Source organism: Hydrogenivirga caldilitoris, from assembly GCF_003664005.1.
Classification (GTDB): domain Bacteria; phylum Aquificota; class Aquificia; order Aquificales; family Aquificaceae; genus Hydrogenivirga; species Hydrogenivirga caldilitoris.
The window spans coordinates 1598605-1709370 of the sequence record NZ_RCCJ01000001.1; the positions used below are offsets into that span (position 1 = coordinate 1598605).

A 110766-nucleotide genomic window follows, 5' to 3' on the forward strand; every position below is an offset into this window, starting at 1 on the left:
ACTCTCCACTCAGCTCCGAAGCCAAGAGGTTTTGGAGATTCAGCTTTAACATACCCCCTCCGTTAAGCTTAATACCCATGTACTCAATGTCCCCGTCAAAGCTCTTACCCTTAAAGTATAAGTTCATAGCGTCTATCTTGAAGCCTTTGGCAACAAATCTCCTTACACTCAAAGTTCCTTTGAGCTTGTTACCTTCAAGCTCCAGATTTCCAGAGACCAGTCCTATTCCCTTAAGGCAGTCAGCAGAGTTGAACTCTGCTCTCAACCGCCTGAATCCCAATAAAGCGCTTATCTTGCCACTTCCGCAGACTGCAGACAGACTCAAGCCTACCGGTTCAAAGCTCAATCTTGTCTTTGCAAAACTCCCTAAGGGCTGGTTCCTGTAAAAGACCTTAAGGTTCTCAAGGTAAACGCTTAAAAACCCTTCCTCAACCCTGTTGGGAAAGATATAAACACCATGTCCGGATAGAAACCTGTCCAAGAGGATAGCTTTTGGAATTGCAAAGAGCAGGGCAACGGACATCACAGATAGGGTTAGAAAGGTTAATAGGGTCAGTTTAAAAATAGTAGTCTTCTTCATCTTCCTCCTTTTCTTTTTCCTTTTTCTTCTCTTCCAGCATCTTCTCTATTTCCTCTGAGAGCTTTCTGTGCTCTTCCGTTATCTTAGATAGTTCCTCTGGAGAGGAAACAACGTAGGGGGTTATGAAGATGAAAAGGGTGGTCTTGTCATTCTGCTTTACGTCCCTTCTGAAGAGCCTCCCCAGTATAGGAACCTTCCAGAGTCCGGGGACACCTTCCATGCTCTTTAAAGTTTTTGTGCTGACGAGCCCTCCCAGTATAACCGTCTGACCGTTCTCTATAACCACATCTGAGTTAACCTGTCTGTTAGAGGTTACCGGGACGGTGTAGCTCGTAGCCCCTATCTGATTTGTAACGAAATCTATTATCTCTTGGAGGGACAGGTTTATCGTAAGTCTCAAATTCTCTCCGGATATCCTTGGAGTAACGTCCAGCTCAAGCCCTACCTCCTTATAGTCATAGGTGATTATAGGTTGCCCGTTTATGTCAAACTTCAAACCCTCCGCATAGGGAACGACCTGTCCGACCTTTATAACTGCCGGTTGGTTGTCAAGGGTAAGAACCTTGGGATTTGAAACTATGTTAAAACCCGAACCCGTCTCTATCAAGGAAAACAGAAGGACAAGGTCTGGAAAGAACAGGCTTGTATCACCTATCGTAACTGTTTTACCTACATCCGAGAAAACACCCATGAGGAAGTTCCCCGAGAGAAAAGAACTGTATATGTCCGTCAGAGAGCTACCCCTAAAGCTAGCTCCACCATGCTTGCCGAGAACCTGCCACTTAATCCCTATGTCAAGAAGGCTGCTTGTGGAAGCCTCAACCACCGTCGCAGCTATCAGAACCTGTTTTCTTCTTATATCCAGGCTAGATATGAGCTTCTTCAGGCTCTCGTACTCAGTTCTGGTTCCGTAAAGTATCGCGGAGTTTGTACCCCTGTCAAAACCTATTTTCATACCTTCTTCTGTGGTTATAAAAGGAATCGGTTGGGACTCCTGAGGTGTAGGCTGATGGCTTGGAACCCTATTTTTACCTTCATTTCTACCTTCTTTCCCGGTTTGCTGCTGTTGAAGGGGCTGGGGTCTTGGATACGTTCTCTGGGTTGTTGCTCTAACAGCCCCACCACTTAACAGACTCTGAAGACTCTCCGAGAGTTCCTCAGCTGATATAAACTGGAGGGGTATTATGTAAAAGCTCCTTACCTCAGATACAACTTCTTCTGTATCTATTTCAGCTATGACACCCTTTATAGATTCATGGGCACCTTTTGGAGCAAAGATAACCAGAGCGTTAGCATCCTCGCTTGAGGAAACGACTAAGGGGGTGCCAAATTTCTTGTTAAATACGCTGCTTAACGGAGATATGATCCTTACCGCATCCTTCACAGAAAGGTGTTTTAGCCTATAAACCCTAACCTCACCTTCTATATCGCTTTTATCTATGCTTGAGAGTATCTTCTGAGCCTTTTCTATGTTTTCTCCCACATCTGCAATCAAGAGAGAGTTAGAGGGGTTATGAACAGACACCCTTGCGAAGGGAGACAGAAAAGGTCTTATTGCGTTCATAGCATCCTGGGCGTCAGCGTACCTAAGGCTAAAAACAAGGGTAGCAAGCTCCCCCTCTGCAGGTTTACTTTTCAGCTGGGCGACCGTCACAGCCTCGTTTACCGGAAGTACCTTTACGGTTTTTTCCCCTTCTATAACACCAAAACCCTGCATAAACAGGGTAGAAGTGAAAACGTCCCAAGCCTCTTTTAACTTTAAAGGTTTTGAGAATACAAGGGTAACCTTTCCCCTGACAGCAGGGTCAACAACAACGTTCTTGCCAATAAGCTTTCCCATGAAAAGGGCAAGCTCCCCCACGTCCACTTCCTGGAAGTTCAGAACTACTTCACCCTTCTTCTTAGCTTCCTGAGCAAGACTTTCCAGGCTGTCTCCCGTTTGAGCAAGCGCTACCCCAAGAGCAAAAAGCAGAATTAAAAATGCTCTCTTCATATCCTCTTAGAGATTATATTCCACCAGCTATAACCGTTCTAACCTTTCTCCTTATGAAGGTGCAAGAAGTGTGCCAGAATCACAAACTGGCTGAGCGTAGAGTAAAATAGTTAAGAACTTTCACTCGGAGGGTAAAAATGAAACTTCAGATTGACAGGGAGGAATTTGAAGAAGCACTTAAGAAGGCTAAGGAAGCTACGGAGAAAAAATCAGCCCTTCCAATTCTTACTAACTTTTTACTAACTGCCGAAAAAGACAGACTCGTTATAAAAGCCACTGACCTTGAAAACTACCTGATACTGAGTGTAAAGGCTGACATTGAGGAAGAAGGTTCTGTATGTGTAAGCTCAAGGAGTCTATCGGATATAGTTAGAAATCTGGGCTCCGCCATTCTCTATATACAGACCGATGGTGACAAGCTCGTTATAACCGGAGGCAGGAGCAAGTTTAAACTTCCCACGGTTCCTCCTGAGGATTTCCCAGAGTTTCCTGAGGTTATTGAAGGCGAAGAGACGCTCAGCGGAAACCTTATACTCAAAGGCATAGCAAAGACTGAATACGCAATAGCCAAGGAGGAGGCGAGGATTTCTCTGCAGGGTATGTACATGAGGGGACACGATAACAGAATTCACTTTGTAGGATCAGATGGACACAGGCTCGCCCTTTTTGAGCCAGAAGGCTCCTTCTCGTACGAGCTTCTTATTCCCAGAAAGAGTCTGAAGGTAGTTCAGAGGTTGTTAACGGGTATAGAGGACGTTAGGGTTGCTAAGAACGAGGACGGCAGCTTTGCTTACCTCACCAGTGAGGACTGGAAATTGATAATAAGACTCCTTGAAGGGGAGTACCCCGACTATTTGGCTGTGATCCCCTCCGAGTTTTCCGCAGAGGTGCTTCTTGATGTGGACGAGACAAAGAAAGCGTTGAAGAGATTATCAGGACTAACGGAGGGAAGGATTTTTCCTGTAAAGATAACTTTGAGCGACAACCTTGCCGTACTTGAGTTTATGGACCCTGAGTTTGGAGAGGGCAGGGAAGAGATAGATATTGACTACGTGGGTGAACCCTTTGAGATAGGCTTCAACGGCAAGTATATCCTTGAAGCCCTTGAAGTTCTGGACTCAGAGAAAGCATGGTTTAAGTTCACAACTCCGGACACCGCCGCCCTCCTGGAGTCAGACGATTATGAAAAAGACCCGTACAGATGTATAATTATGCCGATGCGCGTTTAAGGGGGAAGCCTATGAGAAATATCTTTATGCCAATACTCCTGCTTCTGTTTCTTATACCCGGCTTTGTTACAGGCAAGAAGAAGGAAACTTACATAGCCAAAACAAAGAATAATGTCAAGCATTCAAAACGAGTTAAGAGCAGAACCTACATAAGGAAGTACCCGGTAAAGTCAAACACCGCCAAGAGTGGGGAGGAATTAAAGCTTCAGGAGATTGTCAAAGACATCTATGAGTAAAGATAGTCTGAGGATAATTGAAGAGCTTAAGTTAAGACAGGGTGACACATGGCGCGTCCTCAAGATAATGAGCGAGTTCGTTCAGGGCTTTGACGAGCTTGCAAACGTTGGTCCGGCGGTAACCTTCTTTGGTAGCTCACGGAGTAAGGAGGAGGATAGATACTACAGGCTCGCCTATGAAACAGCTTTTAACCTTGGGAAGCTTGGCTATACGATAATAACTGGAGGGGGACCAGGAATAATGGAAGCTGCCAACAGGGGAGCTCACGATAGTGGGACACTGTCGGTGGGACTGAACATAGAGATACCGAGAGAGCAACACCCTAACAAATATCAGAACCTGTCCCTGAAGTTTGATTACTTCTTTGTCAGGAAGGTCATGTTAATAAAGTATTCCTTAGCTTACGTGATATTCCCAGGTGGCTTTGGAACCTTTGACGAGCTATTTGAGGCTCTCACCTTAATACAGACAGGAAAAAGTTATAGGTTTCCTATAATTCTGTTTGGAAGCGAGTTTTGGAAACCCCTGTTAAACTACATGGAAAGCGTTATGGTAAGGTTCGGAACCATTGATAAAGATGATATAGAATTGATGAGTCTCGTAGATTCCCCTCCTGAAGTTACCGAACTCCTTTACAAAAGAAGCAAAGAGAAGTACCATTTCCTTGAAGAATACTACGGAGAAGAAACAACTTTTATGGAGAAGCTCAGAAGGATACTAAAGAACCATGAAGTTATTACACATAGCTGACCTTCATGCAGGGAAAACGCTGGGGAAAGTTAGCAGAAACCCAGACCTTGAGTATGCACTTTCTCAGGTGGTTGAGTACGCGAAGGAGGACGGAACAGAAGTCCTCCTGGTGGCGGGAGATGTTTTTGACAAAGCTAACCCCGATAACGAGTCAAAGGAGCTTATATTTGATTTCTTCCTCAGGCTCAAGAATATAGGAACGGAAGTGGTTGTGATAGCCGGTAACCACGACAGCTATGACTTTATGAAGAGCATAAAGGGGCTCACCAAGCTTGCGAACGTCCACATATACGATAGACCGAGCAAAGAGCACTTCCTTTACTCCGTTGGAGAGCTGAAGGTTGCCTGTCTCCCCTATCCCTCCGAGAGGGTTATCACCGGAGCGGACGAGGATTCAAAGAAGAGTTACGCTGAACTGGTTGGGAAGTTCATAAGGTTCCTGGCAGAGTCCGTTAAAGATGCAAGGTTTAAAGTCCTGTTAGCTCATCTATTTATAGCCGGTTCTACTTACACAAAGACGGAAAGGGAAGCTACGATAACCCATCACTACGCAGTACAGCCGGCGAGCTTAAGTGATATTTTTGATTACGTTGCCCTTGGACATGTTCACAAACATCAGAGGATTGAAAAAGCTCCAACTTACGCTTACTATACGGGTTCTCTGTATCAGCTGGACTTCTCAGAGGCGGGAGACAAGAAGTTTTTCAACAGAATCCTCTTTGAAGATGTACAGCCCAGGATAGAGGTGGTTGAGCTCTCCCTGAAAAACCCCTTGAGCGTTTTCAATATAGAGCAGAGCAAGATTATGGGTGAGCTTGATAAGATGAAAGCTACACCCGGCTACCTAAAGATTGTGATAAAGGTTGAGGATAAGACAAAGATGCCACCTCTAATAGAGAAGCTTAGAGAAGAGCTTGGAGAGAAGCTTATAAAGATAGAACAGATAGAGGATTCCGATAAGGGCAAACCAGGTTCACCACACCCCGGTACCCTTGATCCGTTAAAGCTATACAGGGAGTACTACCAATCAGCTTACGGGAAAGAACTCCCCGAAGAGATAGAGAAAAAGTTTCTGGAGCTACTCAGGGAAGCGGAAGGGAGTATATAATAGGTATCCATGAGATACGACGTTATCATAATTGGTGGAGGAGCTTCCGGTTTGTCATGCGCTTTAACTCTCGCCTCCGCAAAGGGAAGAGGTTGGGACTGGGCAGAGAACAGAAGATACCTTGTTCTGGATACGAATCGCTCAGATATGAACAGGGCGCTGTTTAAAAACGTTCCGGGTATACCTTACGGTACGACCGGGAAAGAACTGCTGCAGAATATAAAAGCTCAGATAAAATCCTTTGGAGATGTTGATTTCCTGGAAGAGGAAGCCGTTAAGGTAGAAGGGAACAAAGGTAACTTTACAGTAACCACTAAGGGTGGCAAGACCTTCACCTCTGAGTTTGTGGTACTGGCAAGCGGTTTTCACAGATTTGATATAGAGTGTAAAGGTGTTGAGGTTTTAGATAACCCCAAATCTCCCAAGCCTGGCAGGATTATGGTTAAACATGACGGGGACTACAGGGTGAAGGAAGGCTTATACGTTGCAGGTCTCCTCGCAGGAGGAAGCTCCATGTTTACAATTGCTGCCGGGATAGGGGTCCAGGTTGCCATAAATATACTCTCCGAGTGGGCTGGAAAACCCATAGTAATCCATGACGTTCCGGAGGAAGGTTGATAAAGAGATTAGCCCTCCCCCTGCTGATCTCAGCTCTTTTCCTGTTTCTATTTCTCTACCTTATCCCCTTTAAAGAGATAACAACTCTAATTTCAAGTATAGAGGGAAAAGAGCTTTTGGGTGCCTTTCTTCTGTACACGCTCAGTCAGATAACCAGGAGCCTGAGGTGGAAGATTCTTCTCAGGGAATTGAGCCTGGTAGAAGCTTACCTGATAAATTCCGCAAATATATTCCTGAACAACCTCCTGCCCGCTCGGACAGGAGAGCTGAGCTGGTTTTACTACGCAAAGAGGCTGGGTGTGGAATTGAAGAGTTCTCTCTGGAGCTTCTTCTTGGGAAGGCTGTATGACCTCTTAGGCTTGTTGTTACTATTTATTCTATCTTACGCTTTTAATAAAAGCCCTGTGCTCATTATCTTAAGCCTCCTGGGACTGCTCGGTTTTTCACTCCTCCTGCCTATGGTGTGTGTGGTTATACCTTCCGTTGGAAAGTTGATAGAGTTTAAAAGTTTCCTAAAGAGGGAGCTTACACCCTCCCTGTCCTTAAAGTTATCCCTTCTTTCCACGCTGAGCTTTTTTCTAAAGGCTCTTTCGCTTTTTATCTTAATGAGCGGGTATCTAAGCTTAGATTTCTTCAAATTCTCCTTCGCCTTTGCAGGTGGTGAACTCACAACAATACTACCCGTGCATGGTTTCATGGGTTTCGGAACTTACGAGGCGGGTTTTCTGTTGCCTCTGAAGGTCATGGGCGAGGAGTTTAAGGAAGGGTTGAAAGTTGGTTTCGCAGTTCACACCTTTCTGCTGCTGGCCTCCGCATTCTGGGGACTGATATCTATACTACTCCTGCATACTCTCTCTCGTAAATATCCCTGACTTTAGCTCTTCCCCACTCAACAGCCGCAAGTATCTCATCAATACTCCTCGGGTCTGATATGTTCACCTCAGAAAGAGTCTTCTCTATGATTTCCACTATCTTCAGAAACCCTATCCTTCCCTCCAGGAAGAGCTCCACAGCCTCTTCGTCAGCGCCCAGAAGCACAGGAATGTAAACGCCACCCATCTCCCCAGCCCACCTTGCAAGGTAAAGGGCTCTAAACTTGTCCGTATCAACCTCCTCAAAGCTGACCGGGGAAAGCTCAGGTAGGGGTTTCCTCTCAAAGGGGTAAGTTTTACGTTCCGGATAGAAAAGGGCATGCATTATAGGTATCTTCATATCAGTCTGAGATGCATGCATAAAGAAAGAGCCGTCTTTTAGCTCAACCACACCATGAACTACACTCTGGGGGTGTATCACAACCTTTATCCTATCCATATCAAGGCAGAACAGATTCATGGCTTCAAGGAGCTCAAAACCCTTGTTCATCAACGTGGCTGAGTCAATAGTTATCTTAGCCCCCATGTTCCACCTTGGATGTCTGAGAGCCTGCTCTTTCGTAGCCTTACTCATCTCCTCCAGACTCCAGTCCTTGAAAGGACCGCCAGAGGCGGTAAGGTAAACGAACCGTATGTCCTTTACGTCAATGTCTCTGAGGAGCTGAAACAGAGCGTTGTGTTCACTATCAACGGGTATAACCCTTTCCCTATTCTCCTTTACGAGCTCTCCTAAGCATATTATGGATTCCTTGTTGGAGGCAAGAAGCAGCTTCCCACTCTTGAGAACCACATGGGCAGGTTTTATACCGTTAACACCTGACACAGCGTTCATCACCCTGTCGGACAGAGCAACAGCTGCATGGAGCCCCTCATCGCCAAGCATGTGCTGTGTACCCTTTGGAAGGGAAGAAAGCCAATCTTTAGAAGGCTCTTCATAAGTAACAACAAGCTCCGGCTTGAACTTTCTCGTTTGTAGGAGAAGTGTATCCGATGCCCTGCGCGCAAGGAGGGCTTTAACCTCTATTTCTTCGGGGAACTTCTCAGCCACCTCAAGGGTCTGAGTTCCCACCGAACCCGTAGAGCCAAGAACAGCAAGTTTTATCATAACCTGTTATATTTTATTTCCTATGACACCCCAATGCCTTTTCATGTTCTTATTGGGCTTCTTTGCAGGGTTTATAACCGCCCTTGCCCTTATAGTGGGAGTTATAGTGCTACCCATAATCCTTGGAGTCGTCCTTGTCCTGGGCATAATAGCTTACTTCAGATACAGGAAGGAGCAAAAGAGAAGGGAGGAGATACTTAGGGAGTTTTGGGGAGAGTGATATTATACCAGTCTCAGTAACAGGTTCAGGACCGTATTGGGGAAAATACCGAAGAACATAACAGCTGCACCAGAAACTACAAGGGCAAAAGACTCCCCAGCGGATATAGATGTGGCTCCCCAGTCCCTTTCCTTTTCATGAAGGAACATATAAACGATGACCTTCAGGTAGTAGCCGGCAGATATTATGCTCGCAAGCACGAACAGGATCGCCAGGAGAAACATCTGGCTTTTCACAAGACCCATGAATATGCCCAACTTACCGACAAATACGGCCATTGGAGGTATACCTATAAGGGCAAACAAAAATAGGGCAAGGAAGGAAGCCAGAAGAGGATGCTCCTTTGCGACACCCTTAAAGTCCAAAAAGTGATGGCTCCAGCCCTCCTTCTTTTCCAGAACGGAGAGAACGGTAAAAGCTCCAAAGGTAGCAATGGCATACACAAATACGTAAAACAGGAGTGAGGTCATAAGAAGTTTATCAACGGCTGTGAGAGCGAGGGTGAAGTAGCCAGCGTGAGCTATGGAGGAATAAGCGAGGAGTCTCTTTACACTCCGCTGGGCATAAGCCATTAAATTACCGTAAAACATGGAAGCAACCGATATCGTACCTATAAGGAACTGCCACTGGGGAAGTGCAGAGAACATATAAACAGTAAGTTTAACGAACAGAAAATACATAGCTATCTTTGGAACTGTGGCAAGGAAAGAGGTTGTTGGGGTTGGGGCTCCTTCGTAAGCATCAGGCGTCCAGAAGTGAAAGGGAACTGCGGAAACCTTAAGAGCCAGGGATGACATTATGAAGAGGACACCGAGGGCAAATATCGGATCTGTTGCACTCTGAAACCCGAGAAGGGGACTCCCCGTGGCTCCGTAAACGAGTCCAGCACCAAGAGCAAACATTGAGGTTCCTGTAGTACCGATCACAAGGTACTTAAAGGCTCCTTCCTTGGAGAAGTACTCCCTCCTGAAAAGTCCAACGAGTATGTACATAGTTATTGAAGCAAGCTCAAGACCCACAAAAATTATGGCAAGATTCTCAGAAGAAAGCATAACCATAAAACCCAGTAAAGCTATCAGATAAAGATAGGAAAGCTCACTATAAACAGACCTCTTCTTTATAAAGAAGTCGTAAGAAGATATAAGAACCATACCAGTAACTGCCAGCAGGAAAAATTTGGCTATAAGGTTAAAGCCTGTTACAGTAAAGCCATTGAAGAGGGTGCTTGCGGGATAGTTCACAAAGAAAATGGAAAAGGCTGAAAGCACAACCGTTATAAAACCTATAACGGTTAGGGACTTGTAATACCTCTCTTTAAGCAGAAGTTCAAGAGCAAATATCAACAGTATTCCAAAGGAAAGAACCATCTCTGGCAAAAGGGCATTCCAATTCAAGGTTTAACCTCCAAACACTAGCTTTACGGTATGGTCAACTATCCTAACAAAGGGAGCCGGATACAGTCCCATAACGAAAGCTACAAAGAGTATAAGGGCAAAGGGTATAAAATGGTGTGCTTCCACATCTCTGAGCTGGGACCACTTCTCCCTTCTATGGTCAGTTATGGTCTCTTCCTCCAGCATAACCCTCTTATACATGTACAGGAAGTACGCTGCTCCCAGTATCATACCGGTTCCAGCTATAACCGCCCATACTGGGTGAGCCTTGAAGGTACCCAAGAGGACGAGGAACTCCGCTATAAAGCCTGCAAGACCGGGAAGCCCTATGCCTGCAAGACCAGATATCATAAAGAGTACAGCAAAGTTAGGTAGGTACCTGGCAAGTCCTCCCAAGTCATCCATGTTGTAAGAGTGTATCCTGTCATAGATAAAACCTGCAGCAAAGAAAAGTGCTCCGGAGGAGAGACCATGGGCTATCATCATGTAAACGGCACCGTTGAGAGCATCCTTATCCAGAGCGAAAGTTCCCAGTGTAACTATTCCCATATGAGATATGGAAGAGTAAGCTATAAGTCTCTTTATATGGGTCTGAGCTATCGCCATCATCGCGGCGTAAATTATGGCTATCACACTGAGGGTAAATATGAGAGGTATGTAATACTTTGAAGCGTCTGGAAAGAGGGGCAGAGAGTACCTAACAAAACCGAAGGTCCCCATTTTCAAGAGAACGCCAGCAAGTATAACTGACCCCGCGGTTGGTGCTTCAACGTGGGCATCAGGAAGCCAAGTATGAACTGGGAACATGGGAATTTTAACGGCAAATCCTATACCGAACAGCAGGAAGGCTGCAAGCTGAATCCAAAGAGGGTAACCCATCTTAGCATGCTCAATGTAGTCAAAGGTGATCTGTCCTGTGGCAAAGTACCCGTAAACTATCACGCTTGCGAGACCCAACAACAGGAAGAGACTACCAAAGAAGGTATATATAAAGAACTTGTTAGCAGCGTATACTTTCCTATCGTGCCCCCAGAAGCCTATTATGAAGTACATCGGGATGAGCATCCCCTCCCAGAATATGTAAAAGAGAAAGAAGTCAAGAGCAGAGAAAACACCAAGACAGGCAGTTTCCAGAAGGAGAAAAAGGGCTGTGTAAAGGACGGGTCTATCCTCTATCTTCCAAGACCAGATGAATGCCGCAAGAAACAACAAGGTTGTCATAACCAAAAGGGAGACAGCCATGCCATCAAGTCCAAGATGGTAGGATATGCCGAGGCTCGGTATCCAGCTCAGCTTTGTGACGAACTGGAAACCCTCCCTTGAAAAGTCAAAGCTCAGAAAGAGAACGAGGGAAAGTAAGAAAACTATTCCAGACACGGCAACAGAGGCAAATTTTGCGAAGACCTCATTCCTGACTACAGCTACAACCGCCGCAGTTATAAGCGGGAGGAATATAACAAGACTAAGGACATGCTCCATCAGTATCCTCCTCCGTATATTAGTGCAACAAAGAGCAGAACAAGTATAGCAAATCCTGCACCAAGACCAAGGGCGTACCAATTAAGTTTTCCATTCTGGAGAACCTTAAGCCCATGCCCCACAGACTGAACAATCGCAGCTGTACCGTTTACAAGCCCGTCTATTAGCTGCCTCTCCCCAACAGCGTAAAGAACCTTTGAATAGCTCAAATAACCGAGAGCAAATATACCATGATAGAGCTTCTCAGTAAAGAACTGCTCCCTGAAGGTGGTATGAAGAGCTTTAAGCGATTCATAGGTCTTTTCAGGGTCAAGGAACCTCTTAACAAACACACCGTATGCCAGGACTATTCCGAGGATAGCAACACCCAGAGAAACAAGCGCCACATTAAGGTGAATATCTTTATGTTCATCTCCAACAGCGTGCATATACCAGCCCTCAAAAAATCCAGCCACAACCGCCATAACCCCTAACACAACCATAGGCACCGTCATAACAGCACCCACTTCCCTCGGCTCATGAGGGTCTATCCCCCTAAACCTCTCCTCCCCGTGAAATACCACAAACCCTTCCCTAAATATGTAGTACGCTGTCAAAAACGCTACCACTGTCCCAACTAAACCCCACACAAAGCTCGCCTCATAGTAACTGCCTATCAGCCTGTCCTTACTCCAAAACCCTGATAGGGGAAATATACCCGCAAGTGCCATCGCCCCTATCACAAAACTCGCATATGTCACCGGCATGTACTTCTTCAAACCCCCAAAGTTGTATATGTCATATAGCTTGTGGTGAAAGGCTGTTATCACTGACCCCGCAGCTAAAAACAAAAGTGCCTTGAAAAAGGCGTGGGTCGTCAGATGAAACATTGCACCACCTCTGTCACCTACCCCAAGAGCAAGAAACATGTACCCAAGCTGTGACATGGTGGAAAAGGCTATTATCTTCTTCATGTCCGTGTGAGAGGTGGCGGCAAGTGCCGCAAAGAGTGCTGTTAAACCCCCTATCACCGCCACTACCTTGAGAGTCTGTGGCGCTGCCTCAAACACCGGATACAGCCTCGCTACCATGTACACCCCAGCCGCTACCATGGTGGCTGCATGCAAAAGAGCTGAAACCGGTGTCGGACCAGCCATGGCGTTGGGTAGCCATGTGTGTAAGGGTAGTTGCCCCGATTTCCCAACCGCTCCACCAAAAAGTAGCAGGGTGGCTATACCTATCAATGCCTTATCGGCTGTGTCAACCTTCCCAAATATCTCCACTATGTCCAAACTCTTGAACACCAAAAAGGTGGCTATTATCCCAAATATGAAAAGCCAGTCCCCTATCCTGTTCATTACAAAGGCTTCTAATGCCGCATTGGTTGCCTTCCTCTGCTGGTGGTAGTACCCTATGAGAAGATAAGAAGCTAATCCTACCCCTTCCCAGCCAAAAAATATACCAAGTAGATTGTCCGATAAAACTATAAGAAGCATGGCAAAGAGAAAAAGAGACAGATAGGCGTAAAACTTGTACACCCACTTGCCAAACTCGTCCTCCATGTAGCCTATTGAATACACAAATATAAGGGTGGCTACAAGTGTAACCACAGCAGCGGTTATTGATGAAAGAGCGTCAAAGTAAAAACCTACCGAGAGGGTGTAACCCTCAAGGGGTAAAAACTCGTAAAGTTTAATTTGTACCGGTGAGTGCAAGGCTCTATAAACCATATACAGGGAAAACACAAAGGAAAAGGCTCCGCCAAGAACTGTTATTACCCCGCTCGCCCTGTCCCCTAACTGCCTCCCTAATAACCCGGTAACCAAAAAGGCAAGTAGAGGAAAAGCTAAAACCATAAGACCTTCCATAACTTACCCCCTCATGTCCGTAATCTCATCGGTAGATTCCACATACCTGTATCTGAATATGGCGATGATTATACCCAAACCAACAGCCGCTTCAGCCGCGGCAAGAGCTATCACGAACAGGGCAAATATCTGCCCCTCAACCAAACCCATATGGGCATCTGCACCCACAAAGGCTACGTTGACAGCGTTCAGAGCAAGCTCCAAACTCATAAGGACGGTCACCAGGTTTCTGCGGGCGATGAGCCCTATCACCCCAAGACCAAAGAGCACCATACTGACCACGAAGTAAGCTTCAACGGGTATCGTTTTCATAGGTCTGACTCTCCTTTCTTCCTATCAGTACCGCTCCTATCATGCCGATAAGCAGAACAAGCGAAACCACCTCAAAGGCAAAAAAGTATTTGGTAAAAAGGATTGAACCCACAACCTCTGTGTTCCCAAACTTCTCTATAAAAGCCCTGAACTTCCCTTCTGGGGAAGCGGTTATTCCCAGCAGAAAAACTATAGCCATCTCAACGTAAAGAAGTATCACAAGGGGCAAAGACACAACACCCTCCATCCTGTAATGGGTGCCTTTCTTTATAGCTTTTTCCCACGGAACGGCCGTTAGAACAAAAACATAAAAGACTGCTATGGCAACAGCGTATATGAGGAGCTGAAGAGCACCTACAAGCTCAGCCCCTGCAGTAAAGAATATACCTGCAACGGCTATAAGGGCTGAGAGAAGCCAGAGTATAACATATATTGGGTTTGTGAAGGTTATAACACCTATACCTGAGATTACAGCCCAAGCTGAGAATATTAAGAATATTATCAACCTTACCATTCATGCCTCCCCCTGAACTCCAGTTTTGGCAACTTCACCTTGTTCTCATGCCAGAGTCTCTCCCTTTGGGAGTCATCTATCCATATCCTGTCCGGTTCACCTTCCCTTCTTGCCTGCCAGTCCCTGCCTATCTTCTCAAGAAGTTCAAGGTCAAGGATAGAGTCCTTCCTGGTATAACTTGCCGTTTCATGTATGTCTGTCTGATACAGGCAGTCAACGGGACATGCATCAACGCAGAAGCCACAGAAGGTGCATAACATAAGGTTCATATTGAATACGCTTACAACCCTCTTTCCGTTCTCAAGTTTTTTGCCCTCTATCTCAAACAACTGAGGCACAGGACATGCACGCTTACAAAGCAAGCACACCACACATCTGCTCCTTCCTGGGATAACCTCTATACTGAACCTCTCTACCCACTCGTCATAGGCAGGCTGGGGTTCATTACCATCAACAACCTTATGGGCAAAGAAGCCCCTGAACCTCTTTGGAGGAGTAAGCTTCTCGTAAGGGTAATGGGTTGTTATGGTTTTGCTGAAGGCGTGCCTTATAGTAACGGACAAACCCTTTATAAAATCTATGAACAGCACTCTCTCCAGCCAAGTAAGAGGCTTTGCAGCCATACGCTTAATCATTCCATTACCTCCAAACTATCGGAGCAATTATAGCGGTTAGAACTATGTTTATCAAGGCTAAAGGCAGCATCACCTTCCAGGCTATCTCCGTAATCTGATCTATCCTGTAACGGGGCAGTGTCCAGTGGAGCCAGAGTATAAAAAGGAATAGAAGCGTAACCTTAAGGAGAAACCAGACATACGGGGAGAAAGCTCCAAGAAAGAAAAGGGGGTCAACAAAACCAACGAAGGGTATGTTTATGGGAGACCAACCACCAAAGAAAAGCACCACAGCAATCGCAGATAGGGATAGGACTTCCACGTACCACTCAACGAGGGGAAACAGTCCAAACTTCATACCTCCGTACTCAACGGTAAAACCAGTGACAAGTTCAGCTTCCGCCTCCTGTATGTCAAAGGGTACCCTTCCTGTTTCGGCGAGCAGGGAAAATAAGAAAACCACAAAACCTATCGGCTCAACCCACACATACCAGAGGTTCTGCTCAATCTGACGCTCCACAATCTCATAGGTGGAAAGGGTCCCGGCTAATATAAGGGGACCCATCACCGCAAAGGTTATGGCAACTTCGTAAGATATTATTATTCCAGCCTTCCTCATAGAACCTATCAGTGGATACTTGGAGTTTGAAGCCCACCCTGCTATGGCTATGGCGTAAACGGCAAGAGAGCCAAGACCAAAAACCAGAAGAAGCCCAACGTTAACATCGGTAAGGATAGGTTTTATCTGGTAACCGAAAAGCTCAAACTCAGGACCAAAGGGGACAACGGCAAATACCAGGGTTGCAGGCACAAGGGCAAGAACTATCGCAAGGTTGTATAAAAACTTGTTCCCGTATCTGGGGAAAAGGTCTTCCTTGGTTATGAGCTTCAGTCCGTCTGCAAGGGGTTGGAGTAGCCCATGCCAACCGACAACCATCGGTCCTGGTCTCCTCTGTATGTGGGCGGCAACCTTCCTCTCAACCCACGTAAGGTAAGCGCCAACCCCAAGGACTATACCCAGAATCACAAGTATCTTTATGAGAGCTATGATAATTCCTGCCACCACACTTTCCATAGAGCTCCTCCTATCTGTCTGTCTCTCCCACAACCGGGTCTATGCTTGCAAGTATGGTAACGGCGTCTGCTATAACTCTATCTTTCATTAAATATGGATATATGCTCAGGTTGTAGTAAGAAGGGGGTCTTACCTTAACCCTGTAGGGCTTGACACCCCCCATAGAGAAAACATAAAAACCGAGCTCACCCCTTGGATTCTCACCGGAGGAGTAAATTTCCCCAGTTGGAACCTTAAGTCCTATACCGTCTATAGTCAGCTTTATCTTTCTATCCTCAGGTGCCTCGGCAAAGAACGGGGCGTTTTCTGGGAGTTTCTCCAGTCTCGCAACGCATTGCTCTATAATCCTAACGCTCTGCCTCATCTCCTCCATACGTACCAGGTATCGGTCGTAGCAGTCCCCCACTTCTCCCACCGGGATGTCAAACTCAACCTCAGGATAGGCATCGTAAGGTTCAAACTTTCTCATATCATAGGGTATACCGGAACCCCTGATAACAGGACCGGTAACTCCATAGAAATAGGCATCCTCCGGAGATATGACTCCAACCTCCTTGTTTCTCCTGAGCCATATCCTGTTCCTTGTGAGAATCCTCTCCCAGTCCTCCAGTTCCCTTGGGAACCTTCTTATAAAAGCCTTTATAACCTCAAGAGCACCCTCAGGAAGGTCCATACGTACACCGCCTACCCTAGGATAGGATATGGTAAGTCTGGCACCTGTGATGCCCTCAAGGATATCCATTATCTTCTCCCTCTCCTTGAAGGCGTAAAGGAATATGGTAAGAGCTCCTAGGTCAAGGGCATATGTCCCGAGCCACAGGAGGTGAGAATTTATCCTCTGGAGTTCGGACATCATAGTCCTTATATACTTGGCTTTCTCCGGAACCTCCTCCTCTATACCAAGAAGCCTTTCTATAGCAACAACCCAAGCCTGATTGGAGCACAGAGCTGAGAGGTAATCCATCCTGTCGGTGTAAACCAGAAACTGGTTATACATTTCGTTCTCTGCAAGCTTTTCAACACCTCTGTGGAGCTGACCAAGTATCACGTCAGTCTGAACTATACGCTCCCCCTCAAGGTCAAAGAGGAACCACATAGTTCCATGAGTTCCGGGGTGCAGGGGTCCCCAGTTGAGAACTATCTGAGCTTTCTTCTTCAGCCTCTTTCTTTCTGTTATCTCCAAATCCTCAAGGGTAGGGACTATAGTGTGTCTACGCTCATAGTTCATAGTCCCCTCAAGCTTATCTCCCCATAGCACCTCATTTAAAGAGGGGAGATCCTGCTCTGGAAAACCCTCAAGGGGAAAGTCTTTCCTTAGAGGAAAGTAGGGGTAGGTGTCCCACATGAAGGCTCTCACTAAATTCTCGTGACCCTCATACTCTATCCCGAACATGTCATAGCATTCCCTTTCAGCCCACTTTCCGGCAAACCAGAGTTTTTCTATAGAGGGAAGAGTTCCTTCTGTCCTTGTTTTAACTATCACTCTCTCCCTTTTATCCACGTTGTAAAGTATGTAGAAGGCTTGAAACCTAGAAACCCTATCCTCAGGAAAAGCTATAAGGTTCTCCGAAACCGCATTCCTGAAGTCCTTTTCCTTTTCAAGGATGTCCTTTAAATCAACCACAGAGTGGTCTATGAACAGCTTGAAACCCCTACTTTTAAGCTCCTTAAGGAGCTCTATAAGGTTGTCCTTCTTTATGTGAAGAGATGTCACGTTCCCAGACTCCACTCTAAGCTCTGGAAACTTTTGTTGGAGCTCCATAAAATGTTCAGTTCTTGCCCACGGCATCAAACTTCCTCCATTTCAAACTGCCAGTTCAGGGCTCCCTTCTTCCAGGCGTAAAGCAGTCCGTAGGTGAGTATGAGTATAAAAAGGAACATCTCTATGAAACCGAAGACACCAAGCCACCTGTAGACCACAGTCCACGGGAACAGGAAAGCAGCTTCTATGTCAAATAAAAGAAGTAGCAATCCTAATAGATAGTACCCCTGATGGAAGGTAGTCTGGGCACTTTCATCGTAAAGGGGCACTCCGCACTCATAGGGATAGTCCTCGTACTCCTGAGGAGTCTTGGGACCAAATAGCCAGTTGAGGGATATCATAACCAGGGCTATGCCCAAAGTTATAACAAAGAAGAGCAAGAACCCTATGTACTCCATACCTCTACCTCACAAAAAGCATACTCGCTGCAGGACTTAACAGCTGCCATATAACACCTGGCACCACTGCCAGCGCAACCGTCAAAAGGGTCAAAAACACCAAGGATACGAGTTCAGCGTAACTCTTACCCATAATGGTAACATTCTTTTCTCTATCCTTCATATACATGAGGACAATCAGTCTGACATAATACCCTGTGGATATCGCCGTTGAGAGTATCATTATAAAGGCAAGCCACCAGAGCCCATCAAAGGATAGAGCCATGAAGACAAGGGCTTTTCCCACGAAACCCACTGTCGGAGGCACTCCCAGTAGAGCAAACATATACACAAGGAAGGAGAAAGCCAGGTAAGGTAGGCTGAACCTGAGCCCCGAAAACTCTCTAATCTCATTGTTCCACCCTTCCGCCCGTTCAAGCATGGCAACCACAAAAAAGGAGCCTGCCGCCATAACCGTATATACCAGCAGAAAGTAAATAACAGCTTTGAGTCCTATCTCTTTTGTGACGGCAACCGCCGCTAAGATGTAACCTGAGTGAGCTATAGAAGAGTAGGCAAGGAGTCTTTTTATATCTCTCTGCACGAGAGCAACGAGGTTTCCATAGAGCATAGTTGCTGCAGCTATAACGCCAACCGTCAACATCCAGGCAACGGAGAACTTATCCTGAATCAGAGGCATTATCCTAACAACAGGTATAAAGAAGACCAACTTTCCAACAGAAGCCATAAGTGCCGTCACGGGTGTAGGTGCTCCCTGATAGGCATCAGGAAGCCAAAAGTGGAAAGGAACGGCACCTATCTTTATGGCAAACCCTATAAGGAAGAGAACAAGACCGAGTATGAGATAATGGTAATCTTGGCCAGAGTAGCTTAGGATACCTCTAAGGTCTATTGAGCCAGAGTATATGTACATGAACACAGCCCCATAGGATGCAAGAGCTATACTGAGTCCTCCTAGTATCAGGTATTTAAAAGCACCCTCCTTGGATATGAAGGAGCCTCTAAGGAGAGCTGTCAGTATGTAAAAACCTATAGAAACAAGCTCTAAAGAGACATAAATGATTATCAGGTTATAGGAAGAGGCAAGGATCATAGCCCCTAAAAGGGTAAAGGCAAGCATATAGTAGAACTCCCCGTAAAAGGAGTTCTTCGCCTCATAGTACTTGTAAGAGAAGGCAAGAACGGTCAGGGTTATTATCAGAACAAAGACCTTCACAAGTATACCTAAGTAATCGTTGGTGAAGGTTCCGTAAAAGGTGTTGCCCTGAAACTGAATGGTTATACCCACCGACATGAGAGCTAAAACGTAACCGATAGCGCTCAGGGAGGGTAAGACCACTCTTTTGAGGCGGGTAGACAGCACAAGGTCTAAAGTAAAGAGCATAAAGGCTGTGATAAGAACTATAAGCTCAGGGAGGAAGAGCTCCAGTCTAGGTATACGTATGTCGCCCACAAGCTGTCCTATATCCATATCCTTACTCCAGACCTAACAGGTTTTTAAGCACAAAGTTTATTGAGCCCTCAAACATATTAAAGAAGAGATGGGGAAAGAAACCCACCAGTAACATGGGCAAAACCAACATAACAAAAGATGCCAGCTTAAAACCCCTTATGTCAGTAAAATGTATGAGGATACTCTCTTCCCTAACATCCAGAAACAGAGTTTTTAGCATAAACAGGACGTAAGCCGCACTGAAAAAGCCACCCACAAGAACCAGCAATGCCAGGGAGTAAGAATATTCCCTAGCAGCAAGCATCGTAAGGAACTTGCCCCAAAAGGAAGAGCCTCCAGGCAGACCCATAGCGGCGAAAGAGGTTGTAGCCACGATTAGAGCAAACACCGGCATGAACTTGACCGAACCCCTGAGGTTCTCCATGTTGAAGGTGTGGAGCCTCCCATAGATAAACCCCGCTACCATAAAGAGAGAGGCACTGGTCATACCGTGGGCAAACATCTCTATAACCGAAGCCCTGAGCCCTTCATAGTTGAGCAAAAACATGGCGGTGACTACAAATCCCATATGGGATACAGAGGAGTATGCCACAAACCTCTTTATGTTGTTTTGAACTATAGTCATCCAGGAAGCGTAAATAATCGTGACTATACCAATCGCCACCATTAAGGGCATGAGTTTTATGGAAGCCTCTGGAAAGAGCCCTATGTTAAATCTCAAGAGAGCATAGGTGCCCATTTTAAGGAGTACCGCAGCGAGGACAACAGAACCTGCCGTAGGGGCTTCACCGTGAGCGTCTGGTAGCCATGTATGAAAGGGGACAAGAGGAGTTTTAACTGCAAAGGCTATAAAGAACAACAGGAATAAAAATATCTCAAATCCCATAGGATAGGAGTTTTTCAGTAAGTCAAAATAGCTGAAGGAGAAGCTCCCCTTGTCCGTATAGTGGACCACAGCAACGGAGACGATACCTAAAAGCAGAAAGAGTGAAGAAACAAATATGTATATAAAGAACTTGTAAGCGGAATAAAGCCTGAGCTTGTAACCCCATACACCGATGGCAAAGAGCATAGGTATAAGGGTGAGCTCATAGAAAACGTAGAAGACGATAAGGTCAAAGCTTGCAAACACACCTATAAGAAAACTTTCCGTCATTAAAAAGGCAAAGAAGTACTCCCTAAGCCTGAAATTTATCTGTTTGTCCCTTACAGACCAGACTATAGCCACCAGAGACACTAAAGTTGTGAGCAGATACATGAGAAGGGAAAGCCCATCCAGCCCAAGGGACAACTTTATATTAAGCTCTTGAAGTATGACATATTCCTCGTAAAATTGAACAGCAGCACCCCTTGAGTAATCAAAGAGGTATATAACACACAAAGACAGAAGAAAGGTTATCCCAGAACCTATAAGGGAAAGAGGTTTGATAAACCTTTCATTAACAAAAACAAGTAAAAGAGAAAATAGAGCAGGGATGGCTATAGATAGACTCACAAAAGGAAAATCAGTTCTAACTATCTCCATTGCAGTTACCCCTTTAGCCTGTCAAGAGCATAAAGCATTATACCGAGCACAACTATAATTCCCACAAGCAGAAAGAGAACATAGTTGTTCAACAACCCTGTCTGGATATTCCTCAAAGCCCTTCCGGAGCGGAACATACTCAAAGCGAGCCAGTGAATGAATATATCTATTGACTTTATGTCAAAGGTCTTCCATACGTCCTTTGCAAATTTAAAAAACAGCCTATAGGTTGTATTTATAAAACCGTCTATTATCAACCTGTCCCCTACGGAGTAGGTAGCTTTAGAGAAAGCCATGTAACCTTTAGCGATACCCTTGTGGTAGAGCTTTTCCGTGAAAAACTGCTCCCTGAAGGTGACCCTAAAGGGTGAGAGGACCAAAGCCATACCCTCAGGTGATACAACTCGTCTAACAAAGACTAAATAGGCTATGAGTATTCCCACAATACCGACAGCCACTGAGGTAACCGCCACATTAAGGTGAATATCTTTATGTTCACCTCCAACAGCGTGCATATACCAGCCCTCAAAAAATCCAGCCACAACCGCCATAACCCCTAACACAACCATAGGCACCGTCATAACAGCACCCACTTCCCTCGGCTCATGAGGGTCTATCCCCCTAAACCTCTCCTCCCCGTGAAATACCACAAACCCTTCCCTAAATATGTAGTACGCTGTCAAAAACGCTACCACTGTCCCAACTAAACCCCACACAAAGCTCGCCTCATAGTAACTGCCTATCAGCCTGTCCTTACTCCAAAACCCTGATAGGGGAAATATACCCGCAAGTGCCATCGCCCCTATCACAAAACTCGCATATGTCACCGGCATGTACTTCTTCAAACCCCCAAAGTTGTATATGTCATATAGCTTGTGGTGAAAGGCTGTTATCACTGACCCCGCAGCTAAAAACAAAAGTGCCTTGAAAAAGGCGTGGGTCGTCAGATGAAACATTGCACCACCTCTGTCACCTACCCCAAGAGCAAGAAACATGTACCCAAGCTGTGACATGGTGGAAAAGGCTATTATCTTCTTCATGTCCGTGTGAGAGGTGGCGGCAAGTGCCGCAAAGAGTGCTGTTAAACCCCCTATCACCGCCACTACCTTGAGAGTCTGTGGCGCTGCCTCAAACACCGGATACAGCCTCGCTACCATGTACACCCCAGCCGCTACCATGGTGGCTGCATGCAAAAGAGCTGAAACCGGTGTCGGACCAGCCATGGCGTTGGGTAGCCATGTGTGTAAGGGTAGTTGCCCCGATTTCCCAACCGCTCCACCAAAAAGTAGCAGGGTGGCTATACCTATCAATGCCTTATCGGCTGTGTCAACCTTCCCAAATATCTCCACTATGTCCAAACTCTTGAACACCAAAAAGGTGGCTATTATCCCAAATATGAAAAGCCAGTCCCCTATCCTGTTCATTACAAAGGCTTCTAATGCCGCATTGGTTGCCTTCCTCTGCTGGTGGTAGTACCCTATGAGAAGATAAGAAGCTAATCCTACCCCTTCCCAGCCAAAAAATATACCAAGTAGATTGTCCGATAAAACTATAAGAAGCATGGCAAAGAGAAAAAGAGACAGATAGGCGTAAAACTTGTACACCCACTTGCCAAACTCGTCCTCCATGTAGCCTATTGAATACACAAATATAAGGGTGGCTACCAGTGTAACCACAGCAGCGGTTATTGATGAAAGAGCGTCAAAGTAAAAACCCACCGAGAGGGTGTAACCCTCAAGGGGTAAAAACTCGTAAAGTTTAACCTGTACCGGTGAGTGCAAGGCTCTATAAACCATATACAGGGAAAACACAAAGGAAAAGGCTCCGCCAAGAACTGTTATTACCCCGCTCGCCCTGTCCCCTAACTGCCTCCCTAATAACCCGGTAACCAAAAAGGCAAAAAGCGGCATCAAAAGAATAAAAATCCCTTCCATACCTCAATCCCTCAGGTGAACTATTTCCGAAGAGCCTTCGTATCCCTTAAGCCTAAATATTGAAACTATCAAGCCAAGCCCCACCGCAACCTCGGCTGCAGCTACGGTAAGCACAAAAAGGGCAAACACCTGACCATCAACCTTTCCCAAATACTTATCCACGGTAACGAGCGTGAGATTTACTCCGTTGAGCATAATCTCTGTGCTGACGAGAATCGTTATAAGATTCTTACGGGCTATAACACCCAGTAGTCCGATAAGGAAAACCAAAATACTTAACAGTATGTACGCTTTCTCTATACTCACTCTTCTTTCCTCCCTAAGAGTATCGCCCCTATCATGGCGACTAAAAGTATAACTGAAGCGACCTCAAAGGGAAAGAGATAGGAGGTAAAGAGGGTCTTACCTAAATCTCTTACGTTGTCAGTAGAAGCACCGACAGGCATCGCAAGAGAACCTTTTAAAACAAGGTAACTTATGAGCAGAAAGACCAACACCACAACGGGGAAGCCTAAGAGCATCTCCTTCCTGTAAACACCCTCAAACCTCTTCACCTTTTCCCAGGGGATAGTGGTTATAACTAGTACATAGAACACCACTATAGCAACCGCATATATTATGAGCTGTAGTCCGGCAAGAAGCTCAGCCCCAAGGCTCAAAAACAGAGCCGCCATTGCAAGTACACCTGATAGGAAGAAGAGGATAGAATGAACCGGACTCCTGACAAGGATAGCCCCCAAGGCAGAGACAAGAAGCCAAAAAGCCAGTATTCCAAATATCAGCCACTCCACTCTATCTTCCCCCAAAGTTTCTCACGTTCTTTGTCGTTAGGCCATATCCTGTCCGGTTCTGCGCCTCTGCGCTGAGAGAAATCAACACCGAACTTTTCAAGTCTATCAATCCTGAGGACCTCATCCCTCCTTGAATAACCAGCAAGCTCGTAGAGGTCCGTCATTGTAAGACACCCAACAGGACAGGCATCAACACAGAGTCCGCAGAAGAGACAGTTCAGAAGATTCATGTCAAACCTCGTAACCTTCTTACTCCCGTCGGGCATCTGAACAGCTTCTATCCTGAAGAGAGTTGGCATAGGACAGGCTGTTTGACACATATAGCAGGCAACACACCTACTTTTTCCTCTCTCATAACTCATGAACTTCTCTATAGCTCTGAGAGAGTCCGGCTCAGTCCCATCCCAGACAAAGTGGCCGTGGGCACCTCTGAACCTTTTAGGAGGTGTAAGCTTTTCCGAGGGATACTCGGTGGTTATGGGTTTCCTGAATAAGTTCCTCAAAGTTACGGATAAGCCTTTGAGGAAGTCTATAAAAAATATAGCTTCCGCTATGCTGAGGTAATCCTTCCTACCAAGCCTTTTTATCTTCATGAGCCACCTCCAAGGAAATAAACGACCACAGCGGTTGCCAGCACATTAACAAGTGCAAGGGGCAACATTATTTTCCAGGCTATCTCCGTGATGTCCTTTGCCTGAAACCTGGGGAGGGTCCAGTGGAGCCAAAGAACAAAGAAAACCAGACCAAAGGTCTTCGCAAGAAACCAGAAGTATGGGGATAAAGGTCCAAGTATATTGGGACCAGACCATCCTCCGAAGAAAAGAACAACAGCTATCGCCGATAGAGCCATAGTGTTGAGATACCACTCAGCCAGAGGGAGCGCACCAAACCTCATGCCACCATACTCAACGTTATATCCGGTAACAAGTTCAGCTTCCGCCTCCTGTATGTCAAAGGGCACTCTCCCCGATTCGGCGAGCATACAGAATAGAAAGAGTATAAAGGCTACAGGTTGGTAGAAGATAAACCAGACGCCCTTTTCTGCTTGAGCTTCAACTATACCAACCGTGCTCATAGTTCCGGCAAGGAGCACAACACCGAGAACCGAAAAGCCTAAAACAACCTCATAGGCGATTATGACTGCAGCCTTTCTCAGGGAGCCTATAAAGGCATACTTTGAGTTGGAAGCCCACCCTGAGAATATAGTTCCGTAAACTGCAAGGGAACCCATCGCGAAGACCACAAGGAGAGCTATATTTACGTCAGAAATCACGGGCTTGATAGTGTATCCAAAGACGGTAAACTCCGGACCGAAAGGTATAACGGAGAACAAGAGTATAGCAGGAGCCACAGCCATCATTATGGCGAGGTAATAAACAGGAACGTCTGCACCCTTTGGGATTATTGATTCCTTGGTCATGAGTTTCAAGCCATCTGCAAGGGGCTGTAAAAGCCCAAAAGGTCCAACAACGGTAGGTCCAAGTCTTGCCTGTATATGACCAGCGAGTTTTCTCTCAAACCAGGTAAGGTACGCTCCTACACCCAGAGCCACACCTAAAAGAACCCCTATCTTGATAAGGGTAATTACGAGAGATATCACAAACTCACTCATGCTCTCCTCCGTTAGTTTCAGGTCCCTTTAAGCTCATCTGTCCGTCTCCCCAACAACAGGGTCTAAGCTCCCCAAAAGGGCTATCGCATCAGCTATAGTTCTCCCTTTTATCAGCTTTGGGAAGATGCTCAGGTTATACAGGGCTCCAGACCTTATTCTGAGCCTGTAGGGTTTACTTCCACCCCTTGAGTATATATAAAAACCCAGCTCCCCTCTGGGATTCTCCGCCGAGGAGTAGACCTCTCCCGGTGGAGCATTTTCCCCATGAACAACAACCCTGAAAGACTGAACCATATCCTCAAGGGTCATGAAAACATCCTCTTTTGGGGGAATGACAGCCGGATGTTCCTTGTTAAGGTAAGGAGCATCTTTAGGGAGCTTTTCTAACTTTGCAACACACTGCTCTATGATCCTTACACTCTGTGCCATCTCCTCCATTCTCACAAGATACCTGTCGTAAACGTCACCGACCTCACCAACGGGAATATCAAAATCAACTTCATCATATGCTGCGTAGGGTTCAAGCTTCCTGAGGTCATAGGGAACCCCGGAGCCTCTTGCAACAGGACCTGAAAGCCCATACGCGTATATATCCTCCCTGGCTATGACACCTACGTCCTTAGTCCTTCTAAGCCATATCCTGTTTCTTGTAAGGAGCATATGGTACTCCTTGAGTTTCTGGGGAAAGTCTTTTATAAAAGCCTTAACAACATCCAGGGTACCGGGGGCAAGGTCGTAATGAACTCCGCCTATCCTTAGGAAGGCTGTTGTTAGCCTGTAGCCCGCATTCCCCTCTATGATATCCATTATCTTCTCTCTTTCCCTGAAGGCGTACAGGAATACGGTCAGAGCCCCAAGGTCAAGAGCCCCTGTACCGAGCCACAGGAGATGGGAGTTTATCCTCTGAAGTTCGGCAAACATCGTTCTTATATACCTTGCCTTCTCCGGAACTTCAACACCCAGAAGTTTCTCAACGGCGGTAACGTAGGAAAGTTCATTGCATATGGCAGAGATGTAGTCCATTCTATCGGTATAGGGTAGGAACTGGAAGTAGTAAACGTTCTCCGCTATCTTTTCCATACCCCTGTGGAGTTGTCCCAGTATCACATCGCTCTGTTCAACAAATTCACCCTCAAGGTCAAAGAGGAACCATATGGTCCCGTGAGTTCCGGGGTGCAGGGGTCCCCAATTAAGGACGAGCTGCGCTTTCTTCTTTAGCCTGGACCTCTCTGTCCTTTCTAAGTCTTCAAGGGTAGGTACCTTCGTATGCAGAACATCGTAGTCATGGGAGGGCGGGTCAGACCTTCCCTGTAGAACCTCCGTAAGGGAAGGAAGCTCTTGCTCTGGAATACCTTCTATAGGAAAGTCCTTTCTCAGAGGAAAGTATTCGTATCCCTCCCACATGAACATCCTTCTGAGGTTCTCATGCCCATCAAATTCAACACCAAACATGTCGTAGGCTTCCCTTTCAGCCCATTTAGCTCCTGGCCAGAGGTCAGAAACTGTAGGAAGTTTGCCTTTGTCAGCCCACGACTTCACTATAACCCTCTCGTTCTCATCGGGGTTGTATAGTATGTAAACGCCCTGAAACCTCCGTGGGTCTTCTGGGAAATCCATACAGGTCATATCAATGAAATGAAGAAACCTCTCCTTATCCTTGAGGTGCGTAAGGAAGCTCTTTAGCTTTAAGTGGGGGACTTCAAGGCTCACAGCATGGTCAAAGGTGAAAACCTTGAGGTCATCCTTGAACTCCTGCTTTAACCTGTCAATTGCAGCTCTGTTTATCCAGGGCATCAGAATCTCCTTATACGGTCATCTCCTGAGGAACAAACAAGCCCTCTTTTTCTACGTCTTTTCTGAACTGGTCAAAAGCCTTATCGTATTTAGTAACTCCCTGCTCCTTTATCTTTCTCTGAAGCTGAAGTATCCCGTAGATGAGCCCTTGCGGCGTTGGAGGACATCCGGGAACATAAACATCAACTGGAATAATCCTGTCAATCCCCTGCAGTGTTGAATAGGTTGGGAAAGGTCCCCCAGCCGAAGCACAGCCACCCATAGATATACACCACTTGGGGTCTGGCATCTGATCCCATATAAGCTTGAGCATTGGTGCAACCTTGTTCACAACCGTCCCAGCAACTATGAGCACGTCGGACTGTCTGGGTGAAGCCCTGAAGATCACTCCAAGCCTGTCCAAGTCAAATCTTGATGCAGCGGTATGCATCATCTCTATAGCACAGCAAGCAAGTCCTATGGTGACTGGCCAGAGGGCATTCCTCCTGCCCCACCTGAGAAGCTCATCCACCGTTGTAGTTACAAAACCGTTTGAATTTATAGCAGCCATAGCTATTACCTCCTTCAGGTTTGCCACCTGAGAGCACCCTTAGCCCAGGCATAGACAAAACCAAGGGCAAGGATAAATATAAATAGGGCAGCCTCTATCAAGCCGTAAAGTCCGATTTCCTTGAAGACCACCGCCCAAGGAAAAAGATAAGCAGCCTCTATATCAAAAAGTATGAGCAAGAGCCCCAAAAGGTAGTATCCCTGCTTGAAAGTTCCCCTTGCCTCGGAGTCGTATAGGGGCACTCCACACTCGTAAGGATAGTCCTCAAGGGGGTCCTTCTTTTTAGGTCCAAGTATGTCGTTAAGAAAGGCAAATACAAGCCCTATCGTTACCGCTACAAGCGCGAAGACAAAAAGAGCCCCGTACTCTCCCATTCCATCCTCCGAAAAGGTAGTCAAAAATATAACAGCGTTATGACCTTACTGTCAAGGAAATATTAAGCTTCTCAAGCCACAGAAAACTCTTTGTTAAGAAACTTTTTCCATGTAGAGGGCATCTCATCAAGTTCCTGCTGAGCTATCTTCATAACCTCATCACGTAGTCCAGATATGTCTCTGGAAGTCCTGACCTTTACATCGCAGACCTGTGGCTCGTTTATCGGCTTTCCTATCTGGGAAACTATATAGCAGTAAGCTTCTTCTACATCCTCTATCTCCTTTACCACCCTGTCCGCTATTAGGTTCGCCACCACGTTGTATATTTTGCCTATGTGGGAGACAGGATTCTTACCGGCGGCAGCCTCAAGACTCATGGGTCTGTATGGTGTTATTAAACCGTTTACCCTGTTTCCTCTTCCGACCTGTCCATCATCTCCCTGCTCAGCAGAAGTCCCTGTTACAGTTATATAAACAGAACCGCTCTCGGGTTCATCCGCTGTGTTTATGAACACCTCAACCTCCCGATCAGTAAGACCTGAGACCAGCTCCTTAACCTTTGTATGTACGGCTTCCTTCTTGTGCAAATAGTCCTCAACACTGCTTACATACTTGCTTACAAAGGCACAAGCTATAGTGATCCTTATTCTGTCTCTTATCCTAACACCCATGACTTTAATGTCTTCCCCTACTTCCGGGTGTTCATTTTTAATAGCCGCTGAGTTAAGAAACTGTTCAGTCTCAAAGACTATTCTCTCAAGGTCATCAAAAGGGGCAAAACCTACACCAAAGGAGGTATCGTTGGCAAGGGGAACTTCACCCCTTCTCTGAAACCTAAGGAAGAGGTCTACGAGGTCTTTACTCCCCGGTTTTATCCTGGGTTTTATAATCGTATGTCTGTCGGGATCAAGGTTTCTTATATTCTCCTTAATCCATCTACGGGTTGCTTCAATAGCTATCTCCTCAACAGGAAGAAGCCTACCATCCTTCTCGTTTACTGCCCTTCCAACGACATATATCTCTATAGGTGAGACAACCTCACCACCGCCGAACTCAGGATTTGCTACACCCCCCACAAGAAGAGCCTTATCCACGTTGTGGTGCATTACAGCCCCGAACTCCTCAAGGTAAAGTCTTGAGAGCTCAACGGAAAGCTCTTCAGCGATGGAGTCGCAAATTGTATCAGGATGACCTACGCCTTTCCTCTCTACTATCTCTGCATCCTGAAAATAAACGGGCTCAAAGGTCATGGGTGAAACAACGATGTTTGCCAACTTGCTTACCTCCAAAGGATTTAAACCTTAAAATTATACACTTATCAGGGAGATACCAGACCTAACCAGCTCTTCAAGCTCTCCTTCGGAAGGGGCTTCAGCGTAAACACGGATAAGGGGTTCGGTTCCAGAGGCTCTGAAGAGGAGCCAGCTCTCGTCTCCAAAAACCAGTTTGAGCCCATCTATAGTTATCGTCCTCACCACCTGTTTCCCACCAACAACCGAGGGCGGTTTTTCTATCAGCTCCGTGAGTTTCTTCTTCACGGTTTCGTCCGCAGCAAAGTCAACCCTTCTGTAATAAGCTGTGCCATATGTGTCAAAAACTTCCCTGATTATCTCCGAAAAGGGCTTATCTTTCAAGAGTAAGAGCTCCAGTATAAAGAGAGCAGACATCAGACCGTCTCTCTCAGGTAGAAATGAGGGTATACCGTAGCCCCCGCTCTCCTCCCCACCAAATATCACCTTTTCCTTCAGTATCAGCTCATTTATGTTTTTAAAACCAACGGGAACCTCTCTAAGTTCTATACCCTCAGACCTGCAAATCCTGTCAGCCAGGTAGGTTGTGGAGACAGTCTTTACAACTAATCCGTCTCTAATATTTTTGTGTTTAATAAGGTGAAGAAGCAGGAGGGCATATACGAGCTGCGCGTTGACAAAGTTTCCCTTTTCGTCCACAAGGGCGATCCTGTCTCCGTCTCCATCGTTGGCGACACCGATAGCTGCTCCCACAGCTCTGACCTTCTCCATGAGAGCTCTTAAATTCTTCTCAACAGGCTCTGGCGCACGTCCTCCAAAGAGAGGGTCTCTGTAACCCCTGAGGTTAACCACCTCAGCCATGGTTCCCTCAAGAGCCTTTGCCAAAAGTCCAGAGGATGTACCATACATCGCGTCATGGACTATTCTGAAGGGTCTTTCCTTAAAAAGTTCAAAATTTACCTGTTCCCTAACCTTTAGAAGGTAATCTTTTTCTACGTTAACTTCCTCAAGAGCCACCTCTGGAACCGGTTCTCCATCTACTTCTTTTGCTTTTTCCTCAACTTCTCTCACAAAGCTGGGAGTGGCTGAACCCCCAAAGCTCTCCTTTATCTTGTATCCGTTGTACTGAGGAGGGTTGTGGGATGCTGTTATCATAACCCCGTTATCAAAACCCATATACTTGACCGCAAAGGATACCATTGGTGTGGTGCAGGCTTTGTCTACAAGCTTGACCTCAAAACCTTCTGCTTTGAAAATCTTATACGTTTCCCTTGCAAAGAACTCGGAGGAAAACCTCCAGTCGTAACCTATGACCACTTTTCTGAGACCTTTCCTCTTGAGGACCTCAGCGTGAGCCTTAGCCACCCTCCTTACGTTTTCATAGGTAAAGGTGTCCCCTATTACAGCCCTCCAACCATCGGTGCCGAATTTTATCATGTAATAATTTTACCCATGAGTAACTATTTAACTCTGCTCCTTGTAGCAGCTTTTGTTTCTATAAGCGTATATGAAGGACTTGTAATAGTTGGCATAATATATTCTTTCTTTAAAAGACGTTTTCACTTCTGGGGAGATCTTAGATTCCCTTTGATTGGATTCATATCTTCAACTATCGTTCCCACCGCTGTCTTTTTCCCGAATATGCTTCTAAAAAGTTTAAATGAAGGGTTATTCCAGGTGGTCTATTTTATTAGACCAAACAGTCCACGAAAAATTATAATCAAACTTCCCTTTTTGCTCGTTTTTTTAGGTATTATAGGGCTTCCTGTAGTCCTATATAATGTGCTTTTCAAAGAAAGTGTAAAACTTTTTTGGGGAGGCTCTTTTGAAGTGGCTTCCTTCTACACAACATTTGGTTTTTGCTCCTTTATAATAGGGTTTTATAACCTTAATAAAGAGAAAAAGCTCTCTACCAGTTCCATATTTTTCTTTGTTTTGGGATTACTATTTTTTAGTATCGTTATCTATTCTGCCAGAAGGTCCTATTTAATAGGTATACCTGTAGTATTTTTACTCTTAAACTTTACACTCGCCAAATACAGACTTCTTAATAAGAAAGTTTTTTTAGCTGGTCTCTCTGTACTGTTCCTTGGAAGTGCCATCGCTTACACTTATCTGTCAACCAAAGACTACCGATTTCAAACGTTCAATGAAATCCTTTTAGGCAAGAGGAGCCTTGATTATGAAACCCTTAACAGGATAAGTAGCTCAAGGTACGGCATAATGCTTGATGGCATTGAAATTATAAAGACAGATATCAAAGAGAGAAGGGTTTTAAATCTCCTGCTTGGTCATGGGATAAGGTCCGGTGCTTATCTTCCCCATAAGAGAAGCCCACAGAATTGGCAACGATATGAATCGGTTATATTTGTATCAGAGTTCATAGAGAGAGGTGTGGTCGGGTTACTTTCCATTCTGGCAATTTACTTTATAGCATTCAAAAGGTTTTTAGAAACAAAATTAGAAAATTCTGAAGATATTTTAGTCCTGGCTGGATTTATACCGCTTTTAATTCACTTGATAGGGTCCATTTTTACCTTCTTCTGGGATGCTTTGCTACCCCTATTCTTATTACTATTTAAATTCAGTGAAGCAGCAACAGAAAGGTAAGTACTATAAAAATGTTAGGTTTGTTAGACATCCTGGTTAGTGGTTTGACATATAATATGCAAACCTATCAAGACGGATACCCCACTTTAATACGTTAATTAGGTTGCGCGAGTTCAACACAATGGTGGGTTTTTTAAATAGAGCCCTTAAAACGAGTTTCCAGCCAGTAGGCAAGTTTCCAAACCGTAGACATATAGAAGCAATATGAAAAGTGAACTCTGGAAGATACTCTTTGGGAATTTTATCTCTATAGTCGTGAAAAAGTCTCAGAGTTGAAAGCATAAACCTTATGTTCTTGCTGGTTCTCCCTCCATGCTCTCTTACCATAACTTTCCTGTTGTCTAGAACCCTGATTTTTTTCCCGTTTAAATAAGATCTAATATAAAATTCCCAATCCTCTCTCGGTATGTACTCATCTCTGTATTTTAAGAAGCTTGCTTTCTTTACAGATGTTGCTGAAGGGTATCCTATTAAAGAGTTAAAAATGATAGCCTCAATAGTTTTAGGAATAGGTTTCTTAGACACTCTAACTAACGCACTTTCCGAATTTATAAAGTCTCTCGGTATGGAATAGACTATATCAAAGCCTTTCTCCAATTCTTCCAACGATTCCTCTATGTAGGTGTCCCTCCATTCGTCATCATAGTCAAGAAAGAAAATGTACTCTCCCTTTGATAATTCAACACCTTTGTTCCGTGAATAAGCTCGTTCCATATTCTCAGGATTTCGCACATATACAACTTCTCCTGAAAAATTCTTCACTATTTCAGGAGTTTTGTCTTCGGAGGCATCATCTACAACTATGACTTCCAATGGTTTAATGCTTTGCTTAAGAGCAGACTCTATAGCTTTTTCTATATATTTCTCACCGTTGTATACGGGAATTACTACACTCACCTTCCCCATAAGTTTTTTCCTTCTTTTTCTTTCATTTCAAGTTCAAACAAAAACGCATACTTTAAGAAAGTGTAAAAGGAAGCCATGAATGAAATAATAATCCCTCTATATCCTTCTAAAAATGCCCTTTTAAAGAATAACTCTCTGAAAAATGCCCAAAATGGCCTAAATACAATATCAACAGCAGAGACCTTTTTCCCTTTACTATACTTCACTACAGCTGCATCTATAGCAAAGCTTATACCCTTTTCTGCTTGATGTCTAAGGCTCCTATAGGAGTAATGATATATGTCTCCTTCCAGTTTAGCGATATTTTCGCTTTTAATTTTCAAAAACTCATGAGGTTCGCTTTCCCATATAGGATCAACTTCTTTCCTAACAAGTCTTAGCCTCCACTCAGGTTGCCAGGCATATTTCAAAAATTTCCCAAGATAGTACGTCCGCCTGTTTATCAGATAGCCCTCTGCTTTAGGGTTTTTCAGTTCCTCAATAATAGACCTCCTTAGCTCTTCAGAAACCACCTCATCGGCATCCAAGAAAAGCACCCACTCCTGAGTACATTTCTCTAGAGCCGAATTCTTTTGAGCTGCGTATCCCTTCCACTCCTCTATATAGACCTTAGCTCCATAAGACTCCGCTATTTCTCGGGTTCTGTCTGTAGAGCCCGAGTCCACAACTACTATCTCCGAAGCTATATCTTTAACGGACTCAAGAGTCTTTCCTATTATGTCTTCTTCGTTGTAAGTGATAATAGCCACAGATAACGTAAACCTATTCATATCCAAGCCCGGCTGAGATAGCCTCTAAATAGGCTCCCACACTACTACCAAACTCTACCCTATACCCAAGTCTTTTCAAGGCAATTTCCAGAACGGATAGCACCACAGGCATATCTGTTATATCCATACCCATATGGGAGATTCGGAAAATCCTCCCCTTCAACTTTCCCTGTCCTCCTGCAACCCTGACCCCGAGCTTTAACATTTCCTTCCTAAGAGCTTCAGAGCTTATATCCTCAGGTTTAACGGTCGTTAAAGAAATTGATGGATTTTTCGGAAAGATGCTCAGCCCGAGAGTTTCCATTGCTCTCTCCATTCCCTTGGATATAAGCCTGTATCTGCTTTCTACTTTATCCATACCTTCTTCAAGAAGTATAAGTAATGCTTCCCTAAGCCCAAGTATGAGACTTATAGCCGGAGTAAATGCCGTCTGGCCTTCGGTCTGTTTTTTTAATTCCTCCCGAACATTAAAATAATAAGCTCTGTCAGTAAGCTGACTTTTTGCTCTTTCTGAAAACCAGAGCATGGACAATCCCGGAGGAAGCATGAAAGCTTTTTGAGAACCACTCACAAGAACATCAACCCCCCACTCATGGGGCTTTATGCTGTAAACACCAAGGGCCGTAATTGCGTCAACTACAAGCAGAGCATCAGAGTCTCTTGTTATATCTGCAAGGGCTTTAATATCGTGATATACGCCCGTAGAGGTTTCAGAAGCCTGAACGAGAACTCCTTTAGTGTCTGGATTCTCTTTAAGGAGTCTCTCAACTGCCTCAGGGTCTACACTTTTACCCCACTCAACCTCTAATTCTACAACTTTCAGCTTCCATCTCTTCCCCAGCTCCACCCACCTTTCACCGAATTTCCCTCCGACCACCGCTATTACCTTGTCCCCTTCTTCAAAGAAGTTAAGAACAGAAGCCTCCATCGCTCCTGTCCCAGAAGAGGCAAAGAAAACGAAGTTGTCCTCTTTACAATCAACAAGCTGTTTAAATAACTCCCTCGTTTCCAAGAAAGCTTCCGTGAATTCAGGAGTCCTGTGATGTATTATCTGCCTTCCGAGAACTTCCCTTATGCGGTCGGGAATCTCAACTGGACCAGGAGTAAATATCCTTTCTCCTTTAAAAGGTTTCATAACAGAGTTCTATAATATATCACACTAATGGGGGCGGAAGATAAGATAATCATTTATTTACCAACTCCCTTACCTGGTGGTGCCTTCAACTCAGCGATGCTCCTCGCAGAAGGTTTGAGCAGAGAAGGATTCAAAGTGAAATTTGTAGCTAACAGGAAGGGAAAAATGGAACTCCCATCGGATACTGTATATTTAAACGCCGGTGATTTTATACGACCTTTTAAGCTTAAGACTATAATAGAGCAGGAAAAACCCTTAGCTGTTTTTTCAAACATGTTGCCACAAAATGTCACTCTCTCTATATCCAAATTGCTTCTACCTAAAAACCTCTCATCAACCATAAAATTTATAGGCTTTTCAAGGAATTCTTCTTCTAGAATAAGGAGAGGGCAATGGTACAAACTTCCCTATAGACTGTTTATAAAAAAACTATACGAAAATCTTGATTATATAATAGCTGTCTCTGACTCTGTAAAAATTGATTTAATGAAAGCCTTTTTTATAAAGGAGGAAAAAATCAAGGTCATACATAACCCGCTCAAGCATACAGAAATTTTCAAGAAGAAAAGGGAACCTTTAGAGAAGGTATATGAAGATTTTTTTTCAAAAGGTAAGATTATCATAAACACTTCACGATTCGCTAAGCAGAAAAGACTGGATTTGTTGATCAAAGCTTTTAAAAAAATTTCTAAAGTAAGGGAGGATGTAAGGCTCGTTTTAGTGGGTTCTGGGGAGGAGGAAAATAACTTAAGAAAACTTGTAGAAAACCTAGGATTAAAAGACAAGGTTTTATTTATACCTTTTTCACCGAATCCTTTTAAATACATACATAGGGCAGATGTTTTTGTACTAACCTCTCAAGATGAAGGTTTTGGTCGCGTGGTAATGGAAAGTCTCGCTTGTGGCACTCCAGTTGTGGCTTACAAGAATGAATTTTGCGATCATTCCAGTATAATTACTGATGGATATAACGGTTTTCAGGTACCTTTTGGAGATGAAGATGCTTTGGTAGATAAAGTTCTTATATACTTGTCCAAGGATAAAAAGAAAGTCGCTTGCAATTGTGTTTTATCTACGAAAAAGTTTTCGCTTAGAAGAATAACTTGTAAGATCTTGGAGTTGATATGAAACTGTTAGCCGTTTTTCTTACGGTGCTTTGTTTTATATCCCTCATACCGAACATAGGTAATTACCAGTTCAGGGGTGAAGAAGCTCTTAGAACGATGGTTGCCTATGAGATGGACAAAAGCGGGAACTTAATGCAACCTACTTTGCTTGGAGAACCGTATTATAACAAACCACCGCTGTTCAACTGGCTTATATTATTAAGCTCAAAGTTTATACCTTGGTCTGAGCTCACAGCACGGGCCGTAACGCTTACATCACTGTTACTGACGCTCATTATTATTTATACGTCTAGCCGAGTGCTTGTGAAAAATGAGCCTGGTGTGGCGTATTTAGCACCTCTCGTATTTATAAGTTTCTCTGATGTCTTATTCTGGTACGGATACCTGGCAGAGATAGATATTACCCTAACTATGTTTAACAGCTTAGCCTTATTTTTGCTTTATGTAGGCTTTGAAAGTAATAGAACAATATTCATTGTGGCTGTAGGAATTGTTATCGGACTTTCCTTTTTACTCAAAGGACTTCCTTCATACGGTCTGTGGCTAATCAGTTGCACTGCGTTGCTTATCATATATAGAAATAAACTTAATAATAAAGTTCTTATAAGTATACTAGTTGCAAGCTTAATAGCTTTAATAATCCCTGCCCTTTGGCTTTTAAATACTAATGACCCGATTTTTTACATTAAAAAGCTATTTAGCGAAACTGTATCAAAAGTAAAAGGTCAGTCTGGAGTCATAGATTATTTAAAACATCTGTTTATGTATCCCGTTATCAATTTTAAACAACTTTTGCCTACGAGCATATTCGTGATATATATGGTCTTTAGAGGGAATCGTAGATTACCAAGAGAGCTGAGAATATTGCTGTTTATATGTTTACTGAACTATTTACCCTACTTGTTATCTGCTGAAGGTAAAGGAAGATATGTACTTCCTTTGTTCCCGTTGTTGGCTGTAGTATTTTCCTACTTGGTATTACAGAATAAGAAGTATTTAAAGCCATTAATTTTGACTATATTTGTGCTTGCTGTATTCAGGATACTGTTCGGTTTTTGGGCTTTACCTTTATTGGAAAAACAGAGGGGACCTATCAAGGAGAGCGCTTATAAGATACACTCTATCGTAGGATACGAAGATAGAATTGCCTGTGAGTGTAAAACAGATGAAAGGAAGGCTGTATGCCTCTACTTGGATTTTCTCAGGAAAGATTTTCTTAAAACTGCTCGGCTAACTCCAGATTGGAAATATTTAGTATCGTGCGAACCTAAACATAAGCTCAAAGAAGTCCTGAATTTCCATATAAGGAAAGATGATTACGTATTTCTGTATCTTAGACAACCTCTAACCCCGAAAAGATAAAGGGTATTTCGTAGCTTGCGGACTCTTCAGAGTCGGAGGCGTGGATGGCGTTCTTACCTTTGTCTGTTCCGAAGAGAGCTCTCACGGAGTTGGGAGCAACCTTCCTTGCCTCTTCGCTGTCGGTGGGACCTATTATCTCCCGAACTCTCTGAATAGCGTTCTCTCCCTCCAATATCGCCGCCACCACTGGACCCGAAGTCATAAACTCAACGAGCTCGCCGTAAAAGGGTCTGTCCTTATGGACTATGTAAAACTGCTTTGCTTGCTCTTCGGTAAATCTTAACATCTTGAGGGCTTTAATCTCAAAACCTTCCTCTATGAACCTGTCAAGTATCTTTCCTGTAGCCTTCTTTTGGACGGCATCGGGCTTGATTATTATCAGCGTTCTTTGCATAGGATTTAACCTCCGTGAATTAAGAGTTTTTCAAGTTGTCTTTTTACAGAAGTATCAACTACAAAACCGGAGGTCTTAAACACAAAACCTCCTATTAGAGAGCTATCGTAACCTACTTCTATATCAAGTTCCCTTCCGAAGGTTTTTTGAATGGCGTTAACTATATTGTCTATCTCCTTCTGCTCTATCTCCCTTGCCAAGAAAAGGAAGCCCTTAGACATCCTCATAAGCTTTTCAATTTCGTGGTCGTATAACCTTTTCATCTCAGGAAGAAGGGATAGAGCGTTTATATCCAGAAGATAATCAAAGACCTCAAGCGCTTCAGAAGGAACTTCGTACCTGTTCATTATCTCTTTCAGAAGGGTAAGCTTCTTCTCCTTGGGTACAAAAGGACTGATGAAGTAGTTTCTTGCGTCTTTGCTCTTCCTGTAAAGCTGCGCGAGGAAACTTATAAACTCTCCAGTAGCCATAAGGGTTTTCTTTTCCTTGGGGAGTCTTCTTACCAGCAAGCGTACAGCCTTTCTGGCTATATCCTTACTCTTATGCATTCCTCTTTTCCTCCAGGGCTTTAAGTTGCGCTTCTATGTACCTTTTCTGTACACTTGGGTCTTTAAAAGCCTCTTCAAGCATTTCCTTTGCTAGCTCTTCAGCCTTAAGCATTCCGTAGAGGGCAAGCTCTTCCTTTGCCTTCTTAAGTTCTATCTCAACAGTTTCCCTGGCCTTATCCTTCACCCTCTGAGCAACCTCTTGAGCATGCTTTTTTGTGTTTTCTATCTCCACCTGGGCAGATTCCTTCGCGAGAGCTATGGACTCATCGGCTCTAACCTTTGCCCTTTCCAGCTCCTCCTTTGCCCTTTTAAGCTCTTCCTTTGCAGCCTGAAGCTCCGCCTCCGAATCATCAACCCCTTTCGTAAGGGACTTCCAGAAGTTGTTAAAGGCTTCGGATACGGGTTTTCTTCCAAACCAGTAAACTATACCAAGGAACAGAAGTATGTTGAAACCCTTCCAAAAGAGCTCAAGAGGGCTGTGGTGGGCACCTCCTTCTCCACCAGCCGCGAACACAATACCTGAAATCAAAGCTATTCCAATGAGAATTTTCTTCATGCCGCTTCTCCAAGTATCCTCTTGACTATACTGTTTGCTATATCCCTAACGGCTTCTTCCAGCTTCTTCTTCTCTTCCTCAAGAGACTTCCTTATCTCGGCAACCTTAGCAGATATCTCCTCCTGAGCCTCTTTCTCAGCCTTGTCAAGGATATCAGCCTTTATCCTGTTAGCCTCTCTCCTTGCCTCCTCAAGTATAGAGCTTGCCTCAGAGCGGGCTTTCTCCAGGATTTCTCTGGCTTCGTTCAGATAACCCTTCGCCTCTTCACGGACTCTTGAGGCTGCTTCTAAGTTCTTCCTTATAAGTCCTTCCCTTTCCTCAATCACCTTTGAGTAGGGCTTCACATAAATAAAGTTAACAATTAAGACAAAAGCCAAGAATAATACCGCCTGTATCAAGAGGGTTACGTTCGGGATAACTCCTATATCCATTTCAACCTCCGAGGTTTAACAATTATCCTATAAAGGCGGTGTTATTTCAAGCCTTAGCTTGCTTTAGCAAGCTTATTGTAGAGAACTCTGTCTCTCTCTACAATTTTCTTTGTCTTCTCTTTCAGCTTCTTCCTGCTTTTTCTACCCATTGCCCTGAGAAGACCCGTGAGAAGACCAGCCATGTATTTAACTATAGGAGTACACCTTCCGTATACAAAGACGAGTTTCACCCGTATTTCAGAAATTTAGGGATAGGGATTTATGTTTTTGAAACCCTTAACTTTTTTGTGGAGCTTTATTAGGACTTTGAATTATAATGCTTTAAGCCTTAAAGGGAGGTGTGAGATGTATAAGTCTATGCTTTTCCTACATATATTCTTTGCAATGGTATGGATAGGCGGGATGGTTTTCAATCTACTTTTCCTTCAACCAGCCTCAAAAGAAATTAAGCCCGAGGAAACCCGACTGAGTTTTGCACATAGAGTCCTGGGACGTTTCTTCTCCGCTGTATGGCTTTCCATAGCCATTCTTTTCCTGACCGGTATGTGGATGTGGCACTCGGTAAGACCTGATTTTAACACTAACGCCCTCTTCCACACAAAGCTTTTCCTGTTCGGGATAATGGTGCTTAACTTCATTTACATATACTTCTACCTCTTCAGAAAGAGGTTGTTTAAACACATACCGAACTTCGTCTGGATAAATCTGATACTTGGGATACTTGTAACCCTGATAATCACCTATATAAGGTAGTTATGGATAACCCCGTAGTGTACGGAGCTACCAAGCTCTTCCTGAATTTTGAGTTTCTGGCTTTTTTCACGGTACTGTTCTGTGGTGAGTTCACCTTACAAACCCTGGGCAGAAAGATTCGTGAGCATAAGGACACCTACACACTGGCAAGGCTCCTGTTCCTTCTTTTACTCCTTACAAGCTTTGGGCTATGGATAGAAGGTCCCGTGCGAGATTTTTTATTGATAAGCCTTGCAGAACCCGAACATATCGTGCTGTATACGAGGGCATCCATAGTCCTGTGGACTGTACTAATATCACTCCTGGAAGGTTATGAGCTCAAAAAATAGGTGTATCCTTAAACTTCTCTTACCCTCTTCAGAAAGTGCAGGAAGGTAACCTTAAAAAAGCTAAACAGTATAAATAGGTAAACCAGAGAGGACAGCTTGTTTAAAGGATAAAAGAGAGAATCCACAACCAGGAAAAGCATAAAGGTTGCCACCGACCTCTCCAGAAATACCGGAAACCCCTGTTCATCTATAAGCTCATTTATAGTAGGTACGTTACCTTCCTTCCTTGAGGCAAACTTCCAGTTCCACATTATGCGAGGGAAAAGGTGGGACATACCTCCGAATATGGTAAAGGTAGTAAAACCGTAAACAAGGAAATCCATATGCAGCCTGAACACTTCCGGAAGGACTCCAGGGTGTGAAGCTGAGAAAACCCCCAGGAGGAGACCAACAGGCAAAAATACAAGCGCTACAAAGAAAGCTCTCACAACGTAAGGGAGGGGAGAAGGCATACGCCGCTGGGATAAAAGCTTGTAGAGCAGGTATATAAAGTAAAGAGAGATTCCAAACTCAAGGATTGAAGCGAGCGCTATCAACCTGTAGTCAAGAAGAAAGAAGGAGACTAACAAAAGCAAGGTGGATATCTGTTTTCCGTAAAAGAGCTTCTGGGCTCTCCTAACGTTCAGAGTCTCCATCAAGAGCATAGGTATCCACGCCAGTTCAACCCCGTAAACTGCGTTCAACATAGAGCCAACGGTCAGTGTATGAACAGCAAGTTGTAGAGAAACGATACCCGTATGCAAATGGAGTGCCAAGAACAAGGAAGACAACGCCAGGTAAAGGGCTGACACCCCAAGAAACTTGACGGTTACAGGCATCCAGTTTTTGACATTAAAAAGGGAGTGAAAGAAGAAAAGAGAATAGGAAGAAGCCAAAAGCAGAGAAGCCACATCGTACCTTCCAGTGTAGAAGAGCAAAAACGAAAGCAGGAGCAATCCGAACACAATGTAAGACAGCTGAGGGAAGGACAGTTTCCTGTTCTGGGAATTGGGAATTATCTGGTACATAGCGCCCAGGAGCGTATTACCAATAAACCCGAAAACCAGAACCACAAGGAAGAACTTCAAGTCTTTATCAAACGCCTTTACAACGAGAGATAGAAGAAGGTTCACAAGGGCAAAAACGAAAATGAACGGAGATACCTTTGAAATGTAAAACATCTCCTCCTCCAATAAGTAATCAGTTATTTACTATAATGCTACCACGGAGGGATAGCAATAAGTCTAACTAATAGGTTTATAAGAGCTCAATGTAAATATTTGTTTATTCTGGTATATATTTATTATCTATGGAGAAGAAAACCACCCAAGACTTTGGTAACGCATGGGAGTATCAGGGTTGTATGATTCCCAAGGACTTATACTATGACATAGAGAACCAGGTTTGGCTCAGGGTCAACGAAGACGGTACCGTAACAATGGGTCTTACCGATGTGGGTCAGACGAGAGCAGGAAGGCTTCTTCATGCAAGGATAAAACCCATAGGTACTAAAGTCAAGAAGGGAAAACCCATAGCTACTCTTGAAAGCGGTAAGTGGGCAGGTCCCGTGCCTGCCCTGGTTGAGGGTGAGGTAATAGACATAAACCAGAGGGTTGCGGAAGACCCAAACTTCATAAATATTGACCCCTATGGTGAGGCTTGGATAGTTAAAGTCAAACCCTTTGACCTAGAGAGAGACCTCAAGGAACTCGTTTCAGGGGAGGAGGCTCTTGAAAAGATGAGGGAACATATAGATGAGTGGGATATAGTATGTATGAGGTGTATGTGAGATGAGTGCTAAAGAGAGACATGTGATACTGCTTGTCTCCCAGTGGTGTCCAACCTGCCCACACGCAGACGCCCTTTGGAGGAAGCTCCAGGAAGAATACGGCTTCAAATACGAGGTTTTGGACATAGCGACACCGGAAGGACGCTACTGGGTTAATAAGCTACTTGTAAGAAGTGTCCCCTCCTCGGTCGTAGATGGTAGGCTCGCCTTTGTCGGTGTTCCCGATGAGAGAGAAGCACGTCAGGTTATAGAACAGGGCGTCCAGACGGGCTGAGCATATCCCAAATCATACAAGCTGTTTATTACCCAAGTAAAATTTATCGCTATGAAGGTGAAGATAAACGGGAAGGTTTTTGACATCCCTAAAGGAGTCAGGTTCGGCGAGCTCAGCCACGAGATAGAGAAGGCTGGCATAGAGTTTGGTTGTACAGATGGGCAGTGTGGCGTCTGTATAGCACGGGTTCTGAAAGGGCTTGAGTGTTTAAAGGAACCCTCAGAAGATGAAGAAGAGACACTCTGGAGGATAGGAGCCGTAGATGAGGAAGAAAGACTCACCTGTCAGCTGATAATAGAGGATGAAAGCTGTGGTGAGATTGAGTTAGAGTCTGAAGATTGATGGGTTACAAAGTTCTCCAATATCAAAAGGAAGTTATTGAAAAGGGAAAAGTCAAACCCCTTAACCTTATCCATGGAGAGGAGCACTTTTTGGTCAGAACGCTTATAGAAAAGCTTAAAGATAAATTTGGGGAGAACTTTAACTTATCCTGGGGAGACGAGATAGACCTTGAAGACTTATACGAGCTATCTTCCGAGGGGAGCTTATTCTCAGCCGCCTCTGAAAAGGCCATACTGCTTATGAACTTTGATGAGTTTCTTAAGAAGTTGGGGAGGAAAAGGAAAAGCGTTGAAGCTCTGACGGATTTACTAAAGAGCTTGAAAACCACAAAACTATTCGCCGTTGTCAATTACAAACTCACAAACCAAGAGCTTTCAAAAGAACCCTATAAAACGTTTTCGGAGCTTGGAGACATAATACTTGCAGATAAGCTACCAACTAACAGGATAAAGGAAATCGTCAGGAAGAAGTTTGAGCGTGAGGGGGGCGGAATTGAGGAAGAGGCGCTTGACCTCCTCGTGGATACTTGTCAGGGTAATCTAATGGTTTTGAAGAATGAGAGCGAAAAGCTTTTAGCTTACGCTGACGGTAGGAAGATAACTTTAGAGGATGTCAGGAGGGTGTGTTTGCCCTGGGAGGAGTACACCCTCTTTGAGTTTGTGGACAGCTTCTTTCAAAAGGATATAGGAAAGTCTCTTCGTATACTCAGAGACATCTATACTAAAGACACCCATGCCTTGCAGGTGATGGGAATGTTGATAGGATATATAACAAAGCTCTTTGTTGTTCATGAGCTTCTTTCTGAAGGGGAAAAACTTGAGAGTGCCTTAGATAAGGTTGGTGTGAAACATCAGTTCGCAAAGGTAAAGTTCAAAGGATACCTTGATAAGGTTCCAAGGGAGGCAGCCAGAACCCTTATTGAAGATATATACAGGCTTGACTATAGTGTGAAGGTTCTTTTCGTAAACCCTGAAGACGCTCTTGAGAAATTTACAACCGAGTACGTACTCAGTTGACTATCTTTTATTTTATGAGGGTAAAGCTGAGGAAATATTCAGAGGGAAAGTTCAATATACAGGAGTACGAGCTTGACATTACAGGAAAGCCGACCGTTCTTGAAATACTTATGCGTATAAAGGAAGAGCTTGACCCCAGTCTTGCCTTCCGTGCTATGTGTAGGGCAAGTATATGTGGTACGTGTGCTGTAAAGGTAAACGGTCAACACAAACTGGCTTGCAACACACGGGTGGAGGGGGAAGAAGTCCTAATAGAGCCTGTTGACGGATTTAAGCCCATAAGGGACCTGGTGGTTTCCCACGAGGAAATATACGAAAGGCTGAAACCCTCCAGGGTTTGGTTTGTTCCAAAGGACGGAAACATGAAACTTCTGCCGGAAGTTCAGAGGAGAACGGCAAAAGCGTGGGACTGCATCCTATGTGGAATATGCAACAACGTGTGCCCTCCTCTCTTAGAAAAGGTGGACTTTGGAGGACCTCTACTTTTTACCAGGGTGTATAAAACCTTGGATGACCCAAGAGACAGCCTGGGAGAGAATAGACTGGAGAACCTCGCTGCTTTTAACGTCCAGAAATGTGTTCATTGCAGCAACTGCAATCTATTTTGCCCAAAGGGGTGCATGCCAGAGAAGTGGATAAATGTTATTGAAGGAAAGCTTGTTCAGAAGGGCTATATTCAGAAGAAGAAAGAAGACTTTGATTTTTTAGGGTTTTAAAATAAAGTTATGGCAGAGGCTACAGGAAGAGAGCTTTCAAAGGTGGAAAAGGCAGCTATACTCCTGATGTCCCTGCCGCCAGATGTAGCAGCCAACATTCTCAAAGAATTCACCGAGGAGGAGATACAAAAAGTTTTTCTCACCGCTGCCAGGATAAAAGAGATAAAGCCCTCTGACATAGAGACCTCAGTCCAGGAGTTCCTTGAGAACTACAGCTTCGTGGCTACCCAGTACTCAAACCTTGAGACCCTTCTTGAGCAGCTTCAAGGCATACTCCCCCCGGAGATTTATGAGCGGATTAAAAGCCTCCTGGGTTCAGCGGGTGTTGCGGAGGGACTTGAGCAGCTTGAAAGGATAGACACAAGGGTTCTCGTAGGACTTATAAAGAATGAGCATCCCCAAACAATTGCAGTTTTGCTTTCTCAACTTTCTCCTCGCAAGGCTTCTGAGATACTTCAATGGCTCCCTGAAACTTTAAAGTTTGAAGTAGTCAAGCGGATAGCCACCCTTGAAAATATCTCACCCCAATTCCTGAGAGAGCTTATAGAGACGGTAACCGAGGAGATAAAGGCTCTTGGTATATCCGGTGGGATAAAGAAGCAAGAAGGTGTAGCGATAGCTGCTGAACTCATGAACATGCTTGACAAGGAGACAACCGAAACTCTCTTGAGGAAGATAGGTGAAGAAGACCCGACACTGGAGGAGAAGATAAGGGAGAAGATGTTTACCTTTGAAGACATCCGCAAGCTTGATAACAGGGCTATAATTGAAGTCCTGAAATCTGTGGATAAGAACACCCTCATAATCGCCCTGAAAGCTGCCCCTGATGACATAAAGGAAAAGTTTTTCTCCAACATGTCCAAGAGGGCTGCCAAGATAATGCAGGAGGATATGGAAGCTTTGGGACCGGTCAAGAAATCAGAAGCTGAAAGAGCTCAAAAACAAGTTGTGGCGATAATAAGGAAACTAATAGATGAGGGTAAGATAGAGCTGGGTGGAGAGGAAGCTTATGTCTAAGAACTTCCGTCCTCTGTTTAGTGTGGAGTCAACCAAAAGCTCAAGAGAGTTCAGGGACGAAACCCATAAGCTCCTTGAGGAGAAAAAGCTTCTGGAGGAAAGAGTGAAGGAGCTTGAAGAGAGGCTCAGGAGCTTAGAAGCGGAGAACGGAGCGCTTACCCAAGAGCTGAGTCACTTAAAGGAAGAGCTTGCAGAAAAGAACTCACGTTTAGAGAAGCTCCTGTCTGAACTTACCAGTGCAAAGCTGGAGAAGAAGATTACAGAAGAGCTGATTAACAAGGTTAAAGAATCTGTAGACAGTATGAAGGAGAATCTTAAGAGCGACTTTGTAAGGCTCTCTAAAGAGGTTATAAAGGAGTTTTTGCTCACAGATGTTATACCGAAAGAGGAACTCGTAACAAAGATACTCAATGAAGTTTTTGAGGGAAGTCTTGAGTTGAGAGGGAGTGTAAAGGTGTACCTAAACCCAGCGGACATGGACAAAGTCTTTGAGTTCATAGCAGGCGTTAAGGAAAAGCTCGGTGGAAAGGTAGATATAGAAGTATTGCCAGACCAGGGGCTTGCCCCAGGGGAACTGCGCATGGAAACCCCAAAGTTTGTTATAGAGAGAAAGCATGAAGAGATAACCGAGGAAACGATCGGAGAGGTTGTAAAGCGTGTCCTTGAAGGGAGTTAAAGTTTACGGGAAAGTAGTAAGGGTCAGCGGGATATACCTTGAAGCCTACAACCCGGGGAGTGCAACGGGAGACCTTGTTGAGATATATCCTTCCTCAGGTAAAAACATATACGGAGAAGTTATAGGCTTTAACGAGGACAGATGTATAGTTATGCCTTACGGTAAGCTTTCCGGTATAAAGCCTGGCGACAGAGTTCTTATAAAGAGTGAACATGTTTCAACCCGAACAGGTAAGGCTCTGCTGGGAAAAGTTGTAAATCCCTTTGGAGAGCCCCTTGATGGAGAGCCCCTCTTTACCACAGAGAAACTACCCATTGAGCTCACAAACATAAACCCTCTGGAGAGGGAGAGGATAACAGAGGTGTTTGATACAGGCGTACGTTCTATAAACGGCATGTTCACCCTGGGTAAAGGGCAAAAGGTGGGTATATTCGCCGGTGCAGGTGTGGGTAAAAGCACGCTCCTTGGAATGATTACCAATTACAGCGATGCAGATGTAGTCGTTATGGCTCTGATAGGGGAAAGAGGAAGGGAGGTCAGAGAGTTCGTTGAAGATGTCTTGGGAGAAGGCTTGAAGAGGAGCATAGTGGTCGTTTCAACGGCGGATGAGCCTCCTGTTGTGAAGGTTAAAGGGGCTCTCAGTGCCATAGTACACGCAAGATACTTTGCCTCTCAGGGTATGAACATTCTACTGGTTATGGATTCAATAACCAGGTTCGCTATGGCTCAAAGGGAAATAGGTCTCGCCGCTGGGGAGCCTCCGACCTTAAAAGGGTATACACCTTCGGTATTTCACATGATGACAAATATAGTGGAGAGCTGTGGTAACTTTCGCAGTGGCGGAAGTATAACAGGGATCTTCAGCGTCCTGGTTGAGGGTGACGATATAACCCTTGACCCTGTTGCGGATGCTCTTGTGGGTGTCTTTGATGGTCATATAGTCCTCTCGCGGAAGAGGGCAAACGCAGGGCTTTTCCCGGCTGTTGACCCTGTTAAGAGTCTCTCCAGGTTAATGCCCAAACTCGTGAGTGAGGAACACATGAAGATGGTTATGTACGTTAAGGAACTCCTCAGCTCCTACGAATCCATGGAAGACCTCGTAAATCTTGGGCTTTACAAAAAAGGCTCAAACCCTGCCGTTGACAAGGTCTTGGAGAACAAAGAGCTGATAGACAACTTTTTCAGGCAGGACTACAGGAAGGGAGTTTCCTTTGAAGAGAGCCTCAAGGAACTGACAGAGCTATACAACCACCTTAGGGGGAAATCAGCTTAAATCCAGCTTTTTCAAACCTTCTATTAAAGGACAGGACCTCTTTAACTTTCCGTTTCTTTGCTTTGGCAGATTTTAAGGAGTCCAAGAAGCTAAGTTTTGAGGAGGAATAAAGCTTCACAGCCCTCTGGACTACATCCCTGTTCTCCACAGAAAAAAGGCTATCAAGCAAGACGGTGTTCACAACATCCGCCACAACCTCCCTCTCCCATCCGTAAACCTGTTCAAGGTAATAAACAAGCTCAAGCACCACCTCTTCTGTTACGAGGAGCTTTTCCTTTTGTTTCTCCATCTCCCTGAAGAGGGCGTCAATTTTGTCAACCTCCTCCTCTGAGCCGGAGAAGAATTCAAGGAGCACGCCTGTATCTAAAAGTTTCATAATAATGAATTTTATCAAATCCTAAAAAATGTCAATACATTTTTAAGAAAATGATACTTGAAAAAATTTGACAAGTGCCGATATTAATACACAGCCATGGATGAGATAGTCAAGGTAATGGCAAGGGGCTTGATAGCGCTCCCCAGCGATATCAGGAAGAAGCTGGGTGTAAAGGAAGGGGACATACTTAAAGTTGAGGTAAAGGATAGCGAAGTTGTTCTCAAAAAGGAGAGAAGGATATACGACCTAAAAGGTGCCTTAGCCCAGAAGGGTTCAAAGACGCAGTCCAAGAGTTTCGGTGAGATACTCGCCGAAGAGCTTAAAAGAAAACAGGGGGAAAAGGGATGATTGATAACAGACTGGACGTGAAACCACCTGAACCGAAGATAGTGGGACCGGACTACGTCCAGTCCTTTGATACCATGTCTTCGGAAGACTTTATGAAGATATACCTTGAAACCCTGAAGTTCCAGGACCCCTTCAACCAACAGGACCTCTCCAAGTCCTTAGAAGACGTGGTAAAGCTCAACCAGATAAAGTTCTACACTGATATGAAGGGGTTCATGGAGGGCTTTAAAGCCTGGATGAATCAGATAACCTTTATGCAGACTATAAGCCTGATAGGTAAAAACTTCGTGTTTGCAGCGGACACTTTGGATACGGTAAAGGGAGGGGAATACCATATTCTCTCGGGAGAGAGGGTGAGGGGGGTCACCGTAAAGGTATATGACGGGGATGAGGTTATAAAAGAGTTTGAGATGGACCTGGAGAGGGGACTTAATACCTTGGACACAAGTGACCTTCCCCAAGGACAGTTCACGGTAAAGCTCTTCAAGGGGGACTATGAGCTTCCAGGCTGGCAACTCGGTTTTAAGGATACAGTCAAATCAGCCGGTATAGTAAACGGAGAGCTTATGCTTGACCTACTCTCCGGCAGGCAGGTTTCTTCATCTCAAATCATTTACGCGGAGGGTTAAGAGATGTTAAGGAGTTTCTTCAATGCCGTAACAGGGATGGATGCTTCCCGATTTTGGATTGACGTAACCTCCGACAACCTGTCAAACGTTAATACAGTAGCCTTTAAAGCCCAGAGACCCCTGTTTCAAGATGTTATATCCTCGGTTACCATAGGTCTCAACGTCGTAACCGGAACCATAAAATCAACCACATACGGAGCAGGAGTTATAGTTGACAGCACTCAAAAGTTCTGGACGATAGGGAACTTCAAACAGACAGGCGTGAATACAGACCTTGCAATCCAGGGAAGGGGTCTCTTCATACTTAAAGACCCCATAACCGGTGCAAATCTGTACACGAGAGACGGACAGTTCCGACTCAGTAGAGAAGGGTATATGGTAAACTCAGGGGGTTTTTACCTCCAGGGCTTCAGGCTCAACGAGAAAGGAGAGGTTGTGGGGACAGGGCTGGAGAATATCCACGTTGAACAACAACTTCAGCCAAGACCTACAGGGCAGATTTCCTTCCTTCAGCCCACAAACCTAAATGCAGAAGCTATCCCACCGACTGCAGCTTTTGACCCTACAAACACAACTTCATACAACTACAAGTACACTATGACAATATACGACTCCCTTGGGAATGAGTACCAGGCGGATATCTATTTCAAAAAGGACACAGCGACCAACACGTGGAGAATATTTGCCCTAAGCGATTACGACGGAGATGGTAACTTGGAGAATTTGATATCTGACTCCTACAGATCGGGTTTTGAGACATCTGGAGGAAATACGTACAACTACCAGACCATAGTGTTTGACGCTGCAACGGGTAAGATAGACGAAGACGATACACAAACCGCAAATGCTGCAGCATTCAACGTTGTCCCTGTGGGAAATAAAAACTACTTCTTCCTCCAGTTCTTTGACACGGCAAACCCACCCTCTGACGTGACCGGAGCGGCCCAGACCCTGGATACTTCCTCAGGTGGAACTCTTGGCAGCACTGTGGAGGGTCTCACGACCACACCTGGAATGATATTCACCATCGGCGATGAGCTTACCTCTGACACAGACACGAACTTGATTCAGAACTCCTACGCAAATCAGTTTGCCTCTGACTTCGTTGTTACCATGGAGCAGAATGGATATGCGAAGGGAGACCTTATAGATGTTTACGTTCTTTCAGAAGACGGCTCCGTAGTCGCCGTTTACTCAAATGGTAAGTCCCTGCCCCTATACAGGGTTGCCGTAGCCGTGTTTGCAGACCCGGAGGAACTTACCAAGAAGGGTGCCAATCTTTACACTTCCATAACTACACCGACCATATTACTGGCTGGAGGTGCAGAGAAGGTCAGGTCTGGAATGCTTGAGATGTCAAACGTGGACATAGCGAAAGAGTTTATAAACCTGATAACTGCCCAGAGGGCTTATCAAGCTAATGCCAGGGTGATAACCACAGCCAACACGATACTTGATGAAACTGTTAATATTGTTAGATAATAAGAGCCATGGCTGACGAGGAGAGGGAGGCACAGCAGGCAGAGGAGGCGACCGGCGGAGGCAAGGGCAAGCTCCTCCTTGTCGTCCTCCTTCTCCTCTCCCTTTTAATAGGTGGAGGCGCGGGAGCTTACTTCTTCCTGTTCGCTAAAAAGGACGAAGATAAAAAAGAGGAAACCCCTAAACCGAGAGTTTCTCCGGAAGCAGTTGGAGTTATGTATAAACTGGAGCCAGCCTTCATAGTGAACCTCGCAGACCCAGAGCTGACTATGTATGCCAGGGTTTCCATAACTCTTGAGGTTTCTTCTCCAGAGGTAGTCATGGAGGTTCAAAAGAGGGAACCTATAATAAGAGATGCGGTCATTGAGATACTTTCAAATAAAACTTCAAGAGAGCTAAGGTCTCCTGAGGGAAGAGAACAGCTGAAGCTTGAACTCATAAAGAGGATAAACACAATACTGGTGCAGGGGGGAGTGAGGAACATATACTTCACCGAATTCGTAGTCCAGGCAGAGTGATGGAGTTTTCCCAGTACCTGATAAAGGTTTTGATTTCCTTGCTGATAGTGTTGGGGGCAGCAGTCTTGCTCCTTCCCTTCATTTTAAGGAAGTTCATTGGAGTTAAGGGCTTCGGTGGCAAGGGAAACTTTGAAATAAAGAAGATTGCACCTATAACAAAGAGTGTTTTCATAGTTGAGCTTGAGGTAAAGGGTAATACAGTAGTCCTATGTGTTAGTGAAAGAGGGGCTGATGTAATATATAGGGAGTATGGTAACAACCTTCCTTCTTCTAACCTTTCTGAGCCAGGTAGCGTTAGCCCAGAATCAGATAATCCCCCCCATTGAATTCAAGATTGGGGATGGAAGCTTAGACACCTCTTTAAGGCTTCTGCTCCTTCTTACAATACTTGCCCTTGCCCCTTCCATACTCATAATGACCACATCCTTTATAAGGATAGTTGTGGTTCTGTCTGTTCTTAGACAGGCATTGGGCATACCACAGGTGCCACCAAACCAGGTGATAATCTCCCTGGCTTTGTTTCTAACCTTTTTCATCATGAAACCTGTATTTGAGGACATAAATATCAATGCCCTTCAACCTTATATGAAAGAACAGATAAACGACCAAGAGTTTTTCAACAGGGTAACCCTTTTCGCAAAAGACTTCATGCTCAAGCAAACGAGGAAGGATACCGTGGAGGTCTTCTTAGAAGTTGCCAAACTAAAGAAAGAAGAGAGGGAAAGAATAAAGGAGCCAAAGGACATACCTCTGAGCATCCTTATACCCGCCTTTATGGTCAGTGAGCTTACAACCGCCTTTGAGATAGTCTTTTTGCTCTATATACCCTTCCTTATAGTTGATATAGTCGTAGCCTCAATACTGATATCCATGGGAATAATAATGATACCTCCCCAGATAATTTCCCTTCCATTTAAGATAATGCTCTTCGTGCTGGCAAACGGATGGGAACTTGTTGTCCTATCCCTGGTAAGAAGCTATCAGTAAGGAGGTGGGAGATGTCTCCAGACCTTATAGTGTCCTTAGGGCAGAGAGCCTTGGAGATGGCTGTTCTACTAGCTCTTCCGGTTCTCCTGGCAACTTTCATAGTGGGACTGGTCGTGAGCATATTCCAGGCGGCAACCCAGATTCAAGAAATGACCCTTGCTTACATACCCAAGATAATTGCAGCAATGGTTACCATATTCCTCCTGGGTGGTTGGATGATGGAAAAGCTCGTTGACTTCACAAGGGAAGTATTCGTAAACATCCCCGTATGGATAAGATGATAACGCTGGATACTAACAGCTTACTAACCATATCCCTACTATTCTTTCGCGTATTCGCCTTTGTTGTTATGGTTCCCTTCTTTGGAACTTTCTTCCTGCCAAACTTCGTCAGAGCCTATCTCTCCTTTGCAATTGCGGTTTCCATCTTTATGCTCTCAGATTTAAAACCTATAGAAATAAATTCAGTTGCAGAGTTCCTGAAGCTTTCTCTGCAGGAAGCTCTTTTTGGTTTTCTTGCAGGTTTTTTTCTGAGGTTGCTGTTTGACAGCATATTTGTAGCTGGGGAGGTTATAGCGGTAAACACGGGGTTAGGTTTCCTGATGATGTTCTTGCCCCAGCAACCTCAAACCACTGTCCTGGCAGGTTTTTCTACCCTGCTGGCATCCACTCTCTTCCTAACTCTCGGTGGAGCTGAAGCGGTTTACGTGGGTCTTGTGAAAAGCCTTCAGGGTTTCCCGCTGGGCAGTTTTGACCTTTATTTACTGAACGGAAAGGCTCTGCTAAACCTCTTTTACAGCAGCTTTTCCACCGGCGTTAAACTTGCACTACCAGTTCTCATAGCATCCCTGTTAACAAACGTAATACTTGCAGTTGTAAACCGTTTTATACCTCAGATAAACGTTTTTATGGTGGGGCTGCCCCTTCAGATAACCGTGGGGTTAGTGATACTTCTCCTCTCATTGCCAATCATTGGGCTTGTTCTAATAAGCCATATGAGGGAGTACATGTTTAACTTTTTGAGGTTTATGGGTTCGGGTTGAGGACTATATTTAAAGGTTCGGGGGAAAGATGGCACAGGAGAATAAAACCGAAAAAGCCACACCCTACAGACGGAGGAAGCTAAAGCAGGAAGGTAATGTAGCAAAGAGTATAGAGCTTGCCTCCTCTCTTACAGTCTTGGTCTCTTCTTTAATTATCTTCTTTACAGGAGCTCTGATATTCAGAGAGGTTGTCGCCTTCCTGATGGCTATTTCCGGGCTCAGACCCACCGAGTTCTCCTTGCTTGCTGGTAGTACTATAAAGGAGTCCTTCCTTAATATAGTTAAACTCTTAATACCCTTCTTCGTTGTAACCTTCCTCGTGGTTATAGGTGCTCACGTAGCCCAGTTCGGTTTCATTTTCACCCTAAAACCCCTACAATTCAAATGGGAAAGGCTGAACCCCTTTGAAGGTATTAAAAAGATGTTCTCCCTGACCACCCTCTTTGAGCTATCAAAGAACACCCTTAAGGCAGCTCTTCTCTTCGGTATAGCTCTGTTTGTACTGAAGGGGAGCGTTCTGCTTATACTGAACTCCGCTCAGATGCCCATTATGGAGGGGGTTAACTTCCTCCTAGACCTTATGATAAAGGTCGTTATTATACTTGGCGTAGTGGCTTTCTTCATAGCTCTCCTTGATTACGCCTACAAGAAGTGGGACTATGAACGCAGGATAAGAATGTCAAGGCAAGAGGTGAGGGAAGAGTTCAAACAGCTTGAGGGACATCCAGAGGTAAGGGCAAAGGTAAGGGCACGGATGAGAGAGATGGCTCGTGGAAGGATGATGGCAGAAGTCCCCAAGGCAAGTGTCGTTATAACAAACCCGACCCATTACGCAGTGGCTCTAAAGTATGATGCCCAAAAGGACAGAGCACCGGTTGTGGTAGCCAAGGGTAAAGGAACTCTCGCTGAAAGGATAATAAGGGTAGCCCAGGACAACGAAGTCCCCATAATGAGAAAGCCTGAACTTGCAAGGGCTATATACTCTGCAGTTGATGTGGGAGATGAGATACCCCCTGAATTCTACAGGGCTGTAGCAGAGATAATAGCCTTTATAACTTTCAGAAAGAAGAGAACCTATGTGTAAATAGTCACCTGAACAGGAGAAATTTCAAGCCTTCCGTTATGAACTGTACCGACACTGCGAGCAGGAGGATTCCTGTAATCCTTGACGCTAAACTTATTCCCACCTTGCCCATAAAGTTATACAGAAAGGTGCTTGAAGAGAGGACTAAAAAGGCTACAAAGGCAGCACATAAAATTGAACATATCAGAGCCATCAGCTCATAGAAGCTGCCTATAGAAGCCCTGAGGACAAGAACGGTGGTTATAGTTCCCGGTCCGGAGAGGAGCGGCATAGCTAAGGGTATCAGAGCTATGTTCTCCCTACTTAAGGCGGCCTCTATCTCATGCTTTTTTGCCCTTTCCTTTAGGAATTCCCCCTGAACAAGATTCAAGGCTATAAGAAACAGGAGTATTCCCCCTCCGACCTTGAAGGCAGGTAGGGTTATACCCATAAGCCTGAACACGAGGTCACCGGTAAACAGAAAGAATAAAAGTATAAGGAAGGCATACTGAGCTGAGCGGCGAACTATTTCCTTCATTTCAGTATCAGAGTATTCCTGAGAAAGGGATATGACCAAAGGGATACCAGAGAAAGGGTTCATTATGGCGACTATAGAAATAAAAGCTTTAAAGAAGAATATCAGGTACTCCACAGAGCTTGTATTATATCAAGGGCTTATATATAATACATTCCCCTTTTTGCAGGAGGCACATGGATGTTGAAAGATTTTTATAAGTTCTATCAATTACTTTTTGCTCCGGGTAAATTGTGCCGCCAACACAACGATATAGGGTTATACCGGGTTTTTGACAAGACCTCTAAAATAGCCTCATGGAGGGGACAACCATGGAAGTAGTAAAGAGAAGTGGAAAGCGCGAAAAGCTTGACATAAACAAGATCAGGATAGCTCTGGAGTTTGCCTTTAAGGGTCTCAACGTAGACCCTCTGGAACTGGAAACGGACGCCCAGATCCAGTTCAGGGACGGTATAACTACCGAGGAGATACAGGCTGTCCTCATAAGAACAGCGGCGGAAAAGGTCTCCCCAGAAACTCCAGATTGGCAGTATGCAGCAGCCAGGTTATTACTGTACGACCTTTATAAGAAGGTTGCTCATATAAGAGGGTATGAGGTCAGAGATGAGCTTTCAAAGGACTACAGACCTTATAACGTTGAAGGTTTTTATAACTTCGTCAAGAAGTATGTCCAGGAAGGTATATACGGAGACTATCTTCTCAAGCACTATTCTGAGGAGGATTTTAAAGAGTTATCAAAACACATTAAACCCGAAAGAGACCTCTACTTCAACTATACAGGGATAAAAATTCTGGCAGACAGGTATCTTGCAAGGAACGAAGATGGAATGGTAATAGAGCTTCCCCAGGAGATGTATATGCTCATATCCATGACCCTTGCAATCCCAGAAAGGCAAGAGGAAAGAGTGAAGTGGGCAAAGGAGTTCTATGACCTGCTATCAGAGCACCTCATTACTGTTGCAACGCCAACCCTCATGAACGCAAGGAGACCCTTCACCCAGCTCTCTTCCTGTTTTATCCTCACAGTAGACGACGACCTGTATGACATCTTTGACAACGTCCAGAAGGCCGCTCAGATATCAAAACATGCAGGAGGGCTGGGAATATACCTTGGAAAGCTGAGAGCCACAGGAGCACCTATAAGGAAGTTTAAGGGAGCGAGCTCCGGAGTTATACCAGTTGTGAAAGTCATAAACGACGTTATGACTTATGTGGATCAGCTGGGCATGAGGAAAGGTTCTGCCTCTATAACTCTGGACATATGGCACAAGGACATCCTTGACTTTTTAGAGGTAAAAACTAACGCGGGAGATGAAAGGAAGAAGGCTCACGACATACATCCGGCGATCTCTATCCCGGACATATTTATGAGGAGGGTTGCAAACAGGGAGAAGTGGACACTCCTTGACCCGTACTACACCAAAAACGTACGGGATGGCAAAAACCTGGAAGACCTGTGGGGTGAAGCTTTTGAAGAGGAATACCTGAGACTTGAAAGAGAGCTCCCAAAGGAAGCTAAGAAAGAAGTTGATGCCTTTGACCTCTGGAAGAGGCTTCTTACAGTCGCCTTTGAAACGGGAGAGCCTTACATATTCTTCAGAGACCACGCTAACAAGAAGAACCCTAACAAGCATGCGGGAGTAGTTTACTCAAGTAACCTCTGCCATGAGATAGTGCAGAACATGAGCGTTACCAGACATCTGAGCAGGGAACTTAATCAGGAGACAGGAGAGATAACCTACAGGAAGCAGTCCGGTGACGTGGTCGTGTGTAACCTTGGCTCAATAAACCTCGGAAAGGTTCACACGAAAGAAACCATGGAAAAGGTTGTCCCCAAGCTCGTGAGGCTCTTGGACAACGTAATAGAGATGAACTACTACGCTATTCCGGAAGCCCAGTACACCAACAAGAGATACCGTGCCATAGGCATAGGGGTCTCCAATTACCATTACTGTCTCGTTAAGAACGGAATTCAGTGGGAGTCTGAGGAGCACCTGAGGTTCACAGACAGGCTCTTTGAGCTTATAGCTTTCTATGCGGTTAAAGGCTCTATGGAGCTGGCAAAGGAGAGGGGCAAGTACAGACTCTTTGAGGGCTCGGACTGGAGTAGGGGTATATTCTTTGGAAGAAAGATAGAGGAAATTGAAGAAAACTCCAGGGAAAACGGAAACAACCTGCCCTGGAAAGAGCTTTCGGAGGAAGTGAGGGAGCACGGAATGAGGAACGCCTATCTGATAGCTCTTATGCCAACAGGAAGCACTTCGCTCATACTTGGGGCAACTCCCTCTATTGACCCGATATTTGCCAAATACTACAAAGAGGAGAACATGAGTGGCATACTTCCCCAGGTTCCTCCTGAGATAGACAGGTTCTTCTGGCATTACAAGAGCGCATACCACATTGACCAGGAGTGGGTAATAAGGGCGGCAGCGGTCCGGCAGAAATGGATAGATCAGGCTCAATCCCTGAACCTCTTTATAGACCCTGAGAAGATTGACGGACCAAAACTTTCCAAGATATACCAGCTCGCCTGGGAGCTCGGACTCAAGACTATCTACTATTTAAGGAGCAAGTCTATAACCGACATAGAGGAGTGTGAGAGCTGTGCAGTTTAGACTTTAAAAACTGTAAAAAAGAACGAAATTAAAAAGCCGGAGGAGGTAGGCGATGTTAGATAGTTCTGAGAAGGTGCTTCAGAGGAAGCTTATATTCAACCCGGAGGGCGCAAGGGAAGCTTCAGAGAGGAGAGTCATAAACGGAAACCCAACCAACATCATAGAGCTTAACAATATCAAGTATGCCTGGGCTTTTGACCTTTACAAGACCATGGGATTTTCCAACTTCTGGATACCCGAAGAGATACCCCTGATGGAGGATAAGAAGCAGTATGAGAGGGTACTCTCAGATTACGAGAGGAGAGCTTACGAGCTCGTCCTGAGTTTCCTTATAGCTCTTGACTCCTTCCAAGTAGATATGCTCAAGGACTTTGCGAGGATGATAACCGCTCCGGAGATAGAGATGGCTCTCACCGCCCAGGAATTTCAGGAGTCAGTACACGCCTACTCTTACCAGTTCATACTTGAATCGGTGGTAGACCCCATAAAAGCCGACGAGATATATAACTTCTGGAGGGAAGATGAAAGACTTAGGGAGAGGAACGAAGTCGTTGCTGAGGTCTACAACGAGTTTATAAGAAAACCCTCCCAAGAGAACTTTATTAAGGCTGTGATAGGAAATTATATACTGGAGTCCCTTTACTTCTATTCGGGTTTTGCCTTCTTTTACACCCTTGGAAGGCAGGGTAAAATGACCAACACCGTCCAGCAGATAAAGTATATAAACAGAGACGAGCTAACCCACGTGACCCTCTTCAGGAATATGATCCTATCCCTTCAAAAAGAACAACCTGAGCTCTTCACGCCCGAAATAAAGAAGTGGATATCTGAATACTTCAAATACGCTATAGACCAGGAGATAAAGTGGGGGCAGTACGTAACACAGGACCAGATACTCGGTATAAATAATACCCTGATAGACAGGTACATAAAGTATCTCGGAAACCTCAGGGTAACCCAGATAGGTTTTCAGCCCCTGTATCCAGAAATAACTGAGAATCCCATGAAGTGGATAGATGACTTCAGAAAGATAAACAACACAAAGACCGACTTCTTCCAGAGAAAACCCCAGACCTACGCTAAGGCTAACGAACTTAAGTGGTAAAATTCTCTCCTTATGGAGAGATACGACCTGCTTATAAAGAAGGCTCTCCTTCCCAACGGGAAGGTAAAGGATATAGCGGTCAAAAGTGGTAGGTTTGTAAAGATAGGAAGTGATATAGAAGCTGAAGCGGGTTACGTAATAAACGCCAGTGGTAAGATAGCTCTTCCCTCCTTTGCCAACATGCACACCCACGTTCCCATGTCCCTCCTGAGAGGTATAGGGGCAGACCTACCCCTCATGGACTGGCTCCAGAAGGTTATATGGCCTCTTGAAGGTGAGTTCGTATCGCCTGAGTTTGTCAAAGCTGGAACAGAGCTGGGGCTCTTGGAGATGATAAAGTCCGGAACCACCCTCTTTATGGATATGTACTTCTATGAGGAGGAGGTGGGAAAGGTTGCCAAGGAGGCTGGTATAAGAGCTGGCTTGGGTTTTGGAATTCTGGACTTCCCCACAAAGGTAGCAAAGACACCAGAGGAGTATCTGAAGAGGGCAAGGGAGTTTGCTGAGAGCTTCAAGGGTGAGGAACTCGTTTTCCCTGTGATATGCCCCCACGCACCCTACACCTGCTCACCTCAAACTCTCAAGAAAGCTAAAGAACTCGCCGATGAACTCGGTCTCTACCTTCACATACATGTAGCTGAGACAAAGGACGAGGTGGAGAGGATAAGGGAGGAGTATGGAAACACCCCCATAAGATATCTCAGCAGCATAGACTTCTTGTCCGATAGGGTTCTGTGTGCCCACATGGTCTGGCTGGACGAGGAAGAGATGGAGATAGTAAAAGAAAGAGACGTCAAGGTAGCCCACTGCCCTGAAAGTAACCTAAAGCTAGCTTCAGGGATCGCACCGGTTCCTGAGTACATAAGGAAAGGGATTCATGTGTGTCTTGGAACGGACGGCTCTGCCTCCAACGACAACCTTGACATGCTTGAGGAACTCTCCACCATGGCGAAGCTCCATAAGGGTGTAAGCCTTGATGCAAAAGCTATTGATGCTGTAACTGCTCTGAAAGTGGCAACCCAGAACGGATTCTCAGCTGTAGGAATAAGGGCAGGAAGGATAGAGGAGGGGTATGAAGCGGATATGATACTTATAGACCCAGAAAACCCCCATCTTCAACCCCTTTACGACCCTGTGGCACAGGTGGTTTACTCAGCCCAGTCCTCGGATATAGATACGGTGATATGCAGGGGCAAGGTCCTCATGGAGAAAAGGGAGCTAAAGACCCTGGACGAGGAGAGGATTCTTTACGAAGCAAAGATATGGGGGGAGAAGATAAGAAACTTTCTTGACAGATACAAAGGATAAGGTACATTATAGAACCTGCCAATGAAGAAGGACCTGAGTAACCTCCTTAAGAAGGAGACCCTGCCCCCAGGGTTTGAAAGCCTGGACAACGCCAAAGAATACTTAGCAAGGTATCTAATAAACTACATAAATATAGAGCTTCAAGGGTTGCCAAAGGAGGAGTGGACAAAAACCTTAGAAACCTGGGGTAAGATATGCGCCTTTGCAAAGGGGCTTATACAGAAGAGTGAAAAGGAAAGAAATAAGCTCTATGATAAGCTTGGTTTTGATATGATGATGCAAGGAATAGCGGAGGATGTTAGACAGACCTTCATAGGAATGCTCAGCCTAGGTATATTAAAGGAGAGCGAACCACCCCAAAACCTCATCCTGAGGGCTGTTGAACTTATAAAAGACAACGATGACCTCCTTAAGAGATGGGAGTTGAGCCCTGAAATAGTCAACTTTATCTACAACTTCTTCTCAAAAAACCCAGGAAAAACTTAAATTTAATAGGTTATGAGAGTTGCCGTTGGAATGAGCGGTGGTGTTGATAGCAGTGTGGCCGCCCTCTTACTAAAAGAAAATGGTCATGAAGTAATAGGTGTCACTCTGCGTTTTCATACAACCGAAGCATGCGAGGTCAATGGAACCCACAACGTTTGCTGTTCTCCAAAGGACGTACAGGATGCGGCAAGGGTTTCCCAAAAGCTGGGAATACCACACCTAACATTTGATTGGGAAAAAATCTTTAAAGAAAGAGTAATAGATTACTTCGTGAGGGAGTATTCTCTCGGAAGAACCCCAAATCCATGCGCTTTATGTAACAGAGAGGTAAAGACAGGATACTTCGCAAGGTATCTGAAAGCCGTCGCCGATATAGATAGGCTCGCAACAGGACACTACGCGAGGATAGAGGAACATCCAGCGTTTGGAAGGATTATAAGAAGAGGAGTGGACAGCAGAAGGGATCAGTCTTACTTCTTAGCCCTTGTGAGAAAGGAAGACCTTGAGCTTCTGGATTTTCCCCTCGGCAGTATGACAAAAGACGAGGTTCGGGAAATAGCGAGAAAGCATAACCTTGACGTCGCGGAGAAGAGGGATTCCCAGGAGGTTTGTTTTCTGATGGGAAGGTCTCCGGGGGAGTATATTGAAACCGCGATCGGGAAGAGGGAGGGACCCATAAAACACATCTCCGGTAAGGTCCTGGGAAAACACACAGGTATATACAACTTTACGATAGGTCAGAGAAGAGGTCTTGGGATTTCTTACGGAAAACCACTTTACGTTGTGGACATAGACCCAAGAACAAATACGGTCCTTGTCGGGGAGGAAGAGTACCTGTACAACGATACCCTATATGTGAAGGGCGTGAACTTCCACGTTCCTCCCGAGCAGTGGCATAAGGTCAGTGCCCAGATAAGGTACAGGCACACACCTGTTGAAGTTGAAAGCTTTAAAAGGTTATCCGATGTATATGAAGTGAGGTTCAAGGAGGACGTAAGGGGGATAACACCCGGGCAAGTGATAGCCTTTTACAACGAAGATATTCTGCTCGGTGGGGGAATAATTGAGGGAACGGGTACATGAAACTGAAACCGAAGCTTGTAGCCCTCTTACCGTTCACACTGACAGCCCTAATCCTGAACCTATTCAGTGTCTCCCTATTCCTTGATAGTATTGCCTTCATCTTTGGGGGCGCGCTTGTATTCTTCTTCCTTGAAACATACGGGTTCAGGTTTGCCTTCGGACTATCACTAATTTTAGGGGCTCAGATATACATCATCTATGCCGACCCTGTCTCTTCAGTGTTTTTACCTATCTCCCTTATCTCCATTTACCTTATTAAAAGAAACTTCAGGCTAAGTCTCATACTGGCGGGGTGGAGCTTCTGGGTTCTACTCGGCTGGTGGGTCTATCTGATATTCCTGCTCAACCTGTTTAACGTTGAAGAGCTAATAGCTATTACCTTAGCCTTGAAGGAGTCCGTAAACGGGCTTGTGAATGTAACCATAGCCAGCCTGCTGGTTCTCCTATACAAGTATTACTTTGACAGGGAGAGCAGAATCTCCTATGCCGAGCTGGTCTTCGTATTCATAGTGGCCGTTTCCGTTACCCAACTTTTCCTCATATCAGCTTTAAAAGCCAGAGAGGAAGAGAAACACATGGTCAAGAGCATAAAAGGTGATATTGAGGCCATTTCAAAGAACATCAGGGAAAACGTGGTTTACTGGCTGGACATTCACCTTAATGCAGTCAGGGAGCTTGCTAACAGGCTGGTCATATGGGGACACTCCAACAGAGAACAACTCCAGAAGGAAACTGAAGCCATAAGGAGGTCTTTCACAGAGTTTCATGCTTGCTACATAGCCGATAAGAACGCAACTGCGATAACCTTCTATCCTGAGGTGAACCCAAGGGGTAAGTACATGATAGGGACGAACTTCAGTTTTAGACCATACTATAAAGACGTCAAGAGCACACTTCGGCACACCTTCACCGAAGTCTTTGTAGCCAAGTTCGCCTTGATACCTGTAGTAGGAATTGCCGTTCCCGCGGTTAAAGAAGGGGAGTTTCTCGGATACGCTTACTGCGGTCTAAGGCTTGACAGGATAAGAGACATTGTAAAGGAGTTTTCCCTTAAAGAGGGGGTTTTCATCACTTTAATTGACAAAAATGGAAAGGTAATAACCTCAAACAGAGAGGACCAAAAGCCAATGCATGACTTTGAACGTGGAGAGCTGCAAGTTACGAAATTTGGACTCATACTTGAGGGAAGAAACAACGACCATGGGAGAAAAAGCTCTTTAAGGATAGACACCCTTTACCACTCTTTCTTCTACAATGAGCTAAAGCTCAGAGAGGACATAGGATGGAGTGTTGTAATGGAGGTGTCACTGATTCCCTACCTGAACGTTCTATTCTCAAAGTTAAACGTTAGCTTTTTACTTTTACACCTCTTTACATTCGTATCCTTCCTGATTTCCCGCTTTTTAACTTTTGTTGCCACAAGACCTGTGAGCAAGCTCGCAGACTCCATAGACGTGATAACCAGGAACATAGAAAAGAGACCTGATATCCTGCTTCCGAACACCAACATAAAGGAGATAGGGAAACTAAATAGGTCCTTTGAAGCTATGGCTAAGAAAGCCCTTGAATACATGGATGAGTTGAGGAGGTTAGCCTACTACGACCCACTGACAGAATTACCGAACAGAACCCTTTTGAGGGATAGGATAGAGAACGCAATCCGTTTTGCAAAACGTAACAGCACAAGAGTTGCCGTCCTCTTCATAGACCTTGACTACTTCAAAACTGTGAACGACACGTTAGGTCATGAAGTAGGAGATAGGATACTTGCTCAGGTAGCAAAGAGGCTCAACTCAGTCTTCAGAAGCACTGATACAGTGGCAAGATTCGGTGGAGATGAGTTCGTGGCGGTAATCCCAGACCTAAAGGATATAAATGATGTCGTTAAGGTGACAGAGAAAGTCTTAAAGGTTTTTGAAACTCCCTTTGAGGTGGAAGGAGAAGATATATACCTGTCTGCATCCGTAGGTATAGCTCTGTATCCTGATAACGGTGCAGACCCTACAGAGCTGATAAAAAACGCAGACATGGCCATGTACAGGGCAAAGGAGGAGGGGAAAAATAACTTCGCTTTCTTTACAGAGGATATGAATAAGAAAGCTATAGAGATTCTTAACACGAAAAACAGACTCCATAAAGCTTTGGAGAGGGGAGAGTTCTTGCTCCGATATCAACCTATATACAACATTGAATCAAACTTAATAGTGGGGTTTGAAGCTCTCCTGAGGTGGGAAGACCCTGAAAAAGGACTGATATCTCCAGCAAGCTTTATGCCTATACTGGAGGAGTTGGGATTAATAAGGGAAGTGGGCGCATGGGTTATGGAAAACGCCTTTCGGAAGGCAAAGGAATGGGGAGATAAGTACGGGATATACGTCAGCGTGAACATATCCCCAAGACAGTTCGCCGAAAGGAATTTCGTCAATAAGGTTCTTGATATAGCTGAAAAGACAGAAACCGAAAGCTCAAAGTTGGTCCTTGAGATAACGGAAACCTCCCTCATGAAAAACCCGGAGGAATCGGTCAAAACCCTTAAAAGGTTGAAAGCTAAAGGGTTCAGGGTTGCCGTTGACGACTTCGGAACCGGCTACTCTTCCCTTGCATACCTTAAGAAGCTCCCTATAGACATAATAAAGGTTGATATGACCTTCACTCAGAGCATGGTAAATTCTGAAGTTGACAGGTCTATAGTTAAGACTGTTATAGACTTAGCAAGGTCTCTTGGACTTGATAGTCTTGCGGAAGGTATTGAAACAAAAGAACAGCTTGAAATGCTTAAGGTTATGGGCTGCAAGCTTGCCCAGGGGTACCTATTTGGAAAACCCGTAAAGGATGAGGAAGCGGAAGCTCTTATAAGAAAAGAAAAGGGATTATAATATTCCTTTTAGCGGGTGTGGCGGAACTGGCAGACGCGCCGGACTTAGGATCCGGTGCCCGTTAGGGCGTGAGGGTTCAACTCCCTCCACCCGCACGAGTTTAAGGAGGACTTGGATGAAGGTAAAGGCCGAAGAAAGGGAAGGGCTCTTTAAGGCTCTAACCGTTGAAGTTGAGGGTGAAAAGGTAAAGAGCCTTCTTGACGAGGTGTACTCTAACCTAAAACAGAATGTTGAGATTCAAGGTTTCAGGAGGGGAACAGCTCCTCTGTGGCTTATAAAGGCTAAGTATAAGGAGTACATTGAGGAAGAAGTTGGGAAGAAGGTAGCCAACCAGACCCTTGAAGAGGCTATAAAGGAAAGTTCCTTGACCCCTGTTGCAGATATATACCTGGAGAGGGTTGAGCTTGAAGAAAAAACTCCAAGGGTAACCTATACTGTAACCTTTGAAACAGCTCCAGAGTTTGAATTAAAGGATGTAGAGGGTCTTGAAGTTGAAGTACCAAAACTTGAATTCAAACCGGAGATAGTTGATAAAAAGATAGAGCAGCTCAGAGAAGAGCACGCCGTATGGGAACCCGTTGAAGACAGACCCATAAAGGAGGGAGACCTCGTCACCATAGAGTATGAGGTTGAGGAGATAAAGGAGGGGGAAGAAGGAGAAAAGGTTACAGGCGAAACCTCCGGTATAATCGGTCAGAAGATGTTCAGGGAAGAGCTTGAGCAGGCTCTTACTGGCAAGAAGGTAGGGGAAGAGGTAACCCTTAAAGAGCTACCCATATACGACCAGGAAGGTAAAGAAATAGGAAAAGCCAACATAAAGGCAAAGATAAAGGATGTAAAGGAAAAGGTTCTTCCTGAGCTTGACGATGACTTTGCGAAGGAACTTGGTTACGAAAACTGGGAGGAAGCAAAGAAGAAGATAGAGGAGCAGGTAAAGGAAGAGTTTGAAAAGACAAAACAGGCTGTGATTGAAGATGCCGTTGCTGACAAGCTCATAAGCATACACGAGATGGAGATTCCAAAGACCTTACTAAACAGGGAGCTCTCCTTCCTGGTTGAACGGAGAGTAAACGAACTGAAGCAGTTTGGAATAGATACAAGGTATCTGGACTTCAGGAGTATGGCACAGGAACTGCTCCCTCAGGCACAGGCGAACATTAAGCTGAGATACATTCTTGACAAGTACGCCCAAACCAAAGGCATAGAAGTTACAGAGGAAGATATAGAGGAGCAGTTTGAGGAGCTCGCAAGACAGATGGGAACTACTAAGGATGAAGTGAAGGAGTACTTTGAAAGGGAAAACCTCATGGATGTTGTAAAATCTGACGCAACCAGAAAGAAAGCCCTAAAGGAGCTTATAAGCAAGGTGAAGATTAAAGAGGTTGAACCTCAAAAGGAGGAGGTTGTGGAAGAGGAGAAAGAGGAGGAAAAGCCCAAGAAGAGGTCAAGTAAGAAGAAAAAAGGAGGAAGCGAGTGATGGATATGAAGGACATAATTAACCAGCTTGTTCCCATAGTTATAGAGCAAACACCCAGAGGCGAGAGAGCCTACGACATATACTCAAGGCTTTTACAGGACAGGATAGTCCTGCTCGGCTTTCCAATAGACGACCACGTTGCTAACCTCACAGTTGCCCAGCTACTTTTCCTTGAGTCCCAGGACCCAGAAAAGGACATATACCTATACATAAATTCTCCTGGCGGCTCCGTAACAGCCGGAATGGCTATATACGATACCATGCAGTATGTAAAGCCAGACATAGTTACCATATGCATAGGTCAGGCTGCATCTATGGGTGCCGTCCTCCTTGCAGCCGGTACGAAGGGAAAGAGGTATGCCTTACCCCACTCAAGGATAATGATTCACCAGCCTCTGGGTGGAATTCAGGGGCAAGCGACCGATATCATTATTCACGCGGAGGAGATAAAGAGGATAAAGAGGATGCTTAATGAGATACTTTCACACCATACGGGACAACCTTTAGAGAAGATAGAGAAGGACGTGGAAAGGGATTACTTCATGTCAGCTGAGGAAGCCAAGGAATACGGGGTTATAGACAAGGTCATTGAAAAGAGACAGTAAGAATATTAATTTTGAGGGATGAAGAATATGAAACAGCAAAAGCAAAGGTGCTCTTTCTGCGGAAAGCCCCAGGAGGAAGCTTTAATACTTATAGCAGGTCCATCCAATACATTCATCTGTGATGAGTGTGTTGAGAAGTGTCACAGGATAGTCAGGGAACAGAAGGTAGAGTCCTACGAACTTAACCTTGAAGACCTTCCTACCCCAGAAAGGATAAAGAAGATACTGGATGACTACGTCATAGGTCAGGAGAGGGCTAAGAAGATTCTATCCGTTGCTGTATACAATCACTACAAGAGGATAAGGGCTAAGGAAGCAGGTGTTGACCTTGATGGAGTTGAAGTTGAAAAGAGTAACATACTCCTGATAGGTCCAACAGGCTCTGGAAAAACCCTCCTCGCAAAGACTCTTGCAAAGATACTCAACGTCCCGTTCGCCATAGCAGATGCAACCTCATTAACAGAAGCCGGTTATGTGGGTGAAGACGTTGAAAACGTACTCACAAGGCTTCTACAGAACTGCGGATACGATACCGATGCAGCCCAAAAGGGTATAGTTTACATAGACGAGATAGATAAGATAGCAAAGAAGTCAGGTATAAACCCTTCCATAACAAGGGATGTATCCGGGGAAGGTGTACAGCAGGCTCTGTTGAAGATAATTGAAGGGACTATTGCGAACGTCCCTCCGCAGGGTGGAAGGAAACACCCCCATCAGGAGTTCATCCAGATGGACACAACGGACATACTATTCATATGTGGAGGAGCTTTTGTAGGACTTGAGGACATAATAAAGCATAGACTGGGAAAATCAACTGTTGGCTTTGAGTCAGCTATAAAAATGGTAAGAGACGATGAGAGTGTGTTAGCCCTTGTTGAACCAGACGACCTGATAAAATTTGGGCTTATACCTGAGTTTGTAGGTAGACTTCCGGTGGTAGCAACGCTGGATGAACTTACCCAGGAGGACCTGGTTAGAATTCTTGTAGAGCCAAAGAACTCCCTTGTAAAACAGTACAAAAAGCTCTTTGAAATAGACGGTGTTGAGCTTGAATTTACTGAAGGAGCCCTTAATGAAATAGCCAGGGAAGCTATAAGGAGGAAGACAGGAGCGAGAGGTTTGAGAGCTATCCTTGAGAACGTGATGACCGATATAATGTTTGAAATACCTTCGCTTGTTGATGTAAAGAAGGTGATAATAGACAGAGATACAGTTCTGAACAAACAGAAACCGAAGCTCATCTATGAAAAAGCCGTCTGATATGAATGGGTTAAGGGTAAGGCACCTTGACCTAAGCCCGCACGGGGATAAATACCTGTTGATAGACCCTCTCGGTATATCTGAACCCGTTCTTGTTGCCCCGGAGTTGCTTTTTCTTATGTCCCTTATGGACGGTACCAGAAATGAGGAAGCTATAAGAAAGGAGTTTGAGAGAAGAACCGGGTTGTCCTTACCAGAGGAGGTATTGAGGGAAGCTGTTGAAAATCTAAACAGAAATTACATGCTATTGAATGAAACATTTTACTCAAAGTTAAGAAGTTTAAAAGAAAGCATGCTGAAAAAAGGTATTAGAGAACCTTTCCACGCTGGAGAAGCTTACCCGAAAGAACCAGAAGCTCTTACAAAGCTACTGGAAAGCTCGTTGTCATCAGAGGATAAAGAGTCCCCAATAGGGATACTGGTTCCCCATATGGATATGAGAGTTGCAATTGATACCTATGGAAAAGTGTATGGCAGACTGAACGTAAAACCTGAAACCGTTGTAATACTTGGAGTATCTCACTACCCCCATGAAACTCCCTTCTCCGCATGTCCCCTTGACCTTCAAACTCCCCTCGGTAAGCTTGAAGTTGACAGGGAAGTAATAGAGAGTCTGAGGGAAAAGTTTGATTATGATATATTCCACGACATACTCTCATACCAAAGGGAGCACTCAATAGAGTTTCAGAGTCTCTTCGTAAAACTCCTCTTCCCTGAAGCGAAGGTTGTCCCCCTGATAGTATCCTATGGAGATGAAGGGCTTTTAAAAGGGATAGCGGATAAAATAGCCAGTTCTTTAGGTTACAAAGAGGCACTCATCATATCAAGTGTTGATATGAGCCATGTTGGAAAAAAGTTTGGAGACCCTTCAAGTTACGACCCTTCATCCAGGGATAGAGAATACATCGGGTACCTATCGGAGCTTGACAGTATTGGAGCTTTCAACCTCCTGAAAAAGGACAACAACATCACCAGAATAGACGGACAGTTTACTAACTTTGTCTTTACAGAACTAATAAAAACACTCGGTGCAAAGGAAGGGAAAGAGATAGATTACCAGTTATACTATGAGGAGCCAACCGACTCAATAGTATCCTATGCAGGAATGAGCTTTTCCTAATTGTCTTATAATAAAGTTCAAAATGATAAGGTTTGTTTTAGCCACGTTACTGCTGATTACAGTATCTTTCCCTGCCAATCTGAAATACTGCATACAGGTTGCCACCGATAGTAACCTGGAAGCCTTAAAAGTGTCCTTTCAGAGGGTCAAGGACTATCCTGAGGCAAGGATTGAAAACAGAGAAAACCTGTATCTTCTCAGAGTTGGAGCTGAAGACAAAAAGGAAAACCTTACAGTGATGTTAAGAAATATAAGAAGATACTTCCCAGACGCCTTTATAAAGAAGTGCGAAATAAATGAAAGCTACGTTGTCTATCCCCAGAAGTCTGCCATCCAAGAAACTCCCGAACTGACAGGACAGAAGGGTAAGGAAGGGTTAAGAGAAGTCTCTCCGCAGAAGCAAGAGCCTATGAAAACAAAAGCCGAAACAACTGAACCAACACAAGGAAAAGAGACAAAAGAACTTCTAATAGCAATAAAGAATGAACTTTCCCTCCTGAGAAAAGAGGTCAGTGAGCTTAGCAAGAATCCGCAAAAGGCAACTGAGGAAAGCCCACCATACTTTGAAAAGTTCCTATACAGCGTAGGTATATTCACAGGAGGCTTGTTCTTCTTCACATGGGTACTTCTCATACTCATATACAGAAAGGTTGGTACCAGCAACGTTGAGAATACAAACCTTTTAAACGATATGTTTAACCTGATAAAAGTTCTGAACCTGCTCAACAAAGGTCAGATAATAAAGATGGAGAACGGAAAGCTGTTTGTGTACGACAGAAAAAGTGAAAAGTGGAGAGAGGTGGATTAATGGAAGTTTTCCTAATGGGCTCAGACCAGCGTTCTGTAAGATGTGCACGTGTATCCTTCGGTAAGGATGAAAAAACTGACCCAGAAAGAGACAAGAAACTGATAAGATTCCTGTTCAAACACAGGCATGCCTCTCCCTTTGAGCACAATATAATAGCCTTTAAGGCGGAAAAGAGGGAATGGCTTGAACTTGTACAAAGCATAGATAATCCAACAATACAGATTTACTACTCAGGGGGATTCGTATGGACAAACCTCAGGAACGCGATAAACGCGATGGAGTTTCTTCCCAAGGACTTGTTTGAAAAACTCAAAGAGCACTTCCCTACAACGTGGACGGTGGTTGAGACGGGTGGAGATATAGATGACACAGAGTTAATCAACACACCTTACTCTACCGATAGAGTCTTCCTACAGGAGAAAAAGGAAACTTCTTCAGGATGGATAGGTCTGGTGGACAAGCTTGAGCTCGGAACAGAGATGGATTACTATACCTTCATAGTTGAATGCCCTCTATTCGTTGCTAGGCAATGGCATAGGCACAGATTTGGTTCTTACAACGAGGTAAGTAGAAGGTACACAGCCTATGACATAAGGTTTTACATACCTGAAGTTCTAAGAAAGCAAGCAAAATCCAACAAGCAGGCTTCCATAGATGAACCTGTGGAAGAACCGTTTCAAAGTGAATTCCTAAAGGAAATAAAAAGACTGATAGATGAGAGCTATACTCTTTATGAAAAGATGACAGAGAAGGAAGTAGCTAAAGAGCTAGCCAGAGGCATACTGCCACAGTTTATGAAGACCAGATACTACTGGACTGTGCCCAGAGTTTCTCTTGACAACTTTATAACTCTAAGGACCCATGAGGGAGCCCAGAAAGAGATAAGAGAGTTCGCTCAGGCGATAAAGGAGCTCGTGGGTTACAAGGGAACGGATAGGAAGAATAGACTCTAAGAGAACCACCTTCCGATTATCTTCTCAGCTACAGACTCAGGCGTAAAACCAAAATGCTCAAAGAGTACCTTTCCAGGGGCTGATTTTCCAAAGCTTTCCATTGATACAATCATACCTTCACTACCAACGTATTTATACCAGCACATACCTCTGGCAGCCTCAATTACAACCCTTCTTCTGACACTACTGGGAAGGACGCTTTCTTTATAATCTCCACTTTGCAACTCAAAAATCTCCATGCTTGGGAAGTTAACAACCCTCGCCTTAATTCCCCTTTTGTCAAGGATATCTTTAACTCCAAGCGCTACATGGACTTCAGAACCGGTGCCTATGAGTATAAGGTCTGGCTCCCCCTCGCAGTCAGAAAGCACATAAGCTCCCTTCTGAAGGTACTCTTCCGAAGGATAAACGCTTCTATCAAGGGTTGGAAGACTCTGCCTTGTCAAAACTATGGCTGTGGGACCATCTTTCCTTCCAATAGCTACCTTCCAGGCAACCCTTACCTCGTTAGCATCTGCAGGCCTTATTACCCACAGGTTAGGTATAAGCCTCAGTGAAGGAAGCTGCTCCACAGGTTGATGGGTTGGTCCGTCCTCACCCAGTCCTATGGAGTCGTGGGTAAAGACGTAAATTGTCTGTAGACCAGACATGGCGGCTATTCTTATAGGAGGTCTCATATAATCAGAGAAAATGAGGAAGGTTCCACAGTAGGGAAGTATACCTCCGTGGTAAGCCATCCCATTCACGATGGCTCCCATAGCGTGCTCCCGAACGCCATAGTGTATATTCCTACCTGTTGGAAAATCTGCTTCAAAGTCAGAATAGTTAAAAAGCAGTGTATTGTTGGACTCGGAAAGGTCCGCAGAGCCACCAAGCATGGTTGGTATATAATCAGCCACAAAGTTTAAAACCTTTCCAGAAGCCTGGCGGGTAGCCATAGACTCTGAAAACCTGCCAAGCTTTTCAAACCATTCAAGGCTCCATTCTTTATTGAAAGCTCTCAGAAGCTCCCTTGCCAGGTCCGGATACTCTTTTCTGTACCTGCTAAATAACTCCTCCCATTCCTCTTCAATCTCCTTACCGAGTTGTATATGTCTCCTGGTGTAATTAAGGGCTTCCTCTGGAACATAAAATTCCTGTTCAGGCCAGTTGAACCTCCTCTTAGTTTCAATAACCTTCTCCGGTCCAAGGGGAGCTCCATGAACCTTTGCCGTATCCTGTAGCGGGCTCCCGTATCCTATATTGGTCCTTACAGATATAAATGAGGGCTTATCACTCGCTTTAGCCCTATCTATAGCTTCTTCAATTAGGTCAAGGTTATAACCGTCTTCTATATGCTGCACATCCCACCCAAGAGCCTTAAACCTCTCAAGTACGTTCTCAGACCAGGCGAGCTTAGTGTCTCCATCTATTGATATGTGGTTGTTATCCCACACGACTATAAGCTTGTCCAATTTCCAGTGTCCAGCGAGGGCAGCAGCCTCGTAGGAAATCCCCTCCATAAGGTCACCATCAGAGCAAAGAACGTATGTATAGTGGTCTATAACAGGGAATCCCTCCCTGTTAAAGTAAGAGGATAGATACTTCTCTGCGAGCGCCATACCAACAGCGTTCGCAAAACCCTGTCCGAGAGGTCCGGTCGTGGCTTCAACCCCGGGAGTCAACCAGCTCTCAGGATGTCCCGGTGTTTTACTTCCAAGCTGCCTGAAATTCTTCAAGTCTTCTATGGTTATGTCGTAACCAAACATGAAAAGGGTTGAGTAGAGCATGGCGGAAGCGTGCCCAGCCGAAAGAACAAATCTGTCTCTGTTTATCCACTTGGGATTCTTCGGATTAAACTTAAGAAACCTGTCATATATTAGGTATATGATATGAGAGGCTCCCAACGGCATACCAGGGTGCCCGGACTTGGCTTTTTCCACCTGGTCAACACTTAAAAAACGAATGGTGTTTATAACAAGCTGGTCTATCCCTCTCTGAGAGCTAACCTCTGGTTCCATAGCCTTAATATTCTAACTTCACTTGAGATGCTCTTCATTGATTTGAATACTCGCTTTCTCTGCAAGCCTCTGTAAGAACATGGAAGACAAGCTTTCAAACTTAGCTCTAAGCAAGGTGTCCTCCATATCTCTGGCATCTTTCAAATCGCCTGTGTGAAAATGTCTCCTTTCCAAATAGACTACAGCTAAGCCTCCGGCTGCATTGTAGGGACCAAATACCTTTTCCCCGGAAAACACTATCTTGAGAACCTCGTCGCCTCTCACCTTGAAAAGGGTTATAAACTCCTCAACACTTGAGTCTTCAAACTTAACGTATCTGTACTCAACATTTTCGCCTTTTAAGAGTTTTTGTTTTATCTCATTGGCTATCTTCCTTACAAGTTCTGCCTTCTTTTGCTCAATCAAAAGTTTCTCTATATCTTCCTTAGCCTCTTCAAAACTCCTAATACTCCTTGGACTGAGCTTCTCAAGGTATACAACTAAGTATTTACCGTTACTCTTTGACAGAGTCACAGGATCATTTATAGTTAGGGTTTTCGCTTGTTTATCAACGGATGGGGGCAACTCTCCCTCTGAAACGGTTCTGCCACCTTCTGGGATTTTTCCCCTCTTTATATCCCTGTATATTGAATGGGCTTCCTCCTTGTTGTTAGTTTCCCAAATCCTGTATCTCTTTGTAGGAGGCGCTGTAAACCTGTCAGCGTTCTTTGAATAAAACTCTTTCATCTCTTCAAGACTAGGTTTATAACTGAGGCTAACAGAGGAGGGAGATACAAGATATACCCTCCCACTGAACCGTGCTGTTACTATCTTCTTCTGAAATTCAAGCTCCCTGTCTGAAAGGTAGATACCAGCTTCCATAAGCTTAAAGAGCTTTCTAACGGTCAGACTCTTTTTAATGGTTGTTTCATACTCTTCAGGAGTAATACCTACACGCTCTAAGGTTTCTCTGTAAAGGGAAAGGCTGAACCTACCATTCTCCTGAAAACTCTTATCCTGTTTTATGGTATCTATAACCTCCCTGTTTGAAGCAACGATTCCCATACTGACCGCTTTCTGATACAGAAGCTCCCGATTTACCAGGTTGTATAAAACCTGCCTCTTCACAAGAGACCTTAGCTCCTCTTTTTCAAGGAAGTTCTGATACCTTCTAAGCTCATGACTGAACTCTCTCAAAGTTATACAGTAACCGTTAACCGTAGCTGCACACCTTTGAAGTCCAAACATCTGCCTGATATCAGAAAAGCTGAACATCCAAAAGAGAAAAGATATAGAGGCAACAGCTATTATGATGGCAGCGAGTTGTTTGTGCTTTTGTATAAGACCGTACATGCAAGAACTATTTTACCTTTTATGTGGCGGCGGGAGGAGTTGAACCTCCGACCTGGGACTTATGAGATCCCCGCTCTAGCCACCTGAGCTACGCCGCCTCAGTGTTATAAAATTATACAAAATGAAGGGTATTAAAACCCATCTTAGGATAGATAACAGGTTAAGCGGTTTTCCTGAAGTTTTAGAAGAGGGATACGCCCTCGTTAGGTTAAAAACCTCAGAGGAGATGGCTGCGGACGATAAAGGGCTTGTCCATGGTGGGTTTATCTTCTCTGCAGCAGACTATGCGTCTATGCTGGCAGTAAATCACCCAAATGTAGTACTTGCCGGAGCAAACGTTAAATTTCTAAAACCTGCAAAGGTTGGCGATGAACTTATATTTCAGGCAAAGGTTGAAAACAGGGAAGGAAAGAAAATAATTGTAAGTGTGGAAGGAAAGAAGGAAGGAGAGCTTATATTTAAAGGGGATTTCACGTGTGTTATACCGGATAAGCATGTACTTGATTAGCTATGAAGTGGAAAAGAGAGCTCAAGGAACTTCTTAACATACCCGAGGAGGCAGAAATAATAACAAGACCTTACTATAGAGATATCCCAAAGAGAAGTGGGAAAAAATACAAAGCCCTTACGGTCCAGTACGTACACAAAGGTAGAAAGAAGTATAAACACATAAGCAAGGAGAAGGAGGTACTTATAAACCAGGTTTTAAACAATGAGGACGCTATCCTTGAGTATGTATCCTGCAAGATTAGGGAGTTAAAAAATTTCTTAGATAGCATACCTGACGAGAAAACTAAGAAGAACTTGATGCCCCTGTATAGGGAGATAGACCGACTGCTCACAAAAATATCTGTAGGTATCCTTTGACATACACTTCCCTACTTATCCTTTCCCTTAAGTATGTATCTAAGTTAAGTTAAATATTAATAGGGAGACCAACTTGAATATGATTATTTAGATATATCAATAACTTATGTAACAACTTTCCACATTATGGCTTGAATATGCTGGAATATAAACAACTTGAGTGTGATTAATATGCACAGCTTTATGAATAACTTACCATCTTTCCACATTCTGGCTAAATTTTCTACATATACCAATAACTTATTTACTTTATATATGCGTACAGTTATCAATAACTTATGAATTTATCCACATTTATCCACACACTGTATTGTTTATTCTGATTTATCAATAACTTATGTGTGTAAAATATGTATAGAGTTTTCAAGTACTTACAATCTTTCCACATTTCGGGGGGGTATTTTTGAGGCTTTTCTTAAAAAATGTGGATATATTGTGGATAAAATGTGGAAACTTTGTGGATAAATTGTGGAAAACTTGTGGAAGAATTTTAAAATTTAATTATGTCTGTGAAGGTTCTTATAGTTGATGACGAGGAGGGTATAAGGGACTCTCTATCGGAGATACTGAAGGAGGAAGGGTACAGGGTTAGTTCAGCCTCAACTTTATCTGAAGCTAAGCAAAGGATAACTGAGGAGTTCTTTCATGTGGTGGTGCTTGATGTCTGGATGCCGGATGGGGATGGTATTGATTTTATAGAGGTTTTGAAAGAGCTGTCTCCTGATACGGTTGTTGTTGTTATAACTGGGCATGGCAACGTTGAAATGGCCGTGAGAGCTATAAGGAATGGAGCTTATGACTTTATAGAGAAACCTTTCTCTATGGACAGGTTCCTTATAACGGTTAAACACGCTTCCTCAGAAGCTTTAAGTAGACGGGTCAGAGAATCGGAGGAGCAAATAGAGTTAATAGGGAACTCAAAGAGGATCAGGGAAATTAAGGAGATGATTCCAAAGATAGCCAAAAGTAAGGCTCCTGTTCTAATACTTGGAGAAAGCGGCACGGGTAAAGAACTCGTGGCAAGACTTATCCACAGATACTCTGGAAGAGCTGGGCAGTTTGTTGACATAAACTGTGCATCTATTCCGAACGACCTCATAGAGTCTGAGCTTTTCGGTTATGAGAAAGGAGCCTTCACGGGGGCAGTTAGTAGAAAGAAGGGAAAGTTTGAACTTGCTGACGGTGGCACTCTATTCCTTGATGAGATAGGAGATATGGAACTCCGGGCACAGGCAAAGTTATTGAGGGTTATAGAGACAGGAAGTTTCACCAGGCTTGGAAGTACTCAGAAAATAGATATTGATGTGAGGATAGTATCCGCATCCAATAAAGACATACTTTCTGAAGTACATGAGGGGCAATTCAGGGAAGACCTTTATTACAGAATTGCCGTTTTTACTATAGAGCTGCCTCCATTAAGGGAAAGGGGTGAAGATATAATACTCCTCGCGGAATACTTCCTAAACAAATTTGCCTCAGAATATAAAAAGGAGTGTAAGGTTTTTTCCGACGAAGCTAAGGAAGTCTTGTTGAAACACAGGTGGAAGGGCAATGTAAGGGAGTTACGTAACCTGATTGAGAGGATAGTTATACTGTGCGATAAGGAGGTTATAAAACCTGAACATATAGGTGGTGTGTTTACAAAGAGCTCAAAGGATTACAGTTACATATTCAAACTTGATAGCTTTAGAGAAGCTCGGAAGGAGTTTGAGAAGACGTATATAGAGGAGAAATTGAAAGAATATAACTATGACATGAAAGAGGTAGCCTCTAATATAGGTATTGATTTATCAAACTTATACCGTAAAGTTAAAGCTTACGGCATAAAGCTCAAGAACCTGCAAGGTTCACTATAATCCCAACGCTAACTATGGCTGCAGTTTCAGCTCTGAGCACATGCGGTTTAAGCCTTACAGATAAAAACCCCTTATCTCTGAGTAAACTACCTTCCTGCCGGCTAAAGCCTCCTTCTGGACCAACCACTATACCTATATCCTTTACCGTTTTCAGTTCAAGTTCGCTTATATAAGCACCTCTGTGGAAGTTATCCAGGAGTATATTTACCTGATGAACAGGCTCAATCTCATTTATATCAACCACATCTTCTATTTCAAGCTTGTAGGGGCGTCCAGACTGTTTCATGGCTTCAAGGGAAACCTTTTTCCACCTTTCTTTCTTCTTGTATAAAACTTCCTTGTTTCTAAAGCTTCTACCTGTTATAACAGGTATAACTTTTCTTACACCTAACTCAGTGGATTTTTGAACTATTAACTCAAAAGTTTTTAATTCCAGAGGAACTGACTGGTAAAGAGTTATATGAACCTCTGGTGCCTCTACATGAACCTCCTCTATTATCTCACAAAGTGCTTCACTTTTTCTGTTATCAACCAGAACACAGGAGTAAAGCTTACCTTCCCATATTACGCCTATAGTTTCTCCTTTACTTATCCTTCTTACTTTAAGGTGTCTTAACTCCTCGTCAGTTATGTAAAAGGTGTTACCTTTTCTTTTTTCAGATATGAATATGTGCATGGGGGCGGGGCGAGAACGCCCCAAAGGTTGGATTTTACTTTATGCTGTCTCTGAGGTCTTTGGCAGGTTTAAAAGCTACAACCTTCCTGGCAGGTATCTGGATAACCTGACCAGTCCTGGGGTTCCTGCCCTTCCTGGCAGCCCTCTTCTTAACGGTGAATATACCCAGCCCAGGAATGGCGATCCTCTCGCCCTTCTTCAGGGCTTTGGATATAGCTCCGACGGCTGCCTTGAGAGCAGCATCCGCCTCTTTCTTGGTGATGCCCGCCTGCTTGGCGACCTCTGCAACAAGCTCTGCCTTTGTCATAGCACGACCCTCCCAAATAGAATTTAGCGCTGATATAGATAATACATAACTTCTTTTGATTTTGCAAGCTTTTTCTTTAGACTATAATTATCTTTCAGCCATTTTTTATGGGCTCATGGAGGTCTGGTGAATGGACTATAAGAGTACTCTTAACCTTCCAAGAACAGAATTTCCGATGAAAGCCAACCTTGCAGACAAAGAGCCACAGATACTTAAGAGGTGGGGTAACTTATATGAAAAAATCAGAGAACTGAGGAAAGGTAGAGAAATTTTCCTATTACACGACGGTCCACCCTACGCAAACGGTCATATCCACATCGGGCATGCTCTGAACAAGATACTCAAGGACATAATAAATAAGTACAACCTCCTAACAGGTAAGGATATCATCTACGTACCTGGTTGGGATTGTCACGGCCTTCCCATAGAAAGACAGGTTGAGAAGGAACTAAAGGAAAGGAAGATAAGGAAAGAAGACCTTCCAAAGGGAGAGTTCAGAAAGCTCTGCAGGGATTATGCTAACAGATTTGTGGATATACAGAGGGAAGAATTTATCAGGCTTGGAGTTATAGGAGATTGGAAAACCCCTTATCTGACGATGGACCCTAAGTACGAAGCTCAAGAGGTCAGAGAGTTGGGAAGATTCTATGAGAAGGGTCTTGCCTACAGGAGTAAGAAGCCGGTTTACTGGTGTATTTACGATATGACTGCAGAAGCTGAGGCTGAAGTTGAGTATCAGGAAAAAGAAGACCCAAGCGTCTACGTTAAATTTCCTGTAACGGGTATGAAGGATACATACCTTGTCATATGGACGACTACGCCATGGACTCTACCTGCAAACCTCGGTGTAATGGTTGGTGAAGATTATACTTACGTTTACTTCAGAACCACAGTGGGAACGTTTATAGTTGCCCAGGAGCTTCTTGAATCCTTTAGGGAAGTTACGGGATTGGACGGAGAGGTTTTTAAAAAGGTGAAAGGGAGTGAACTTGTTGGGGTGTCTTACGAGCATCCTTTCGTTCAGAGGAGTGAGCTTAAGGACCACCTTTCTGAGGAGACCTTAAAGAATATGTGGAAGGTTTATCCCTCTGAATTCGTTGAGCTTGGAACGGGTACGGGTTTGGTTCACATGGCACCTGGCCACGGTCAGGAGGACTATACGGTAGGTATAAGGTACGGTCTTGAACCCTACTCTCCCCTGGACGACTCAGGTAGATTCGTCTCGCCTGCTCCGGATTTCCTTTTAGGAGTTAGGGTCTTTGATGCAAATGCTCTTATAGTTAACCTACTGAAGGAAAAGGGCTATCTGCTACATCATAGCAAGGTTAAGCATTCATATCCCCATTGCTGGCGTTGCAAGAACCCTGTAATATTTAGGGCTACCCATCAATGGTTCATAGGTATGGAAGCCAGACTAAATTCCAGCACCCTCAGAGAGGTGGCTCTCACAGAGATAGAAAGGGTGAGGTGGATACCAGATTACGGAAAGAACCGTATCAAGAGCATGGTTGAGAACAGACCTGACTGGTGTATATCAAGACAGAGATACTGGGGGGTTCCTATTGCTGTTTTCTACTGCAAGCAGTGCGGAGAGGTGGCTTCGGAAAAGGAGGTTTTTGAGCACGTTGCTAACCTCATTGAGGAGAATGAATTTGGTGCTGACGTATGGTTTGAGAAAGATGAGAGAGAATTACTTCCAGAGGGGTACAGGTGCAAGAGATGCGGAAGCGCAGAATTTAAAAAGGAAGAGGACATTCTTGATGTCTGGTTTGATTCAGGATGCTCTCACGCTTCGGTTATAAGGCCTCTCGGTTTTGATAGGGCTGATATGTATCTTGAAGGTTCAGACCAGCACAGGGGTTGGTTCCAGGCGTCGCTTCTTGAGTCAGTTGGTTCTTACGGACACGCGCCCTATAAAGCCGTTCTTACCCATGGATTTACAGTTGATGAAAAAGGCAGAAAGATGTCCAAGTCTTTAGGGAATGTGGTCTCTCCCCAGGAAATAATTGATAAGTACGGGGCTGATATACTCAGGTTATGGGTGGCTTCCGAAGATTATTCTGAAGATGTAAAGCTTGGGAGCTCAATACTCAAAAATCTTATTGATGATTACAGGAAGATAAGGAATACCCTTAGGTTTCTACTTGCAAATCTTTACGATTTTGACCCAAATAGAGACAGGGTTGAACCGAATAAACTTCACCACTTTGATAGGTGGATGCTTTCTTATCTACAGGGGATTCTGAAGGAAGTTCATAGACATTACAGTAACTATGTGTTTCATAGGGTTTATCACCTTATAAGGAACTTCTGTACAACCACCCTTTCCTCCCTTTACCTTGACGTTCTGAAAGACAGGCTGTACGTTTACTCTCCAAATAGCTGGGAAAGGAGGTCAGCTCAGACAGTTCTTTACGAGCTCCTCATCGCCTTATCTACTTCTATAGCTCCTTTTCTAAGTTTCACAGCCGAAGAGGTCTGGGAGTATATCAGAGGTATTAATCCGCATCTTGAAGAGAGCGTATTCCTGAGTGAGATTCCAAAGCCCGATGAAGCCCTGATAGATGGAAAACTTGAGGCAGAGTACTCAAAACTGCTTAAGGTCAGGGATGAGGTTCTCAGTGCCCTTGAGAAAGCCAGGAAAGAGAATCTGATAAGGCACCCTTACGAGGCAAAGGTCTATATACAAACTAAAGGTGAACTCTTGGACCTTCTTGAGAAGTACAAAGACTACATCAACTTTCTTTTTACCGTAAGTCAGGTTGAACTTGACAAGGGTGGTGATATAGTGGTTGCTGGTGAGGAGGTAGAGAACCTAACCTTAGGTGTCTCCCATGCTGTCGGAAAGAAATGTCCAAGGTGCTGGATTTATTACAGGGAAGAAGAGTTTGACGGAGAAGTTTGCCAGAGATGTTGCAATGCCTTGAAGGAAATGGGATATGTTTGCACTTAAATCATACTATTATTTGGAAATAGTCTTACATTTATTTCCCTGAGGAGGATTGAGATGAAGAGAGAGAGTATTCCCCTCCTTGACTTCTTAAAGGAAGCTAAGGGAAAGATACTTATACTTACCCATGAGAATCCAGACGGTGATGCCCTTGGTAGCGCCATGGCTCTTTATCTTTTCCTGAAGAAGGTTGGCAAAGATGTTACGGTAGGGTGCAAAGATAAGATACCCCATTTCCTTGACTTTATACCTCATTCGGAGGAGGTCATCAGCATCCCCGATGGAAAGTTCTACGACATAGGGATAATAGTTGATTCAGCGGGATTTTACAGAGCGGGAACAGAGGTTAAGGTTGCTACCAGGATAAGGATAGACCATCATGTTGGGGGTGAGTTCTACGGTAGATACGATTACATAGATCCAAAGTCACCAGCTACTGCCGCACTTATATATGAACTTATTTCAGCTTGGGATGAAACTAAGATAGACGCCGATATAGCAACCTGCATATATGCAGGTCTTGCAACAGATACAGGCTTCTTTAAGTATTCAAATACCAATGAATATACCTTTGAGCTTGCAAAAAAACTGGTCCATTATGGGGCTGACCCGAACTACGTTTACAGAATGTTTTCAGAGAGAGAATCTATAAACAAGATGAAGCTTATAGCAAAGGTTTTGGAGACACTCACTCTTTATGAAGATGGTCTGGTTGCAGGGATAACTATATTTGACAGGTTCTTCAGGGAAACAGGAACGGAGTATTCTGACAGTGAAGGGCTTGTGAACTACCCCCGCTCCATAGAAGGTGTTGAAGTAGCTTTTGCCCTTATAGAGAAACCTGATGAGGGGATATGGAAGGTATCACTGAGAAGTAAAGTGAATGCGGATGTATCAAAGATAGCGGAAAGACTCGGAGGTGGCGGTCACAAGTACGCTTCCGGTGCTAAGATAAAGGCAAACTCCCATAAGGAAGCTCTTGATAAGCTGCTCTCAGAAATAAGAAAGCAGTTGGAGCTTCAGAAGATACATCACTGATGGCTCTGTTCGGTGCTCACGTTTCCTCCGCAGGTTCTATACTTAAAACCTTTGACAGAGCTAAAGAGGTTACCGCGGAGGTTTTTCAGTTTTTCCTTAGGAGTCCAAGAGCGTGGCGCTGGAAGGGTGTTAGTAATGAGTTAGTAAACACCTTTTCTCAAGAGCTTCAGAATTTTGGCAAACCTGTTATGGTTCATGCACCCTACCTTCTCAACCTGGCTTCTGCAGATTTGGAATTAAGGAATAGGTCTATATCGGTGTTCCTTGAGGAGCTTGAGCTGTGCGATAGAGCTGGCATCCACTTCTATAACTTTCACCCCGGTACAGCAAAGGGGATTTCGGAAGAGGAGGCTCTCAGGAATATAGTTTCATCTTTAGAAAGGGTGTTCAACTCCTACGAACCTAAAACGACTACTGTGCTCCTTGAAAATACCGCCGGGGAAAGGGGGGATATGGGTAAAAACTTCTCAGAGCTGAAGGAGATTATTGACCGTTTTCCAGGTGTAAAGCTTGGTGTTTGTATTGACACCTGTCATGCCTTCGCTTATGGGTATGAGATAAATAAGGAAGTGGGATTTTCCAGATTTCTCTCTGAAATTGAAAGAACGATCGGATTTGACAGGATAAAAGCTATACATGCGAACGATTCAAAGGTTCCTCTTGGAGGAAGGAGGGACAGACATGAGCATATAGGGGAGGGGTTTATAGGTTATGAGGGATTTAGAAACTTTTTGAGGCACGAATATCTTAGGGAACTTCCCTACTATATAGAAACTCCAAAGACAGGGGGTATGGACATTGTGAACCTTAATAGATTGAGAGAAATATACTCGTTGTAGAATTTTGGTGTGGCTGTGAGAGTGGTTATATCCAAAAGCAATCCAGATATACCCGACGAGTTCATCTTTAGCGTCCTTTCAAGTACGTTGGGCATGACGGAGGAGGAATACAAAAGTATTAGGGGAGAAGACGGTTCTGTGTCCCTTTACGTTCGGGACCCAGGGGTTATAATCAAGCTCCAGCAGATTCACGAGAAACACTCATCCCTTTTAAAGGTATCCTTTGAATCTGCACCTTCCGGAGGGGTTTTCAGTTTGACCAATGAAGCTGTGAAAGCCAACTGGGGGCTCGTTCTCTCATGGGGTGCTGTTGTAGTACTGATGGCTATACTTTCCCTCTTACCTATATTGGGTGTAGTCATAAACATATTCCTCAGTGTGTTTTACTATGCTTTCCCAATATTTGTAGCTCATCGCTTGAGTGGTTCGGAGTTGACTCCAGAAGGCGTTAGGGATGTAATGGCAAAGTTACGCTTGGGGGAGGCATTTTCCAGTTATCTTGGGGCAGGATTCGGATTCTGGTTAGGTTTTCTCGTTATGTATGTGCTTTCGGTTCTTATTTTTGTGGTACTTGCCCTACTTTTTGGGGGGCTTGGGGTTTTCTCAGACCTGATTAATCATGGAAGTTTGAAAGAGGGAGCGGTTGGAGCGGTCCTCCTTGTCTTTTTCCTCATGTTTCTATTCTGGTTATGGATCTTTTATTCTTTGCCCCTTATTGTGGCAAGATGTTTTGCAAAAGGTTCTCCCAGCTTTGAAAGTTCCTTTCTTGCTGTGCTATCAGTCTTTACCGTCCCCTTCATCAAGGAGAGTTTTAGTAACAGATATGTGGGTATAGGAGGGATATGGTCTCTCGCCTTGACCGTTGGTGTGATGGGACTTGTAGTGTCTCTTGTTTTAATAATAACGATACCTGTTTCTGTCCTGATACTCTACTGGCTTCAGATATTTCTCTCAGTGTGTGCTGTGTTTTATATTAAAAAGTCATGAAAGCTTATCCTGCTTGCATTCCCTGTTTGATTAACCAGGGATTGAATGCTGTAAAGAAGCTGGGCTTGGGGGACGAGGTTGAGAGGGAGATAGCGGTGCGCTCCCTGAAGTTTCTCTCAGAAGTTAAAGAGTTTGACAAATCTCCTGCTTACTACGCCTACTTCATACAGAAGCTTGTGAAGGAGTTGTCTGGAACAGAGGACCCATTCTGGAAGCAGAAAAAACTTGCAAACGAGGTGGCTCTTAATATGCTTCCCGAGCTTGAAAAGGAGCTTGAACACGCTGAAGACCAGCTTGCCTATGCTCTGAGGTTAGCGGCAGTCGGAAATTATATAGACTTTGCCATAAGGGGAGACCTCAACATATCCGAAGACTTAACCAAACTCTTAAAATCAAGTTTTTTCGTCTGGGATTATGCAGTCTTCAGGGAAAGGTTGTCCTCCTCCAACATGGTTCTCATAATAGGGGATAACGCTGGGGAAATAGTTTTTGATAAACCCCTTGTGAAGCTCCTAAAAAACATGGGGAAAGAGGTTTTTTATGCAGTTAAAGGGGCTCCAATACTGAATGATGCTACCTACGAAGATGCCGTTGAGGTTTCAATGACTGGGTTATGTAATGTCGTTGATAACGGTTCTGATAAGGTGGGTACGTGGCTTGAAGACTGTTCGGAGGATTTCTTGAAGCTCTTCTATGATTCCGACATAGTAATAAGCAAGGGACAGGCGAACTTTGAGACTCTGAGCGGCGTGAGCAGAGAGGTTTTCTTCCTCTTAGTGGCAAAATGCGAACCTATAGCCAACGAAGTGGGCGGCGAGGTGAGGAGGTTCATACTTAAGTTCAAGCCCACAAAAACAACATGAGCCAAAGCTTAAAGGCTATAATATCAATTATGAATAGATGGGGAAGAGTTCTAAAGGCGCTCTGTGAAGAAGCCAAAGAGGAAGGCATTGAACTTCATATCCTTGAAGCGGATGAAGACCTGAATTGGTTCGGGGCTCCTCTGGAAGGATTCTGCACCGAGGAAATGTATTCCAAGACAGACGCTCAGCTGTTCAAGGATATTAAAGGTAGCATATCCGACAAGTTGGCAAGAGGAGAGATAGTTGCCTACGTCAGCCCTATCAACTTCCAGGTAGATATATATGAAGCAGATAGACGTAGGTTCGCGAGTGCAAACACCTCAAGACCCTTTGCAGTTACCAGGGACGGTTTCAGGGTGGGTTTTTTTGAAAGTAAGAACTCTGCCGTTGATTTCTTCCTTAAAGTTGGAAAGAGGCTCAGGGAGGAAGGTCTTTCCCTTCATCTCTTTTATTGAGCCTTTTCTCTCTTCTTCTCTCCTTGTAAACCTCCTGTCTGCACTCCCTTATGACCTTCTTGTACTTGTAGTAAACACCAGGTACGTTTATAGGTAGCTTGTAGTATTTTTGAAGGACAAGCATTATATCCTCTGTAGTCATATACTTGTGGTTCCTTATAAGGCTCTTTATGTACTTTACAATTCTTGTCTCTTTCATGAGATTCAGCCTATACCCTTTAAGTATACAAGCATGTTCTTAAAGCTGAAGTGAGGTTCAATATTGAAACGGGTTTTGGGGGTTCATAAAGGGGGGGCAAAGCCCCCAGGATTAACCTATATAGTCCTTCATAGCTTCATAAGCTTTCATAGCCTTTTCAAACCTTGCGTTTACTACGTCCCAGTTAAGATTCTTGAGAACCGCATCCACGTATGGGGGTCTCTTATTCTTGTAGTCTACATAATAAGCGTGCTCGTATGTATCCACAACTATTATTGGAATGAACCCATGCAGGTTGTAAACGTTGTGGGCATCAAGTCCATTTACAACGAGTCTCCCTGAAAACAGGTCAAGCCCAAGGACAGCCCATCCTCTGAATGCAACGGCTGCGGCTTTTAACTCATTTGTGCATGTGTCCCAACCACCGAGGTCTTCTTCAACTTTTTTCTTGAAAGCTTCTGAAGGCTCCCCTTTTGCTCCAAGGTGACCAAAGTATAGCTCGTGCAGGACTATACCCATGTAGTTGAAGGTCTCCTCAACCTTTAGCTCCCTGTACTCGGAGTAGTTCTGGTTTGCTTTTCCCCTGTCGGAAAAACTCTGGTCTGCTAATTTCTCCTGTATCTCGTTGTATTTCGTAACGTACCCCTTGTAATGGGCTTCAAAGTGGGGTTCAATCTGCTCGTTAGATATACCATCCAGGTTTTGCGGCTTTAAATGGTCTCTTGGAGTAAGTTTATGAACTCCCATGGCTTAACCTCCTTTTTTTGGTTTTTCACTGATTATAACACCCTAAACCTAAAAACCCTTTATGATACTAAGCATATAGGCTTGATAAACGGCAAGATAGGTTTGTGTTAGGATTTCTAAACAAAGATGAGCAGGTTTCTGCTGGTACTTTTTACGGTTGCTGTAGTTTTTGGACAGGACAGAAAGTTGGTATACGGGGGAGTTTTTACTGGAGCACCAGAGGATTACCTGCAGAACATAAAGGTTATAAGCGGTGAGCTGCTTGAGAGGACCTGCATATGCTCAGTAAAACTTGAGAGTAGTATCAGGAGCTGTGTTGGAATGTGCGTGAGTAAGTTTGAAAAGGACGTTAAAGAGAGGATGAAGTCTGTATGTAAGAAGAATCCGAATCCTGCTGAGCTTATGGTTTACGGTGCAGGAGACCTAAAGGTATCCTATTTCAGGGATGAGGCTGTCTTGAAGGAGGGAGATATACAGGCAAGGTACGATGTAAGCGTGGTTACCGTCTACGGGACTGGTTTCTGCGCCGTATTGAAAACTAGCTCTGAGTAGACATGCGTGTATCTGATATAGGTGAGTTTGGTTTAATTAGGAGGTTGACAGAAATACTAGGCTCAGAGGTTATAGGAGACGATTGTGCCCACCTTCAGCTCGGGAACACGTATCTGTTACTGACAACGGACTTGATGCTTGAGGATGTTCACTTTTTGAGGAGATACCCACCTGAGGCTGTTGGCTGGAAGTCTTTGAGCGTAAACGTTAGCGATGTGGCTGGAAACGGGGGAGAGCCAAAGTGGGTTCTGGTATCCCTTATGCTCCCAGACCTGGAGCTGGGCTATATAGAGAGGCTATACACCGGTATTAAGAAAGCCTGCGAGTTTTACAGATGTGAAGTTGTGGGGGGAAACGTTTCAAGGGGGGAGAGGTTAGGTATAGATGTCTTCCTGGTAGGTTTGAGTCCAAAGCCCGTGGGTAGAAAGGGGGCAAAGCCAGGGGACAGCCTTTTCGTTACCGGGACTTTGGGGGACTCCAGAGCTGGACTTGAGCTTCTTAGTATGGAAAAGGAGAAGTATGAGGACTTTGAGCTGGCTTTGATAGAGAGGCATCTCAGACCCACAGCCAGGATAGATTACGTGAAACACATTCAGAAGTATGCAAACGCGAGCATGGATATAAGCGATGGGCTTGTTGCTGACGCTCACCACATCTGTGAGAGGAGCTCTGTTAGGATAGACATAGACAGCTCAAAGCTTCCCTTCTCAAATGAGCTTCTAAGGTTCTGTGAGAAATACGGAAAAGACCCGAAAGATTACGCCCTCTACGGAGGGGAGGACTATCAACTTTTATTTACCCACCCGAAGGCAAGGTGGAATCCTTTCCTGGACATGAGCGAGATAGGGATTGTTTCTGAAGGCAAGGGTGTTTTCGTTGACGGTAAACCCGCAGAGGGTGGCTACAAACACTTCTGATAGAATCATAAAGATGTACTCAGGGCTGTCAGGCATAATTTTGAAGCTGTATGACCTTGCCTATATAGAGCGGTGGAATGACCATCCCAAACCTTTTAACATAACGGAACTTGATAAGCAGGCGCACAAGGCGGCCATTGCCTATGTGATAGGTAGGTTTGAGGAGGGGTTAAGGGATAAAGAGCTTAATTGGTCTTATCTCATTGAAGGTTTGATATTTGAGGCTATTCAAAGGGCGATACTGACAGACATAAAACCCCAGGTATTCCACAGGCTGCTCAAAGAACGTTCAAAGGAGATAAACGAGTTCGTTGCGGATAAGGTTGGAAACCACATCAAGAACTTTGACCAAGAGCTACACAGCAGATTTCTATCCTACTTTCAGGACTTCAACGGTTTGGAGAAGAGAATCATAAAGGCGTCTCACTTCCTTGCAACATACTGGGAGTTCCAGATGATTTACTCGGTTGGTATAAGGTTCTACGGAATAGAAAGGGTCAAGGAGGAGATAGAGGATACCATAGAAGACTTCTTTGACCTTGTGGCGGTTGAGAGGATATACCTCCATAAGAAGACCTATAACTTTATAGACCTCGTAGGGCAGCTCAGATTTCAGAAGAGATGGATACTCTCACCGAGGATACCGCTTACTACTGTCTTAGGGCATATGTTTATAGTTGCTGCCCTATCCTACCTGCTTTCCCTTAAACTTGGAGCTTGCCAGAGGAGGAGGTTCCTAAACTTCTTCACAGGTTTATTCCATGACCTCCCTGAAGTCACTACAAGAGACGTTATAGCTCCTGTGAAGAGGGAAGCGGGCATATCGGATATACTCAAGGATTATGAGAGGGAACAGGTTGAGAGGGTTATACTGCCACTGCTTCCGGAGTTTCTCAGGGAGGAGTTTTCTTACATACTTGGATTTTTAGATAAAGGGGATGAGTTTTCCAATAGAATTATTGATAAAGGGGTGGTTAGAGAGGTCTCAAGCATAACAGAATCTATGAACAGGGACGAACTGTACCCCATAGATGGAAAACTCATAAAGGGTTGTGATAATCTGGGTGCCTATATTGAGGCTGCTTTGTCCCTGTATCATGGGGTTCGTTCAAGGCACCTCAAGAGTGCGGTTGAAAGTATAGGTTCACGACTTAAGAAGGAATCCTATGAAGGCATAGACTTTGGCAATCTGGTTATCCAGATTGATAAGGAGTTGGGAGAAATATAGATGGCTTCATTTCTTGAGAGAGTTATTCAGGTAAAGAGGAAGGAAATAAGAGAGGATAGGGACTACATTGCGGAGCTTGAGAGGCTCATACAGGAGAGAGCTAAATTTTTTGACTTCGTATCTGCTTTAAAAAACTGCAGGACAAAGATAATCGCTGAGGTAAAGAAGGCATCCCCTTCCATGGGAAGGATAAGGGAAGTGAAACCATCTCAACAGGCGAAGCTCTACGAGTCGGCTGGAGCCGTAGCCATATCAGTTCTGACAGATAGAGAGTTCTTTAACGGTTCCCTTGAAGACCTCAGAGAGGTCAGGGAAGCTGTGTCTGTTCCGGTCTTGAGAAAGGACTTCATAATTCATAAGGTTCAGGTTCTTGAGGCTAAGGCTTACGGAGCGGATACCCTCCTCCTTATAGTGAGGATACTCTCCCCAAGGGAGCTCGGTGAGCTTATAAGTTTTTCCAGAGAGCTGGGTCTTGAACCTCTTGTTGAAGTCTTCTCCCTTGAAGAAGCTAAGGTAGCCCTTGACCATGGGGCTACGGTCATAGGGATAAACAACAGAGACCTTGATACCCTGAAGGTGGATATAAACCTCACGAAGGAGCTCGCCCCAAAGATAAAGGAACTGGGGGCAAAATTTGTTATAGCCGAGAGTGGGATAGAAACAAGAGAGCAGATAGAGGAGTTGACAGGCTATAACGTGGATGCCTTCCTTGTTGGAACTTCCCTTATGAAGAGCGAAGACCCCTATGCAAAGTTGAAGGAGCTTCTGGGTTTTGGTTGCAGGAAGTAATATAATTAATCCTTGGAGGATGTCATGAAGAAACTTAACTCTCTTGATATGAATCTTCTTGAAGAAGTTACTCAGCTTGAATACTTCCTTGTAAGGAAGCCTATGAGCTCCCACGAGTTTTGGGCTGAATGGCAGGAGAAGTTTGGTAAGGCTACGTTGGCAAAGATAGCTTTAAAGAAGATAGCAAAGACCAGGAAGCTCTCCCACGAGGAGTACGCGAAGCTAAGGACTATGATGAGTACCTATGACGATATAATCAAGTATCTTGAGCAGTTAAAGAATACCGCCCTAAACGTAAGGGGTGTAGTGACTAACTTTAACGTTGAGTTTGATGATGAAGATATAGACCTGGACTTTTAAGGAGGGTAGTTATGCTGGAAGGATTTGAAGAGGTTTCCGATAGAGACTTCTATGAAAAGGTTATGGCTTCTGAGACACCTTCAGTCGTATTATTCGCAGACCCTAACTCCCCTGCTACGGAGGATTTTGTCAAACTGCTAAAGCCCTACATAGAACAGTATGGTGACAAGGTGAAGTTTTACTATATGGACGTTACAAAGAATACCTCCTTTGAAGACTTCGGGGTGTTCAACTTCCCCTCTGCCATGTACTTTAGAGATACTATGGAACTTGACAGGCACGATTTTGTCCCTCCCCCTGAAATGGTTGAGCAGGCTATAAAGAGACTTCTAAGGCTTTCTTGAGACTGAAGAACAAAGCTTTAGGCTTACTGCTGACTTCTGTAGGGGTCGTCTTCCTAATTTCCTATCTGCTTAAGTTTGAACCTCTAAACGATAGAGCCCAAATCTACCTTGATAAAGGCATAAAGACTACATTGGCAAGCTATCTGATTGTCAGGGGAATAAACGCAGGTGTTTCAGTAGTTAAGGGAAGTGAAGTGCTTCTTTCCCCTGCCGGCGTTGGACTTTCCCTGGCTCTGGGTGAAGTGTTAGACCCCCTTGATGATATAACCGAGAGGGTGTCAGCCCTGCTACTCCTGAGTTTTATATCCCTGGGTATGCAGAAGTTACTACTTGAGCTCTTGTCCGGTCTTCTCCTCCTGCTTGCAGGTATTCTTGCCTTGCTGTCTGGGATACTTGTGATGGTTATGGGCTTGAAGACCAGCCTTCTAATAAGGTTACTTATTCTTACACTCGTGCTTAGATTTCTATTCCCTGCGATTGTTTTTGCCAATGACTTGGTTTATGAGGAGTTTCTGAAGCCACGTATTGAAGTCGTTAACTTTCAACTTAGCAACATAAAGGGGGAAATTTCCTCAATGGCAAGTAGTATAAGGAGTACCCAAGACCTTAAGAATACTATGGCAACTATTAAAACTAGTGTAGATGTTGCTTTTGACCATCTTCTGGCTCTTGCATTATACTTCGCTTTTCAGACAGTCATCCTTCCAGTTATCAATCTGTGGTTAACCTTGAAGCTTTCTTTAGGTGCTTTGAGGCTGCGGGTATAATAAACGTTATGAACATACTCTGGGCTCCGTGGAGAAGCCATTACGTTGAAAATGTTGACAACATAGAGGAGTGTTTTTTGTGTCATGCGGTGTCCCAGCCTGAAGAAAGGTGGAGGGAGTTTTTAGTTCTTTACAAGAGCTCGGAGAGCTTCATAATCCTCAACAAGTACCCTTACAACTCCGGACACCTGATGATAGTTCCCCTAAAGCATACGGGAGATTATGAAGAGCTTGACCCGAAGACTGTCCTTGATATGGATAGACTCCTCCGACTTTCCCTTAAAGCTCTCAGCATGGTCTACAAACCCCACGGTTTCAATATCGGTTACAACATAGGAAGACCAGCCGGTGCCGGCTTAGAGAGCCACTTACATATGCACGTTGTCCCCCGCTGGAATGGAGACACTAACTTTATGCCTGTGATAGCTGAGACAAAGGTTATCTCCCAGGACCTTTATACAACCTACGATAGGCTCAAGGAAGCTATAGAAAGTTTGTTGGCATGATCATGGGTAGTTTTCACAGGGGGAATTTATAACCGATGAACTTGCTTGAGGTTAAAAACCTAAATCTGTGGTATGGAGGCAACCAGGTTCTTCACAACGTTTCTTTTTCCCTGTCAAAGGGAGAAGTTTTGTGTATAGTTGGAGAATCTGGCTCGGGAAAGTCTTCCATCCTGTTCTCTATACTGGGGTTGTTGCCTGAGAATGCCAGGGTAGAGGGAGATATCACCTTTAAGGGCAAGAATCTTTTACAGCTGAAGGAGTTAGAGAGAAGGAGACTCAGAGGTAAGGACATAGGGATGATATTCCAGGAACCTTCTTCCTACCTTGACCCTCTATTTACCGTTGGGTCTCAGATAGCGGAAACCTACGAAGGGCATTTCCCGGACAGGAAGAAAGAATCCAGAAGGAAAAGCCTGGAAGCGATGAGAAGGGCTGGCATCCCTAAGGCGGAGGATAAGTTTGATATGTATCCTCATCAACTCTCAGGAGGTTTGAAGCAGAGGGTATGTATAGCTATGGCTATAGTATGTGAACCAGAGCTACTCCTAGCTGATGAACCTACCACGGCTCTTGATGTCTCCGTTCAAAAGAAGATACTTACCCTTCTAAGGAAACTCCGTTCCGAGGGTAAGTCGGTGATTCTTGTAACCCACGATTTTGGAGTTGTTGCCGAAGTAGGTGACAGAGTCATAGTCCTCAAGGAGGGGAAAGTGGTTGAGAGCGGTGACGTGTTTGAGGTGTTTGATTCCCCAAAGGAGGTTTACACAAAGACATTGCTTGAAGCTATTTAAGGAAAGAACTTCTTAAAACCCTCAATTATCTTGTCAGGGTTCACTTCATACTCTCCTCTGGCTATCTCTTCCTTTATCTTTTTGACCTTTTCGGTTATATCCTCATAGTCAGCTTCCATAGCTCTTCTTGCCGTCTGAGAAATTTCAACCACATCTTCGTTCCTCTGGACTTCGCTAACTTGCTCCTTTCTCTTTACCCTTTTGTCCGTCTCAAGAGCCTGACCTATAAGCCTGTTCAGGTTAACCTTGTCTATCATCTTGATTAATAGTATCGGCTCCTTTTAAGAAATTTTCAATACTCTTATACGCCCTGGGTATTTCTTCTATGATGTCTCTTGCCCTGAGACTTTCCGTGTGTAGTCTCTCTTCTGCAAGCTCACCGGCAACGCCATGTAAGTAAACTCCCAACCTGAGAGCTTCTGTTGGCTCAAGACTCTTCCCGATAAGGGACACGAGCATACCCGAGAGAACGTCACCCACTCCACCTTTTGCCATTGCTGGTGTTCCCCTTGTGGATATAAATGTCATACCTTCTGGGTTTGATACGACTGTCCTGGCACCCTTCAGGACGAGGTAACATCTATATCTCTTTGAAAACTCCTGTGCTACGTCCGTCTGATGGTGTATTATTTCTTCAGAACTCAACCCTGTCAGTCTGGAGAACTCACCTATGTGAGGTGTGAGGATTGTAACACCTTTTCTTTTTTTGAGAATTTCAAGCTCTCCGGAATCGGCAAGGTTGTTTATACCATCAGCGTCAAGGAGAATAGGCTTTTCCCATTTCTCCAGGAGCTCAATTACTATGTCCTGTCCCTCCTCATATCTTCCCATTCCCATACCAAGAGCCAGAGCGCTGAACTTATCCTGTATCTTTAGGATGGTATCAACCCCAAATATGGAAAGCCTATCTTCTCCCTGCAACGGTAAGCTCATCTCTTCAACAAGTCTGGACTCAAATATGAGGTTGAGACCTTTCGGGACACCCACAGTCACCAACCCGCTCCCCGTTCTTGTTGCTGCCAGAGCGGACATAATTACGGCTCCCGTTTTCCCAGCACTACCCCCTACTATTAGGACATGTCCCTCTCTATTCTTATAGGTGTCCACCTCTCTCCTTGGGAGTTTTAAAGATTCTGGAGTTATAAGCTCTCTGTAAATTTTAGTGGCAAACTTTTCAGGTATAGAGATATCCCAGACTACAACCTCTCCACATAGCTTTGCCGATGGGTAGAGGATGTGGCACAACTTCGGAAACTGGAAGGTAACCGTAAGCGCAGCTTTTATGCAGGGCTCAAACACCTTGCCTGTGTCCGCAGACAGACCCGAGGGTATATCAACGGATACAACAGGTACACCCGAACTGTTTATCTCGGCTACGGTTTTAGATATATCGCCTCTTAGGGGTGGTTCAAAGCCGGTTCCAAACAGAGCATCAACTACGAGCTCGTAATTTTTGTAGTTGGGTTTCTTAACAAGAGGCTTGTAGCCCAACCTTTTGAATATATCAAGCTGGAGAGCTCCGTCTCCTTTTGGCTCCCCCATGGGTAGGTATAGGTCAGCCTGTATCCCCTTCAGCTGTAGCATCCTTGCAACGGCTATTCCATCTCCGCCGTTGTTTCCTTTCCCTGCAACTACTAGGATTCTCTTTACTCCTGGAAACCTTTCCAATAGGGCAGTTACTACCCCCCGTGCGGCATTCTCCATAAGGACAGGCGAGGGTATACCTATCTCCTCAATTGTTATCCTGTCAAGCTCAGCCATCTCATAGGCTTTTACTACCTTCATGAATTAAAATGATAACAGTGATGCTGGATAAGATTATCTCCTCCTTTAAGGAAAGTGCCGAGGTAAAGCTCGCTTTCGTTGAGCTGTATAAAGATAAGATACTAGAGGTAGGTAGTATAATGGCTACCGCCATAAAAGATGGAAACAAGATACTCCTCTTCGGCAACGGTGGAAGTGCTGCAGATGCTCAGCACATAGCAGCTGAGATAGTAGGCAGATACAAGAAGGAGAGAAAGGGACTTCCTGCGATAGCCCTTACCACAGATACCTCTATACTGACAGCCGTTGGCAACGATTATGGCTTTGAAGTCATATTTGAAAGACAGGTTGAAGCCCTCTGTACACCTGGAGATGTAGCGATAGGCATATCAACTTCTGGAAACTCAGAAAACGTTTTAAGGGCTATTAAAAAAGCCCACGACCTCGGAGCCACAACTGTGGCATTTACCGGTAGGAATGGGGGTAAGCTGGCAGAGGTTGCTCACTATGCCTTTGTAGTTCCCTCCTACGATACACCAAGGATTCAGGAATGCCATATAACCCTTGGTCACGTTCTGTGTGAATTGATAGATGAGATGGTATGAGCAGGATAGCTCTCTTTGTGAAAGACTCTGAAGGGGCGAAGAACACCGCAGAGGAGATATCCGAATTCCTTTTAACAAGAGGGTATGTGGTTAAGAAGATACTCAATCAACCGCCTAAAGGAACTATCTCAAACCTGAAAGGATACAGACTTATGATTGTTGTGGGAGGGGATGGAACCTTCCTTGCAGGGGCGAGGCTGGCTTCAAGGTTTGGGGTACCTCTGCTCGGGGTGAACGAGGGAAGATTCGGTTTTCTAACTGAGGTAGAGAGACACGAGGCTGTTCATATCATCGGGGAACTTCTGGCAGGTAAGCTCAGAAAGCAGAGGAGGATAATGCTCTCCACCTATCTCTACCGGGGGAGAAACAGGCGCTTCCTGGGTAACTACCTAAACGATGTGGTGGTTTCCAAGAGTGCTATAGCCCGGATAATGGAGATAGAGGTTTTCGCCAATGAAGATTTTATGGTCCATCTTTATGGAGACGGAGTTATAGTTTCATCGCCTACAGGCTCAACAGCCTACGCCCTATCCGCAGGAGGACCGATTCTGTATCCAGACTCGGAAAACATACTCTTAGTACCTATATGTCCCCATACCCTTTCAAACAGACCCGTAGTGTTACCCTCTGGCTTCTCCTTGAAACTGCGTGTTCTCTCGCCAGATAGGGCTTGCTATTTAACAATGGACGGTCAGGAAGGCATGTACCTTAAGAACAAGGATATCGTTGAGGTGAGAAGGTCAAAACGCTTCTGTGAGATATATGTACACCCGGAAAAAAGCTTCTTTGAAATCCTCAGAGGGAAATTGAAATGGGGATAAAACGGGCCCGGGAGGACTCGAACCTCCGACCTGGGGATTAGAAATCCCCTGCTCTGTCCAGCTGAGCTACGGGCCCTTACTACTCATCGGGGTGGCAGGACTTGAACCTGCGACCTTCGGCTCCCAAAGCCGACGCTCTCCCACCTGAGCTACACCCCGTTAGACAAGGCAGTATATTATTATCTACCTTATTGTTGCAGTTTTCAAGGATGATAAAGCCTATTGAACTTCTTGTAATAGGAGGCGCAACAGCCACAGGCAAATCGGAGCTGGCTTGCCACCTTGCCAAGGAGCTGGATACTGAGATTATAAGTGCAGATTCCATGTCCGTTTACAGGGGTATGGATATAGGGACAGCAAAGCCGAAAGAATGTATGAAGGAAGTTAGGCACTATCTTGTAGATGTTGTCAATCCTGGTGAGTACTTTGATGCAAAGTTGTTTGAAGAACTTTCTCTCAATTACATAGAAGACATACGCTCAAGAGGAAAAGTTCCCATAGTTGCAGGAGGAACTTATCTGTATATACAGGCTCTTCTCTATGGTATAGAAGAGACACCAGAACCGAACTGGGGGCTTAGAAAGAGGCTATACAGAATAGCGGAAGCTAAGGGGAGTGAATATCTCTTTAAGAAGCTTATGAAGTTGGATATAGATTACGCTCAAAAGATTCATCCTAACGATACCAGGAGGATAGTTCGGGCTTTAGAGGTCTTCCTTGAGACAGGAAAACCATTCTCCTCCCTTCACAGATGGGGAAAAGCGCGCTTCAGGTTTCTGGGGATACACGTAGTCAGGAATTGGGACACCCTCTCAAAAAGGATAGAGGAAAGGGTAAGAGAAATGATTAAAGGAGGTTTATTGGAAGAGGTCAAAAGGCTTATGGAAGAGGGATTTGAGGGGTTTCTAACGTCCTCTCAGGCTATCGGTTATAAAGAGCTTGTGCCCTACCTCAAAGGGGAGATACGTCTTGAAGAAGCTGTAATTGATATCGTCAAGAACACTAAGAGTTACGCTAAGAGACAGCTAAGGTGGTTCAGGAGACAGGGTTGGCTTGAGCTGAATATGGACAGCCTTAGTGTGGAGGAAGCTTCGGATATGGTCTTGAAGAGGCTCAGTTCTCTTCAAACCTCCTGATTTTTATCTCAACTCCCTGCTGACCCTTTACGACCTTCTTTACGGTTCTGATCTCATATATCAGGTTATCGTTCTCTAAAACGCCAGCCTTTTCAAGCACGTCCCACAGGCTCTTCAACATGTTGTCTATGTCCCTTTTCCTGTGGTTAGGGAGGGTAAGAATTATGTCTACCGAAACTTTGAAAGCTATTGGTTCCCCTACATACTGTTGCCTAAGCTCCCAGAGTGCTCTAACTTCCCAATTTTTCACCCTTGGAGGCTTGAACACCTTGCCCCCTTTACGCCTTATATAACGATTTGTCTTGGGTACAGGCACCTGAGAAAGCTTAAGAACTACCATTTTTAGTCTTTACTATAAGATAAACTATAGCCCCAAAGGTAAAGAATAGAGATACGGTACTCATTATCATGGAGATAAGGTGAGCCCTTGCAAACTCTGGCGAGCCAGTACTTTTCAAGGCGTGTGCCTCTGGAAGGACATAAAACTGCAGAGCCAGAAGTACAATGAGATTGACTGCAAGCAAGGCTATTAGGAACCTGTCCATCTTGGAGGCAAGCCCTATAAGAAGGGACAACCCAACGGCACCAAGTCCTATTCCGAAATATATGGGGAAAACCTTTTCAACTATTCCTCCTGCTACAGACCTTTCAAGAGATCTAAAGAGCTCTGGAGCCACTATGTAACTAAAAAAGGCACCAAGCCCAAAGTAGAAGGAAAGCATAAAGATCATTATTCTATTCACATTGAACCTCCTTGGGATTTCTCCTTTCGGCTATAAAGACCAGAAGTGTCAAGAAGAGAAACAGTCCTATCAGATAGAACCTTGTCACCCACACCGTCCAATGGCTTTCGGAGAGAATTTTTGGCATGTACTCCTTGCCCCATGCCCCCAGGAGGAGAAGGAGAAATACTGGGGTAATGTATCTCATCACGTAATAGTAGACCTTAGGTATACGTATGATGCCTCCTCTATTCATCTCCTCCCAGGCTTTCTGCCCACCGAATATCCACATGAATAGAACCATCTCCAGAAGCCCGAAAAATACGACACCGATAGTTCCTGCCCAGAAATCCATTTCATCAAGGGAGCGGTTCAAGAATATAACCAGATGAGCGCTGAAGAAAACCACTCCTGCAGTTATGTACACTGAGTTCTGTCGTGAAAGTCCGAACTCATCTTCAAAGAAAGCTATGAGGGGTTGCATGAGGGCTATAGAAGAAGTCAGCCCTGCAAAGAAAAGAAGGAAGAACCACATAAAACCCAGGAAGGTTCCTGCTGGCATATTGGCAAATATGGCTGGGAGGCTTATAAATCCAAGGTTGAAAGCCCCAGACTGAGCGATAGCCACTGCATTGGCGACACCAAAGAAGGCAACCGCTGCAGGGATGGCGAGAGAACCTCCGAGAACCACTTCAGCTGTTTCATTTAAAGAGGCAGCAGTAAGACCACTCAGTGTTATATCCTGGTCTTTTCTGACATAAGAGGCGTATGTTATTATCGCGCCAAAACCCAAGCTGAGTGTAAAGAATATCTGTCCAGAGGCTGCTATCCACACGCCGGGGTCTGTGAGCTTGCTTAAGTCAGGCTTCCACAGGAAGCTAAGCCCTTGAAGGGCATTTCCTACACCTGTATCCAACAGGAATACCCTGACCACAAGGATGACCGCAAGAATAAAGAGGGTTGGCATAGCTACCTTTGCAAATGCTTCTATACCTTTTGAAACACCTCTGCTCAAAATCAGGATATTTATCAGGATAGTTACGATAAATACAAAATAAGCATAGACTGAAGGCGTTATAAAATCCTCTCCGCTCCCTACGTAGCTTCTGAGAAAAGTTTCAAAGGGCTTCAAGTAGGTATTTGGATCGCTCCCGTCAGCTGGTAGTGTGGGAACAAGACCCAGAAGAAACTTTATAGCGAAACCTAAAGTCCAAGACTCAATGTAAACATAGTAGATGATAACGACAAGGGGGATCCAGAGTCCAAACACACCTACTACCTTTGAGAGCCTGTTTTTCCAGAGAAGATAAAAGATCGCCGGTGTTGTTCCATGTCCCTGAGTACCACCGTATCTACCGATAGCCCACTCTATCCACATCAAAGGAATTCCTATTATCAGAAAGGCTATTATGTAAGGAATCATAAAGGCTCCGCCGCCGTTCTCTGCAGCTTGAACGGGAAAGCGAAGAAAGTTCCCAAGACCTACGGCATTACCCGCCATTGCCAAGATTAAACCTATGCGGGTAGCCCATCTTTCCCTTTCAATACCCCTGTTCATTTTGCCAATATTATACTTTCATACCTGCAACGAAACCTATGGCGAAGCTTCCCCCAAAGGACACCGTCCTGACTGCTGTCTTTGCAAAACTCTCAAAGGAGGAAAAGAAACTCCCTGCGAACTTTCCGAAAGCCGCCCAGTTTACGCTTATAACCCCTTTATCTGCAAGCCATATGAGACTGAGTATATAAAGACCAAGTATAAAGGCTGCTATTTTGAAAACCCTCTTCAAAGTAAAGCCGACCAGAAAACCTAAAGCTCCTCCAAAACCAAGGTCTTTTAAAACCTCTTGACCGAATATATCTTCCATCACACTTCTGCTCCCTCAAGAACCTTGTCACAGCCGCAGCTTCTCTCTTCGGGAAGTTTCAGTATCAGCTCCATTATAACTTCCTTTATGTTCTCTTCCCTTTCTGCCATGAGCTCAAGAACTTCCTTGCTCGTAAGCCTGTAGCCTGATATTCCAGCAGCTGGATTGGCAACTACACACAGAGATGCATAGCACATAGTAAGCTCCCTTGCCAACACAACCTCAGGGTAACCCGTCATACCGACTACGTCTGCTCCCAACTTCTCCAACATCCTTATCTCGGCAGCTGTTTCAAAACGGGGTCCCTCGGTGCAGGCGTATGTTCCTGCAGGATGATACTTGAAATGCTTTTCCTCAAGTATATCCATAAGGCTGTTTCTTACTTGAGGACAGTATGGTTCCGTCACATCTATGTGGACTACCTTTTTCTCCCTCAGGAGCCTTGCTACCTCATCGTTTCCTTCTACTTCTGCAGAGAACTTCCCTTCATAGTATGTAGAGTCTCTCTTCCTGGTAAAGTCAAGGAAGTTGTCTATTATCACAAAATCACCGGCTCTAAAGAGCTTATTTATGCTGCCTACCGCTGATATGGCAAGAACACGGTTAACTCCAATCTCTCTCAATGCCCACAGATTTGCCTTGTAAGGAACAAGGTGCGGGGGATAAGAGTGGTCTTTGCCGTGTCTTGCCAAGAAAGCCACACGCTTACCTTCAAGTTCACCGATTATTACAGGGGAGGAGGGACCCCCGAAGGGGGTATTTACGTAAACCTCATCCCTTATCTTTATGTTTTCAAGCTTGTATAACCCGCTTCCCCCGATTATCCCAAGCATATGGAAATTTTATACCGCTGCGAACTCTTCTGCCCTAACGAGTTCCTCGGGGTGGGCTATTCTACCCAGCACGGCGCTGGCAGCTACAACTGCGGGATTCGCCAGGTAAGACTCCGATTTGGGATGACCCATCCTGCCTGGGAAGTTCCTGTTAGAACTGGATATACACCTTTCCCCTTCTGCAAGAACACCCATATGCCCGCCCAGACAAGGTCCGCAGGTTGAGGTGGAGACGACGCATCCCGCTTCCATGAATATGTCTATAAGTCCCTCGTGGAGAGCTTGGTGATAAACGTTCTTGGAGGCAGGTATAACTATACATCTTACGTATGGGTGAACCTTTTTCCCCTGTTTCATAGCTGCTTCAAAGACCTTGGCTGCAATTCTCAGGTCTTCAATCCTCCCGTTGGTACATGAACCTATGAACGCCTGGTCTATGCTTATGTGGGTAGATTCGCTCACAGGGTGGACGTTGGAGGGAAGATAGGGCCAGGCAACAAGAGGTTCAATCTTTCCCGCATCCCATTCATATATGGAGTGATACTCCGCATCCGGGTCACTTTCATACACCTTCCACTCTTTTTGGGCACGCTCCTTCACATACTCTATTGTTTTTTCATCGGGGGAGATTATCCCACTCTTTCCACCGGCTTCAATAGCCATGTTGGTTATGGTAAGCCTCTGTTCTACTGATAGCTCTCTTATAGCTTCTCCTTCAAACTCCATAGCCCTGTAGAGAGCTCCATCCACACCTATCTCGCCTATAGTGTGAAGAATAAGATCCTTACCCATAACCCAAGGCTTGAGTTTTCCGTAAAAGATAAATTTCATGCTTTCAGGGACCCTGAGCCATATTTCACCGGTAGCCATAGCGTACGCTATGTCTGTAGAACCCACTCCTGTAGCGAAGGCACCTATCCCACCGTAGGTGCAGGTATGGGAGTCAGCCCCGACAACCAGATCCCCTGGTACGACTATTCCGCGCTCGGGGAGGATAGTATGTTCTATGCCCTCTCCCTCTTCAAAGAAGTACTTTATTCCGTGTTTCCTTGCAAAGTCTCTCACTATCTTTGCCTGCTCTGCGGACTTTATATCCTTTGCAGGCACGAAATGAGAGAGGACGAGGGCTATTTTGTTGGGGTCAAAGACCCTGTCAATTCCATGCTTTTCAAGGGTTTTAATGGCAAGGGGGGCTGTAACGTCGTTGGCCATAGCCAGGTCAATTTTTGCTGTTATGAGGTCTCCAGCTCTGACCTCTTTCTTGCCTGCATGTGCGGCAAGTATTTTCTCCGTGATCGTCATTCCCATCAGACAACCTCCTTCTCTTCTTTTTTAGCCTCTTCTTCTGCTGCAACCTCAAAGGTCTTGTGCTCTTCCTGTTTACACTTGGTCTTAACCTCAACCCCGTATAGCTTCAAGACCTCAACAAATTCTTCGCAGGATATGGACTCCTTCTCCAAAAGCTTTTTTACAACAGCCTTTAGAGGCTCTTTGTGGGCTTCTATGGTAGCTTTTGCGGTTTCGTAAGCTGAGGCGAGTATCTTCTTCACCTCCTCATCAATCTCCCTTAGGAGCTCTGGACTTGTATCTATACTGTTGGTTACTCCTCCCAGGAAGGGGTTGTTCACCCTTTTTATAGCTATGGGACCAACCTTTTCGCTCATTCCCCACATGGACACCATCTTGTAGGCAAGCTCTGTTGCCCTTTGGAGGTCGTTCTCCGCACCCGTGGTTATTCCGTCCTTGCCGTAAAAGACTTCTTCCGCTGCCCTTCCACCCATCATTATCAAGATCCTATTGAACAGGTTCTTCCTGTCGTATATGTGTTTGTCATCTATTGGCAGTTGCTGGGTTACACCGAGAGCCATACCTCTTGGAATTATTGAGACCTTGTGAACAGGGTCGGAGTCCTCCGTCATGAAACCCATAAGGGCGTGCCCGGCTTCATGGTAGGCTATCTTTTCCTTCTCTTTGGGAGAGATAACCATTCCCTTCCTCTCAAGCCCCATTGTTATGCGGTCTATTGCCTCTTCTATCTCTTCCATTGATATGTGTTCTCTTCCTTTCCTCGCAGCCAGAAGAGCTGCCTCATTCAGGAGGTTCTCAAGGTCTGCACCGTTGAAGCCGGGTGTTGCTCTTGCAACAAGTTCAAGGTCAACGTCTGGTGCGAGCTTCTTGTTCCTTGCATGTACTTTTAATATTTCGTACCTTCCCTTAACATCTGGCTTGGGTATGAATATCTGCCTATCAAACCTGCCAGGTCTCAAAAGGGCTGGGTCAAGGATATCGGGTCTGTTGGTAGCCGCTATAACTATAATGCCCTCTGAGGTATCAAAGCCGTCCATCTCAACCAGGAGCTGGTTCAGGGTTTGCTCTCTTTCATCGTGTCCGCCACCCAGGTTAAGGGCGCCTCTTGTCCTGCCAACAGCGTCAATCTCATCTATGAAGACTATGCACGGGGCGTGCTTTTTTGCAGTTTCAAAAAGGTCTCTGACTCTTGCAGCACCAACGCCGACAAACATCTCCACGAAGTCTGAGCCTGAGATAGATATAAAGGGAACGTGAGCTTCACCTGCTATGGCTTTTGCCAAGAGGGTCTTACCAACACCTGGCTCTCCATAGAGCAGAACTCCTTTTGGAGGTCTTCCTCCAAGCTTCTGAAACTTGAGTGGGTCTTTCAGATACTCAATTATCTCTTTTACCTCGTCCTTTACCTCATCTATGCCTGCTACATCTCCAAAGGTCACCTTTGGCTTCTCTTCTATATAAACCTTTGCTCTGCTCTTTCCAAAAGAGAAGGCTCTCCCCGGTCCATTCGCTCCTCCGCCACCGCTCATCTGTCTCATTAGAGCTATCCATATACCTATGAAGAGGAGTATAGGGAGCCAGGATATGAACAGATTTAAAAGCCAGCCGCTGCCGGTGTCTCCAGACTCTACCTCAACCCTTACGCCTTTCTTTACAAACTCATCAACCACGGTAGAGCCTGGGGGTATGGCAGTTTCTATCCTCTGTCCATCCTTCGTGGTGGCTATTATCGTTCTCCCCTTAACCTGGACCTGCTGAACCTTCCCTTCGTCAACAAGCTGGACAAGACTGTTTAAGGGGACTTTTGTTGCAAGCTCGTGCCTCTGCTCAAATATGTTAAAGGCAACTATGGTGGCGCCTATTATGAGTATCCAAACAAAAAAGCTCTTGAACATCTGCACCTTTCTTCCTCCTTACGTGCGTCCGTAGATTTAGAAGATAGGCTTTTAGAGGCTCTTTTTCAAGCAAAGGAAGGCACCTTTCCTCACTACCTTAACACCTTCACCCAAGGATACTTCACCTCCTTTGCTCAGAAGGTTCCTAACCTGCTCCACCTTGGAGAAGTTTCTTATACCGGTAAACTCCCTTATAGCCCTTCTTTGAAGGGAAACGTGTGCCTGTGTTAATACCTTAACCTCAAGGCAATCTTCGTTTCTTGCCCTATAAAGGAGTTCCCTGGATAATCTTTTAAGTAGTTCTTCCTCATCTTTGAGGATGTTCCTTGTTCTCAGAAAAGTCTCTTCCAGGTTCGGATTTATACTCTTCAATACAGGGATAACTTCCATCCTTATCCTGTTTCTGAAGAACCTTGGGTCCCTGTTGCTCGTGTCTTCCACCCACCTTAGATTCCTCACCTTGGCGTAAGAGAGTATCTCTTCCTTTTTCACTTTATACATAGGTCTGACTATATCTCCCTCTTTCGGTTCAAAGCCCAAAAGCCCCTCAACCCCGGCTCCTCTGGAGAGCCATATTAAGGCTGTTTCAACCAGGTCGTTCAAGTGGTGGGCTGTGGCTATGAGGTCAAAACCCTCTCTATCCTTTATGGACCTTAAGAAGCGATATCTGAGCTCTCTTGCAACCTCTTCAAGATTTCTCTTGCTACTTCGGGCAACCTCTCCTACATTCTCGCTCCCTACGAATATTTCAAGCTTTCTTTCCTCAGCAAACCCTCTACAGAACTCCTCCTCCCTGTCTGCCTCCACCCTCAGCTTGTGGTTGAAGTGGGCTAAAGAGAGCCTTTTGAACCCGAAAAAGTCCTTAAGTTCAAGTAGGGCATCCGTAAGGGAAACTGAGTCAACTCCCCCGGAGAAAGCCACCAGGACTGAGCTTTGATGGGGTATCAGCCTTTCCTCTTTCTGGAGTCTTATAACCTTTCTGAGGAGCTTGCTAACTTCTTTCATCTTTCAGCTTCTCTGTTAATCTCTTGCTCACCTCATCGTAGTAAGGGTACGTTATACCCTCTTCTTTTATTCTCTCCACAAGCTCAAGGGCTTCTTTAACTTTTCCTTCCCTTTCCAATAGGTACACATAAACCTCAAAGGCGTTTATCTGAGGAAGCTGACCTCCAGAGCGTTCTGCAAGGGCATCCTTGTACTCCGGAAACAGCTCTATATCTTTCTCGCAGTAGACTTTCATCTTATCAAAGTCTTTGAGTTTCTGAGCCAGGAGAACAAGGTCATTGAGTATAAAGTGCTCCTCAAGGGGAGTTCCTTCCATTTTAATGGCTTCGTTGTAAAGCCACTCGGCAGTTTCATAGTCTCCTTCCAACAGTGCAGTTTGTGCTATAGAGGCGAGAAAGGTTCTCTTAGTGTATAAGGGTTTTCCTACTTCGCCGCTGTCAAAGTGTTTTGCCTTGTAAGGAAAGTTGAGATTTTTGATGACTTTTATAGAGTAGTATTTCTTTACTCTCTTCTGGTACTTTGGGTCCAGGTTTTCATACCATTCCCAAAGGTCTAAGGCTTTCAGTAAACCTCCTTTCTCCCGGAATATCTGAAAAACCTTCCCTATCATATCAAGCGCTTAGTATAAGCTTTTACACCTGATTTTCAAGGAGCTTCAGAAGTTCCTTATAAGCAATTCTATCTTATCCCTTTTCCTACCTTCTCCTTTGCAGTTTATAGCCCTGCCTGCTTCTATCTCTTCTATCTGGTAGCCTTTGTAGAGCTTCTTTACAAACTCTGTGTTTGAGTTAGAGAGCATAACGTAACACCCTTTCTTGTCCAACTCCCTGAAGACTTTGGACAATTCTATCTGATCCTCCTCCGTAAAGTCATAACGGTTGTACTTGGTGAAGGAGGCTGTTTTAGAAAGGGGGTGATAGGGCGGGTCAAGGTAGACAAAATCCCCCTTCTTTGCCAGCTCGCAGGTATCCTTGTAATCCTGACATAGGATCTGTACGTGTGAGGAGTTTAAGAACTCTGAAACCGCTCTTAGGTTTTCCTCGTCGCATATCTTAGGGTTTTTGTATTTTCCAAAGGGAACGTTAAATTCACCCTTGGAGTTCTCCCTGTAGAGCCCGTTGTAGCAGGTCTTATTCAGGTATATAAACCGACTTGCCCTTTCCACAGGTGAGAGTTTTTCAGGGTTTTGAGCACGAACTTTGTAGAAGTAACTCTCCTCGTTCCTGTGTTTCTTGAGACTCTCTATAAGCTCATCTACGTTGTCTCTGATAACCCTATAAGCGTTTATTAGCTCGTAATTTATATCGGAAATGATACCCCTCTCAGGCATAAGCTCAAACAGTAGCGCACCACCGCCAACCATAGGCTCAATGTATGTATTGAATGTCTTGGGCACATTTGCTATTAGAACTCTCAGGAGTTGCCTTTTACCGCCTGCCCACTTCACGAAGGGTTTTGGTTTTTGAGCTACCTTAAACAGCATCTTACCTTCCTCTATGTGTCGCTATGCTCACTATGTTAAATATATCTTCACCTTCCTCAAGGGCTTTTAGTAGTTTTTCAAACATATAGGCATCGTCCCTGTTTGTCTTTTCTTGGGTCATTAGGAGTTCTGCAATAAATATGAGGAACTTCACTGAGTATTCTCCTTTCTCACTCAATTCTGCATACTTGTTAAGCTCTTCTCTATATGTTTTTTCAAGGTGGTTTACGCCTGTCCTTAACTTCCTATCTTCTTCAGACTTTATTGGTTTTATATCTTTCCATCGCCCCAATAAAAAACTTATAAGTTCTCTCGTCTTTTCAGGGTTTGCCTGCATCTTCATGAGTATATCAACCGCCCAGTGTATGTGTTTTGGGGTTCTTATCCTTGACCACCCACCGTTATGGTTTTTCTGACGATACTTTATGAGTATGTCATACTCACTCAGAGAACCTTCATAAACTCCCACTATATACTGACCATCTATTTCAAAAACATTTATGAGCTTGTGCCCTTTCAGTTTCATGCATTCAGGGAATCTCCCTCTGTGACAATCCCGAATGGGCATATCCTTAACTATCCTCTAGCTCTCCCCTCAGATACTTGTCGTAAGCTGAGAGGTCAAAGTATCCATGTCCTGAGAGGTTAAAAAGTATGACCTTTTCCTCGCCCGTTTCCTTGCACCTGATAGCCTCATCTATAGCCGCCTTTATAGCGTGGGAGGATTCTGGGGCAGGAATTATCCCCTCTGTCCTCGCAAAGGTGACTGCAGCCTCAAAAACTTCCGTTTGCTTATAAGCCACCGCATCTATGTATCCAAGGTCGTAAAGTTTGCATACTAAGGGAGCGTCTCCATGGTATCTCAAGCCTCCTGCGTGTATGGGCGGGGGAACGAAATCGTGCCCGAGTGTATACATCTTTATGAGGGGTGTAAGACCAACCGTATCACCGAAGTCGTATCTATACTCACCTTTCGTAAGGGTGGGGCAGGCTTGGGGCTCCACTGCGAGAACCTTCAGGTTGGGTTTATCCCCCCTTAATTTATCTGCCAGAAATGGGAAGGACAACCCGGCAAAGTTTGAACCTCCGCCCACGGCACCTATCACAACGTCAGGATAAAACCCAGCTTCCTCCATCTGTCTCTTGGCTTCCAAGCCTATAACTGTCTGATGAAGGAGGACGTGGTTCAGGACACTTCCGAGGGAATACTTTGTGTCATCTCTCGTTGCTGCCTCCTCTATAGCTTCGCTTATAGCTATTCCCAGACTTCCCGGATGCTCAGGGTCTTTTTCGTAAAACTGCTTACCAGCGTTAGTGTAAGGGCTTGGTGAGGGTATAACTTCTCCCTTCCAAGTTTCCATCAGTACCCTTCTGTAAGGTTTCTGGTTGTAGCTTACCCTGACCATGTACACCCTGCACTCTATACCGAAAAACTGGGTAGCGAAGGAAAGAGCGCTTCCCCATTGACCAGCACCTGTTTCAGTTGTGAGCCTTTTAACGCCAGAAATTTTATTGTAATAAGCCTGGGCAACCGCAGTATTGGGCTTGTGAGAGCCAGGAGGTGAGACGCTCTCGTTTTTGTAGAATATTTTGGCTGGCGTTCCAAGAAATTCCTCAAGGTTCTTTGCCCTATGAAGGGGAGTGGGTCTCCATAGGGAAAGTATGTCCAGAACTTCCTCGGGGATATCTATCCACTCCTGGTCTGAGACCTCTTGCATAACAAGTGGTTCAGGGAATATAACCAGAAGCTTTTCCGGAGACACGGGCTCTTTCGTTTCCGGATCAAGGGGCGGTTCAAGGGGTTCTGGCAACAAAGGTGCTATGTTCAGCCATTTCCTGGGTATCTCTCCTTCAGGAAGCAGGAATTTTCTCACCTTTAGCCCTCCTTTAGGGTTTAATTGCAATTTTAACTTGAAAAGGGCATGTCGTGTCTTAATTTTCCTTATTCATGAAGCTATGGGACCTGTATAAAGGGAGAGATTACAAGATAGAACCCACTTTAAACAGGATAAGGGAAGCTGTTAACTACGTTGGGGAACCCCACAGAAGCTATCCCAGTATCCTTATAGGAGGAACAAACGGAAAAGGGTCTTCCTGCGCCTTTTTAGAGCGCATACTCAGGGAACATGGTTTTAAAACTGGTTGGTTTGTTTCACCTCACCTCGTTTATGAAAACGAAAGATGGAGGGTAAAGGGGACACCCATGGAGGATTCAACGCTTGAAGGCTATGTAAGTGAGCTAAAAGGTGTGTTTGAGAGGTTTAACCTTACCTACTTTGAGGCTGCCACACTTATAGCTCTGCTCTACTTTAAAGATTCAGAAGTTGATGTGGCTGTACTTGAGGTTGGTATGGGCGGGAGATGGGACGCCACGAAGGTGAGTGAGCCTATTCTTGCAGGCATAACGAATGTTGAAAGAGACCACACAAAATGGCTGGGTAGAAATATTGAGGAGATAGCGAGAGATAAGCTCCACCTTTATATGGAGGGGAAGCCTTTCGTTATAGGGAGTTCCCGCTATCCCCTTTATCCTGTGGCTGTTGAGATGGGTATAAGGAACATGGTGGTTGCAGGGCAAGATTACCTATACAGAGGGGAGTTAAAAGCTGGGTTGAGCTTCTTGTCATGGTATGAATTCAACGGTTTTGAGCTCAAGGACGCTGAACTTGGTTTGCTTGGCAAGTGGCAAATTGATAACGCCTCCTTTGCGTTGACCTTGGGCAGTCTATTTACAGAACTTGAAGAGGAGGTCACAAAGAAGGCTCTGAAGCTGACAAGATGGGAAGGTAGGATGGAGGTTATTAGATATAAACCTCTACTCATACTTGACGGCTCTCACAATCCTTACGCCGTAAATAAGGTTGTAAAGGAGGTCAAAAGACTCTTTCCGTCTATAAAGTTCCTCTTCACAGGGCTTTTTGAAAAGGACTGGGCGCTATCAATGGAGGTTATACGCAGATATGCGGACTCCATATACCTTGTTCAAGTGAGCCATTACAGAGGTGAGCCAGTGTCAAATCTTTACAAGAAGGCCGTTGAGCTAGAGTTTAAGGAGATTGTAGTCTTGAGCTCTCCTTCGGAGGTTTTGAAAATAGAGGAAGACCTATGTGCTCTAGGTTCCCTTTACCTGATAGGTGAAATTAAAGAAGCTTTTGCAAATGCCGTTATATAAAATAGGTTCTACCATGTATGTGCTTTTTAAGCAGCCGATCTTTGACAGAGAGGGGAACATCGCCTTCTATGAGGTTATGCTCAAAGACATTAAGACCAAGGAGTTTCCAAAAGACCTTGACCCGCTCAAAGCAACCTCAATAACGATAAATATAGTTACTGATGTAGGTCCGGATAAGATAGGAAACGGCAAGCCTGTCTTTATAAACGTACCATCCCTTTTCTTGGAAGCTACCATGTTTGAACTCTTATCTCCTGAGTTTGTTGGTATAGAGCTTGTTGATAACAGGGACATAACCAACGAGCTTCTAAAAGCGGTTAACGAGCTCGTGGATAAAGGGTTTGTGTTCTGTATAGATGATTTTGGTTTTGAAAAGGTAAACTACCTGCCCCTTTTGAACAAGTGCCACATGGTAAAGATAAACTGGAAGGAGCTCGTTTATAGCAAGGAAGAGCTTGCAGAGGTTATGGGGATTCTCAAAGAGTTGAAGAAGGGGATAATCGCAAAGCATATAGAGACGGAAGAGGACTACGATAGAGCAAAAAAGGCAGGTGTTGATTACTTCCAGGGGTTCTATCTTGCAAAACCCATACCGATAAGGGACATAAGAAGTCTTTATTTTATGAAAGGAACGGTGATAAAGTTATACGAGGCGCTAAAGAACAGAGACCTGAAGAGGGTTGCACAGGTTATAGAACAGGATGTGGGGGCAACTTACAGACTCCTCAGATTTGTTAAGTCCCTGTACAGGGAGAGAGCTCACGATATAAACTCCGTTGAGGACGCTATATCCTTTCTTAGCCTTAACAATGTTGCTAACTTTACCCTTGCCCTTGCCATAACTGAGCTATTTGCGGCTCACGAAGAGGAAGAGCTTATAAAGAGGTCCCTTCTGAGGGCAAGTCTATCCGAGGAACTTGCAAAGCTTTACGCTCCGGGACTTGAAGAGAAAGCCTATATAACGGGTCTATTCTCCCTCACCGATGAACTTATGGGAGAGCACCCTCAGGATATAGCCAAAGAGCTTGAGCTTGATGAGGATATAATAGAAGCTTACGAGAGCAGATATAACGAACTCGGTTTGATACTTTCCCTTGTTGAGCTCCTTGAGGAGGATATGGACAACGACGGTATAACAGAAAAGGTCGCAAACATACTCAAGATTCCAAAGGAGAAGGTTGTAAAAGCTATACAAAATGCGAAGAAGATAACGAAGGAGATCACTTCAACCGGCAAACCCAGTCGTAAGGGGAAGCGGAAGGGAACTACTCGGTAGCGTAACTGTGTAGCCCAGGGAAGTAAAGATTTATAGCGAAGAAGCATATAAGTACCGTTATGAAACCGAACACGACCATCCAGGCTACACGCTTTCCCTTCCATCCCATAAGCTGTCTTGCATGGAGATAAGCACCAAAGAATAGCCACACTATAAGAGACCAGACCTCCTTTGGGTCCCAGCTCCAATATCCCCCCCAGGCTTCGTTAGCCCAGGCAGCCCCAAGTATTATTGAAGCTGTCCATACCGGGAAAACTATAGCTATGGATTTATAGGTTATCTCGTCAAGAACCTCTTTGGAAGGTAGGTACCTCTTAGCCCAGCTGTTGTCTCTGAAGCGTTCTTTGATAAGGTATGCGACCGCACCCCCAAAAGCCACCGTAAATCCTGCATAACCTATAAAGGCGGTAACAACGTGAATGTACAACCAGTAGCTCCTGAGTGCAGGCATAAGGGGCTGTATCTGGGAAGAGGCTTTAAAGACAGCGTAAGCTGAGGTGAAGAATATAAGAGGTGTTACGAAAGCCCCTATAAGCCTGAAACCGTACTTCCTCTCTATGAGAAGATATATAGAACCCGCCACGAAGCTCCAGAAGGTCAGAGCTTCAAAAAGGTTACTCCAGGGAGGATGAAATACACCCATCTGGTAGCTCTCTATAGACCTTCTGAGCATACCGCTGAGGTTAAACAGGAGTCCCAGGAAAAGTATGCTCGTTGCAGCCCTGCCCAGAATGGTTTCCCTTATAAGCAGATAGGATAGGTAAAGGAGGGAAGCAAGCCCGTAAGATAACATCGCGGACTTGTACCAGAAGGTGTTTTCATAGGGAAGCAGTGAGAGGAAACCAGCTGTAAGCAATCCCCCGAAAACGAGCAGGAGGTCTATGGGTAAACTCAACCTTTTCTTTTCTACAACAACCTCTTTCATAGCTCAAATAATTTAAGACGTCTCCTCGGGTTTGACATCAAGTTTTATCTCAACAGACACATCCCTGTGAGGGCGAACCGTTATAGTGTAAACGCCAACCTGCTTTATTGCGTGGGGGAATATAACGCTCTTCCTGTCAACCTCTATCCCTTTTTCTTTAAGTGCGGTTACCACATCTGTTGCTGTTACAGAACCAAAGAGCTTACCAGCCTCACCCACGGGCTTTTTAACCTCAATTACAACACCTTCCAGCTTTTTAGCAAGCTCCTGTGCCTTCTTCTTCTCCCTCTCCAGCTTCCTTCTCTTCTGCTTTAGAACTTCCTGTATGTGCCTTACGTTCCCCTTGGTCGCTGGAACTGCAAGACCTCTTGGTATGAGGTAGTTGTTGGCAAAACCCTCCTTAACACTGACTATATCTCCAAAGAATCCGTATCCAGGAAGGTCCTTCGTAAGTATCACCTTCATATCTCTTCCTCCTATAGCTTAGACTACGACGTAAGGCAGAAGCGCCAACTGG

Annotated in this window: 122 protein-coding genes and 4 tRNA genes (2 of these 126 cut by a window edge); 65 read left to right on the forward strand and 61 right to left on the reverse strand. The window is 44.7% G+C overall.

The window, feature by feature from the left end; genetic code table 11:
* Positions 1-580: the 5' portion of a hypothetical protein gene (locus BCF55_RS08770; protein ID WP_121012885.1), read on the reverse strand. The gene continues 68 nt to the left of window position 1, outside the view; the window shows 580 of its 648 coding nt (coding positions 1-580); it begins with the start codon at positions 578-580; its stop codon lies off the left edge, out of view.
* Positions 558-2573 (reverse strand): type II secretion system secretin GspD, encoded by a 2016-nt coding sequence (gene gspD / locus BCF55_RS08775; RefSeq protein ID WP_121012887.1) that lies wholly within the window; start codon positions 2571-2573, stop codon positions 558-560. Before gspD ends, BCF55_RS08770 begins: the two co-directional genes overlap by 23 nt.
* A gap of 137 nt (positions 2574-2710) precedes the next feature.
* On the opposite strand from gspD, the gene dnaN reads away from it, so the two are divergent.
* The 6 genes from dnaN to BCF55_RS08805 are packed head-to-tail and all read left to right on the forward strand — an operon-like array spanning position 2711 to position 7387.
* Complete coding sequence (dnaN, locus tag BCF55_RS08780) at positions 2711-3802, forward strand: DNA polymerase III subunit beta (protein WP_121012889.1); 1092 nt, start codon at positions 2711-2713, stop codon at positions 3800-3802.
* A gap of 11 nt (positions 3803-3813) precedes the next feature.
* Complete coding sequence (locus BCF55_RS08785; protein ID WP_121012891.1) at positions 3814-4038, forward strand: hypothetical protein; 225 nt, start codon at positions 3814-3816, stop codon at positions 4036-4038.
* Positions 4031-4789: an LOG family protein gene (locus BCF55_RS08790; protein ID WP_121012893.1), complete on the forward strand. Its 759-nt coding sequence runs from the start codon at positions 4031-4033 to the stop codon at positions 4787-4789. The genes BCF55_RS08785 and BCF55_RS08790 overlap by 8 nt, the downstream gene beginning before the upstream one ends.
* On the forward strand, positions 4767-5897 hold the full coding sequence (gene sbcD, locus BCF55_RS08795; RefSeq protein ID WP_121012895.1) for an exonuclease subunit SbcD: 1131 nt from the start codon (positions 4767-4769) through the stop codon (positions 5895-5897). The genes BCF55_RS08790 and sbcD overlap by 23 nt, the downstream gene beginning before the upstream one ends.
* 9 nt (positions 5898-5906) lie before the next feature.
* Complete coding sequence (locus BCF55_RS08800; protein ID WP_121012897.1) at positions 5907-6515, forward strand: NAD(P)/FAD-dependent oxidoreductase; 609 nt, start codon at positions 5907-5909, stop codon at positions 6513-6515.
* Positions 6512-7387 carry a lysylphosphatidylglycerol synthase domain-containing protein gene (locus BCF55_RS08805; RefSeq protein ID WP_245960425.1) on the forward strand — a complete coding sequence of 292 codons (876 nt, stop codon included), beginning with the start codon at positions 6512-6514 and terminating at the stop codon, positions 7385-7387. Before BCF55_RS08800 ends, BCF55_RS08805 begins: the two co-directional genes overlap by 4 nt.
* Here BCF55_RS08805 and dxr read toward each other — a convergent pair.
* A complete protein-coding gene (dxr, locus tag BCF55_RS08810; RefSeq protein ID WP_121012899.1) occupies positions 7347-8492 on the reverse strand; it encodes a 1-deoxy-D-xylulose-5-phosphate reductoisomerase in 1146 nt (381 codons plus the stop codon). The two genes, BCF55_RS08805 and dxr, sit on opposite strands and share 41 nt — an antisense overlap.
* A gap of 43 nt (positions 8493-8535) precedes the next feature.
* Between dxr and BCF55_RS09720 the strand changes: the two genes are divergently transcribed.
* The gene (locus BCF55_RS09720) at positions 8536-8712 is read left to right on the forward strand and encodes a hypothetical protein (protein WP_170144781.1); all 177 of its coding nucleotides are present in this window, start codon (positions 8536-8538) and stop codon (positions 8710-8712) included.
* A gap of 2 nt (positions 8713-8714) precedes the next feature.
* Here BCF55_RS09720 and BCF55_RS08815 read toward each other — a convergent pair whose 3' ends face one another.
* The 21 genes from BCF55_RS08815 to BCF55_RS08915 all read right to left on the reverse strand — a co-directional run bounded on the left by BCF55_RS08815 (position 8715) and on the right by BCF55_RS08915 (position 30827).
* A complete protein-coding gene (locus tag BCF55_RS08815) occupies positions 8715-10106 on the reverse strand; it encodes an NADH-quinone oxidoreductase subunit N (RefSeq protein WP_121012901.1) in 1392 nt (463 codons plus the stop codon).
* 3 nt (positions 10107-10109) lie between these two features.
* Positions 10110-11585, reverse strand: a complete 1476-nt coding sequence (locus BCF55_RS08820; RefSeq protein WP_121012903.1) for a complex I subunit 4 family protein — start codon at positions 11583-11585, stop codon at positions 10110-10112.
* Positions 11585-13432: an NADH-quinone oxidoreductase subunit L gene (gene nuoL / locus BCF55_RS08825; protein WP_121012905.1), complete on the reverse strand. Its 1848-nt coding sequence runs from the start codon at positions 13430-13432 to the stop codon at positions 11585-11587. Before nuoL (BCF55_RS08825) ends, BCF55_RS08820 begins: the two co-directional genes overlap by 1 nt.
* Before the next feature lie 3 nt (positions 13433-13435).
* A complete protein-coding gene (nuoK, locus tag BCF55_RS08830) occupies positions 13436-13744 on the reverse strand; it encodes an NADH-quinone oxidoreductase subunit NuoK (RefSeq protein ID WP_121012907.1) in 309 nt (102 codons plus the stop codon).
* Complete coding sequence (locus tag BCF55_RS08835) at positions 13725-14258, reverse strand: NADH-quinone oxidoreductase subunit J family protein (RefSeq protein ID WP_121012909.1); 534 nt, start codon at positions 14256-14258, stop codon at positions 13725-13727. The genes nuoK (BCF55_RS08830) and BCF55_RS08835 overlap by 20 nt, the downstream gene beginning before the upstream one ends.
* Complete coding sequence (locus tag BCF55_RS08840) at positions 14252-14893, reverse strand: NuoI/complex I 23 kDa subunit family protein (protein ID WP_121012911.1); 642 nt, start codon at positions 14891-14893, stop codon at positions 14252-14254. Before BCF55_RS08840 ends, BCF55_RS08835 begins: the two co-directional genes overlap by 7 nt.
* A gap of 4 nt (positions 14894-14897) precedes the next feature.
* Entirely contained in the window at positions 14898-15947 is a 1050-nt protein-coding gene (gene nuoH / locus BCF55_RS08845; protein ID WP_121012913.1) for an NADH-quinone oxidoreductase subunit NuoH, read from the reverse strand.
* A gap of 10 nt (positions 15948-15957) precedes the next feature.
* A complete protein-coding gene (locus BCF55_RS08850) occupies positions 15958-17736 on the reverse strand; it encodes an NADH-quinone oxidoreductase subunit D (RefSeq protein WP_121012915.1) in 1779 nt (592 codons plus the stop codon).
* Complete coding sequence (locus BCF55_RS08855; protein WP_121012917.1) at positions 17736-18107, reverse strand: NADH-quinone oxidoreductase subunit A; 372 nt, start codon at positions 18105-18107, stop codon at positions 17736-17738. The genes BCF55_RS08850 and BCF55_RS08855 overlap by 1 nt, the downstream gene beginning before the upstream one ends.
* Positions 18108-18111: 4 nt before the next feature.
* Complete coding sequence (locus BCF55_RS08860) at positions 18112-19578, reverse strand: NADH-quinone oxidoreductase subunit N (protein WP_121012919.1); 1467 nt, start codon at positions 19576-19578, stop codon at positions 18112-18114.
* A gap of 4 nt (positions 19579-19582) precedes the next feature.
* Positions 19583-21085, reverse strand: a complete 1503-nt coding sequence (locus BCF55_RS08865) for a complex I subunit 4 family protein (RefSeq protein WP_121012920.1) — start codon at positions 21083-21085, stop codon at positions 19583-19585.
* Between the two features lie 5 nt (positions 21086-21090).
* On the reverse strand, positions 21091-23019 hold the full coding sequence (gene nuoL / locus BCF55_RS08870; protein WP_121012921.1) for an NADH-quinone oxidoreductase subunit L: 1929 nt from the start codon (positions 23017-23019) through the stop codon (positions 21091-21093).
* A 3-nt stretch (positions 23020-23022) separates the two neighbouring features.
* Positions 23023-23325, reverse strand: a complete 303-nt coding sequence (nuoK, locus tag BCF55_RS08875; protein ID WP_121012922.1) for an NADH-quinone oxidoreductase subunit NuoK — start codon at positions 23323-23325, stop codon at positions 23023-23025.
* Complete coding sequence (locus tag BCF55_RS08880) at positions 23322-23810, reverse strand: NADH-quinone oxidoreductase subunit J family protein (protein WP_121012923.1); 489 nt, start codon at positions 23808-23810, stop codon at positions 23322-23324. The genes nuoK (BCF55_RS08875) and BCF55_RS08880 overlap by 4 nt, the downstream gene beginning before the upstream one ends.
* The gene (locus tag BCF55_RS08885) at positions 23798-24403 is read right to left on the reverse strand and encodes a NuoI/complex I 23 kDa subunit family protein (RefSeq protein ID WP_121012924.1); all 606 of its coding nucleotides are present in this window, start codon (positions 24401-24403) and stop codon (positions 23798-23800) included. The genes BCF55_RS08880 and BCF55_RS08885 overlap by 13 nt, the downstream gene beginning before the upstream one ends.
* Positions 24400-25422, reverse strand: a complete 1023-nt coding sequence (nuoH, locus tag BCF55_RS08890; protein WP_121012925.1) for an NADH-quinone oxidoreductase subunit NuoH — start codon at positions 25420-25422, stop codon at positions 24400-24402. Before nuoH (BCF55_RS08890) ends, BCF55_RS08885 begins: the two co-directional genes overlap by 4 nt.
* A 33-nt stretch (positions 25423-25455) precedes the next feature.
* Entirely contained in the window at positions 25456-27216 is a 1761-nt protein-coding gene (gene nuoD / locus BCF55_RS08895) for an NADH dehydrogenase (quinone) subunit D (RefSeq protein WP_121012926.1), read from the reverse strand.
* Between the two features lie 10 nt (positions 27217-27226).
* The gene (nuoB, locus tag BCF55_RS08900; protein WP_121012927.1) at positions 27227-27766 is read right to left on the reverse strand and encodes an NADH-quinone oxidoreductase subunit NuoB; all 540 of its coding nucleotides are present in this window, start codon (positions 27764-27766) and stop codon (positions 27227-27229) included.
* Positions 27767-27780: 14 nt separating this feature from the next.
* Positions 27781-28140 carry an NADH-quinone oxidoreductase subunit A gene (locus BCF55_RS08905; protein ID WP_121012928.1) on the reverse strand — a complete coding sequence of 120 codons (360 nt, stop codon included), beginning with the start codon at positions 28138-28140 and terminating at the stop codon, positions 27781-27783.
* A 71-nt stretch (positions 28141-28211) separates the two neighbouring features.
* Positions 28212-29414 carry a methionine adenosyltransferase gene (locus BCF55_RS08910; RefSeq protein WP_121012929.1) on the reverse strand — a complete coding sequence of 401 codons (1203 nt, stop codon included), beginning with the start codon at positions 29412-29414 and terminating at the stop codon, positions 28212-28214.
* 33 nt (positions 29415-29447) lie between these two features.
* Positions 29448-30827 (reverse strand): phosphoglucomutase/phosphomannomutase family protein, encoded by a 1380-nt coding sequence (locus BCF55_RS08915; protein WP_121012930.1) that lies wholly within the window; start codon positions 30825-30827, stop codon positions 29448-29450.
* Between the two features lie 15 nt (positions 30828-30842).
* On the opposite strand from BCF55_RS08915, the gene BCF55_RS08920 reads away from it, so the two are divergent.
* Positions 30843-32000, forward strand: a complete 1158-nt coding sequence (locus tag BCF55_RS08920; protein WP_121012931.1) for a hypothetical protein — start codon at positions 30843-30845, stop codon at positions 31998-32000.
* 36 nt (positions 32001-32036) lie between these two features.
* Here the strand turns inward: BCF55_RS08920 and BCF55_RS08925 are convergent, their stop codons facing one another.
* The 3 genes from BCF55_RS08925 to BCF55_RS08935 are packed head-to-tail and all read right to left on the reverse strand — an operon-like array spanning position 32037 to position 34811.
* Positions 32037-32906 carry a glycosyltransferase family 2 protein gene (locus BCF55_RS08925; RefSeq protein WP_121012932.1) on the reverse strand — a complete coding sequence of 290 codons (870 nt, stop codon included), beginning with the start codon at positions 32904-32906 and terminating at the stop codon, positions 32037-32039.
* Positions 32894-33676 (reverse strand): glycosyltransferase family 2 protein, encoded by a 783-nt coding sequence (locus tag BCF55_RS08930; protein WP_121012933.1) that lies wholly within the window; start codon positions 33674-33676, stop codon positions 32894-32896. Before BCF55_RS08930 ends, BCF55_RS08925 begins: the two co-directional genes overlap by 13 nt.
* Positions 33669-34811, reverse strand: a complete 1143-nt coding sequence (locus BCF55_RS08935) for a pyridoxal-phosphate-dependent aminotransferase family protein (protein WP_121012934.1) — start codon at positions 34809-34811, stop codon at positions 33669-33671. Before BCF55_RS08935 ends, BCF55_RS08930 begins: the two co-directional genes overlap by 8 nt.
* Before the next feature lie 27 nt (positions 34812-34838).
* Here BCF55_RS08935 and BCF55_RS08940 point away from each other — a divergent pair, with 27 nt between their 5' ends.
* Positions 34839-35939 carry a glycosyltransferase gene (locus BCF55_RS08940; protein ID WP_121012935.1) on the forward strand — a complete coding sequence of 367 codons (1101 nt, stop codon included), beginning with the start codon at positions 34839-34841 and terminating at the stop codon, positions 35937-35939.
* The gene (locus tag BCF55_RS08945; RefSeq protein ID WP_121012937.1) at positions 35936-37300 is read left to right on the forward strand and encodes an ArnT family glycosyltransferase; all 1365 of its coding nucleotides are present in this window, start codon (positions 35936-35938) and stop codon (positions 37298-37300) included. The genes BCF55_RS08940 and BCF55_RS08945 overlap by 4 nt, the downstream gene beginning before the upstream one ends.
* On the opposite strand, the gene ndk is transcribed toward BCF55_RS08945, so the two are convergent.
* Genes ndk through BCF55_RS09850 form a run of 5 tightly spaced genes read right to left on the reverse strand, consistent with a single transcriptional unit; the run spans position 37272 to position 39411 of the window.
* Positions 37272-37694, reverse strand: coding sequence for a nucleoside-diphosphate kinase (gene ndk, locus BCF55_RS08950; protein WP_121012939.1), 423 nt, complete (start codon positions 37692-37694; stop codon positions 37272-37274). The two genes, BCF55_RS08945 and ndk, sit on opposite strands and share 29 nt — an antisense overlap.
* 5 nt (positions 37695-37699) lie before the next feature.
* Positions 37700-38242, reverse strand: a complete 543-nt coding sequence (gene atpH, locus BCF55_RS08955; protein WP_121012941.1) for an ATP synthase F1 subunit delta — start codon at positions 38240-38242, stop codon at positions 37700-37702.
* Positions 38235-38798 (reverse strand): F0F1 ATP synthase subunit B, encoded by a 564-nt coding sequence (locus tag BCF55_RS08960; RefSeq protein ID WP_121012943.1) that lies wholly within the window; start codon positions 38796-38798, stop codon positions 38235-38237. Before BCF55_RS08960 ends, atpH begins: the two co-directional genes overlap by 8 nt.
* Positions 38795-39229 carry a F0F1 ATP synthase subunit B gene (locus BCF55_RS08965; protein ID WP_121012945.1) on the reverse strand — a complete coding sequence of 145 codons (435 nt, stop codon included), beginning with the start codon at positions 39227-39229 and terminating at the stop codon, positions 38795-38797. Before BCF55_RS08965 ends, BCF55_RS08960 begins: the two co-directional genes overlap by 4 nt.
* A 53-nt stretch (positions 39230-39282) precedes the next feature.
* Positions 39283-39411: a hypothetical protein gene (locus BCF55_RS09850; RefSeq protein WP_274542110.1), complete on the reverse strand. Its 129-nt coding sequence runs from the start codon at positions 39409-39411 to the stop codon at positions 39283-39285.
* Between the two features lie 163 nt (positions 39412-39574).
* Here BCF55_RS09850 and BCF55_RS08970 point away from each other — a divergent pair, with 163 nt between their 5' ends.
* Positions 39575-39982, forward strand: a complete 408-nt coding sequence (locus tag BCF55_RS08970; protein ID WP_121012947.1) for a CopD family protein — start codon at positions 39575-39577, stop codon at positions 39980-39982.
* Between the two features lie 2 nt (positions 39983-39984).
* Entirely contained in the window at positions 39985-40311 is a 327-nt protein-coding gene (locus tag BCF55_RS08975) for a hypothetical protein (protein ID WP_121012949.1), read from the forward strand.
* Between the two features lie 8 nt (positions 40312-40319).
* Here BCF55_RS08975 and BCF55_RS08980 read toward each other — a convergent pair whose 3' ends face one another.
* Positions 40320-41471, reverse strand: a complete 1152-nt coding sequence (locus tag BCF55_RS08980; RefSeq protein ID WP_121012951.1) for a hypothetical protein — start codon at positions 41469-41471, stop codon at positions 40320-40322.
* 128 nt (positions 41472-41599) lie between these two features.
* Between BCF55_RS08980 and gcvH the strand changes: the two genes are divergently transcribed.
* Genes gcvH through BCF55_RS09020 form a run of 8 tightly spaced genes read left to right on the forward strand, consistent with a single transcriptional unit; the run spans position 41600 to position 47393 of the window.
* Positions 41600-42079, forward strand: coding sequence for a glycine cleavage system protein H (gene gcvH, locus BCF55_RS08985; RefSeq protein WP_121012953.1), 480 nt, complete (start codon positions 41600-41602; stop codon positions 42077-42079).
* Position 42080: 1 nt separating this feature from the next.
* Positions 42081-42353 (forward strand): thioredoxin family protein, encoded by a 273-nt coding sequence (locus BCF55_RS08990; RefSeq protein ID WP_121012955.1) that lies wholly within the window; start codon positions 42081-42083, stop codon positions 42351-42353.
* A gap of 51 nt (positions 42354-42404) precedes the next feature.
* Positions 42405-42695 carry a 2Fe-2S iron-sulfur cluster-binding protein gene (locus BCF55_RS08995; protein ID WP_121012957.1) on the forward strand — a complete coding sequence of 97 codons (291 nt, stop codon included), beginning with the start codon at positions 42405-42407 and terminating at the stop codon, positions 42693-42695.
* Positions 42695-43711 (forward strand): DNA polymerase III subunit delta, encoded by a 1017-nt coding sequence (gene holA, locus BCF55_RS09000; RefSeq protein ID WP_121012959.1) that lies wholly within the window; start codon positions 42695-42697, stop codon positions 43709-43711. Before BCF55_RS08995 ends, holA begins: the two co-directional genes overlap by 1 nt.
* A 14-nt stretch (positions 43712-43725) precedes the next feature.
* A complete protein-coding gene (locus BCF55_RS09005; RefSeq protein ID WP_121012961.1) occupies positions 43726-44427 on the forward strand; it encodes a succinate dehydrogenase/fumarate reductase iron-sulfur subunit in 702 nt (233 codons plus the stop codon).
* A 9-nt stretch (positions 44428-44436) separates the two neighbouring features.
* Positions 44437-45444 carry a flagellar motor switch protein FliG gene (gene fliG, locus BCF55_RS09010; RefSeq protein ID WP_121012963.1) on the forward strand — a complete coding sequence of 336 codons (1008 nt, stop codon included), beginning with the start codon at positions 44437-44439 and terminating at the stop codon, positions 45442-45444.
* Positions 45422-46120, forward strand: coding sequence for a FliH/SctL family protein (locus tag BCF55_RS09015; protein ID WP_147425016.1), 699 nt, complete (start codon positions 45422-45424; stop codon positions 46118-46120). The genes fliG and BCF55_RS09015 overlap by 23 nt, the downstream gene beginning before the upstream one ends.
* Entirely contained in the window at positions 46107-47393 is a 1287-nt protein-coding gene (locus tag BCF55_RS09020; protein WP_121013190.1) for a FliI/YscN family ATPase, read from the forward strand. Before BCF55_RS09015 ends, BCF55_RS09020 begins: the two co-directional genes overlap by 14 nt.
* Here BCF55_RS09020 and BCF55_RS09025 read toward each other — a convergent pair.
* Positions 47374-47769 (reverse strand): type II toxin-antitoxin system VapC family toxin, encoded by a 396-nt coding sequence (locus BCF55_RS09025; protein WP_121012967.1) that lies wholly within the window; start codon positions 47767-47769, stop codon positions 47374-47376. The two genes, BCF55_RS09020 and BCF55_RS09025, sit on opposite strands and share 20 nt — an antisense overlap.
* 96 nt (positions 47770-47865) lie before the next feature.
* Here BCF55_RS09025 and BCF55_RS09030 point away from each other — a divergent pair, with 96 nt between their 5' ends.
* The 9 genes from BCF55_RS09030 to flhB are packed head-to-tail and all read left to right on the forward strand — an operon-like array spanning position 47866 to position 53856.
* Entirely contained in the window at positions 47866-48117 is a 252-nt protein-coding gene (locus tag BCF55_RS09030; protein WP_121012969.1) for an AbrB/MazE/SpoVT family DNA-binding domain-containing protein, read from the forward strand.
* A complete protein-coding gene (locus BCF55_RS09035; protein ID WP_121012971.1) occupies positions 48114-48746 on the forward strand; it encodes a flagellar hook assembly protein FlgD in 633 nt (210 codons plus the stop codon). The genes BCF55_RS09030 and BCF55_RS09035 overlap by 4 nt, the downstream gene beginning before the upstream one ends.
* A gap of 3 nt (positions 48747-48749) precedes the next feature.
* The gene (locus BCF55_RS09040) at positions 48750-50228 is read left to right on the forward strand and encodes a flagellar hook protein FlgE (protein ID WP_121012973.1); all 1479 of its coding nucleotides are present in this window, start codon (positions 48750-48752) and stop codon (positions 50226-50228) included.
* Positions 50229-50236: 8 nt separating this feature from the next.
* Positions 50237-50743 (forward strand): flagellar basal body-associated FliL family protein, encoded by a 507-nt coding sequence (locus BCF55_RS09045; RefSeq protein ID WP_121012975.1) that lies wholly within the window; start codon positions 50237-50239, stop codon positions 50741-50743.
* Positions 50743-51069 carry a hypothetical protein gene (locus tag BCF55_RS09050; protein ID WP_147425017.1) on the forward strand — a complete coding sequence of 109 codons (327 nt, stop codon included), beginning with the start codon at positions 50743-50745 and terminating at the stop codon, positions 51067-51069. The genes BCF55_RS09045 and BCF55_RS09050 overlap by 1 nt, the downstream gene beginning before the upstream one ends.
* The gene (gene fliP / locus BCF55_RS09055; protein WP_170144782.1) at positions 50993-51730 is read left to right on the forward strand and encodes a flagellar type III secretion system pore protein FliP; all 738 of its coding nucleotides are present in this window, start codon (positions 50993-50995) and stop codon (positions 51728-51730) included. The genes BCF55_RS09050 and fliP overlap by 77 nt, the downstream gene beginning before the upstream one ends.
* An 11-nt stretch (positions 51731-51741) precedes the next feature.
* Positions 51742-52011 (forward strand): flagellar biosynthesis protein FliQ, encoded by a 270-nt coding sequence (gene fliQ / locus BCF55_RS09060; protein WP_121012979.1) that lies wholly within the window; start codon positions 51742-51744, stop codon positions 52009-52011.
* A complete protein-coding gene (gene fliR / locus BCF55_RS09065; protein WP_121013192.1) occupies positions 52008-52772 on the forward strand; it encodes a flagellar biosynthetic protein FliR in 765 nt (254 codons plus the stop codon). Before fliQ ends, fliR begins: the two co-directional genes overlap by 4 nt.
* 28 nt (positions 52773-52800) lie before the next feature.
* Positions 52801-53856 carry a flagellar biosynthesis protein FlhB gene (gene flhB / locus BCF55_RS09070; RefSeq protein ID WP_121012981.1) on the forward strand — a complete coding sequence of 352 codons (1056 nt, stop codon included), beginning with the start codon at positions 52801-52803 and terminating at the stop codon, positions 53854-53856.
* Between the two features lie 4 nt (positions 53857-53860).
* Here the strand turns inward: flhB and BCF55_RS09075 are convergent, their stop codons facing one another.
* Positions 53861-54487, reverse strand: a complete 627-nt coding sequence (locus BCF55_RS09075) for a MarC family protein (protein ID WP_170144783.1) — start codon at positions 54485-54487, stop codon at positions 53861-53863.
* Positions 54488-54681: 194 nt separating this feature from the next.
* Between BCF55_RS09075 and BCF55_RS09080 the strand changes: the two genes are divergently transcribed.
* The 13 genes from BCF55_RS09080 to thyX all read left to right on the forward strand — a co-directional run bounded on the left by BCF55_RS09080 (position 54682) and on the right by thyX (position 70066).
* Positions 54682-56985 carry a ribonucleoside-diphosphate reductase subunit alpha gene (locus BCF55_RS09080; protein WP_170144784.1) on the forward strand — a complete coding sequence of 768 codons (2304 nt, stop codon included), beginning with the start codon at positions 54682-54684 and terminating at the stop codon, positions 56983-56985.
* A 52-nt stretch (positions 56986-57037) separates the two neighbouring features.
* On the forward strand, positions 57038-58090 hold the full coding sequence (locus BCF55_RS09085; RefSeq protein WP_121012985.1) for a ribonucleotide-diphosphate reductase subunit beta: 1053 nt from the start codon (positions 57038-57040) through the stop codon (positions 58088-58090).
* Positions 58091-58102: 12 nt separating this feature from the next.
* Positions 58103-59398 carry an amidohydrolase gene (locus tag BCF55_RS09090; RefSeq protein WP_121012987.1) on the forward strand — a complete coding sequence of 432 codons (1296 nt, stop codon included), beginning with the start codon at positions 58103-58105 and terminating at the stop codon, positions 59396-59398.
* Positions 59399-59419: 21 nt separating this feature from the next.
* Complete coding sequence (locus tag BCF55_RS09095) at positions 59420-59884, forward strand: hypothetical protein (RefSeq protein ID WP_121012989.1); 465 nt, start codon at positions 59420-59422, stop codon at positions 59882-59884.
* Positions 59885-59896: 12 nt separating this feature from the next.
* A complete protein-coding gene (mnmA, locus tag BCF55_RS09100; RefSeq protein ID WP_121012991.1) occupies positions 59897-60967 on the forward strand; it encodes a tRNA 2-thiouridine(34) synthase MnmA in 1071 nt (356 codons plus the stop codon).
* Positions 60964-63843, forward strand: a complete 2880-nt coding sequence (locus BCF55_RS09105; protein WP_121012993.1) for a bifunctional diguanylate cyclase/phosphodiesterase — start codon at positions 60964-60966, stop codon at positions 63841-63843. Before mnmA ends, BCF55_RS09105 begins: the two co-directional genes overlap by 4 nt.
* Before the next feature lie 11 nt (positions 63844-63854).
* Positions 63855-63938 (forward strand) — tRNA-Leu (locus BCF55_RS09110).
* Between the two features lie 20 nt (positions 63939-63958).
* Positions 63959-65320 carry a trigger factor gene (gene tig / locus BCF55_RS09115; protein ID WP_121012995.1) on the forward strand — a complete coding sequence of 454 codons (1362 nt, stop codon included), beginning with the start codon at positions 63959-63961 and terminating at the stop codon, positions 65318-65320.
* Positions 65321-65325: 5 nt separating this feature from the next.
* Positions 65326-65925, forward strand: coding sequence for an ATP-dependent Clp endopeptidase proteolytic subunit ClpP (clpP, locus tag BCF55_RS09120; protein WP_170144812.1), 600 nt, complete (start codon positions 65326-65328; stop codon positions 65923-65925).
* 27 nt (positions 65926-65952) lie between these two features.
* On the forward strand, positions 65953-67185 hold the full coding sequence (gene clpX, locus BCF55_RS09125) for an ATP-dependent Clp protease ATP-binding subunit ClpX (RefSeq protein ID WP_121013194.1): 1233 nt from the start codon (positions 65953-65955) through the stop codon (positions 67183-67185).
* A complete protein-coding gene (gene amrB, locus BCF55_RS09130) occupies positions 67169-68305 on the forward strand; it encodes an AmmeMemoRadiSam system protein B (protein WP_245960426.1) in 1137 nt (378 codons plus the stop codon). The genes clpX and amrB overlap by 17 nt, the downstream gene beginning before the upstream one ends.
* 22 nt (positions 68306-68327) lie before the next feature.
* Positions 68328-69113, forward strand: coding sequence for a hypothetical protein (locus BCF55_RS09135; RefSeq protein WP_121012999.1), 786 nt, complete (start codon positions 68328-68330; stop codon positions 69111-69113).
* Positions 69113-70066, forward strand: coding sequence for an FAD-dependent thymidylate synthase (gene thyX, locus BCF55_RS09140; protein ID WP_121013001.1), 954 nt, complete (start codon positions 69113-69115; stop codon positions 70064-70066). The genes BCF55_RS09135 and thyX overlap by 1 nt, the downstream gene beginning before the upstream one ends.
* On the opposite strand, the gene tkt is transcribed toward thyX, so the two are convergent.
* The 3 genes from tkt to BCF55_RS09155 all read right to left on the reverse strand — a co-directional run bounded on the left by tkt (position 70063) and on the right by BCF55_RS09155 (position 73496).
* Positions 70063-72066 carry a transketolase gene (gene tkt / locus BCF55_RS09145; protein WP_121013003.1) on the reverse strand — a complete coding sequence of 668 codons (2004 nt, stop codon included), beginning with the start codon at positions 72064-72066 and terminating at the stop codon, positions 70063-70065. The genes thyX and tkt overlap by 4 nt on opposite strands.
* An 18-nt stretch (positions 72067-72084) precedes the next feature.
* The gene (locus BCF55_RS09150; protein WP_121013005.1) at positions 72085-73398 is read right to left on the reverse strand and encodes a peptidylprolyl isomerase; all 1314 of its coding nucleotides are present in this window, start codon (positions 73396-73398) and stop codon (positions 72085-72087) included.
* Positions 73399-73422: 24 nt separating this feature from the next.
* Positions 73423-73496 (reverse strand) — tRNA-Met (locus BCF55_RS09155).
* A gap of 23 nt (positions 73497-73519) precedes the next feature.
* On the opposite strand from BCF55_RS09155, the gene BCF55_RS09160 reads away from it, so the two are divergent.
* The 3 genes from BCF55_RS09160 to BCF55_RS09170 all read left to right on the forward strand — a co-directional run bounded on the left by BCF55_RS09160 (position 73520) and on the right by BCF55_RS09170 (position 76121).
* Positions 73520-73906: a PaaI family thioesterase gene (locus BCF55_RS09160; RefSeq protein WP_121013007.1), complete on the forward strand. Its 387-nt coding sequence runs from the start codon at positions 73520-73522 to the stop codon at positions 73904-73906.
* A 2-nt stretch (positions 73907-73908) separates the two neighbouring features.
* Positions 73909-74265 carry a hypothetical protein gene (locus tag BCF55_RS09165; RefSeq protein WP_121013009.1) on the forward strand — a complete coding sequence of 119 codons (357 nt, stop codon included), beginning with the start codon at positions 73909-73911 and terminating at the stop codon, positions 74263-74265.
* Positions 74266-74768: 503 nt separating this feature from the next.
* Positions 74769-76121 (forward strand): sigma-54-dependent transcriptional regulator, encoded by a 1353-nt coding sequence (locus tag BCF55_RS09170; RefSeq protein ID WP_121013011.1) that lies wholly within the window; start codon positions 74769-74771, stop codon positions 76119-76121.
* Here BCF55_RS09170 and BCF55_RS09175 read toward each other — a convergent pair.
* Positions 76096-76821: an RsmE family RNA methyltransferase gene (locus BCF55_RS09175; RefSeq protein ID WP_245960427.1), complete on the reverse strand. Its 726-nt coding sequence runs from the start codon at positions 76819-76821 to the stop codon at positions 76096-76098. The two genes, BCF55_RS09170 and BCF55_RS09175, sit on opposite strands and share 26 nt — an antisense overlap.
* A 10-nt stretch (positions 76822-76831) precedes the next feature.
* Complete coding sequence (locus tag BCF55_RS09180; RefSeq protein ID WP_121013015.1) at positions 76832-77104, reverse strand: HU family DNA-binding protein; 273 nt, start codon at positions 77102-77104, stop codon at positions 76832-76834.
* A 130-nt stretch (positions 77105-77234) separates the two neighbouring features.
* Here BCF55_RS09180 and ileS point away from each other — a divergent pair, with 130 nt between their 5' ends.
* From ileS to BCF55_RS09210, 6 genes are read left to right on the forward strand one after another with little or no spacing between them, the layout of a single operon-like run.
* Positions 77235-80057, forward strand: coding sequence for an isoleucine--tRNA ligase (ileS, locus tag BCF55_RS09185; RefSeq protein ID WP_121013017.1), 2823 nt, complete (start codon positions 77235-77237; stop codon positions 80055-80057).
* 54 nt (positions 80058-80111) lie between these two features.
* A complete protein-coding gene (locus tag BCF55_RS09190) occupies positions 80112-81092 on the forward strand; it encodes a DHH family phosphoesterase (protein ID WP_121013019.1) in 981 nt (326 codons plus the stop codon).
* A complete protein-coding gene (locus tag BCF55_RS09195) occupies positions 81092-81931 on the forward strand; it encodes a deoxyribonuclease IV (RefSeq protein WP_121013021.1) in 840 nt (279 codons plus the stop codon). Before BCF55_RS09190 ends, BCF55_RS09195 begins: the two co-directional genes overlap by 1 nt.
* A 9-nt stretch (positions 81932-81940) precedes the next feature.
* Positions 81941-82918, forward strand: coding sequence for a hypothetical protein (locus BCF55_RS09200; protein ID WP_147425018.1), 978 nt, complete (start codon positions 81941-81943; stop codon positions 82916-82918).
* Positions 82915-83781, forward strand: coding sequence for a damage-control phosphatase ARMT1 family protein (locus BCF55_RS09205; protein WP_121013025.1), 867 nt, complete (start codon positions 82915-82917; stop codon positions 83779-83781). The genes BCF55_RS09200 and BCF55_RS09205 overlap by 4 nt, the downstream gene beginning before the upstream one ends.
* Before the next feature lie 29 nt (positions 83782-83810).
* Complete coding sequence (locus BCF55_RS09210) at positions 83811-84236, forward strand: hypothetical protein (protein WP_147425019.1); 426 nt, start codon at positions 83811-83813, stop codon at positions 84234-84236.
* Here the strand turns inward: BCF55_RS09210 and BCF55_RS09215 are convergent.
* Positions 84199-84435, reverse strand: coding sequence for a hypothetical protein (locus tag BCF55_RS09215; protein ID WP_121013029.1), 237 nt, complete (start codon positions 84433-84435; stop codon positions 84199-84201). The two genes, BCF55_RS09210 and BCF55_RS09215, sit on opposite strands and share 38 nt — an antisense overlap.
* A gap of 111 nt (positions 84436-84546) precedes the next feature.
* Positions 84547-85182: a superoxide dismutase gene (locus BCF55_RS09220; RefSeq protein WP_121013031.1), complete on the reverse strand. Its 636-nt coding sequence runs from the start codon at positions 85180-85182 to the stop codon at positions 84547-84549.
* Positions 85183-85308: 126 nt separating this feature from the next.
* On the opposite strand from BCF55_RS09220, the gene BCF55_RS09225 reads away from it, so the two are divergent.
* From BCF55_RS09225 to BCF55_RS09265, 9 genes are read left to right on the forward strand one after another with little or no spacing between them, the layout of a single operon-like run.
* Positions 85309-85734: a hypothetical protein gene (locus tag BCF55_RS09225; RefSeq protein ID WP_121013033.1), complete on the forward strand. Its 426-nt coding sequence runs from the start codon at positions 85309-85311 to the stop codon at positions 85732-85734.
* A gap of 2 nt (positions 85735-85736) precedes the next feature.
* Positions 85737-86651, forward strand: coding sequence for a thiamine-phosphate kinase (gene thiL, locus BCF55_RS09230; protein ID WP_121013035.1), 915 nt, complete (start codon positions 85737-85739; stop codon positions 86649-86651).
* Positions 86602-87879 carry an HD domain-containing protein gene (locus BCF55_RS09235; protein ID WP_245960428.1) on the forward strand — a complete coding sequence of 426 codons (1278 nt, stop codon included), beginning with the start codon at positions 86602-86604 and terminating at the stop codon, positions 87877-87879. The genes thiL and BCF55_RS09235 overlap by 50 nt, the downstream gene beginning before the upstream one ends.
* Complete coding sequence (gene trpC, locus BCF55_RS09240) at positions 87880-88668, forward strand: indole-3-glycerol phosphate synthase TrpC (RefSeq protein ID WP_121013039.1); 789 nt, start codon at positions 87880-87882, stop codon at positions 88666-88668.
* A 24-nt stretch (positions 88669-88692) separates the two neighbouring features.
* Positions 88693-89028 (forward strand): hypothetical protein, encoded by a 336-nt coding sequence (locus tag BCF55_RS09245; protein ID WP_121013041.1) that lies wholly within the window; start codon positions 88693-88695, stop codon positions 89026-89028.
* Between the two features lie 11 nt (positions 89029-89039).
* Complete coding sequence (locus BCF55_RS09250; protein ID WP_121013043.1) at positions 89040-89372, forward strand: thioredoxin family protein; 333 nt, start codon at positions 89040-89042, stop codon at positions 89370-89372.
* Entirely contained in the window at positions 89369-90139 is a 771-nt protein-coding gene (locus tag BCF55_RS09255; protein ID WP_121013045.1) for a hypothetical protein, read from the forward strand. The genes BCF55_RS09250 and BCF55_RS09255 overlap by 4 nt, the downstream gene beginning before the upstream one ends.
* Before the next feature lie 8 nt (positions 90140-90147).
* On the forward strand, positions 90148-90645 hold the full coding sequence (locus BCF55_RS09260) for an HIT family protein (RefSeq protein WP_121013046.1): 498 nt from the start codon (positions 90148-90150) through the stop codon (positions 90643-90645).
* 35 nt (positions 90646-90680) lie between these two features.
* A complete protein-coding gene (locus tag BCF55_RS09265) occupies positions 90681-91436 on the forward strand; it encodes an ABC transporter ATP-binding protein (protein ID WP_121013047.1) in 756 nt (251 codons plus the stop codon).
* Here BCF55_RS09265 and BCF55_RS09270 read toward each other — a convergent pair.
* On the reverse strand, positions 91433-91693 hold the full coding sequence (locus BCF55_RS09270) for a flagellar biosynthesis anti-sigma factor FlgM (protein WP_121013048.1): 261 nt from the start codon (positions 91691-91693) through the stop codon (positions 91433-91435). The genes BCF55_RS09265 and BCF55_RS09270 overlap by 4 nt on opposite strands.
* The gene (locus BCF55_RS09275; protein ID WP_121013049.1) at positions 91677-93221 is read right to left on the reverse strand and encodes an NAD(P)H-hydrate dehydratase; all 1545 of its coding nucleotides are present in this window, start codon (positions 93219-93221) and stop codon (positions 91677-91679) included. The genes BCF55_RS09270 and BCF55_RS09275 overlap by 17 nt, the downstream gene beginning before the upstream one ends.
* Positions 93222-93241: 20 nt before the next feature.
* On the opposite strand from BCF55_RS09275, the gene gmhA reads away from it, so the two are divergent.
* Both gmhA and BCF55_RS09285 read left to right on the forward strand, forming a co-directional pair.
* Positions 93242-93805: a D-sedoheptulose 7-phosphate isomerase gene (gene gmhA / locus BCF55_RS09280; protein WP_121013196.1), complete on the forward strand. Its 564-nt coding sequence runs from the start codon at positions 93242-93244 to the stop codon at positions 93803-93805.
* A complete protein-coding gene (locus BCF55_RS09285; protein WP_121013050.1) occupies positions 93802-94626 on the forward strand; it encodes an NAD(+)/NADH kinase in 825 nt (274 codons plus the stop codon). Before gmhA ends, BCF55_RS09285 begins: the two co-directional genes overlap by 4 nt.
* 2 nt (positions 94627-94628) lie before the next feature.
* On the opposite strand, the gene BCF55_RS09290 is transcribed toward BCF55_RS09285, so the two are convergent.
* A tRNA-Arg gene (locus tag BCF55_RS09290) sits at positions 94629-94702 on the reverse strand.
* Between the two features lie 10 nt (positions 94703-94712).
* A tRNA-Pro gene (locus BCF55_RS09295) sits at positions 94713-94785 on the reverse strand.
* 50 nt (positions 94786-94835) lie between these two features.
* Here BCF55_RS09295 and miaA point away from each other — a divergent pair.
* The gene (miaA, locus tag BCF55_RS09300; RefSeq protein WP_121013051.1) at positions 94836-95762 is read left to right on the forward strand and encodes a tRNA (adenosine(37)-N6)-dimethylallyltransferase MiaA; all 927 of its coding nucleotides are present in this window, start codon (positions 94836-94838) and stop codon (positions 95760-95762) included.
* Here the strand turns inward: miaA and BCF55_RS09305 are convergent.
* Genes BCF55_RS09305 through BCF55_RS09360 form a run of 12 tightly spaced genes read right to left on the reverse strand, consistent with a single transcriptional unit; the run spans position 95740 to position 106750 of the window.
* Entirely contained in the window at positions 95740-96102 is a 363-nt protein-coding gene (locus tag BCF55_RS09305) for a RusA family crossover junction endodeoxyribonuclease (protein ID WP_121013052.1), read from the reverse strand. The two genes, miaA and BCF55_RS09305, sit on opposite strands and share 23 nt — an antisense overlap.
* Positions 96089-96505, reverse strand: coding sequence for a DUF4149 domain-containing protein (locus BCF55_RS09310; RefSeq protein ID WP_121013053.1), 417 nt, complete (start codon positions 96503-96505; stop codon positions 96089-96091). Before BCF55_RS09310 ends, BCF55_RS09305 begins: the two co-directional genes overlap by 14 nt.
* On the reverse strand, positions 96498-98042 hold the full coding sequence (locus BCF55_RS09315) for a sodium:neurotransmitter symporter family protein (RefSeq protein ID WP_121013054.1): 1545 nt from the start codon (positions 98040-98042) through the stop codon (positions 96498-96500). Before BCF55_RS09315 ends, BCF55_RS09310 begins: the two co-directional genes overlap by 8 nt.
* A 10-nt stretch (positions 98043-98052) precedes the next feature.
* Complete coding sequence (locus tag BCF55_RS09320) at positions 98053-98352, reverse strand: FUN14 domain-containing protein (RefSeq protein WP_121013055.1); 300 nt, start codon at positions 98350-98352, stop codon at positions 98053-98055.
* The gene (gene mtnP, locus BCF55_RS09325; protein ID WP_121013056.1) at positions 98352-99185 is read right to left on the reverse strand and encodes an S-methyl-5'-thioadenosine phosphorylase; all 834 of its coding nucleotides are present in this window, start codon (positions 99183-99185) and stop codon (positions 98352-98354) included. Before mtnP ends, BCF55_RS09320 begins: the two co-directional genes overlap by 1 nt.
* Positions 99186-99194: 9 nt before the next feature.
* Positions 99195-100493: a 3-isopropylmalate dehydratase large subunit gene (leuC, locus tag BCF55_RS09330; RefSeq protein ID WP_121013057.1), complete on the reverse strand. Its 1299-nt coding sequence runs from the start codon at positions 100491-100493 to the stop codon at positions 99195-99197.
* On the reverse strand, positions 100493-102394 hold the full coding sequence (ftsH, locus tag BCF55_RS09335) for an ATP-dependent zinc metalloprotease FtsH (protein WP_121013058.1): 1902 nt from the start codon (positions 102392-102394) through the stop codon (positions 100493-100495). The genes leuC and ftsH overlap by 1 nt, the downstream gene beginning before the upstream one ends.
* Before the next feature lie 45 nt (positions 102395-102439).
* Positions 102440-103393 (reverse strand): tRNA lysidine(34) synthetase TilS, encoded by a 954-nt coding sequence (gene tilS / locus BCF55_RS09340; protein ID WP_121013059.1) that lies wholly within the window; start codon positions 103391-103393, stop codon positions 102440-102442.
* Entirely contained in the window at positions 103380-104003 is a 624-nt protein-coding gene (locus BCF55_RS09345; protein ID WP_121013060.1) for a tetratricopeptide repeat protein, read from the reverse strand. Before BCF55_RS09345 ends, tilS begins: the two co-directional genes overlap by 14 nt.
* Positions 104004-104048: 45 nt before the next feature.
* Entirely contained in the window at positions 104049-104876 is an 828-nt protein-coding gene (locus BCF55_RS09350; RefSeq protein ID WP_121013061.1) for a DNA adenine methylase, read from the reverse strand.
* A 1-nt stretch (position 104877) separates the two neighbouring features.
* Positions 104878-105402: a hypothetical protein gene (locus BCF55_RS09355; protein ID WP_121013062.1), complete on the reverse strand. Its 525-nt coding sequence runs from the start codon at positions 105400-105402 to the stop codon at positions 104878-104880.
* Between the two features lie 46 nt (positions 105403-105448).
* On the reverse strand, positions 105449-106750 hold the full coding sequence (locus tag BCF55_RS09360) for a TrpB-like pyridoxal phosphate-dependent enzyme (protein ID WP_121013063.1): 1302 nt from the start codon (positions 106748-106750) through the stop codon (positions 105449-105451).
* A 74-nt stretch (positions 106751-106824) separates the two neighbouring features.
* On the opposite strand from BCF55_RS09360, the gene BCF55_RS09365 reads away from it, so the two are divergent.
* Both BCF55_RS09365 and BCF55_RS09370 read left to right on the forward strand, forming a co-directional pair.
* The gene (locus tag BCF55_RS09365; RefSeq protein ID WP_121013064.1) at positions 106825-108048 is read left to right on the forward strand and encodes a bifunctional folylpolyglutamate synthase/dihydrofolate synthase; all 1224 of its coding nucleotides are present in this window, start codon (positions 106825-106827) and stop codon (positions 108046-108048) included.
* Positions 108049-108061: 13 nt separating this feature from the next.
* Positions 108062-109324 carry an EAL and HDOD domain-containing protein gene (locus BCF55_RS09370; RefSeq protein WP_121013065.1) on the forward strand — a complete coding sequence of 421 codons (1263 nt, stop codon included), beginning with the start codon at positions 108062-108064 and terminating at the stop codon, positions 109322-109324.
* On the opposite strand, the gene ccsB is transcribed toward BCF55_RS09370, so the two are convergent.
* The 3 genes in view from ccsB to rpsR are tightly spaced (at most 18 nt apart) and all read right to left on the reverse strand, a layout consistent with a single transcriptional unit that may run on beyond the window.
* Positions 109314-110249, reverse strand: a complete 936-nt coding sequence (gene ccsB, locus BCF55_RS09375; protein ID WP_121013066.1) for a c-type cytochrome biogenesis protein CcsB — start codon at positions 110247-110249, stop codon at positions 109314-109316. The two genes, BCF55_RS09370 and ccsB, sit on opposite strands and share 11 nt — an antisense overlap.
* A 12-nt stretch (positions 110250-110261) precedes the next feature.
* Positions 110262-110714 (reverse strand): 50S ribosomal protein L9, encoded by a 453-nt coding sequence (gene rplI / locus BCF55_RS09380; RefSeq protein WP_121013067.1) that lies wholly within the window; start codon positions 110712-110714, stop codon positions 110262-110264.
* 18 nt (positions 110715-110732) lie between these two features.
* Positions 110733-110766, reverse strand: partial view of a 30S ribosomal protein S18 gene (rpsR, locus tag BCF55_RS09385; protein WP_121013068.1) — the 3' end only. The gene runs 188 nt beyond the window's last position; the window shows 34 of its 222 coding nt (coding positions 189-222); its start codon lies beyond the right edge, outside the window — the gene reads right to left on this strand; the stop codon is at positions 110733-110735.

What these genes read in the sequence shown, in the direction of transcription:
- clpP (WP_170144812.1), top strand. Translation starts at nt 65,326, where the DNA reads ATGAAGGACATAATTAACCAGCTTGTTCCCATAGTTATAGAGCAAACA.
- BCF55_RS09190 (WP_121013019.1), top strand. Translation starts at nt 80,112, where the DNA reads ATGAAGAGAGAGAGTATTCCCCTCCTTGACTTCTTAAAGGAAGCTAAG.
- BCF55_RS09170 (WP_121013011.1), top strand. Translation starts at nt 74,769, where the DNA reads ATGTCTGTGAAGGTTCTTATAGTTGATGACGAGGAGGGTATAAGGGAC.
- BCF55_RS08820 (WP_121012903.1), bottom strand. Translation starts at nt 11,585, where the DNA reads ATGGAGCATGTCCTTAGTCTTGTTATATTCCTCCCGCTTATAACTGCG.
- BCF55_RS08835 (WP_121012909.1), bottom strand. Translation starts at nt 14,258, where the DNA reads ATGGTAAGGTTGATAATATTCTTAATATTCTCAGCTTGGGCTGTAATC.
- nuoH (WP_121012913.1), bottom strand. Translation starts at nt 15,947, where the DNA reads ATGGAAAGTGTGGTGGCAGGAATTATCATAGCTCTCATAAAGATACTT.
- BCF55_RS08945 (WP_121012937.1), top strand. Translation starts at nt 35,936, where the DNA reads ATGAAACTGTTAGCCGTTTTTCTTACGGTGCTTTGTTTTATATCCCTC.
- BCF55_RS09225 (WP_121013033.1), top strand. Translation starts at nt 85,309, where the DNA reads ATGAGCAGGTTTCTGCTGGTACTTTTTACGGTTGCTGTAGTTTTTGGA.
- amrB (WP_245960426.1), top strand. Translation starts at nt 67,169, where the DNA reads ATGAAAAAGCCGTCTGATATGAATGGGTTAAGGGTAAGGCACCTTGAC.
- BCF55_RS09105 (WP_121012993.1), top strand. Translation starts at nt 60,964, where the DNA reads ATGAAACTGAAACCGAAGCTTGTAGCCCTCTTACCGTTCACACTGACA.
- fliP (WP_170144782.1), top strand. Translation starts at nt 50,993, where the DNA reads ATGGTAACAACCTTCCTTCTTCTAACCTTTCTGAGCCAGGTAGCGTTA.
- BCF55_RS09215 (WP_121013029.1), bottom strand. Translation starts at nt 84,435, where the DNA reads ATGAAAGAGACAAGAATTGTAAAGTACATAAAGAGCCTTATAAGGAAC.
- BCF55_RS08855 (WP_121012917.1), bottom strand. Translation starts at nt 18,107, where the DNA reads ATGGAGTACATAGGGTTCTTGCTCTTCTTTGTTATAACTTTGGGCATA.
- BCF55_RS09050 (WP_147425017.1), top strand. Translation starts at nt 50,743, where the DNA reads ATGGAGTTTTCCCAGTACCTGATAAAGGTTTTGATTTCCTTGCTGATA.
- BCF55_RS09045 (WP_121012975.1), top strand. Translation starts at nt 50,237, where the DNA reads ATGGCTGACGAGGAGAGGGAGGCACAGCAGGCAGAGGAGGCGACCGGC.
- ileS (WP_121013017.1), top strand. Translation starts at nt 77,235, where the DNA reads ATGGACTATAAGAGTACTCTTAACCTTCCAAGAACAGAATTTCCGATG.
- nuoD (WP_121012926.1), bottom strand. Translation starts at nt 27,216, where the DNA reads ATGCCCTGGATAAACAGAGCTGCAATTGACAGGTTAAAGCAGGAGTTC.
- BCF55_RS09150 (WP_121013005.1), bottom strand. Translation starts at nt 73,398, where the DNA reads ATGTACGGTCTTATACAAAAGCACAAACAACTCGCTGCCATCATAATA.
- fliG (WP_121012963.1), top strand. Translation starts at nt 44,437, where the DNA reads ATGGCAGAGGCTACAGGAAGAGAGCTTTCAAAGGTGGAAAAGGCAGCT.
- BCF55_RS09040 (WP_121012973.1), top strand. Translation starts at nt 48,750, where the DNA reads ATGTTAAGGAGTTTCTTCAATGCCGTAACAGGGATGGATGCTTCCCGA.
- leuC (WP_121013057.1), bottom strand. Translation starts at nt 100,493, where the DNA reads ATGGGAATGACGATCACGGAGAAAATACTTGCCGCACATGCAGGCAAG.
- atpH (WP_121012941.1), bottom strand. Translation starts at nt 38,242, where the DNA reads ATGCATAAGAGTAAGGATATAGCCAGAAAGGCTGTACGCTTGCTGGTA.
- BCF55_RS08800 (WP_121012897.1), top strand. Translation starts at nt 5,907, where the DNA reads ATGAGATACGACGTTATCATAATTGGTGGAGGAGCTTCCGGTTTGTCA.
- nuoL (WP_121012921.1), bottom strand. Translation starts at nt 23,019, where the DNA reads ATGGAAGGGATTTTTATTCTTTTGATGCCGCTTTTTGCCTTTTTGGTT.
- clpX (WP_121013194.1), top strand. Translation starts at nt 65,953, where the DNA reads ATGAAACAGCAAAAGCAAAGGTGCTCTTTCTGCGGAAAGCCCCAGGAG.
- BCF55_RS08980 (WP_121012951.1), bottom strand. Translation starts at nt 41,471, where the DNA reads ATGTTTTACATTTCAAAGGTATCTCCGTTCATTTTCGTTTTTGCCCTT.
- BCF55_RS09135 (WP_121012999.1), top strand. Translation starts at nt 68,328, where the DNA reads ATGATAAGGTTTGTTTTAGCCACGTTACTGCTGATTACAGTATCTTTC.
- BCF55_RS09355 (WP_121013062.1), bottom strand. Translation starts at nt 105,402, where the DNA reads ATGAAACTGAAAGGGCACAAGCTCATAAATGTTTTTGAAATAGATGGT.
- BCF55_RS09245 (WP_121013041.1), top strand. Translation starts at nt 88,693, where the DNA reads ATGAAGAAACTTAACTCTCTTGATATGAATCTTCTTGAAGAAGTTACT.
- BCF55_RS09850 (WP_274542110.1), bottom strand. Translation starts at nt 39,411, where the DNA reads ATGGCTGGTCTTCTCACGGGTCTTCTCAGGGCAATGGGTAGAAAAAGC.
- BCF55_RS09165 (WP_121013009.1), top strand. Translation starts at nt 73,909, where the DNA reads ATGAAGTGGAAAAGAGAGCTCAAGGAACTTCTTAACATACCCGAGGAG.
- BCF55_RS09195 (WP_121013021.1), top strand. Translation starts at nt 81,092, where the DNA reads ATGGCTCTGTTCGGTGCTCACGTTTCCTCCGCAGGTTCTATACTTAAA.
- thiL (WP_121013035.1), top strand. Translation starts at nt 85,737, where the DNA reads ATGCGTGTATCTGATATAGGTGAGTTTGGTTTAATTAGGAGGTTGACA.
- BCF55_RS08995 (WP_121012957.1), top strand. Translation starts at nt 42,405, where the DNA reads ATGAAGGTGAAGATAAACGGGAAGGTTTTTGACATCCCTAAAGGAGTC.
- trpC (WP_121013039.1), top strand. Translation starts at nt 87,880, where the DNA reads ATGGCTTCATTTCTTGAGAGAGTTATTCAGGTAAAGAGGAAGGAAATA.
- BCF55_RS08785 (WP_121012891.1), top strand. Translation starts at nt 3,814, where the DNA reads ATGAGAAATATCTTTATGCCAATACTCCTGCTTCTGTTTCTTATACCC.
- BCF55_RS08990 (WP_121012955.1), top strand. Translation starts at nt 42,081, where the DNA reads ATGAGTGCTAAAGAGAGACATGTGATACTGCTTGTCTCCCAGTGGTGT.
- nuoL (WP_121012905.1), bottom strand. Translation starts at nt 13,432, where the DNA reads ATGGAAGGTCTTATGGTTTTAGCTTTTCCTCTACTTGCCTTTTTGGTT.
- BCF55_RS08850 (WP_121012915.1), bottom strand. Translation starts at nt 17,736, where the DNA reads ATGCCGTGGGCAAGAACTGAACATTTTATGGAGCTCCAACAAAAGTTT.
- BCF55_RS08840 (WP_121012911.1), bottom strand. Translation starts at nt 14,893, where the DNA reads ATGATTAAGCGTATGGCTGCAAAGCCTCTTACTTGGCTGGAGAGAGTG.
- gcvH (WP_121012953.1), top strand. Translation starts at nt 41,600, where the DNA reads ATGGAGAAGAAAACCACCCAAGACTTTGGTAACGCATGGGAGTATCAG.
- fliQ (WP_121012979.1), top strand. Translation starts at nt 51,742, where the DNA reads ATGTCTCCAGACCTTATAGTGTCCTTAGGGCAGAGAGCCTTGGAGATG.
- ndk (WP_121012939.1), bottom strand. Translation starts at nt 37,694, where the DNA reads ATGCAAAGAACGCTGATAATAATCAAGCCCGATGCCGTCCAAAAGAAG.
- BCF55_RS09205 (WP_121013025.1), top strand. Translation starts at nt 82,915, where the DNA reads ATGAAAGCTTATCCTGCTTGCATTCCCTGTTTGATTAACCAGGGATTG.
- BCF55_RS09005 (WP_121012961.1), top strand. Translation starts at nt 43,726, where the DNA reads ATGAGGGTAAAGCTGAGGAAATATTCAGAGGGAAAGTTCAATATACAG.
- BCF55_RS09350 (WP_121013061.1), bottom strand. Translation starts at nt 104,876, where the DNA reads ATGCTGTTTAAGGTAGCTCAAAAACCAAAACCCTTCGTGAAGTGGGCA.
- gmhA (WP_121013196.1), top strand. Translation starts at nt 93,242, where the DNA reads ATGCTGGATAAGATTATCTCCTCCTTTAAGGAAAGTGCCGAGGTAAAG.
- tkt (WP_121013003.1), bottom strand. Translation starts at nt 72,066, where the DNA reads ATGGAACCAGAGGTTAGCTCTCAGAGAGGGATAGACCAGCTTGTTATA.
- tilS (WP_121013059.1), bottom strand. Translation starts at nt 103,393, where the DNA reads ATGAAAGAAGTTAGCAAGCTCCTCAGAAAGGTTATAAGACTCCAGAAA.
- BCF55_RS09080 (WP_170144784.1), top strand. Translation starts at nt 54,682, where the DNA reads ATGGAAGTAGTAAAGAGAAGTGGAAAGCGCGAAAAGCTTGACATAAAC.
- rplI (WP_121013067.1), bottom strand. Translation starts at nt 110,714, where the DNA reads ATGAAGGTGATACTTACGAAGGACCTTCCTGGATACGGATTCTTTGGA.
- BCF55_RS09090 (WP_121012987.1), top strand. Translation starts at nt 58,103, where the DNA reads ATGGAGAGATACGACCTGCTTATAAAGAAGGCTCTCCTTCCCAACGGG.
- BCF55_RS09270 (WP_121013048.1), bottom strand. Translation starts at nt 91,693, where the DNA reads ATGATAGACAAGGTTAACCTGAACAGGCTTATAGGTCAGGCTCTTGAG.
- BCF55_RS08915 (WP_121012930.1), bottom strand. Translation starts at nt 30,827, where the DNA reads ATGATAAAATTCGGCACCGATGGTTGGAGGGCTGTAATAGGGGACACC.
- BCF55_RS09250 (WP_121013043.1), top strand. Translation starts at nt 89,040, where the DNA reads ATGCTGGAAGGATTTGAAGAGGTTTCCGATAGAGACTTCTATGAAAAG.
- BCF55_RS08905 (WP_121012928.1), bottom strand. Translation starts at nt 28,140, where the DNA reads ATGGGAGAGTACGGGGCTCTTTTTGTCTTCGCGCTTGTAGCGGTAACG.
- nuoB (WP_121012927.1), bottom strand. Translation starts at nt 27,766, where the DNA reads ATGGCTGCTATAAATTCAAACGGTTTTGTAACTACAACGGTGGATGAG.
- miaA (WP_121013051.1), top strand. Translation starts at nt 94,836, where the DNA reads ATGATAAAGCCTATTGAACTTCTTGTAATAGGAGGCGCAACAGCCACA.
- mnmA (WP_121012991.1), top strand. Translation starts at nt 59,897, where the DNA reads ATGAGAGTTGCCGTTGGAATGAGCGGTGGTGTTGATAGCAGTGTGGCC.
- dnaN (WP_121012889.1), top strand. Translation starts at nt 2,711, where the DNA reads ATGAAACTTCAGATTGACAGGGAGGAATTTGAAGAAGCACTTAAGAAG.
- BCF55_RS09305 (WP_121013052.1), bottom strand. Translation starts at nt 96,102, where the DNA reads ATGGTAGTTCTTAAGCTTTCTCAGGTGCCTGTACCCAAGACAAATCGT.
- BCF55_RS09275 (WP_121013049.1), bottom strand. Translation starts at nt 93,221, where the DNA reads ATGAAGGTAGTAAAAGCCTATGAGATGGCTGAGCTTGACAGGATAACA.
- BCF55_RS08940 (WP_121012935.1), top strand. Translation starts at nt 34,839, where the DNA reads ATGGGGGCGGAAGATAAGATAATCATTTATTTACCAACTCCCTTACCT.
- BCF55_RS09720 (WP_170144781.1), top strand. Translation starts at nt 8,536, where the DNA reads ATGTTCTTATTGGGCTTCTTTGCAGGGTTTATAACCGCCCTTGCCCTT.
- mtnP (WP_121013056.1), bottom strand. Translation starts at nt 99,185, where the DNA reads ATGCTTGGGATAATCGGGGGAAGCGGGTTATACAAGCTTGAAAACATA.
- ccsB (WP_121013066.1), bottom strand. Translation starts at nt 110,249, where the DNA reads ATGAAAGAGGTTGTTGTAGAAAAGAAAAGGTTGAGTTTACCCATAGAC.
- thyX (WP_121013001.1), top strand. Translation starts at nt 69,113, where the DNA reads ATGGAAGTTTTCCTAATGGGCTCAGACCAGCGTTCTGTAAGATGTGCA.
- BCF55_RS08920 (WP_121012931.1), top strand. Translation starts at nt 30,843, where the DNA reads ATGAGTAACTATTTAACTCTGCTCCTTGTAGCAGCTTTTGTTTCTATA.
- BCF55_RS08970 (WP_121012947.1), top strand. Translation starts at nt 39,575, where the DNA reads ATGTATAAGTCTATGCTTTTCCTACATATATTCTTTGCAATGGTATGG.
- gspD (WP_121012887.1), bottom strand. Translation starts at nt 2,573, where the DNA reads ATGAAGAGAGCATTTTTAATTCTGCTTTTTGCTCTTGGGGTAGCGCTT.
- BCF55_RS08975 (WP_121012949.1), top strand. Translation starts at nt 39,985, where the DNA reads ATGGATAACCCCGTAGTGTACGGAGCTACCAAGCTCTTCCTGAATTTT.
- BCF55_RS09160 (WP_121013007.1), top strand. Translation starts at nt 73,520, where the DNA reads ATGAAGGGTATTAAAACCCATCTTAGGATAGATAACAGGTTAAGCGGT.
- BCF55_RS09370 (WP_121013065.1), top strand. Translation starts at nt 108,062, where the DNA reads ATGTATGTGCTTTTTAAGCAGCCGATCTTTGACAGAGAGGGGAACATC.
- BCF55_RS08865 (WP_121012920.1), bottom strand. Translation starts at nt 21,085, where the DNA reads ATGGAGATAGTTAGAACTGATTTTCCTTTTGTGAGTCTATCTATAGCC.
- BCF55_RS09220 (WP_121013031.1), bottom strand. Translation starts at nt 85,182, where the DNA reads ATGGGAGTTCATAAACTTACTCCAAGAGACCATTTAAAGCCGCAAAAC.
- BCF55_RS09315 (WP_121013054.1), bottom strand. Translation starts at nt 98,042, where the DNA reads ATGAACAGGGGTATTGAAAGGGAAAGATGGGCTACCCGCATAGGTTTA.
- sbcD (WP_121012895.1), top strand. Translation starts at nt 4,767, where the DNA reads ATGAAGTTATTACACATAGCTGACCTTCATGCAGGGAAAACGCTGGGG.
- nuoK (WP_121012907.1), bottom strand. Translation starts at nt 13,744, where the DNA reads ATGAAAACGATACCCGTTGAAGCTTACTTCGTGGTCAGTATGGTGCTC.
- BCF55_RS09260 (WP_121013046.1), top strand. Translation starts at nt 90,148, where the DNA reads ATGAACATACTCTGGGCTCCGTGGAGAAGCCATTACGTTGAAAATGTT.
- BCF55_RS08930 (WP_121012933.1), bottom strand. Translation starts at nt 33,676, where the DNA reads ATGAATAGGTTTACGTTATCTGTGGCTATTATCACTTACAACGAAGAA.
- BCF55_RS09345 (WP_121013060.1), bottom strand. Translation starts at nt 104,003, where the DNA reads ATGATAGGGAAGGTTTTTCAGATATTCCGGGAGAAAGGAGGTTTACTG.
- BCF55_RS08960 (WP_121012943.1), bottom strand. Translation starts at nt 38,798, where the DNA reads ATGAAGAAAATTCTCATTGGAATAGCTTTGATTTCAGGTATTGTGTTC.
- BCF55_RS09030 (WP_121012969.1), top strand. Translation starts at nt 47,866, where the DNA reads ATGGATGAGATAGTCAAGGTAATGGCAAGGGGCTTGATAGCGCTCCCC.
- BCF55_RS08860 (WP_121012919.1), bottom strand. Translation starts at nt 19,578, where the DNA reads ATGGATATAGGACAGCTTGTGGGCGACATACGTATACCTAGACTGGAG.
- BCF55_RS09085 (WP_121012985.1), top strand. Translation starts at nt 57,038, where the DNA reads ATGTTAGATAGTTCTGAGAAGGTGCTTCAGAGGAAGCTTATATTCAAC.
- BCF55_RS09025 (WP_121012967.1), bottom strand. Translation starts at nt 47,769, where the DNA reads ATGAAACTTTTAGATACAGGCGTGCTCCTTGAATTCTTCTCCGGCTCA.
- BCF55_RS09180 (WP_121013015.1), bottom strand. Translation starts at nt 77,104, where the DNA reads ATGACAAAGGCAGAGCTTGTTGCAGAGGTCGCCAAGCAGGCGGGCATC.
- BCF55_RS09320 (WP_121013055.1), bottom strand. Translation starts at nt 98,352, where the DNA reads ATGGAAGATATATTCGGTCAAGAGGTTTTAAAAGACCTTGGTTTTGGA.
- BCF55_RS09265 (WP_121013047.1), top strand. Translation starts at nt 90,681, where the DNA reads ATGAACTTGCTTGAGGTTAAAAACCTAAATCTGTGGTATGGAGGCAAC.
- fliR (WP_121013192.1), top strand. Translation starts at nt 52,008, where the DNA reads ATGATAACGCTGGATACTAACAGCTTACTAACCATATCCCTACTATTC.
- BCF55_RS08925 (WP_121012932.1), bottom strand. Translation starts at nt 32,906, where the DNA reads ATGGGGAAGGTGAGTGTAGTAATTCCCGTATACAACGGTGAGAAATAT.
- tig (WP_121012995.1), top strand. Translation starts at nt 63,959, where the DNA reads ATGAAGGTAAAGGCCGAAGAAAGGGAAGGGCTCTTTAAGGCTCTAACC.
- BCF55_RS09285 (WP_121013050.1), top strand. Translation starts at nt 93,802, where the DNA reads ATGAGCAGGATAGCTCTCTTTGTGAAAGACTCTGAAGGGGCGAAGAAC.
- BCF55_RS08885 (WP_121012924.1), bottom strand. Translation starts at nt 24,403, where the DNA reads ATGAAGATAAAAAGGCTTGGTAGGAAGGATTACCTCAGCATAGCGGAA.
- BCF55_RS09210 (WP_147425019.1), top strand. Translation starts at nt 83,811, where the DNA reads ATGAATAGATGGGGAAGAGTTCTAAAGGCGCTCTGTGAAGAAGCCAAA.
- BCF55_RS08790 (WP_121012893.1), top strand. Translation starts at nt 4,031, where the DNA reads ATGAGTAAAGATAGTCTGAGGATAATTGAAGAGCTTAAGTTAAGACAG.
- BCF55_RS08935 (WP_121012934.1), bottom strand. Translation starts at nt 34,811, where the DNA reads ATGAAACCTTTTAAAGGAGAAAGGATATTTACTCCTGGTCCAGTTGAG.
- BCF55_RS09095 (WP_121012989.1), top strand. Translation starts at nt 59,420, where the DNA reads ATGAAGAAGGACCTGAGTAACCTCCTTAAGAAGGAGACCCTGCCCCCA.
- flhB (WP_121012981.1), top strand. Translation starts at nt 52,801, where the DNA reads ATGGCACAGGAGAATAAAACCGAAAAAGCCACACCCTACAGACGGAGG.
- BCF55_RS09365 (WP_121013064.1), top strand. Translation starts at nt 106,825, where the DNA reads ATGAAGCTATGGGACCTGTATAAAGGGAGAGATTACAAGATAGAACCC.
- dxr (WP_121012899.1), bottom strand. Translation starts at nt 8,492, where the DNA reads ATGATAAAACTTGCTGTTCTTGGCTCTACGGGTTCGGTGGGAACTCAG.
- BCF55_RS08965 (WP_121012945.1), bottom strand. Translation starts at nt 39,229, where the DNA reads ATGGATATAGGAGTTATCCCGAACGTAACCCTCTTGATACAGGCGGTA.
- holA (WP_121012959.1), top strand. Translation starts at nt 42,695, where the DNA reads ATGGGTTACAAAGTTCTCCAATATCAAAAGGAAGTTATTGAAAAGGGA.
- nuoH (WP_121012925.1), bottom strand. Translation starts at nt 25,422, where the DNA reads ATGAGTGAGTTTGTGATATCTCTCGTAATTACCCTTATCAAGATAGGG.
- BCF55_RS09035 (WP_121012971.1), top strand. Translation starts at nt 48,114, where the DNA reads ATGATTGATAACAGACTGGACGTGAAACCACCTGAACCGAAGATAGTG.